The organism is Streptomyces sp. NPDC039462, from assembly GCF_055639375.1.
The window spans coordinates 169592-283847 of the sequence record NZ_JBVKAO010000004.1; the positions used below are offsets into that span (position 1 = coordinate 169592).

The 114256-nt window shown below is 69.0% G+C and carries 107 protein-coding genes and 2 tRNA genes (2 of these 109 cut by a window edge); 51 read left to right on the forward strand and 58 right to left on the reverse strand.

The genetic code is table 11. The features are described 5' to 3' along the window. On the forward strand, positions 1-142 hold the final stretch of the coding sequence (locus ACZ7LU_RS23135; protein WP_398301728.1) for an HAD family hydrolase. It extends 683 nt beyond the left edge of the window; the window shows 142 of its 825 coding nt (coding positions 684-825); the start codon falls outside the window, past its left edge; it ends in the stop codon at positions 140-142. A gap of 71 nt (positions 143-213) precedes the next feature. On the opposite strand, the gene ACZ7LU_RS23140 is transcribed toward ACZ7LU_RS23135, so the two are convergent. Genes ACZ7LU_RS23140 through ACZ7LU_RS23155 form a run of 4 tightly spaced genes read right to left on the reverse strand, consistent with a single transcriptional unit; the run spans position 214 to position 3753 of the window. Next, entirely contained in the window at positions 214-933 is a 720-nt protein-coding gene (locus ACZ7LU_RS23140; protein ID WP_468561938.1) for an ABC transporter permease, read from the reverse strand. A 12-nt stretch (positions 934-945) separates the two neighbouring features. Further along, the gene (locus tag ACZ7LU_RS23145; RefSeq protein ID WP_398301731.1) at positions 946-1857 is read right to left on the reverse strand and encodes an ABC transporter ATP-binding protein; all 912 of its coding nucleotides are present in this window, start codon (positions 1855-1857) and stop codon (positions 946-948) included. Next, positions 1854-2771: an ABC transporter permease gene (locus ACZ7LU_RS23150; RefSeq protein WP_471917875.1), complete on the reverse strand. Its 918-nt coding sequence runs from the start codon at positions 2769-2771 to the stop codon at positions 1854-1856. Before ACZ7LU_RS23150 ends, ACZ7LU_RS23145 begins: the two co-directional genes overlap by 4 nt. Beyond that, a complete protein-coding gene (locus tag ACZ7LU_RS23155) occupies positions 2761-3753 on the reverse strand; it encodes an ABC transporter ATP-binding protein (RefSeq protein ID WP_468302152.1) in 993 nt (330 codons plus the stop codon). The genes ACZ7LU_RS23150 and ACZ7LU_RS23155 overlap by 11 nt, the downstream gene beginning before the upstream one ends. A 260-nt stretch (positions 3754-4013) precedes the next feature. On the opposite strand from ACZ7LU_RS23155, the gene ACZ7LU_RS23160 reads away from it, so the two are divergent. From ACZ7LU_RS23160 to ACZ7LU_RS23175, 4 genes are read left to right on the forward strand one after another with little or no spacing between them, the layout of a single operon-like run. Further along, on the forward strand, positions 4014-4865 hold the full coding sequence (locus tag ACZ7LU_RS23160) for a M24 family metallopeptidase (RefSeq protein ID WP_471917876.1): 852 nt from the start codon (positions 4014-4016) through the stop codon (positions 4863-4865). Next, positions 4862-6643 carry an SDR family oxidoreductase gene (locus ACZ7LU_RS23165; protein WP_471917877.1) on the forward strand — a complete coding sequence of 594 codons (1782 nt, stop codon included), beginning with the start codon at positions 4862-4864 and terminating at the stop codon, positions 6641-6643. Before ACZ7LU_RS23160 ends, ACZ7LU_RS23165 begins: the two co-directional genes overlap by 4 nt. Next, positions 6640-7548, forward strand: coding sequence for a metal-dependent hydrolase (locus tag ACZ7LU_RS23170; RefSeq protein WP_471917878.1), 909 nt, complete (start codon positions 6640-6642; stop codon positions 7546-7548). Before ACZ7LU_RS23165 ends, ACZ7LU_RS23170 begins: the two co-directional genes overlap by 4 nt. Positions 7549-7594: 46 nt before the next feature. Beyond that, positions 7595-8527 carry a MerR family transcriptional regulator gene (locus ACZ7LU_RS23175; protein ID WP_471917879.1) on the forward strand — a complete coding sequence of 311 codons (933 nt, stop codon included), beginning with the start codon at positions 7595-7597 and terminating at the stop codon, positions 8525-8527. Between the two features lie 174 nt (positions 8528-8701). On the opposite strand, the gene ACZ7LU_RS23180 is transcribed toward ACZ7LU_RS23175, so the two are convergent. Beyond that, positions 8702-9613 (reverse strand): LLM class flavin-dependent oxidoreductase, encoded by a 912-nt coding sequence (locus ACZ7LU_RS23180; protein ID WP_398301743.1) that lies wholly within the window; start codon positions 9611-9613, stop codon positions 8702-8704. Positions 9614-9741: 128 nt separating this feature from the next. On the opposite strand from ACZ7LU_RS23180, the gene ACZ7LU_RS23185 reads away from it, so the two are divergent. After that, positions 9742-10650, forward strand: a complete 909-nt coding sequence (locus ACZ7LU_RS23185) for a Cof-type HAD-IIB family hydrolase (RefSeq protein WP_471917880.1) — start codon at positions 9742-9744, stop codon at positions 10648-10650. Here the strand turns inward: ACZ7LU_RS23185 and ACZ7LU_RS23190 are convergent. From ACZ7LU_RS23190 to ACZ7LU_RS23210, 5 genes are all read right to left on the reverse strand, one after another. Beyond that, positions 10647-11720 (reverse strand): murein hydrolase activator EnvC family protein, encoded by a 1074-nt coding sequence (locus ACZ7LU_RS23190; protein WP_471917881.1) that lies wholly within the window; start codon positions 11718-11720, stop codon positions 10647-10649. The genes ACZ7LU_RS23185 and ACZ7LU_RS23190 overlap by 4 nt on opposite strands. A 139-nt stretch (positions 11721-11859) precedes the next feature. Continuing rightward, positions 11860-13596 (reverse strand): sensor histidine kinase, encoded by a 1737-nt coding sequence (locus tag ACZ7LU_RS23195; protein WP_471917882.1) that lies wholly within the window; start codon positions 13594-13596, stop codon positions 11860-11862. 149 nt (positions 13597-13745) lie between these two features. Then, positions 13746-17276: a thiol reductant ABC exporter subunit CydD gene (gene cydD, locus ACZ7LU_RS23200; RefSeq protein ID WP_471917883.1), complete on the reverse strand. Its 3531-nt coding sequence runs from the start codon at positions 17274-17276 to the stop codon at positions 13746-13748. Positions 17277-17355: 79 nt separating this feature from the next. Beyond that, positions 17356-18360, reverse strand: coding sequence for a cytochrome d ubiquinol oxidase subunit II (gene cydB / locus ACZ7LU_RS23205; protein WP_398301753.1), 1005 nt, complete (start codon positions 18358-18360; stop codon positions 17356-17358). 19 nt (positions 18361-18379) lie between these two features. After that, on the reverse strand, positions 18380-19933 hold the full coding sequence (locus ACZ7LU_RS23210) for a cytochrome ubiquinol oxidase subunit I (protein WP_471917884.1): 1554 nt from the start codon (positions 19931-19933) through the stop codon (positions 18380-18382). Positions 19934-20177: 244 nt separating this feature from the next. Here ACZ7LU_RS23210 and ACZ7LU_RS23215 point away from each other — a divergent pair, with 244 nt between their 5' ends. Further along, positions 20178-20552, forward strand: coding sequence for a cyclophilin-like fold protein (locus ACZ7LU_RS23215; RefSeq protein WP_468715102.1), 375 nt, complete (start codon positions 20178-20180; stop codon positions 20550-20552). Positions 20553-20607: 55 nt separating this feature from the next. Here ACZ7LU_RS23215 and hisC read toward each other — a convergent pair whose 3' ends face one another. Beyond that, a complete protein-coding gene (gene hisC / locus ACZ7LU_RS23220) occupies positions 20608-21690 on the reverse strand; it encodes a histidinol-phosphate transaminase (RefSeq protein WP_471917885.1) in 1083 nt (360 codons plus the stop codon). Positions 21691-22134: 444 nt separating this feature from the next. Between hisC and ACZ7LU_RS23225 the strand changes: the two genes are divergently transcribed. The 3 genes from ACZ7LU_RS23225 (at position 22135) to ACZ7LU_RS23235 (ending at position 25628) form a co-directional block, all read left to right on the forward strand. Next, positions 22135-23256, forward strand: coding sequence for a LacI family DNA-binding transcriptional regulator (locus ACZ7LU_RS23225; RefSeq protein WP_362992161.1), 1122 nt, complete (start codon positions 22135-22137; stop codon positions 23254-23256). Positions 23257-23498: 242 nt separating this feature from the next. Beyond that, positions 23499-24554 (forward strand): metallophosphoesterase, encoded by a 1056-nt coding sequence (locus ACZ7LU_RS23230; protein ID WP_471917886.1) that lies wholly within the window; start codon positions 23499-23501, stop codon positions 24552-24554. A gap of 180 nt (positions 24555-24734) precedes the next feature. After that, complete coding sequence (locus ACZ7LU_RS23235; RefSeq protein WP_468091655.1) at positions 24735-25628, forward strand: hypothetical protein; 894 nt, start codon at positions 24735-24737, stop codon at positions 25626-25628. A gap of 275 nt (positions 25629-25903) precedes the next feature. Here ACZ7LU_RS23235 and thiC read toward each other — a convergent pair whose 3' ends face one another. Then, entirely contained in the window at positions 25904-27727 is a 1824-nt protein-coding gene (gene thiC / locus ACZ7LU_RS23240; RefSeq protein WP_471917887.1) for a phosphomethylpyrimidine synthase ThiC, read from the reverse strand. Positions 27728-27946: 219 nt separating this feature from the next. Here thiC and ACZ7LU_RS23245 point away from each other — a divergent pair, with 219 nt between their 5' ends. Then, positions 27947-29479, forward strand: a complete 1533-nt coding sequence (locus tag ACZ7LU_RS23245) for a YibE/F family protein (RefSeq protein ID WP_471917888.1) — start codon at positions 27947-27949, stop codon at positions 29477-29479. A gap of 129 nt (positions 29480-29608) precedes the next feature. Here ACZ7LU_RS23245 and ACZ7LU_RS23250 read toward each other — a convergent pair whose 3' ends face one another. From ACZ7LU_RS23250 to ACZ7LU_RS23265, 4 genes are all read right to left on the reverse strand, one after another. After that, complete coding sequence (locus ACZ7LU_RS23250; protein ID WP_471917889.1) at positions 29609-30046, reverse strand: SsgA family sporulation/cell division regulator; 438 nt, start codon at positions 30044-30046, stop codon at positions 29609-29611. A 103-nt stretch (positions 30047-30149) separates the two neighbouring features. Next, entirely contained in the window at positions 30150-30875 is a 726-nt protein-coding gene (locus tag ACZ7LU_RS23255; protein WP_471918132.1) for an IclR family transcriptional regulator, read from the reverse strand. Positions 30876-31204: 329 nt separating this feature from the next. Then, positions 31205-31426, reverse strand: coding sequence for a DUF5326 family protein (locus ACZ7LU_RS23260; RefSeq protein WP_361719010.1), 222 nt, complete (start codon positions 31424-31426; stop codon positions 31205-31207). Positions 31427-31616: 190 nt separating this feature from the next. Continuing rightward, complete coding sequence (locus ACZ7LU_RS23265; RefSeq protein ID WP_362338708.1) at positions 31617-31934, reverse strand: cupin domain-containing protein; 318 nt, start codon at positions 31932-31934, stop codon at positions 31617-31619. Between the two features lie 65 nt (positions 31935-31999). Between ACZ7LU_RS23265 and ACZ7LU_RS23270 the strand changes: the two genes are divergently transcribed. The 4 genes from ACZ7LU_RS23270 (at position 32000) to ACZ7LU_RS23285 (ending at position 35402) form a co-directional block, all read left to right on the forward strand. After that, positions 32000-32380 (forward strand): phage holin family protein, encoded by a 381-nt coding sequence (locus ACZ7LU_RS23270; RefSeq protein ID WP_362992178.1) that lies wholly within the window; start codon positions 32000-32002, stop codon positions 32378-32380. A 139-nt stretch (positions 32381-32519) separates the two neighbouring features. Continuing rightward, entirely contained in the window at positions 32520-33716 is a 1197-nt protein-coding gene (locus tag ACZ7LU_RS23275) for a cystathionine gamma-lyase (protein ID WP_471917890.1), read from the forward strand. Between the two features lie 241 nt (positions 33717-33957). Continuing rightward, a complete protein-coding gene (locus ACZ7LU_RS23280) occupies positions 33958-34863 on the forward strand; it encodes a LysR family transcriptional regulator (RefSeq protein ID WP_471917891.1) in 906 nt (301 codons plus the stop codon). A gap of 59 nt (positions 34864-34922) precedes the next feature. Continuing rightward, positions 34923-35402 (forward strand): NUDIX domain-containing protein, encoded by a 480-nt coding sequence (locus tag ACZ7LU_RS23285; protein ID WP_468561970.1) that lies wholly within the window; start codon positions 34923-34925, stop codon positions 35400-35402. A 29-nt stretch (positions 35403-35431) separates the two neighbouring features. Here the strand turns inward: ACZ7LU_RS23285 and ACZ7LU_RS23290 are convergent, their stop codons facing one another. Beyond that, positions 35432-36937 carry a globin domain-containing protein gene (locus tag ACZ7LU_RS23290; protein ID WP_471917892.1) on the reverse strand — a complete coding sequence of 502 codons (1506 nt, stop codon included), beginning with the start codon at positions 36935-36937 and terminating at the stop codon, positions 35432-35434. Between the two features lie 379 nt (positions 36938-37316). Next, positions 37317-37949 carry an HAD family hydrolase gene (locus ACZ7LU_RS23295; RefSeq protein ID WP_471917893.1) on the reverse strand — a complete coding sequence of 211 codons (633 nt, stop codon included), beginning with the start codon at positions 37947-37949 and terminating at the stop codon, positions 37317-37319. 211 nt (positions 37950-38160) lie between these two features. Between ACZ7LU_RS23295 and ACZ7LU_RS23300 the strand changes: the two genes are divergently transcribed. Further along, entirely contained in the window at positions 38161-39030 is an 870-nt protein-coding gene (locus ACZ7LU_RS23300; protein ID WP_471917894.1) for a GNAT family N-acetyltransferase, read from the forward strand. A gap of 103 nt (positions 39031-39133) precedes the next feature. On the opposite strand, the gene ACZ7LU_RS23305 is transcribed toward ACZ7LU_RS23300, so the two are convergent. Both ACZ7LU_RS23305 and ACZ7LU_RS23310 read right to left on the reverse strand, forming a co-directional pair. After that, positions 39134-39565 carry a GlcG/HbpS family heme-binding protein gene (locus tag ACZ7LU_RS23305; RefSeq protein ID WP_468301724.1) on the reverse strand — a complete coding sequence of 144 codons (432 nt, stop codon included), beginning with the start codon at positions 39563-39565 and terminating at the stop codon, positions 39134-39136. Between the two features lie 91 nt (positions 39566-39656). After that, positions 39657-40865: an MFS transporter gene (locus ACZ7LU_RS23310; protein ID WP_468301721.1), complete on the reverse strand. Its 1209-nt coding sequence runs from the start codon at positions 40863-40865 to the stop codon at positions 39657-39659. Positions 40866-41004: 139 nt separating this feature from the next. Between ACZ7LU_RS23310 and ACZ7LU_RS23315 the strand changes: the two genes are divergently transcribed. Next, positions 41005-41463 carry a MarR family winged helix-turn-helix transcriptional regulator gene (locus tag ACZ7LU_RS23315; protein WP_468091678.1) on the forward strand — a complete coding sequence of 153 codons (459 nt, stop codon included), beginning with the start codon at positions 41005-41007 and terminating at the stop codon, positions 41461-41463. A 102-nt stretch (positions 41464-41565) separates the two neighbouring features. Then, positions 41566-42018: a GNAT family N-acetyltransferase gene (locus ACZ7LU_RS23320; protein WP_398301789.1), complete on the forward strand. Its 453-nt coding sequence runs from the start codon at positions 41566-41568 to the stop codon at positions 42016-42018. 97 nt (positions 42019-42115) lie between these two features. Here ACZ7LU_RS23320 and ACZ7LU_RS23325 read toward each other — a convergent pair whose 3' ends face one another. From ACZ7LU_RS23325 to ACZ7LU_RS23335, 3 genes are all read right to left on the reverse strand, one after another. Further along, entirely contained in the window at positions 42116-43492 is a 1377-nt protein-coding gene (locus ACZ7LU_RS23325) for a serine hydrolase domain-containing protein (RefSeq protein ID WP_471917895.1), read from the reverse strand. A gap of 103 nt (positions 43493-43595) precedes the next feature. Continuing rightward, a complete protein-coding gene (locus ACZ7LU_RS23330; protein ID WP_471917896.1) occupies positions 43596-44060 on the reverse strand; it encodes a carboxymuconolactone decarboxylase family protein in 465 nt (154 codons plus the stop codon). 63 nt (positions 44061-44123) lie between these two features. After that, a complete protein-coding gene (locus ACZ7LU_RS23335) occupies positions 44124-44666 on the reverse strand; it encodes a MerR family transcriptional regulator (protein ID WP_471917897.1) in 543 nt (180 codons plus the stop codon). A 71-nt stretch (positions 44667-44737) separates the two neighbouring features. Between ACZ7LU_RS23335 and ACZ7LU_RS23340 the strand changes: the two genes are divergently transcribed. After that, positions 44738-45691: an SDR family NAD(P)-dependent oxidoreductase gene (locus ACZ7LU_RS23340; protein WP_471917898.1), complete on the forward strand. Its 954-nt coding sequence runs from the start codon at positions 44738-44740 to the stop codon at positions 45689-45691. Positions 45692-45814: 123 nt separating this feature from the next. Further along, complete coding sequence (locus ACZ7LU_RS23345) at positions 45815-46567, forward strand: dienelactone hydrolase family protein (protein WP_398301799.1); 753 nt, start codon at positions 45815-45817, stop codon at positions 46565-46567. A 30-nt stretch (positions 46568-46597) separates the two neighbouring features. Here the strand turns inward: ACZ7LU_RS23345 and ACZ7LU_RS23350 are convergent, their stop codons facing one another. The 3 genes from ACZ7LU_RS23350 to dnaB form a co-directional block, all read right to left on the reverse strand. Continuing rightward, complete coding sequence (locus tag ACZ7LU_RS23350) at positions 46598-47578, reverse strand: alpha/beta fold hydrolase (protein WP_471917899.1); 981 nt, start codon at positions 47576-47578, stop codon at positions 46598-46600. Continuing rightward, complete coding sequence (locus ACZ7LU_RS23355; protein ID WP_468301704.1) at positions 47578-48183, reverse strand: TetR/AcrR family transcriptional regulator; 606 nt, start codon at positions 48181-48183, stop codon at positions 47578-47580. The genes ACZ7LU_RS23350 and ACZ7LU_RS23355 overlap by 1 nt, the downstream gene beginning before the upstream one ends. A 136-nt stretch (positions 48184-48319) precedes the next feature. Beyond that, complete coding sequence (gene dnaB / locus ACZ7LU_RS23360) at positions 48320-49795, reverse strand: replicative DNA helicase (protein WP_030780096.1); 1476 nt, start codon at positions 49793-49795, stop codon at positions 48320-48322. 460 nt (positions 49796-50255) lie between these two features. Here dnaB and ACZ7LU_RS23365 point away from each other — a divergent pair, with 460 nt between their 5' ends. Then, positions 50256-51593, forward strand: coding sequence for an MATE family efflux transporter (locus ACZ7LU_RS23365; RefSeq protein ID WP_468091694.1), 1338 nt, complete (start codon positions 50256-50258; stop codon positions 51591-51593). A gap of 133 nt (positions 51594-51726) precedes the next feature. Here the strand turns inward: ACZ7LU_RS23365 and rplI are convergent, their stop codons facing one another. The 4 genes from rplI to rpsF form a co-directional block, all read right to left on the reverse strand. Next, positions 51727-52173 (reverse strand): 50S ribosomal protein L9, encoded by a 447-nt coding sequence (gene rplI, locus ACZ7LU_RS23370; protein WP_398301807.1) that lies wholly within the window; start codon positions 52171-52173, stop codon positions 51727-51729. An 18-nt stretch (positions 52174-52191) separates the two neighbouring features. After that, positions 52192-52428 carry a 30S ribosomal protein S18 gene (rpsR, locus tag ACZ7LU_RS23375; protein WP_003949403.1) on the reverse strand — a complete coding sequence of 79 codons (237 nt, stop codon included), beginning with the start codon at positions 52426-52428 and terminating at the stop codon, positions 52192-52194. Between the two features lie 87 nt (positions 52429-52515). Next, positions 52516-53112 carry a single-stranded DNA-binding protein gene (locus ACZ7LU_RS23380; RefSeq protein ID WP_150169892.1) on the reverse strand — a complete coding sequence of 199 codons (597 nt, stop codon included), beginning with the start codon at positions 53110-53112 and terminating at the stop codon, positions 52516-52518. 78 nt (positions 53113-53190) lie between these two features. Next, positions 53191-53481, reverse strand: coding sequence for a 30S ribosomal protein S6 (gene rpsF / locus ACZ7LU_RS23385; protein ID WP_016644628.1), 291 nt, complete (start codon positions 53479-53481; stop codon positions 53191-53193). A 265-nt stretch (positions 53482-53746) separates the two neighbouring features. On the opposite strand from rpsF, the gene ACZ7LU_RS23390 reads away from it, so the two are divergent. The 3 genes from ACZ7LU_RS23390 (at position 53747) to ACZ7LU_RS23400 (ending at position 56428) form a co-directional block, all read left to right on the forward strand. After that, positions 53747-54061, forward strand: a complete 315-nt coding sequence (locus ACZ7LU_RS23390) for a hypothetical protein (protein WP_471917900.1) — start codon at positions 53747-53749, stop codon at positions 54059-54061. A 147-nt stretch (positions 54062-54208) separates the two neighbouring features. Further along, positions 54209-55330, forward strand: a complete 1122-nt coding sequence (locus ACZ7LU_RS23395) for a lipid II:glycine glycyltransferase FemX (RefSeq protein ID WP_362988283.1) — start codon at positions 54209-54211, stop codon at positions 55328-55330. A gap of 66 nt (positions 55331-55396) precedes the next feature. Beyond that, complete coding sequence (locus ACZ7LU_RS23400; RefSeq protein ID WP_398301812.1) at positions 55397-56428, forward strand: alanine racemase; 1032 nt, start codon at positions 55397-55399, stop codon at positions 56426-56428. Positions 56429-56590: 162 nt separating this feature from the next. On the opposite strand, the gene ACZ7LU_RS23405 is transcribed toward ACZ7LU_RS23400, so the two are convergent. Both ACZ7LU_RS23405 and ACZ7LU_RS23410 read right to left on the reverse strand, forming a co-directional pair. After that, positions 56591-58114, reverse strand: a complete 1524-nt coding sequence (locus ACZ7LU_RS23405; protein WP_471917901.1) for a glycosyltransferase family 87 protein — start codon at positions 58112-58114, stop codon at positions 56591-56593. Between the two features lie 154 nt (positions 58115-58268). Further along, positions 58269-61055, reverse strand: a complete 2787-nt coding sequence (locus tag ACZ7LU_RS23410; protein ID WP_471917902.1) for a transglycosylase domain-containing protein — start codon at positions 61053-61055, stop codon at positions 58269-58271. A 373-nt stretch (positions 61056-61428) separates the two neighbouring features. Here ACZ7LU_RS23410 and ACZ7LU_RS23415 point away from each other — a divergent pair, with 373 nt between their 5' ends. The 4 genes from ACZ7LU_RS23415 to ACZ7LU_RS23430 all read left to right on the forward strand — a co-directional run bounded on the left by ACZ7LU_RS23415 (position 61429) and on the right by ACZ7LU_RS23430 (position 65206). Further along, entirely contained in the window at positions 61429-62115 is a 687-nt protein-coding gene (locus ACZ7LU_RS23415) for a PadR family transcriptional regulator (protein WP_471917903.1), read from the forward strand. 59 nt (positions 62116-62174) lie between these two features. Next, positions 62175-63257: an inositol-3-phosphate synthase gene (locus ACZ7LU_RS23420; protein WP_398301820.1), complete on the forward strand. Its 1083-nt coding sequence runs from the start codon at positions 62175-62177 to the stop codon at positions 63255-63257. Positions 63258-63336: 79 nt separating this feature from the next. Then, positions 63337-64593: an MFS transporter gene (locus tag ACZ7LU_RS23425; RefSeq protein ID WP_471917904.1), complete on the forward strand. Its 1257-nt coding sequence runs from the start codon at positions 63337-63339 to the stop codon at positions 64591-64593. A 115-nt stretch (positions 64594-64708) separates the two neighbouring features. Continuing rightward, a complete protein-coding gene (locus ACZ7LU_RS23430; RefSeq protein ID WP_398301824.1) occupies positions 64709-65206 on the forward strand; it encodes an LppU/SCO3897 family protein in 498 nt (165 codons plus the stop codon). Between the two features lie 130 nt (positions 65207-65336). Here the strand turns inward: ACZ7LU_RS23430 and ACZ7LU_RS23435 are convergent, their stop codons facing one another. Beyond that, a complete protein-coding gene (locus ACZ7LU_RS23435; protein ID WP_398301826.1) occupies positions 65337-66803 on the reverse strand; it encodes a CCA tRNA nucleotidyltransferase in 1467 nt (488 codons plus the stop codon). Positions 66804-67043: 240 nt separating this feature from the next. Between ACZ7LU_RS23435 and ACZ7LU_RS23440 the strand changes: the two genes are divergently transcribed. The 7 genes from ACZ7LU_RS23440 to trxA all read left to right on the forward strand — a co-directional run bounded on the left by ACZ7LU_RS23440 (position 67044) and on the right by trxA (position 77016). Further along, positions 67044-69452, forward strand: coding sequence for a DUF6049 family protein (locus ACZ7LU_RS23440; protein ID WP_468091706.1), 2409 nt, complete (start codon positions 67044-67046; stop codon positions 69450-69452). 46 nt (positions 69453-69498) lie between these two features. Next, complete coding sequence (gene murJ / locus ACZ7LU_RS23445) at positions 69499-71937, forward strand: murein biosynthesis integral membrane protein MurJ (protein WP_471917905.1); 2439 nt, start codon at positions 69499-69501, stop codon at positions 71935-71937. A 118-nt stretch (positions 71938-72055) separates the two neighbouring features. After that, a complete protein-coding gene (locus ACZ7LU_RS23450) occupies positions 72056-73768 on the forward strand; it encodes a protein kinase family protein (protein ID WP_398301832.1) in 1713 nt (570 codons plus the stop codon). A gap of 42 nt (positions 73769-73810) precedes the next feature. Further along, positions 73811-74545: an RNA polymerase sigma factor SigM gene (sigM, locus tag ACZ7LU_RS23455; protein WP_468091712.1), complete on the forward strand. Its 735-nt coding sequence runs from the start codon at positions 73811-73813 to the stop codon at positions 74543-74545. Beyond that, positions 74542-75489: an anti-sigma factor family protein gene (locus tag ACZ7LU_RS23460; RefSeq protein ID WP_471917906.1), complete on the forward strand. Its 948-nt coding sequence runs from the start codon at positions 74542-74544 to the stop codon at positions 75487-75489. Before sigM ends, ACZ7LU_RS23460 begins: the two co-directional genes overlap by 4 nt. A gap of 172 nt (positions 75490-75661) precedes the next feature. Continuing rightward, a complete protein-coding gene (gene trxB, locus ACZ7LU_RS23465; protein WP_471149074.1) occupies positions 75662-76639 on the forward strand; it encodes a thioredoxin-disulfide reductase in 978 nt (325 codons plus the stop codon). A 44-nt stretch (positions 76640-76683) separates the two neighbouring features. After that, a complete protein-coding gene (trxA, locus tag ACZ7LU_RS23470) occupies positions 76684-77016 on the forward strand; it encodes a thioredoxin (RefSeq protein ID WP_398301840.1) in 333 nt (110 codons plus the stop codon). A 94-nt stretch (positions 77017-77110) separates the two neighbouring features. On the opposite strand, the gene ACZ7LU_RS23475 is transcribed toward trxA, so the two are convergent. Next, positions 77111-77506, reverse strand: a complete 396-nt coding sequence (locus tag ACZ7LU_RS23475) for a RidA family protein (RefSeq protein ID WP_471918133.1) — start codon at positions 77504-77506, stop codon at positions 77111-77113. Positions 77507-77641: 135 nt separating this feature from the next. Between ACZ7LU_RS23475 and ACZ7LU_RS23480 the strand changes: the two genes are divergently transcribed. Beyond that, a complete protein-coding gene (locus ACZ7LU_RS23480; protein WP_471917907.1) occupies positions 77642-78616 on the forward strand; it encodes a helix-turn-helix transcriptional regulator in 975 nt (324 codons plus the stop codon). A gap of 10 nt (positions 78617-78626) precedes the next feature. On the opposite strand, the gene ACZ7LU_RS23485 is transcribed toward ACZ7LU_RS23480, so the two are convergent. The 9 genes from ACZ7LU_RS23485 to rpmH all read right to left on the reverse strand — a co-directional run bounded on the left by ACZ7LU_RS23485 (position 78627) and on the right by rpmH (position 85603). Next, positions 78627-79244, reverse strand: coding sequence for a GNAT family N-acetyltransferase (locus ACZ7LU_RS23485; protein WP_398301844.1), 618 nt, complete (start codon positions 79242-79244; stop codon positions 78627-78629). A 309-nt stretch (positions 79245-79553) separates the two neighbouring features. After that, complete coding sequence (locus tag ACZ7LU_RS23490; RefSeq protein ID WP_468562010.1) at positions 79554-80669, reverse strand: ParB/RepB/Spo0J family partition protein; 1116 nt, start codon at positions 80667-80669, stop codon at positions 79554-79556. After that, on the reverse strand, positions 80666-81742 hold the full coding sequence (locus ACZ7LU_RS23495; RefSeq protein ID WP_398301848.1) for a ParA family protein: 1077 nt from the start codon (positions 81740-81742) through the stop codon (positions 80666-80668). Before ACZ7LU_RS23495 ends, ACZ7LU_RS23490 begins: the two co-directional genes overlap by 4 nt. 286 nt (positions 81743-82028) lie before the next feature. Further along, positions 82029-82745, reverse strand: coding sequence for a 16S rRNA (guanine(527)-N(7))-methyltransferase RsmG (rsmG, locus tag ACZ7LU_RS23500; RefSeq protein WP_362988243.1), 717 nt, complete (start codon positions 82743-82745; stop codon positions 82029-82031). A gap of 115 nt (positions 82746-82860) precedes the next feature. After that, positions 82861-83376 carry a protein jag gene (locus ACZ7LU_RS23505; RefSeq protein WP_398301850.1) on the reverse strand — a complete coding sequence of 172 codons (516 nt, stop codon included), beginning with the start codon at positions 83374-83376 and terminating at the stop codon, positions 82861-82863. 14 nt (positions 83377-83390) lie between these two features. Next, positions 83391-84716: a membrane protein insertase YidC gene (gene yidC, locus ACZ7LU_RS23510; protein ID WP_398301852.1), complete on the reverse strand. Its 1326-nt coding sequence runs from the start codon at positions 84714-84716 to the stop codon at positions 83391-83393. A 3-nt stretch (positions 84717-84719) separates the two neighbouring features. Then, positions 84720-85076, reverse strand: coding sequence for a membrane protein insertion efficiency factor YidD (gene yidD / locus ACZ7LU_RS23515; RefSeq protein ID WP_398301854.1), 357 nt, complete (start codon positions 85074-85076; stop codon positions 84720-84722). Further along, entirely contained in the window at positions 85073-85444 is a 372-nt protein-coding gene (rnpA, locus tag ACZ7LU_RS23520) for a ribonuclease P protein component (RefSeq protein WP_471917908.1), read from the reverse strand. Before rnpA ends, yidD begins: the two co-directional genes overlap by 4 nt. 21 nt (positions 85445-85465) lie before the next feature. Then, positions 85466-85603: a 50S ribosomal protein L34 gene (rpmH, locus tag ACZ7LU_RS23525; protein ID WP_003949374.1), complete on the reverse strand. Its 138-nt coding sequence runs from the start codon at positions 85601-85603 to the stop codon at positions 85466-85468. A 367-nt stretch (positions 85604-85970) separates the two neighbouring features. On the opposite strand from rpmH, the gene dnaA reads away from it, so the two are divergent. The 9 genes from dnaA to ACZ7LU_RS23570 all read left to right on the forward strand — a co-directional run bounded on the left by dnaA (position 85971) and on the right by ACZ7LU_RS23570 (position 98566). Then, entirely contained in the window at positions 85971-87839 is a 1869-nt protein-coding gene (dnaA, locus tag ACZ7LU_RS23530) for a chromosomal replication initiator protein DnaA (protein WP_471917909.1), read from the forward strand. Between the two features lie 942 nt (positions 87840-88781). Further along, positions 88782-89912 carry a DNA polymerase III subunit beta gene (gene dnaN / locus ACZ7LU_RS23535; protein ID WP_150169944.1) on the forward strand — a complete coding sequence of 377 codons (1131 nt, stop codon included), beginning with the start codon at positions 88782-88784 and terminating at the stop codon, positions 89910-89912. An 89-nt stretch (positions 89913-90001) separates the two neighbouring features. After that, positions 90002-90886, forward strand: coding sequence for a phosphogluconate dehydrogenase (NAD(+)-dependent, decarboxylating) (gnd, locus tag ACZ7LU_RS23540; protein WP_398301859.1), 885 nt, complete (start codon positions 90002-90004; stop codon positions 90884-90886). Between the two features lie 81 nt (positions 90887-90967). Next, complete coding sequence (gene recF / locus ACZ7LU_RS23545; protein ID WP_471917910.1) at positions 90968-92089, forward strand: DNA replication/repair protein RecF; 1122 nt, start codon at positions 90968-90970, stop codon at positions 92087-92089. Beyond that, on the forward strand, positions 92086-92649 hold the full coding sequence (locus ACZ7LU_RS23550; RefSeq protein ID WP_471917911.1) for a DciA family protein: 564 nt from the start codon (positions 92086-92088) through the stop codon (positions 92647-92649). Before recF ends, ACZ7LU_RS23550 begins: the two co-directional genes overlap by 4 nt. A gap of 265 nt (positions 92650-92914) precedes the next feature. After that, positions 92915-94984, forward strand: coding sequence for a DNA topoisomerase (ATP-hydrolyzing) subunit B (gene gyrB, locus ACZ7LU_RS23555; RefSeq protein WP_398301865.1), 2070 nt, complete (start codon positions 92915-92917; stop codon positions 94982-94984). 43 nt (positions 94985-95027) lie between these two features. Then, positions 95028-97631: a DNA gyrase subunit A gene (gene gyrA, locus ACZ7LU_RS23560; protein ID WP_398301867.1), complete on the forward strand. Its 2604-nt coding sequence runs from the start codon at positions 95028-95030 to the stop codon at positions 97629-97631. Between the two features lie 18 nt (positions 97632-97649). Beyond that, positions 97650-98369 carry a DUF3566 domain-containing protein gene (locus ACZ7LU_RS23565; RefSeq protein WP_471917912.1) on the forward strand — a complete coding sequence of 240 codons (720 nt, stop codon included), beginning with the start codon at positions 97650-97652 and terminating at the stop codon, positions 98367-98369. A 120-nt stretch (positions 98370-98489) separates the two neighbouring features. Continuing rightward, positions 98490-98566: transfer RNA gene (locus ACZ7LU_RS23570), tRNA-Ile, on the forward strand. Positions 98567-98621: 55 nt separating this feature from the next. Here the strand turns inward: ACZ7LU_RS23570 and ACZ7LU_RS23575 are convergent. From ACZ7LU_RS23575 to ACZ7LU_RS23620, 10 genes are all read right to left on the reverse strand, one after another. Beyond that, a complete protein-coding gene (locus ACZ7LU_RS23575) occupies positions 98622-99776 on the reverse strand; it encodes a tyrosine-type recombinase/integrase (protein WP_471917913.1) in 1155 nt (384 codons plus the stop codon). Then, complete coding sequence (locus ACZ7LU_RS23580) at positions 99776-99964, reverse strand: helix-turn-helix domain-containing protein (RefSeq protein WP_471917914.1); 189 nt, start codon at positions 99962-99964, stop codon at positions 99776-99778. The genes ACZ7LU_RS23575 and ACZ7LU_RS23580 overlap by 1 nt, the downstream gene beginning before the upstream one ends. After that, complete coding sequence (repSA, locus tag ACZ7LU_RS23585; RefSeq protein ID WP_471917915.1) at positions 99961-101355, reverse strand: replication initiator protein RepSA; 1395 nt, start codon at positions 101353-101355, stop codon at positions 99961-99963. Before repSA ends, ACZ7LU_RS23580 begins: the two co-directional genes overlap by 4 nt. A gap of 7 nt (positions 101356-101362) precedes the next feature. Beyond that, positions 101363-101545: a hypothetical protein gene (locus ACZ7LU_RS23590; RefSeq protein WP_471917916.1), complete on the reverse strand. Its 183-nt coding sequence runs from the start codon at positions 101543-101545 to the stop codon at positions 101363-101365. A gap of 93 nt (positions 101546-101638) precedes the next feature. After that, positions 101639-101953 carry a SpdD-like protein gene (locus ACZ7LU_RS23595; protein ID WP_471917917.1) on the reverse strand — a complete coding sequence of 105 codons (315 nt, stop codon included), beginning with the start codon at positions 101951-101953 and terminating at the stop codon, positions 101639-101641. 22 nt (positions 101954-101975) lie between these two features. Further along, positions 101976-102131, reverse strand: coding sequence for a hypothetical protein (locus ACZ7LU_RS23600; protein ID WP_471917918.1), 156 nt, complete (start codon positions 102129-102131; stop codon positions 101976-101978). Positions 102132-102139: 8 nt separating this feature from the next. Beyond that, entirely contained in the window at positions 102140-102328 is a 189-nt protein-coding gene (locus ACZ7LU_RS23605) for a mobile element transfer protein (protein ID WP_471917919.1), read from the reverse strand. Positions 102329-102348: 20 nt separating this feature from the next. Continuing rightward, positions 102349-103035, reverse strand: coding sequence for a DUF2637 domain-containing protein (locus tag ACZ7LU_RS23610; protein WP_471917920.1), 687 nt, complete (start codon positions 103033-103035; stop codon positions 102349-102351). 85 nt (positions 103036-103120) lie between these two features. Then, positions 103121-104455, reverse strand: a complete 1335-nt coding sequence (locus tag ACZ7LU_RS23615; RefSeq protein ID WP_471917921.1) for an FtsK/SpoIIIE domain-containing protein — start codon at positions 104453-104455, stop codon at positions 103121-103123. 3 nt (positions 104456-104458) lie between these two features. Further along, positions 104459-104788 carry an SCO3933 family regulatory protein gene (locus ACZ7LU_RS23620; RefSeq protein ID WP_471917922.1) on the reverse strand — a complete coding sequence of 110 codons (330 nt, stop codon included), beginning with the start codon at positions 104786-104788 and terminating at the stop codon, positions 104459-104461. 156 nt (positions 104789-104944) lie between these two features. Here ACZ7LU_RS23620 and ACZ7LU_RS23625 point away from each other — a divergent pair, with 156 nt between their 5' ends. From ACZ7LU_RS23625 to ACZ7LU_RS23635, 3 genes are all read left to right on the forward strand, one after another. Further along, the gene (locus ACZ7LU_RS23625; protein WP_471917923.1) at positions 104945-105718 is read left to right on the forward strand and encodes a GntR family transcriptional regulator; all 774 of its coding nucleotides are present in this window, start codon (positions 104945-104947) and stop codon (positions 105716-105718) included. After that, the gene (locus ACZ7LU_RS23630; protein ID WP_471917924.1) at positions 105715-106278 is read left to right on the forward strand and encodes a GNAT family N-acetyltransferase; all 564 of its coding nucleotides are present in this window, start codon (positions 105715-105717) and stop codon (positions 106276-106278) included. The genes ACZ7LU_RS23625 and ACZ7LU_RS23630 overlap by 4 nt, the downstream gene beginning before the upstream one ends. A 1719-nt stretch (positions 106279-107997) precedes the next feature. Next, positions 107998-108234 (forward strand): GntR family transcriptional regulator, encoded by a 237-nt coding sequence (locus ACZ7LU_RS23635; RefSeq protein WP_471917925.1) that lies wholly within the window; start codon positions 107998-108000, stop codon positions 108232-108234. Between the two features lie 480 nt (positions 108235-108714). Here the strand turns inward: ACZ7LU_RS23635 and ACZ7LU_RS23640 are convergent, their stop codons facing one another. Next, the gene (locus tag ACZ7LU_RS23640) at positions 108715-109050 is read right to left on the reverse strand and encodes a DUF6344 domain-containing protein (protein ID WP_471917926.1); all 336 of its coding nucleotides are present in this window, start codon (positions 109048-109050) and stop codon (positions 108715-108717) included. A 323-nt stretch (positions 109051-109373) separates the two neighbouring features. On the opposite strand from ACZ7LU_RS23640, the gene ACZ7LU_RS23645 reads away from it, so the two are divergent. Both ACZ7LU_RS23645 and ACZ7LU_RS23650 read left to right on the forward strand, forming a co-directional pair. Next, positions 109374-109502: a DLW-39 family protein gene (locus ACZ7LU_RS23645; protein WP_003999697.1), complete on the forward strand. Its 129-nt coding sequence runs from the start codon at positions 109374-109376 to the stop codon at positions 109500-109502. 484 nt (positions 109503-109986) lie between these two features. Continuing rightward, positions 109987-111195 carry a hypothetical protein gene (locus tag ACZ7LU_RS23650; RefSeq protein WP_471917927.1) on the forward strand — a complete coding sequence of 403 codons (1209 nt, stop codon included), beginning with the start codon at positions 109987-109989 and terminating at the stop codon, positions 111193-111195. 29 nt (positions 111196-111224) lie between these two features. Here the strand turns inward: ACZ7LU_RS23650 and ACZ7LU_RS23655 are convergent, their stop codons facing one another. Together ACZ7LU_RS23655 and ACZ7LU_RS23660 are read right to left on the reverse strand one after the other, a co-directional pair. Then, on the reverse strand, positions 111225-112628 hold the full coding sequence (locus ACZ7LU_RS23655; RefSeq protein ID WP_468301650.1) for a serine/threonine-protein kinase: 1404 nt from the start codon (positions 112626-112628) through the stop codon (positions 111225-111227). A 51-nt stretch (positions 112629-112679) separates the two neighbouring features. Further along, complete coding sequence (locus ACZ7LU_RS23660) at positions 112680-113228, reverse strand: helix-turn-helix domain-containing protein (RefSeq protein WP_055527494.1); 549 nt, start codon at positions 113226-113228, stop codon at positions 112680-112682. 183 nt (positions 113229-113411) lie between these two features. Between ACZ7LU_RS23660 and ACZ7LU_RS23665 the strand changes: the two genes are divergently transcribed. Continuing rightward, positions 113412-113484 (forward strand) — tRNA-Ala (locus ACZ7LU_RS23665). Between the two features lie 83 nt (positions 113485-113567). On the opposite strand, the gene ACZ7LU_RS23670 is transcribed toward ACZ7LU_RS23665, so the two are convergent. Both ACZ7LU_RS23670 and ACZ7LU_RS23675 read right to left on the reverse strand, forming a co-directional pair. Beyond that, entirely contained in the window at positions 113568-114071 is a 504-nt protein-coding gene (locus ACZ7LU_RS23670; protein WP_468301648.1) for a flavin reductase family protein, read from the reverse strand. Between the two features lie 2 nt (positions 114072-114073). After that, positions 114074-114256 carry the 3' portion of an aminotransferase class I/II-fold pyridoxal phosphate-dependent enzyme gene (locus tag ACZ7LU_RS23675; protein ID WP_468301645.1) on the reverse strand. The gene runs 1296 nt beyond the window's last position, so 183 of the gene's 1479 nt are visible here — the last part of the coding sequence; its start codon lies beyond the right edge, outside the window — the gene reads right to left on this strand; it ends in the stop codon at positions 114074-114076.

Sequence of the window (114256 nt, forward strand, 5' to 3'; positions counted from 1 at the left end):
CGACATCCCGATGTTCGCCTGGTCCGCGCACGGCGTCGCCATGGCCAACGCCCATGACGAGCTCAAGGCCGTGGCGGACGAGGTGACGACGTCGAACGAGGCGGACGGCATCGCTGTGGTGCTGGAGCGCCTCCTCGGCTGACCCGAGGCGCGCGGCCGCGCCCCGGATCCGCTCCGGGGCGCGTGCCACTCCTCCGTGCCACTCCGCTGGGCCTACTCCTCCCCGGCCAGCTTCAGCGTCCTGAGCTTCTGCCCCGCGTACCAGGTGGCGAGCGCGGTGACCGCGACCAGCAGAACCGTCGCGGCCGGCAGACCGACGTCCGAGGTGATCAGGTCGCCCTCGCCGACCTTCTGGGCCACGGCGAGGGACCACTGCTGCACGCTGAGCGTGCGGGCCCCGGAGACCAGCGACCCGAAGAGGGCCTCCCACACCAGGGCGTAGACGAGCCCGAAGACCACGGCGTGCCGGGTGACCGTGCCGAGCAGCAGGAAGATCGCGGCGTACGTGATCGAGGCGACCAGCGCCGCGATGGTGTAGGCGATGGCGATCTGCTGGCCGTTGCCGTTCAGGATCATCCCCGAGATGAAGGTGGGGATGGCGGAGAAGGCCATGGTCACGGCAATGGCGACGATCAGCTTGGTGAAGATGATCGTGGGGCGCTTGACCGGCTTGGACAGCAGATAGACGACCGATCCGTCGTCGATCTCCGGGCCGATGGCGCCCGTGCCCGCGATGACGCCGATGATCGGCACCATGGTGGCGAGCGCGAAGCCGCCAAGGACGTCGACGGCCACTTGGTCGTCGGCGCCGCTGAAGCCGCGTACGGCGGCGGAGATGGCGATCAGCAGGACGGGCAGGGCGAAGAGGATCAGAGCCCGGCGGCGGCCGAGCAGGGCCCGGTAGGTGAGCCGGGCGACTGTGGGGTTGTACACGATGGCTCCCTTTCAGGCCGCGACGAGGTAGGAGAAGACCGACTCGAGGGACTCGTCCGAGGGCGAGACCGTCAGGAGCCGGATGCCGTGCTCGCGGGCGACCCGGGGCAGCAGCGTCGTGAACCGGCCGAAGTCGACCGCCTGGATGCGCAACGCGCCCTCCTTGAGGTCGACTTCGATGCCGGCCGTCGAGGGGTCGGCGATCAGCGCGGCGGCCAGCGCACGGTCGTCGCTGGAGCGGACCAGATAGCGGTGGGGCCGGTCGGTCATCAGGCGGCGGATCCTGCGGAAGTCGCCGCTCGCCGCGTGCCGTCCGGCGACGATCACCTCGATGTGCGAGGCCAGTTGCTCGACCTCTTCGAGGATGTGCGAGGAGAACAGGACCGTGCGGCCCTGGTCCCCCATGGTCCGCAGGAGCTCCATCAGCTGCATGCGCTGGCGCGGGTCCATGCCGTTGAAGGGCTCGTCGAGCAGCAGTACGGCCGGGTCGTGGACCAGGGCGGAGGCCATCTTCACGCGCTGCCGCATGCCCTTGGAGTACGTGGAGATCTTCCGGTCCTGCGCGTACTCCATCTCGACCGTGGCCAGCGCCTTCTTGGCGGCCCGCTCGTCGAGGCCGTGCAGTTCGGCGTTGGCGACGACGAACTCGCGGCCCGTGAGGAAGTCGTACATGGCCTCGCGCTCGGGGACGATGCCGATGTTCTTGTAGATCTGCTCGTTCCGCCAGATCGGCTGGTCGTCGAGTGTGACGCTGCCCGTGGAGGGGGCAAGGAAACCGCCCATCATGTTGATGAGGGTCGACTTGCCCGCGCCGTTCGGGCCCAGGAGCCCGGTGACGCCGGGGCCGATGTTCATGGTGATGTCGTTGACCGCCACCACGTTCCCGAACCAGCGGGAGGTGTGGTCGATGTTGATCGTGCTCACAGCCCGACCTTTCGGTAGCGGCGCGACAGTGCGCCGTAGCAGCCCGCGATGAGGCCGAGGACGACCAGGACGTAGACGACGCCGACACCGGACGAAGGGCCTTCCCCTCCGGGGAAGGCGGAGGTCGCGCCGAGGAAGGCGGTCTGCACGCCGTCGATGAGCGTGATCGGCGAGAAGAGTCCGAGCCAGGCGATGGCGTCGGTGCTGCCCTGTTCGTAGGCGATCGCCTGGACGGTGGACACCGCTCCGTAGGTGATGGTCAGGACGGCGATGACGGCGGCGATGCCGAAGCCGCGGCGGGGAGTGATCGCCGAGATGACGAGTGCGATGCCGGAGAAGAGCAGGGAGAGCAGCGCCACGGAGACGAGCCCCTGGGAGAACCCCTTCGTCTGGTCGGCGAAGTCGAGCTTGGCGAGCAGCGCCCCTACGTAGAGCACGAGGAGGGGGGCGGCCGTGAGGACGAAGAGGGCCGAGGTCATCGCGGCGAACTTCGCCACTACGTAGTCACCGCGCTCGATGGGCCGGGAGAAGTAGAGCGGCACTGTCTTGAAGCGCAGGTCGCGGGAGACGGTCTGCGGGGCCTGCGCGGCGAGGAAGAGGCTGATGACGGCCTGCAGCACGATCGCGTAGCGCGTGTAGTCGAGGGGCAGGTCCTTGGCCTTGGTGGCCACGGCGACCGCCACCATGATCGCGGCGGGCAGGCACATCACCGCGAAGAGGATCATCGGCAGGACCTTGGACTTGGCGGAGCGTCCGAGGCCGTACGCGCCGCGCAGGCTCTGGGAGAAGAGCGAGCGGCGGGCGTAGGCACGGCCGAGACGCGGTCCGTCGTAGTTCCGGTAGCCGATGTTGTGGATCCGGGTGGACTCGGGGGTCCGGGTGGGATCGGGGACGCGGGTGGACTCAGTGCTCATCGCGCCGGCCTCCTGTCTGCTGTGCGGCCGCGGCGACGGGCTCCGGCCTGGACGCGTCCTGGTCCTTGAAGACCTCCGCGATGTGGTGCCTGCGCTGTTCCATCCGGATCAGGCCGAGGCCGAGGTCGGCGACGAGGTCGCGCACGACGTCGTACGTCTCCTCGCCCTCCGCGGTGAGCAGGATCGTGTGTCCCGCGCCGGGCAGTTCGCCGCCGGTCTCCGTGGCGATGTCGCGCGCTCGCAGCGCTTCGCGCAACGCCCGGGTGCCGTCGGGATGTTGGTCGCTGTCCGTGACCTCGACGGCGAGCGTCGTGGTGGTCTGGGTGAAGTCGGTGGTGGAGCTGGACCGCAGGAGCTTGCCGCCGTCGATGACGACGACGTGGTCGCAGGTGCGCTCCAGCTCGCCGAGCAGGTGCGAGGTCACCAGGACAGAGATGCCGAAGTCGGTGTGGACGCGGCGGATCAGGCCGAGCATCTCGTCGCGGCCGACCGGGTCGAGGCCGTTCGTCGGCTCGTCCAGGAAGACCAGTCGGGGGTCGTGGACGAGGGCCTGGGCGAGCTTCACCCGCTGCTTCATGCCGGTCGAGTAGCCGCCCATGGGGCGGTACCGCTCTTCGTAGAGACCGACGTGGCGCAGAGTGTCCGCGGTGCGCTCGCGGGCCGCGGACGGCGGGAGGCCCGACATGCGCGCCATGTGGACGACGAACTCGGTGGCCGAGACGTCGGGCGGCAGGCAGTCGTGCTCCGGCATGTACCCGACGCGCTCGCGGATCTCGCCGCCGCGGGTGGCGACGTCGAGGCCGAGCACGGCGGCCCGGCCCTCCGTGGCGGGGGACAGACCCAGCAGGATCTTGATCAATGTGGACTTGCCGGCTCCATTGGCTCCGACGAGTCCGGTCACACCGGGCCCGATATCCATGGAGAGCCGGTCAAGCGCGGTCACCCTCGGGAACCGCTTGCTCAGGCTTTCGGTCGCGATCACAGTCACGTTTCGACGGTAGTGGCGCAGACCACACCGGCGCGTCAGACCAAGGGCCTGCCCTGCCCTCACTCTGGAGTATTACGGGCCCGTAGGGGTCGTCCGGAAGTCGCCCCCTGGGGGATCTCCCGGACCTGTCCCGCAGGGTCGGACGGAACTATTGACGTAGCCGCCGGGCATTGTCACATTCATCAGTGTCAAGTTACGACCGCGTACGGCGATGGACCGGACACGGGTGGACCGGACTCGGGACGGACGGTGGCATGACCTCAGCAGTGGCAGGTGAACTCTCCGCGGAACTGCGGGGGTTCAGAGAAGTGCAGACCCTCGCGTATGCCTGCGCGGAGGCGGTCGCGGCACAGCTCAAGCCGGGTGTGACGGAGCGCGAGGCCGCGCGGATGCAGCGCGAGTGGCTGCGCGAGCGAGGTGTGCGGGACTGGTTCCACCTGCCGTTCGCCTGGTTCGGGGACCGCACGGCGTTCGTGAACTTCCGGGTGCCGCTGCAGTTCTTCCCGACCAACCGCAAGCTTGAGCCGGGGATGCCCTTCATCCTCGACATGGCCCCGGTGTACAAGGGATTCACGGCCGACATCGGCTATTCCGGCTGCCTCGGTCTCAACCCCGTGCACGACAAGCTCCTCGCCGATCTGGAGGCGCACCGCGAGCTGATCCTGCGCGAGGTGCGCGAGCGCCGCCCGCTCCGGGAGATCTATGAGGCCGTGGACCGGCTCATGGTCCGCCAGGGCTATGCCAACCGCCATCGCGCCTATCCCTTCGGCGTCATCGCGCACAAGGTCGACCGGGTCAAGGAGCGCCGGCTGACCCCGCACCTCTTCGGGTTCGGCACCCAGTCGCTGAAGGGACTGGCGAGCGACGCCCTGCGCGGCCACCGGGACGGCTGGTCCCCGCTGTGGTCGCCCTACAAATTCTCCGACCACCCGCCCCGGGAGGGGCTCTGGGCGGTCGAACCCCATCTCGGTTTCCGGGGTACGGGCGCGAAATTCGAGGAGATCCTGGTCGTCACCGACTCCAAGGACCCCGAACAGAGCGCGTTCTGGCTGGACGACGACCTGCCGCATGTGCGGCGCTGGGCTGAGGAGAGGGCCGCCGCATGACGACCGGAGCAGTCCCCGCGAAGATGAAGGACGCGCGCGAGCGCTGGGTGCGCACGGGCGGAGTGGAGCTGTGCGTCGCCGAGCTCGGCGACCCCGACCGGCCCACGGTCCTGCTGGTGCACGGATATCCGGACTCCAAGGAGGTGTGGTCCGAGGTCGCCGAGCGCCTCGCGGACCGCTTCCACGTCGTTCTGTACGACGTCCGCGGACACGGCAGGTCGACCGCGCCTCGGCCGCTGCGCGGCGGCTTCACCCTGGAGAAGCTGACCGACGACTTCGTGGCGGTCATCGACGCGGTCAGCCCGGACAAGCCGGTGCACGTGGTCGGGCACGACTGGGGCTCGGTGCAGTCCTGGGAGTTCGTCACGGTCAAGCGGACGGAGGGCCGCATCGCGTCCTTCACGTCGATGTCGGGCCCGTCGCTCGACCACTTCGGCCACTGGATCAAGAACCGCATCTCCAGGCCCACGCCCCGCAAGGTCGGCCAGCTGCTCGGCCAGGGCGCCAAGTCCTGGTACGTGTACATGCTGCACACCCCCGCGCTCCCCGAGCTCGCCTGGCGCGGCCCGCTCGGCAAGCAGTGGCCGAAGATCCTCCAGCGCGTCGAGAAGGTCCCGGCGGGCGACTATCCGACGCCGTCGCTGCCCCAGGACGCCGCGCACGGCGCCTGGCTCTACCGCGACAACATCCGCGCGAGGCTCCGCAGGCCCCGCTCCGACGCGTACGCGCACGCGCCCGTGCAGCTCATCACGCCCTCCGAAGACGCCTTCCTCTCCGAGCGGCTCTACGACGATCTCGAGCTGTGGGCCCCCCAGCTGGTCCGCCGCACCCTGACGGCCAAGCACTGGGTGCCGCGCACTCGCCCCGACCAACTGTCGGCCTGGATCAGCGACTTCGTCACGGCGAACGAAGACGGCCTGCCCGCGCAGAGCAGCGCGGCCACCGGGAAGTACGCCGACCGGTTCGCCGGCCGGCTCGTCCTGGTCACCGGAGCGGGCAGCGGCATCGGGCGGGCCACCGCCTTCGCGTTCGCCGAGGCGGGCGCGCGCGTGGTGGCCGTCGACCGGGACGCGGAGAGCGCCGCCCGCACGGCGGAGATGTCCCGCCTGATCGGCGCCCCGGACGCCTGGGGAGAGACGGTCGACGTCTCCGACGAGCAGTCCATGGAGAAGCTCGCCGAGCGCGTCGCCACGGAGTACGGCGTGGTGGACGTCCTGGTGAACAACGCCGGCATAGGCCTCGCCGGCTCCTTCCTCGACACCACCGGCGAGGACTGGAAGAAGGTCCTCGACGTCAACCTGTGGGGCGTGATCCACGGCTGCCGGCTCTTCGGCAAGCAGATGGCCGAGCGCGGCCAGGGCGGCCACATCGTCAACACGGCGTCGGCGGCCGCCTATCAGCCCTCGAAGACCCTCCCCGCCTACAGCACCTCCAAGGCGGCCGTCCTGATGCTCAGCGAGTGCCTGCGCGCGGAGCTCGCGGACCAGGGCATCGGCGTCTCCGCGATCTGCCCGGGCTTCGTGAACACGAACATCACGACGACGTCCCGTTTCGTCGGTGTCGGGGCCGACGAGGAGAAGCGCCGCCAGAAGAAGTCCGCCCGGCTGTACGGCCTGCGCAACTACCCGCCGGAGAAGGTCGCCGACGCGATCCTGCACGCCGTGGTCAAGAACCAGGCGGTGGTTCCGGTCACTCCCGAGGCCCGCGGCGCTCGCTTCATGTCCCGCCTCAGCCCCAAGGCCCTGCGCGCGATAGCCCGATTGGAGCCGCCGTTGTGAGCACGGAGGAGCATTACGCGATCGTTCCGCGTCGGGTCTCGTTCGACTGGGACAGGACACCGCTGCACTGGATACCGGACGAGCCGACGGCCACCCACGTCATCAACGTCCTGCATCTGCTTCTCCCCGCGGGGGAGCGGTGGTTCGTGAAGGTCTTCAAGGAAGGCCTGCCACTGATCACCGATCCGGTGCTGCGGGGCGACGTCAAGGGGTTCATGGGCCAAGAGGCCACGCACAGCGTGCAGCACGCGCATGTGCTCGACCACTTGGCGGCGCAGCACCTCGACACCGCCGACTTCACCCGGTACGTGGACTTCCTCTTCGAGAAACTCCTCGGTGAGAAGCCGCCGTTGGGGCTGCCGGTGTCGACGCGGGAGTGGCTGCGTTTCCGGTTGTCGATCATCGCCGCGATCGAGCAGTTCACGGCGGTCCTGGGAAACTGGGTCCTGCACGCGGAGGGCCTCGACCGCGCCGGGTCCGACGAGGTGATGCTCGACCTGCTGCGCTGGCACGGCGCGGAGGAGGTCGAGCACCGCGCGGTCGCCTTCGACATGTTCCAGCACTGCGGTGGACAGGGCCTGCCCCGGTACGCCCGCCGGGTCGCGGGCATGACGGTCACGGCGCCCGTGATGCTGTACCTGTGGATCTGGGGCACGGCCTATCTGATCCGCCACGACCCCCGACTCGCGGGCCGCCTGCGGTACTCACTGGCCGAGCACAACAGGGCGGTCCGCAAGGGGCTGCTGCCCACCTGGCGCGAGCTCGGCACGGCCATACCCCGCTATCTGCGGCGGTCGTACCATCCCTCGCAGGAGGGCTCGTTGCGCAGGGCCGTCGAGTATCTGGCGCAGTCGCCCGCGGCACGGGCGGCGGCGGGCGCGATCGGCCGGGCAGCCACTGCCTAGGGACCCCGGCGCGGGCCCCGGCAAGTCATCACGGAGGACGGGCAGCGTGGAGTACCGCATCGAGGACCTGGCGCACCACAGCGGCGCCACGGTCCGCACGATCCGCGCCTATCAGGACCGGGGGCTGCTTCCCCGCCCGGAGCGGCGCGGCCGGTCCAATGTGTACGGGGACGCGCACCTGGCACGGCTGCGGCAGATCGCGGACCTGCTCGACCGCGGGTACACCCTGGCCTCCATCAAGGAGCTACTGGAGGCCTGGGACGCGGGCAGGGGCCTCGGCGGGGTGCTCGGCCTCGCCGCGGAGGTCGACGGTCCGTGGACGGACGAGAAGGCCGACCGGATCACCCGTGCGGAGCTCGACGCGGCCTTCGGCGGTACGTCGGACGAGGCGGCGGTGGCCGACGCGGTCGCCCTCGGCGTGCTCGAACCGATGCCGGGGCGCGAGGACGAGTTCCTGGTGCCGAGCCCCCAAGAGCTTGCGGTGGCAGTCGAGTTGCATGCCGCGGGCGTTCCGCTGTCGGCGATATCCGGCCATTTGCGGGAGTTGAGGGGGCAGGTCGAGCACATAGCGTCCCGTTTCCTGGAGTTCACGACGGAGCACGTCTTCGCCCGCTATCTCGGCCATCGCCCGCCGACCGAGGCGGACGCGGCCGAGGCCGCGGAGCTCGTGCGCAGGCTCAGGCCGCTTGCCCAGCAGTCGGTCGACGCCGAACTCGCGCGTGCCATGCGGCTGTTCGCCACCCGGCACCTTCGGCAGCACCTTGACACCGGTGAACCGCCGCCGCGGGCAGATGAGCCCCAGGCGGTGGCGGTGCCCGGCTCCACAATGCGGGCCGTGCAGGCCCTGGTTGGCGTGGAGAACGCGGCGGCGTTCATCGCGGCGGCCGCCGAAAGGGAGGTGCAGAAGCGGACGTTGGACGCCTTGGCCTCAACTAGTGGCGATACTGGGCATATTGGTCAAATGCCGCCTATCGCTTAGAAGTTGTCCACAGAATCGCCAACTACCCTGTGGATAACTTGACTTGGCTGTGGATCAAACCTTCGGACCGAAATCCGTCGATGAAAAGCTGATGGCCGGAGCTGGAGTGCGCGGGAAACTGATCGCCAAGTGCGCGGAAAGCTGACCGCCGAGATTGCGTGCCCCCGACGGCTGTCAGCCGAGCTGGCGGACAGCCTCCGTGGCGATCTGCTCGAACACGGCCTGGTCCGCGGCGAAGTCGGAGCCGGGGATCGGCCAGTGGATCGCGAGCTCGGTGAAGCCGAGCTCCTGGTGGCGGCCGGCGAAGTCCACGAAGGCGTCGAGGGACTCCAGCGGACGGTTCCGGTCAGGGGTGAAGCCGGTCAGCAGGATCTTGTCCAGCTCGGCCACGTCCCGGCCGATGTCCGCGCAGGCCTTGCCGAGCTTGTCGACCTGGTTCCGGATCGCCTCCCGGGACTGCTCGGGAGTGCCGGCCTCGAAGAGCTTCGGGTCCCCCGTGGTCACCCACGCTTGCCCGTGCCGGGCCGCGAGCTTCAGACCGCGCGGACCGGTGGCCGCGACGGCGAAGGGCAGCCTCGGCCGCTGTACGCAGCCCGGAATGTTGCGGGCCTCCAGTGCCGAGTAGAAGGTCCCCTCGTACGTCACCGAGTCCTCGGTCAGCAGCCGGTCGAGCAGCGGCACGAACTCGCCGAACCTGTCGGCGCGCTCCCGCGGCGTCCAGGGCTCCTCGCCGCTCTTCAGCAGCGTCGTGGCGTCGAAACCGTTGCCACCGGCGCCGATGCCGAGGGTGATCCGGCCGCCGGAGATGTCGTCGAGCGATATGAGTTCCTTGGCGAGCGTCACCGGGTGCCGGAAGTTGGGCGACGTGACGAGCGTCCCCAGGCGCAGCCGCTCGGTGGCCGACGCGGCGGCGGTCAGCGTGGGCACCGCGCCGAACCACGGGCCGTCGCGGAAGGTGCGCCAGGCCAGGTGGTCGTACGTGTACGCGGTGTGGAAGCCGAGCTCCTCGGCCCGCAGCCACTGGTCGCGGCCGCCCTCCTGCCAGCGTCGTACGGGAAGAATCACGGTGCTCAGGCGCAAACTCATGTATCAGAGCTTACGGTGGGGCTGACGGGGCGGGACGTGGGATGAGCTGCGCTCGGACGTGAGTGGGCCGCACTCAAATGTGCGCCCCACCGCACGGCCGTGCACGCATATGCGGGACAATCGACGGCGTGACCTCAGCTACCCCGGGCCCCCGTACCCCGGCCTCCACCGCACCGGCAGCCAGCGGCCCGGCCGCGCCGCGACCACGGCCCCGGCTGATCGCGACGGACCTGGACGGCACCCTGCTGCGCGACGACAAGACGGTCTCGGACCGTACGGTCGCCGCGCTCGCGGCCGCCGAGGAGGCGGGCATCGAGGTCTTCTTCGTGACCGGCCGCCCGGCCCGCTGGATGGACGTCGTCAGCGCCCACGTCCACGGTCACGGCCTCGCCATCTGCGGCAACGGCGCCGCGGTGGTCGACCTGCACGGCGGCCCAGGCACCCACAGCTTCGTCAAGATCCGCGAGCTGGCACGGGAGTGCGCCCTCGACGTCGTCCGCAGGCTGCGCGCCGCGGCCCCGGGCACGTCCTTCGCGATCGAGCGGACCGGGGGCCTCCACCACGAGGAGACGTATCCACCGCTGCACATGGAGCCGGGTGAAAGCGTCGCGCCGGCCGAGAAGCTGCTGGCGGAGACCCTGGCGGACTCCGCTGTCGCCGTGCAGCCCGTCCTGAAGGTCCTCGCCTTCCACCCGGGGCTCGCCCCCGACGAGTTCCTGGTGCTCGCCCGCGCGGCCATCGGCGACCGGGCCACCGTCACCCGTTCCAGCCCCAGCGCTCTCCTGGAGATCAGTGGCCCCGGCGTCTCCAAGGCCAGCACCCTGGAGCTGTGCTGTGCCGAGCGCGGCATCACCCCAGCGGAAGTCGTCGCCTTCGGAGACATGCCCAACGACATCGAGATGCTCGCCTGGGCGGGTACGTCGTACGCGATGGGCAACGCCCACCCGGACGTCATCGCCGCGGCCTCCGGACGCACGGTCGCCAACAACGACGACGGCGTCGCGGTCGTGATCGAGCAGATCCTGGCGGAGCGCTAGAGCTTGACGCCCCTCCTGGCCAGCCACTTCCGCGGGTCCACCCCAGAGCCCAGGTGCGGCGTGAGCCGCGTCTCGAAGTGCAGGTGCGGCCCCGTCGAGTTGCCGGTCGTGCCGGCCTGACCGACCCACTGACCGGTGCGCACGCGGTCCCCCTGGTCGACGGTGACGGCCGCGAGGTGCGCGTACTGCGTGAAGTACCCGCCCTTGTGCCGCACCACGACCTCGATGCCGAAGCCCCCACCGCACGACACGCTCTCCACCCGGCCCGCCCCCACCGACCGCACGGGCGCCCCGATATCGACCGCGAAGTCCTGCCCGGTGTGCCGGCCGGACCAGCGGCCACCGACGCTGTCGAAGCCCGCGGAGAGTTCGTACGTCTCCACGGGTGTGACCCACGCGCGCGTGACGGGCTTTCTCCGCTGGTGCAGGCGTACGGCACCGCGGCACTTCCCCGCCGCGACCGACCGGTCGGCCTCGCCCTGGAGACTCCACCGCGCCGTCTCCAGCTTCCGCTCGATGCCGCGCTTCAGCTTCGCCAGGCGTGCGGTGCGACGAACCAGCGAGCGCCTGGCACGGTCCGCCCTGTCCTTGGCGGCGGCGAGACCGGCCACCGCACGGCGGGTCTTGGTGACGGCACTGTTGACGGCCAGGTCGGCGTGCCACAAGGCGCGTCTGCCGCGCATCACGGCGTCGGGGCTGTCGGCGAGGAGCAGCTGCGCCGTGTAGGGGAGACCTCCGCCGGTGCGGTACTGGGCGCTGGCCATCCTGCCGAGGTCGTCATGGAGCACCGCCACGTGGCGCCGCTCCTTGGCGAGGAGTCGGTCCAGTTTCCGGACCTTCTTCTTCTGGATGCCGGCTGCCCGGCGGCCCTCTTCGTAGCGGGCGGTCGCGGCGGAGGCCTCTTCGTAGAGCCGTGCCACGTCGGCGCTCGCGCTCGGCCCCTCGGAGCCCACGGCGGGCGGCACGGGTCCGAGCAGCGCGCACAGCAGCACCGGCACCAGCGCCCGCAGAAGCGGATGTGGCAGGCGGCGACGGCGCACGCGACGGCGATGGCGACGGCTCGAACACATGTCACGGATCGTTGCCCGCCGCGACGGCACGGATCCTGCGCGACTCGGGCACTCGGGGTGCGCGATGCCCCGTAAGGACCAGCCGTATACCGCCGAACAGACCCCTCCCACCACCGTCGAACAGACCCCTCCCGCGCGGTCAGTACGGTGCCTCCCACACCACCGTCGTACCGCCCCCGTCCTCACCGATCCCGGGCCCGTACCAACTGTCGCCGCCGAGCGACTCCGCGCGCCGCTTGAGGTTCTTCAGGCCGCTGCGCCGACCGCCCTCCGCGATGCCCACGCCGTCGTCGGCGACAGTCAGGCGTACGCCCTGCTGCCCGTCCGGGAGGACCACCGTCGAGTCGACCACGACGTCGATGCGGGCCGCGTGCGCGTGCCGGAACGCGTTGGACAGGGCCTCCCGCAGCGCGGCGATGAGGTTCTTTCCGGTCAGTTCGCCGACCACCGTGTCGACCGGCCCCACGAAGTGGTGCGAGGGCTTGAAGCCGAGGGGGACGGCGGCCATGTTGATCTCGCGCAGGACGCGGGTGCGCAGCCCCGACGGGGCTTCGGCGGGGCCCTGCTGGAGCGCGAAGATCGCCGTGCGGATCTCCTGGATCGTCACGTCCAGTTCGTCGACCGCCCTGCCGACACCGACCTGCACCTCCGGGACGACCGACCTGCGCTGGGCGCTCTCCAGCATCATCCCGGTGGCGAACAGGCGCTGGATGACGAGATCGTGCAGGTCCCTGGCGATCCGGTCGCGGTCCTCGTACACCGCGAGCCGCTCCCGGTCCCGCTGGGCCTCGGCCATCATCAGCGCGAGCGCGGCCTGCGAGGCGAACTGGGTGGCGAGGGTCCGCTCGGCCTCGCTGAAAGGGCGTGCCCCGCGCGCGCGGGGCGTCACGAGCGTGCCGAGGACCCGGCCGTCGCTCTGCAGCGGCAGCATCATGACGGGGCCGTAGGCGCGGGCGAGCTCGGTCATGACGCGCGGGTCGCTCGCCGCGTCGTCGATGAACACGGACTGTCCTTCGAGGAGTTCGGCGACGATGCGGCTCTCCGGAGGGACGATCATGCCGAGCGCCCCGGTCGGTTCGTCCGAGGAGACCGCGACGATCTCCATGCCGCCCTCCTCGTCGGGCAGCAGCACGATGCCCGCGGCGGAGTCCGCGAGGTGCCTGGCCTGCTCCGCGACGACCGTGAGCGCCTCCTCCGCGTCGCTGCCAGCCAGCAGGGCGGTGGTGACCGCCACGGAGCCGTCGATCCAGCGTTCGCGCTGCTTGGCGGCTTCGTAGAGGCGTGCGTTCCCGATGGCGATGCCGGCCTCCGTCGCGAGGACGCGGACCATGTGCACGTCGTAGTCGTTGAACTCGGCCCCGTCCCGCTTCTCCGTCAGATAGAGGTTGCCGAAGATCTCGCCCTGGACGCGGATGGGGACGCCGAGGAAGGTCCGCATCGGCGGGTGGTGGCGCGGGAAGCCGCAGGAGCGCGGGTCCACGGAGAGGTCGGGCAGGCGCAGCGTCCTCGGCTGGTGGATGAGCGCGCCCAGGAGCCCTTTGTGGCCGTCGGGCAGGTGCCCGATCCTCTCGGCGGTCTCCTCGTCGATGCCGTGGTAGACGAAGTCGGAGAGTCCCTTGCCGTCCTCGGCGACGACACCGATCGCGGCGTAGCGGGCGTCCGCGAGCTCGGCGGCGGTCTCGCAGATGCGGTCCAGAGTGGTGTGCAGTTCGAGTCCGGTGCCGACCGACCGCATGGCCTCGAGCAGTTGCGGCACCCGGGACGTCAGCTCGGGCGAGAGCCCTTGGAGGGTGCGGCTCGCCCGCGCCGCCGCCCGCACCGAGTCCGGTGTGCCGTCGGGGGGCGGGGAGTCGGCGGAGGCCGAGGGTGCTGACATGCCTTTGAGCCTAGTAAGTCCGATTTACAGGGGAAAGTCGAGGCCACCCGGCCACCGCCGAGGTCGTCTGCGCCCGGGGCACCACGGAATGCGCCGCCACCAGCGGGCTCGCGCCCTCAACCCCGCCGCCACCAGCGGGCCCGCCGCTCTCACCCCGCCACCAACAGATCCGCCGCCCGCTCCACCTCCAGCATCCGCCGCAGCAGCCCCTCCTCCGCCGCGAGCTCCGCGTACGTGCCGCGCTGCGCCACCCTCCCGCCGTCCAGCACGAGCACCTCGTCCACGGCGTCGAGCCCGGCAAGCCGGTGCGTGATGAGCAGCGTCGTCCGCCCCTCGGTCGCGGTCAGCAGGTCGGCGGTCAGGGCGTCGGCGGTCGGAAGGTCCAGGTGTTCGGCGGGCTCGTCCAGGACGAGGACGGGGAAGTTGGCGAGCAGTGCGCGGGCCAGCGCCAGGCGCTGTCGCTGTCCTCCGGAGAGGCGGGCCCCGTGCTCGCCGACGAGCGTGTCGAGCCCGTCGGGCAGGGAGGCGACCCAGCCGTCGAGCCGCGCGCGCTCCAGGGCGTCACGCAACTCCGCGTCGGTGGCGTCCTTCTTGGCGAGCAGCAGGTTCTCGCGCACCGAGCTGTCGAAGATGTGGGCGTCCTGGGCGCACAGCCCGACCATGCCGCGCACCGTGTCGCCGTCCAGCGCGGTCGCGTCTGTGCCGCCGAGCGTGTACGTCCCTTCGGACGCCCCGAGGAACCGCAGCAGTACCTGCGCGAGCGTCGTCTTGCCGGACCCGGACGGGCCGACCACGGCGATCCGCCGCCCCCGGTCCAGCGTCAGGTCGACGCCGGCGAGCGCGGGCGCGTCGGCGGACTGCCCTTCGTAGCGGGCGCCCAGCCCTTCGACGCGCAGCGGGAAAGGCGTACGGGGGGCCTCTGCGGGCACGGCGGGCTCGGGGACCGGCACGGGTGCGTCGAGGACCTCGTAGACCCGCTCGGCGCTCTTCCTGACCCGCTGGCGGTACTGCACGGCGAGCGGCAGTCCCATCACGGCCTCGAAGGCGGCGAGCGGGGTGAGGACGACCGCGGCGAGGGCCACGCCGCTCAGCCGCCCGTCGTGGACCGCCTGCACGCCGACGAGCGCCGCGGCCGCCACGGTGAGCCCGGTGACGAGGGCCCCGAGGCCGTCGCCGAGCGCGGTGGCGGTGGCGCCCCGGGAGGCGATCCGGGTCAGCTCGGCGTCGGCCTCCGCGGCCTTGGCCGTACGACGCTTCAGCGCGCCGGCGACGGTCAACTCGGCGGTCCCCGTGAGGAGATCGGCCACGCGGGTGGCGAGCACCCCGCGCGCGGGAGCCAGCTTCCGCTCCGCGCGCCGGGCCACGGCGCCGCTCACGAGCGGCACGCCGACCCCCGCCGCGAGCAGCCCCACGGCGAGCACGGCGCCCGCCTCGGGCAGCAGCCACGCGGTGAAGCCGACGGCTCCGGCGCCGACGACGGCCGCGGCGGACGCGGGGAGCAGCCAGCGCAGCCAGTAGTCCTGCAAGGCGTCGACGTCGGCGACGAGACGGGAGAGGAGGTCGCCGCGCCGGGCCCCGCGCAGACCGGCCGGGGAGAGCCGTTCCAGGCGCCGGTAGACGGCGACCCGGGTGCCGGCGAGCATCCGCAGCACGGCGTCGTGCGAGACGAGCCGCTCGGCGTACCGGAAGACGGCGCGGCCGATGCCGAAGGCGCGGGTCGCCGTCACGGCGATCATCAGGTACATCACCGGGGGCTGCTCCGAGGCCCGCGATATCAGCCACCCGGAGGTCGCCATCAACCCCACGGCGCTCGCGAGCGCGAGGCTGCCCAGGAGCAGCGCCAACGCCAACTGCCCTCGCCGGGCCTGCGCCGCGTCCCGGACCCGGCCCAGCACTCCGCCCGCACGCCGGAGCCCCGGGCGGACACTCTCTTCCCGGGACCTCGGCACCACCGCACCACCGGCCACACCGCTGTCACTTACGGCAGGGGCAGCCGTGCCCCCCTCCCTGTGAGCAACGGCCGGATACGCGCCCCGGGACCGGGAAGCCTCGGCGGCGTCCAGCCGTACGACGCGGTCGGCGACGGACAGCAACGCCGGCCGATGCACCACCAGCAGCACGGTCCGGCCGACGGCGAGCCGGCGAACCGCCTCGACGACCTCCGCCTCGGTGCCGCCGTCCAGCGCCGCCGTCGGCTCGTCGAGCAGGACCACGGGCCGGTCGGCGAGGAACGCCCGCGCAAGCGCGAGGCGTTGCCGCTGCCCGGCGGAGAGCCCGGCGCCGTCCTCCCCCAGCACGGTCCGCACCCCGGCGGGCAGCGCGTCCACGAACTCCAGGGCACCCGCCTCGCGCAGGGCCTCCCGCAGCTGCGCGTCGTCCGCATCCGGCCGCGCGAGCCGTACGTTCTCCGCGATGGTCCCGGCGAAGAGGTGCGGCCGCTGCGGCACCCACGCGATCCGCTCGCGCCAGCGTTCCGGCGAGACGTCCGCCAGGTCGACGCCCCCTACCCGCACCCGCCCCTCGGTGGGCGGGACGAACCCGAGCACCACGTTGAGCAGCGTCGACTTGCCGGCCCCGCTCGGCCCGACGAGCGCAACGGTCTCCCCGGGCGCCACCTCGAAGGACGCCCCGGAGACGGCGTCCGACGCGCGCCCCGGGTACCGGACCGTCACACCTTCCACGCTCAGGACGCCCGAAGGCGCCGCCCCCGTCCCGGCGGCCGGCACCGGGGTCTCCAGGACCTCGAAGATCTCCTCGGCGGCCGAGAGCCCCTCCGCCGCCGCGTGGTACTGCGCGCCGACCTGACGCAGCGGAAGGTAGGCCTCGGGTGCGAGGACGAGGACGACGAGACCGTCGTACAACTCCATCTCGCCGTGGACGAGCCGCATGCCGATGGTCACCGCGACCAGCGCGACCGAGATCGTCGCGAGCAGCTCCAGAGCGAACGACGACAGGAAGGCGATGCGCAGCGTCCGCATCGTGGCCTGCCGGTACTCGCCGGTGATCTTGCGTATCGACTCGGCCTGCGCCTTGGCACGGCCGAACACCTTCAGCGTCGGGAGGCCCGCCACCACGTCGAGGAAGTGGCCCGAGAGGCGCGAGAGGAGGCGCCATTGGCGGTCCATGCGGTTCTGTGTGGCCCAGCCGATCAGGATCATGAAGATCGGTATCAGGGGGAGCGTCACGACGATGATCGCCGCCGACACCCAGTCCTCGGTGACGATGCGGGCCAGCACCGCCACCGGCACCACCACCGCGAGCCCCAGCTGCGGCAGATAGCGCGAGAAGTAGTCGTCGAGCGCGTCCACGCCGCGGGTGGCGAGAGAGATCAGCGACCCGGTGCGCTGGCCTCCGAGCCACCCGGGCCCGAGCGCGCCCGCTTGCTCCAGCAGCCGCCCCCGCAGCTCGGACTTGACCGCCGCGCTCGCCCGGTGCGCGGCGAGCTCGGTCAGCCAGGAGACCAGCCCACGCCCCGCCGCGACCACGGCGAGCAACACCAGGGGAGTGCCCAGATCGCCTACGGAGAGGCCTTCCTGGAAGGCACCCACCACGATCTCGGCGATGAGCATCGCCTGGCCGACGACCAGGCCCGCCCCGGCCAGCCCCAGCACCACGACCGCGACGAGGAAGAAGCGCGTGGCGCGGGCGTACCGAAGCAGGCGCGGGTCTATCGGTTTCACGTGAAACACACCCTCCGACGGACTCTGGAGAACGGGCACTGGAGCACGAGCACTCGAGAACGGCAGCTGAAGAACGGACTCAGTGCGCGGCATCCGCGATGTGCTGCGTCCCGATCCGCTTGCGGAACACCCAGTACGTCCAGGACTGGTAGAGCAGCACGACAGGCGTCGCGATGCCCGCGCACCACGTCATGATCTTCAGGGTGTACGGACTCGACGAGGCGTTGGTGACCGTGAGGCTCCACTCCTCGTTCAGCGACGACGGCATGACGTTCGGGAAGAGCGTCAGGAAGAGCATCGCGACGGCCGCCGCGATCGTGATCCCGGACAGCGCGAACGACCATCCCTCACGCCCGATCTTGATGGCCACGATGGCGCCGACCAGGGCGACCACGGCCACGACCATCGCGACCAGGCTCTTGCCGTCACCCTTGTCGGCCTGCGTCCAGAGCAGGAACCCGAGCGCGAGCACGGCCGTGACGAGCCCCAGACCCAGCGCCGTCTTCCGCGCCCGCACCCGGATGTCACCCACCGTCTTGAGCGAGGCGAACACCGCGCCGTGGAAGGTGAACAGCGTCAGGGTGACCAGACCGCCGAGAAGCGCGTACGGATTGAGCAGATCCACGAAGCCGCCCACGTACTCCTTGTGGGCGTCGATCTTCACGCCGCGCACGATGTTGCCGAAGGCGACGCCCCACAGCAGCGCCGGGATCAGCGAGGTCCAGAAGATCGCGTGCTCCCAGTTGGTCTGCCAGCGCTCCTCGGGCCGCTTGGCGCGGTACTCGAAGGCGACACCGCGGACGATCAGGCAGATCAGGATGATCAGGAGCGGCAGGTAGAAGCCGGAGAAGAGCGTCGCGTACCACTCGGGGAAGGCGGCGAAGGTCGCACCGCCCGCCGTGAGCAGCCACACTTCGTTGCCGTCCCAGACGGGGCCGATGGTGTTGATGAGGACCCGCTTCTCGACCCGGTCCCGGGCAAGCAGCTTGGTCAGGATGCCTATCCCGAAGTCGAAGCCCTCCAGGAAGAAGTAGCCGATCCACAGGACCGCGATCAGTACGAACCAGACGTCGTGAAGTTCCATGTCCGCTGTACTCCTTCCTTCAGTACGAGAAGGCCATGGGCCGGTCGGAATCGTCGGAGTCGGAGTCGGAGTCGGAATCGGTGCCCTTGCCCGATCCGGGTCCGCTGATCTTGGTGGGCGGGTTGAGGTCCGCCTCGGTCAGCTCGGGCGGGCCCGACCTGACGTACTTGAGCAGCAGCTTCACCTCGATCACGGCGAGGATCGCGTAGATGAGCGTGAATCCGATCAGTGAGGTGAGCACCTCGCCCTGGGAGACCCCGGGCGAGACCGCGTCCTTCGTGCGGAGGACTCCGTAGACCACCCAGGGCTGTCGCCCGGTCTCGGTGAAGATCCAGCCCCAGGCGGTGCCGATGAGGGGGAAGATCAGCGTCCACTGCGAGAGCCGCCACCACCACGTGCCGAGCTTCGGCGCGAGCTCCTTGTTCTTGGTGAGCATCAGCTTGGGGATCTCGTCCGCGCCGGTGCGGTGCTCCGGGGCGAGCCAGAACTTCTTCCGCGTCAGCCAGAGGCCCGCGGTGCAGAGCGCCATCGAGACCCCGCCGAAGCCGATCATCCAGCGGTACGACCAGTAGGCGGTGGGGATGTTGGGCCGGTAGTCGCCGGGCCCGTACTTCGCCTGCGCTTCCTTGTTGAGGTCATTGATGCCGGGGATCTCGGCGCTGAAGTTGTTCTTCGCGAGGAAGGACAGCACGCCGGGGACCTCGATGGCGACCTTGTTGTGGCCCTCGGCGACATCGCCGTACGCGAAGAGCGAGAACGGTGCCGGCTTCTCGGTCTCCCACAGCGCCTCGGCCGCCGACATCTTCATCGGCTGCTGCTCGTACATGACCTTGCCGAGTGTGTCGGCGCTGACGACGGTGAGCAGCGTGCCGACGAACGCGGTGACCAGGCCGAGCCGCATCGACATCCGCATGGTGCGGATGTGCTGCTTCTTGCGCAGGTGGAAGATGGCGATGCCGGTCATGAAGGCGCCGCCGACCAGGATGGCCGCCGAGATGACGTGGAAGAAGTTGACGAGCGTCGTCTCCTGGAAGAGCACCTTCGAGAAGTCGGTGAGCTCCGCGCGCTTGGTGCCGTCCCGCTCCACGATCTTGTAGCCGACCGGGTGCTGCATAAAGGCGTTGGCGGCGATGATGAAGTACGCCGACAGGACGGTGCCGATGGAGACGATCCAGATCGTGGCGCAGTGCAGCTTCTTCGGCAGCTTGTCCCAGCCGAAGATCCACAGGCCGATGAAGGTCGACTCGAAGAAGAAGGCGATCAGCGCCTCGAAGGCGAGCGGCGCCCCGAAGACGTCACCGACGAAGCGGGAGTAGTCAGACCAGTTCATGCCGAACTGGAACTCCTGCACGATGCCGGTGACGACACCCATCGCAATGTTGATCAGGAACAGCTTTCCCCAGAACTTGGTCGCCCTGAGGTAGTGCTCCTTGCCCGTCCGCACCCATGCCGTCTCAAGGATCGCCGTGAGGGCGGCGAGGGAGATCGTCAGGGGGACGAACAGGAAGTGGTAGACGGTCGTGATGCCGAACTGCCATCGCGCCAGGGTTTCCGGCGCCAGAGCCAGGTCCACTGCGTCTCTCCTCACTCACCGTGCCCACAGCGATCCGGTCACCCCTTTTGTCCCACCCATCCCGGGACGAACGGGGCACGCTTGTGAACGCGTTCACATTCACAAGCAATTATGTCGTACTGGTGGCCGGAACCCCAAAGGGGGGTCCCACTTACCGAGGGAAACGCCGCAGGCACGAGAAAAGGCCTCGGGCGCAGCGCCCGAGGCCTTCCCAAGAACTTCAACATATTGTTGAATCCGCGCCATGCAGATACGGATCTCATGGCCCACGGGCCACCTCACCGCGACCCTCGCCGAGACCCCGACCAGCCAGGCTCTCGGCAAGGTCCTGCCGCTCTCCGCCACCGCCCGCACCTGGGGCGAAGAGGTCTACTTCGACACAGGCGTCAGCGTGCCGCGCGAGGCCGACGCCCAGCAGGTCGTCGAACCCGGCACGGTCGCCTTCTGGACCGACGGCGACGCCCTCGCGCTCCCCTACGGGCCGACGCCGATCTCACAAGGCGACGAGTGCCGCCTCGCGAGCCCGTGCAACCTCCTCGGCCGGCTCGACGGCGACCCGCGCCTGCTGGCCACCGTCCGCTCCGGAGACCCCATCCGCGTCGAACTCGCGACCGACTGACGGCAGCCGCGCCCACCCACGGACGCCCATGGGCACCCCCGCGCGTCTGCGGGGGCTAGAGCTCCTTGCGGAAAGCCTCCGCCGCCTGCAAGAAGATGTCGTTGGCCTCGGTCTCGCCGATCGTGGCCCGCATCCCCTCACCCGCGAACGGCCGCACGACCACGCCGGCCTTCTCGCACGCCTCCGCGAAGTCCGTCGTACGGTCGCCGAGCCGCAGCCACACGAAGTTCGCCTGCGTCTCGGGCACCGTCCAGCCCTGGCCCCGCAGCGCCTCGACCACACGCGTGCGCTCGGCGACCAGCGAGCCGACCCGGCCCATCAGCTCGTCCTCGGCACGCAGCGACGCCACCGCCGCGTCCTGAGCGAGCTGGCTCACACCGAACGGCACCGCCGTCTTGCGCAGCGCGGCGGCAACCGGCTCGTGGGCGACCGCGAAACCGACGCGCAGGCCCGCGAGGCCATACGCCTTGGAGAACGTACGGAGCACACAGACGTTCGGACGGTCGCGGTAGATCTCGATGCCGTCCGGCACCTCGGGGTCACGGATGAACTCGCGGTACGCCTCGTCGAGCACGACCAGGACATCGCCCGGCACCCGGTCGAGGAACCGCTCCAGCTCGGCCCTGCGGACGACGGTGCCCGTGGGGTTGTTGGGGTTGCAGACAAAGATGAGGCGAGTGCGGTCGGTGATGGCGTCGGCCATCGCGTCAAGGTCGTGCACCTCGCCGTCCGTCAACGGCACCCGCACCGACGTGGCGCCACTGACCTGCGTGATGATCGGGTACGCCTCGAAGGACCGCCACGCGTAGATGACCTCGTCGCCCGGGCCCGACGTGGACTGCAGCAGCTGCTGGGCGACGCCGACGGAACCGGTGCCGGTGGCGATGTGCGAGGCGGGCACCCCGAAGCGGTCGGCCAGCTCGCTCATCAGGGCCGTGCACGTCATGTCGGGGTAGCGGTTGAAGGACCCGGCGGCGGCGAGCGCGCTCTCCATGACGCCGGGGAGGGGCGGGTAGGGGTTCTCGTTCGAGGACAGCTTGTAGGCCGCGGGACCGTCGGCCGCCGCCGCGGGCTTGCCCGGCTTGTAGGTGGGGATCCCCTCCAGCTCGGCGCGCAGCCTCGGGTTCGTCTCGCTCACCGCAGTCCTCCTCTTGGCCAGTCAAGCTCTTGGTCGGTCACGCTCTTGGTTCGGTCACGCTCTTGGTCGGTCACACCAGTTCGAATACTGCTTACCTTATGAGGATTCGGCGCCGCTGCGAATGGCCTTCCGGCATCGGTATACGGAGGGTCCCGCACCGCACCGCGCAGGCGCGCGAAGCAGGGGGAGCGCCCCCTGCTTCGCCTCGCGCCGGTGGCTCGCTCCGTGGCGCGCATCCCCCGTGAAGGTGAGTTGAGACCTCTTCGAGACCTGACTCATTCGGCAGGCCCGCACGCGACGATCAGGTGCAGCTACCTGTGGATCTCTCCAACTACCTTTGGTTCCAAGGTCATTGGGAGTACAACGCCATGCAGAAACGTGCCTGTCAACGCGTGCATATGCGCCCCTGCTACCCACCCCCATGAGCCCTACTATCGGCTCGCCATGACAGCAGCAGGGAAGCACCAGGTGAGCCGAGCGGAGACCGCGCGCCGGGGCAACCGGCAGAGTCGAGCGGGGATCAGAGACGTCGCCGCCGCCGCCGGTGTCTCCATCACGACTGTCTCCGACGCCCTCAACGGCAAGGGTCGGCTCCCCGACGCCACCCGACGCCACGTCCGCGAGGTCGCAGAGCGGTTGGGCTATCGCCCCTCCGCGGCGGCCCGCACCCTCCGTACCGGCAAGTCGGGCCTCATTGGCCTGACCGTGACGACATACGGGGATGAACCTTTCACCTTCACCGAATTCGCCTACTTCGCCGAGATGGCCAGAGCCGCCACATCGGCCGCACTCGCCCGGGGCTACGCCCTGGTGATCCTGCCCGCCACCTCGCGCCGCAGCCCCGTCGACGTGTGGTCGAACGTCGCGCTCGACGGCACCGTCGTCGTCGACCCCTCCGACCACGACCCGGTGGTCAGCGAGCTGGTCCGGCAGGGCCTGCCGGTCGTCTCCGACGGGCGCCCGGCAGGATCGCTCCCGGTCACCGCCTGGGTCGACAACGACCACGAGGCCGCGGTCCTGGAGATCCTCGACCACCTCGCGGCCGCCGGCGCCCGCCGGATCGGCCTCCTCACCGGCACCACCACGGACACGTACACCCATCTGTCCACGACCGCCTACCTGCGCTGGTGCGAACGCGTCGGGCAGGACCCCGTCTACGAGTCCTATCCCGCCCACGACCCGTGTGCGGGCGCCGTCGCCGCCGACCGGCTGCTCGCCCGGCCCGACCGGCCCGACGCCGTGTACGGCCTCTTCGACCCCAACGGCACCGACCTCCTCGCCGCCGCCCGGCGGTACGGCCTGCGCGTCCCCGACGACCTGCTCCTCGTCTGCTGCAGCGAGTCCACGGTGTACGCCACCACGGAACCGCCCATCACCACGCTCTCCCTCAAACCGCGCCGCATCGGCACGGCCGTCGTGCAGCTCCTCATCGACGCCATCGAGGGCCTCGACACGGGCCGGCCCGTCGAGCAGGTGATACCGACCGAACTGATCGTGCGCACCTCGTCCGAGCGACGTCCGCCACGCACGACGGTCAGTCCGCCACGCTCGTCCGGCTCCGGCTGATCGCTCCCGTTCTCGTACGCGGGCCTGGGCAGAGGTCGGCTTCCTCCCCGCCACCAGCGGGGAAACCTCTGCCCAATTCGGGAGAAATCCGCAATGAACGACGGTCCGGCACCGATTCACCACCCCTGGTGCACCACACAGCGGGAGCCGCATTCCTATGATGGGCGGACGACACCGCGGGCCGCAGCGACCAAGCAGTCCGATCTCGGTGCAGATGCGGCGCAATGGTGGTGGAGGGGTCGATGACTCAGGGGGCCGGTCAGGGACCCGATGTGCGGACGGCGACGCTGCGCGACTTCCGCGTACCCGCGTACATCCATGAGACGACTGGCCCCGCCGCGGGAGGTCCAGGATCGCCGGGCGAGACGCCGGACGAGGGGTACACCCCCACCCAGCGCGACCTGCCGGTCATCAACCGCGGCGACACCGTCCAGGTACAGGTCATGCCGGAGCCCCCGCAGCCGCGGCCGAGCGACGAGCACGGCCCGCTGTACGTCGTCGGCGATGTGCACGGCTATCTGGACGAGCTCGTCGCGGCCCTCCAGGAGCAGGGCCTCGTCGACGCCGAGGGCAACTGGTCCGCGGGGAACGCGCGGCTGTGGTTCCTCGGTGACTTCACCGACCGGGGGCCCGACGGCATCGGCGTCATCGACCTCGTGATGCGGCTGTCCGCCGAGGCCGCCGCCGCCGGCGGCTACTGCAAGGCGCTCATGGGCAACCACGAGCTGCTCCTGCTCGGCGCCAAGCGCTTCGGCGACACCCCCGTGAACTCCGGCGCGGGCACCGCCACCTTCCAGGCCGCCTGGCTGCTGAACGGCGGGCAGAAGACCGACATGGAGCGCCTGGAGGACCACCACCTCCAGTGGATGGCCCGTCTCGACGCGATGGAGGAGGCCGACGGCCACCTGCTCGTGCACTCCGACACAACCGCCTATCTGGATTACGGCGACTCGATCGAGGCGGTGAACGACACGATCCGGGAGACCCTCACGCGCAACGACGCGGACGAATGCTGGGACCTCTTCCGCAAATTCACCAAGCGCTTCGCCTTCCGCGACGAGTCGGGCCCCTCGGCCGTACGGGAACTCCTCGACATGTACGGCGGCACACGCATCGTCCATGGCCACAGCCCCATCCCCTACCTCCTGGGTGACGTCGGCTCCGAGGACGAGTCGGACGGCGGCGGTCCGGTCATCGAGGGCCCGCACGTCTACGCCGACGGCCTCGCCATCGCCATGGACGGCGGAGTGACCATGGCCGGAAAGCTACTGGTCCAGCAACTCCCCCTGGGTATCTGAGCGTTCTCCGGGCAGGCGCCCCTCTACAGGATCACGCTGGCCAGGGGGGCAATTTCCGGAAACCCCCTGTCACCGCGTGCCGTCACGGCTCTACCATCGGCTTATCCGTAGCAGGCTCCCCTCCGTTTCTGCCCAACGGCTCGTAGCCATGCGAGCCTCAGCCCTACGGAGCATCGGGGGATGCACATGAACAGCGCTCCACACCTGCTCAATGAGGACCGCCCCGAGTACGAGCGGATCCTCGACGAGGCGCTGCGCACCGCACCTGACCGTCCCGAACTCGCCGCAGTGGGCCAGCGGCTCAACACCGAACAACTGCGCACCATGGCCCTGAACGCGACAGCACTGATCACGGCCGCGGCCGCGGCCGAGTACGCGCACTACGTGAAGGTTCGCGAGGAGTTGCGCGAACCTCGACCGTCGTCCACGTCGATCCGCGAAGGGAATGGACAGAGCGCCGCGGAGTCGGGCTCCGGCGGCGTCAGCCTCGCCACCACGATGGGCGAGGTCGCCGAACCAGCGGCAGCGGGAGCCGGGGCGATCGCCGTCGTCGCGGTCCTCGCACCCGTCCTCGCGGGGGCGGCCGCCGCGATATTCCTGCTCGTCGGCTACATCCTGAAGATGCTCACCCCCGAGCCCGCCTTCGCGGACACCCTGCTCACCGCGGGATGGCTGTTCGGCGCGCTCACCGCGGGGGGCATCCTGGTCGCCGCGGTCGGTCTCCTGCTGACCGCCCTGCGCAACGGCTCCACCTCGCTCCAGGCCGGACTGCACGGCGAGCGGAACGAGGAGTTGACCCGCGCCAGGGAGGACTGGAGCCGGGCGCTCCTCGAGCGGGGCGTCGTGCCGTTCCTGCGGGAGGCCCTGACGGAACCGGGCGGGGCCTCCGCGGCCCGCACGCCGTCGACGAACTCAGGGGTCTCCGGGGCGAGCGGCCGCATGCCTCAACTCGGCTATCACCGGCCGGGGTTCAGCAGCCCGGACGGCGGCCCGACCGCGGGGCCGCGTCCGAGCTTCTCGAGCCCCGACTTCTCCAGCCCCGACTTTGGCGGGCCCGACCACAAGCCGGAGTAACGGGGCCGGGGCTGGGCCGGGCCGGGCCATGAGGCTCGACACCGCCCTCGGCGCGCCGCTGTCGGCGAGCGGCGGCGCACGCCGGAGGCGTACTGACAGGTGGGTGGGACCGGCACGTCCGCGACCACCCCGCCCGCGCGGGAGCAGGGCAGTTGACCGGCTGGATGCCGGTCCGCTGCCTTGCTCCCGCGCGACGGCGCCGAGGCGCCCGGAGCGCGACGGTGTGAGAGGGCTCGGAGCGCGACGGTGTGAGAGGGCTCGGGCGAAACCGGCTCTCAGTCGGCGATCGGCAGATAGACCCGGTTGCCCGCTGCCGCGAATTCCTTGGACTTCTGCTCCATGCCCGCCGCGATGTCGTCCGAGTCCAGATCACCGCCGTGCTGGCGACGGATGTCCTGGGAGATCTTCATCGAGCAGAACTTCGGCCCGCACATCGAGCAGAAGTGTGCCGTCTTCGCGGGCTCGGCCGGCAGCGTCTCGTCGTGGAACTCCCGTGCCGTGACCGGGTCGAGGGCGAGATTGAACTGGTCCTCCCAGCGGAACTCGAAGCGCGCGTCCGAGAGCGCGTCGTCCCAGTCCTGGGCGCCCGGGTGCCCCTTGGCCAGGTCCGCCGCGTGCGCCGCGATCTTGTACGTGATGACGCCGGTCTTCACGTCGTCGCGGTTGGGCAGGCCCAGGTGCTCCTTGGGCGTGACGTAGCAGAGCATGGCCGTGCCCCACCAGCCGATCATCGCGGCGCCGATGCCGGAGGTGATGTGGTCGTAGGCGGGTGCGATGTCGGTGGTCAGCGGGCCGAGCGTGTAGAACGGCGCCTCCTCGCAGATCTCCTGCTGGAGGTCGATGTTCTCCTTGATCTTGTGCATCGGGACGTGACCGGGGCCCTCGATCATCGTCTGTACGTTATGACGCTTGGCGATCGTGTTGAGTTCCCCGAGGGTCCGCAGCTCGGCGAACTGCGCCTCGTCGTTGGCGTCCGCGATCGAACCGGGCCGCAGGCCGTCGCCGAGCGAGTACGTCACGTCGTACGCCGCGAGGATCTCGCAGAGCTCCTCGAAGTGCTCGTAGAGGAAGCTCTCCTTGTGGTGCGCGAGGCACCAGGCGGCCATGATCGAGCCGCCGCGCGAGACGATGCCGGTCTTGCGGCGCGCGGTGAGCGGGACGTACGGCAGTCGTACGCCCGCGTGCACCGTCATGTAGTCCACACCCTGCTCGGCCTGTTCGATGACCGTGTCCTTGTAGATCTCCCAGGACAGCTCCTCGGCCTTGCCGTCGACCTTCTCCAGGGCCTGGTAGAGCGGCACGGTGCCGATCGGCACGGGGGAGTTGCGCAGGACCCACTCGCGGGTCGTGTGGATGTTGCGGCCGGTGGACAGGTCCATGACCGTGTCGGCGCCCCACTGGGTGGCCCAGGTCATCTTGTCCACCTCCTCCTCGATGGAGGAAGTGACCGCGGAGTTGCCGATGTTGGCGTTCACCTTCACCAGGAACTTCTTGCCGATGATCATCGGCTCGATCTCCGGGTGGTTGACGTTGGCGGGGATCACCGCGCGCCCCGCGGCGACCTCCTCCCGGACGATCTCGGGGTCCATGTTCTCGCGGATCCCGATGAACTCCATCTCGGGCGTGATCTCCCCGCGGCGGGCGTACGCCAGCTGCGTCACCGCCTGGCCCTGGCGGCCGCGGCGCGGCTGGCGGGGGCGGCCGGGGAAGACCGCGTCGAGGTTCTTGAGCCCGCCGCGGGGCGAGGTGTGCTTGATGCCGTCGTCCTCGGGACGGGGCGGCCGGCCCACGTACTCCTCGGTGTCGCCGCGGGCGATGATCCAGTTCTCCCGCAGCGGCGGCAGGCCGCGGCGGACGTCGGTCTCGGCCGACGGGTCGGTGTACGGGCCCGAAGTGTCGTACAGGGTCACGGCCTTGCCGTTGGTGAGGTGCACCTGGCGGACCGGCACCCGCAGGTCGGGGCGCGAACCCTCGACATACGCCTTGTGCCAGCCGATGGACTTCCCGGCCCCGTCAGCCGCGACGTTCTCAGCGTTCTCAGCGTTCCCGGCGTTCTCGTCGCTGCTGGAGGCAGGCGTGCGTGTGTCCGATGTGGTCATGAGACCTACTCCCTACGCCGGCATTACCCGGTAACAGGTTCGGCGGTCGACGCAGCGAATCCCGTACGTTTCGTGCACTCTTCGTGCCGTTTCGTACGGAGGTCAGCGCCCTCTCAGCCCGGTGCTCCGAGCTCCCGCGATTGCAAAGGTGGCTCCACGCTAGCGTCATGTCGGCCGCGCTGAACAGAGGGCCCCCTCCGTTCTTGCGATGATCGGTCAGTGACCACCACAGAGCCGCCTCCTCCGCCGCCCCCGCAGCCGCCCGCATCCGGGATGCCTCCGGAGGGGCCTGGGCATGGGTCCGGGCATGGAAATGGGTCCGGGCATGGAAATGGGTCCGGGCACGGGCACGGCAATGGGCCCGGGCACGGGTCCGGACACGGGCATTCCCACAGCCACGGCCCGGCCGCACCCGTCTCCAAGCATCTGCGCAAGGTCATCGCCGCGGTCCTGATCCCCTTCGCCACCGCGGTCGTCGTGGGGCTCATGGTGCTCTGGCCCGGCGGCACGCCCTCGCACGAGCGGACCGGCGTCGGTTTCGACCGGCAGACGCAGTCGGCGAAGGTGACGAAGGTGCAGGAGCTGCCCTGCAAGGAGCTCAGCCCCTCGCAGCCCCCACCGACCGGCGACACCTCTACCCCGGAGGGCCAGTCGGCGCAGTCCCGGGCCACGGGCACCTGCAAGAAGGCGACGATCGAGGTGAGCAGCGGCAAGGACAAGGGCCGCACCTTCACCGAGATCATCCAGCCGGACTCGCCCCGGCAACTGCGCCAAGGCCAGGAGGTGGTGGTCGCCTACGAGCCCAAGGCACCCGAAGGGCTGCAGTACTCGGTCACCGACGTGAACCGCAAGATCCCGATGGCGCTGCTCGCCGGCATCTTCGCGCTCGCCGTCGTCGTGGTGGGACGGCTGCGCGGCGTGATGGCCCTGGTCGCGCTCGCCATCAGCTTCATGGTGCTCACGTTCTTCATCCTGCCGGCGATCCTGCAGGGCTCGAATCCCCTGGTGGTGGCGGTGATCGGGGCGAGCGCCATCATGCTGATCGCGCTCTATCTCTGCCACGGCCTGACGGCCCGCACATCGGTCGCGGTACTCGGCACGCTCATCTCCCTCCTGCTGATCGGGCTGCTCGGCTCACTCTTCATCGGCTGGGCCGCCCTCACCGGCAACACGGACGACAACACCGGCCTCATTCACGGCCTGTACCCGTCCATCGACATGAGCGGCCTCCTGCTCGCGGGCGTCATCATCGGCTCGCTCGGTGTACTCGACGACGTCACGGTCACCCAGACCTCCGCGGTCTGGGAGCTGCATCAGGCCAACCCGACGATGGGCTGGCGCGGTCTGTACCGCGCGGGCATCCGCATCGGCCGCGACCACATCGCCTCGGTCGTCAACACCCTCGTCCTCGCCTACGCGGGCGCCGCGCTGCCCCTGCTGCTGCTCTTCTCGATCGCGCAGTCCAGCGTGGGCACGGTGGCCAACAGCGAGTTGGTCGCCGAGGAGATCGTGCGCACCCTGATCGGCTCGATCGGCCTGGTCGCCTCGGTGCCGGTGACGACCGCGCTGGCCGCCCTGGTCGTCTCGGCGGACCGCACGTCCGGGGGCGGGCCGGGTGCTGCTGGTGCCGGTGCCGGTATGGGTTCCGGCGGCGGTGCTGGTGCTGGTATCGGTGCTGGTGCCAGTGCCGAGGGCCGTGGGAGTGGGGCTCGGCCGTCCCGCGGCGGGAAGGGGCGCCGCCGCAAGCGGTGACCTGACCGCGGTGCCGACGGGGCCGAAGCCCCGACGGTCCCGACGGCGCCGGCTGCCGTCGATACGGCGGGCTCCCCTGAAATGCACCAAAATGCCTGCGGCCTGCCTCCGTCCTTTCCCGACGCCGAGTCAGCCCGCGTTCTGCTCCTCCGCGAGGATCCGGTCGAGCGCCTCGTCGAGATGCGTCTCGAAGTCGGCGAGCGCCCGCTCCTGCCCGAGCGGCACCAGCCTGTCCGTGCGGTCGAGGAAGGCGAGCAGCGGTGGAATCCGCACCCGGAACAGCGCCCGGTCCGCGCCGACCTGAAGCCTGATCAGGGCTTCGTCGAGCATGTCCGCGTCGGTGGGCTCGACACGGACGTCTCCGTCCCCGCACGGCCTCCCCACCCCGTCGATCAACAGCTCCCGCCCGAAGGTCCAGGTCACCGGTACGTCCCCCGGCAGGTGGAACGTCAGCCGCACGGCATAGGGATCGTCGATCTCGTAGCGCAGCTCCACCGGGATACGGAACGACAGCTCCTCGGAAACGAGGAAGCTCATCATGACCTCTGCCTGCACCGTCTCGCCCATCGCGCGCTACCCCGTCGCTTCTCCATCAACTGGCCAGAGACCAACTCCCTGACACCACTGGCATCTTGCTCAACGTGCGCATCAGATCACAAGGAGTGAGTTTTCAGATGCTGATAGAGAAGGCGAGTGTCCCTAGTAGCTTTCCGATCTCCCGTTGCAATTTCTGGGCTGCGGGCAGCAACCGGTCGGCCTGGTTGGACGGGACAGAAATGGCCATGGTCGCCGCGGTGTCACCCGCCGTGATCGGAATCGCCGCGCAGACCGTCCCGAGGGCGTACTCCTGACGCTCCACGACGGGCCGCATCCGCTCCCTCGATTCGAGCCGCCGCATGAACGTGCGGTCGTCCCGCACCGAGTAAGGCGTGATCGACCGGACCGGGTAGCGGTCGAGGTGGTCCTGGCGCGCCTCGTCGTCGAGCTGACCGAGGAGGCACTGCCCGATCGCGTGGGCATGCCCTGTCTCCCGGAAGTCCGCCCACTCCTCCACAGCGGGATTGCCCGGTGTGTCCGCGACGGCCACGACTTCGATCTCTCCCTCCCGGTAGACGGCGAAGTACACGGGGACGCCGATGGTGTCGCGCCAGTGCGCCAGGGAATCGTCGATCCTTCCGCGCCGGTTCTGCTGGGCTCCGCTGCCGCTCAGCCGCTCGGCGGCCTCGCCCAGGACGAACAACCCCTTCTCCCGGCGCAGATAGCCCTCGTGGGTCAGGGTGCGCAGCAGGTGATACGCGGTGGGAAGTGCGAGGCCGGCCTCGCGCGCCAACTGCTTTGCGGGGGCGCCGTTCTGATGCGAGGCAGCGGCTTCGAGCAACCGCATCGCCCGCTGCACGGAGCCGATGAGGGTCGGCCCGGCGGCTCCGGGGGCCGCCTCTGTCGCGTCTGCTGTTTCTCTTTCGTCCATGGAGGCCGGCGATGCTTCGGGGTCGGTGCAGGCTGATGGTTCTGCGGGGTCGGTGCAGGCTGACTGTTCTGCGGGGTCGGTGGAGTCGTCAACCAGCGGAGTGGTGGGGTCGACCGCGGCCAAGGTTCGCTCCCTAAGCGTGCGCCCGTTCCGCGGAGATCGACCCCCGCGTCGGATTCCGGACTCTAATCCGCGGCCATCGCCCTATGCCGTCCCACCGGGAAACTTCCTCCGGCCGGGGGAACCGTTGCGAAATGTCACCAGTCGGTGCGCGATGACGAGGAGCCGGATATGAACTTCCGTACGACGTAGATGAGTCCACCGACCAGTGCTACGAATAGCAGCGCCTTGAAGAGCAGTCCGACCACGAATCCGACAACGGTCGCTATCACGCTGCCGAACACGACGAGTGCGATGACCGGCACGGCCACCCACTTCACCCACCACGGCATTCCCGCAAAGATCTCCTTCGCTGCCATCGTCCTTACCTCTCTCCGCTGTGTCCGCACTTCCACGCTCTTCGCATCGGTGCGGTTCCTGAAAACTCTGCAGGTTCCTGGCTTCTCGCATTCGATGCTAGGGCGCCGAAGCGCTCCACGGGGGCCTCGGAGCCCTTGTCCTCCCCTGATCCGACCCTGAGGGAACCCCGAGGTCGCAGCCCTGAGGAAGTCAGGCCTCCGGAGGAGAGAAGACGACGAGCACGCGCAGGTCCTCGCTGATGTGGTGGAACTTGTGGGCGACACCGGCCGGCACATAGACGACGCTGCCCCGCGCCACCTGCGTGGTTTCCATGCCGACGGTGATCGAGGCCCGGCCGCTGACGACCATGTAGACCTCGTCCTGCCCGTGCGGCTGCTGCGGGTCGGCCTCCCCGGCATTGAGCGCGTACAGCCCGACCGACATGTTCCGCTCACGCAGGAACTGCAGGTAGGCGCCGTCGTTGGCGGCACGCTCCGCCTCCAGCTCGTCCAGTCGGAATGCCTTCATGACCCTCGTACACCCCTCGCTTGTGAGCCGACGTTTTCCGGCCCCTGTCTGCCACGATCAGACACATGAAGAATTTCGTAGTCAAGACGATCGCCAACGCCGCGGCCTTGGCCGTCGCCGTGTGGGTGCTCGACAAGATCACCCTGACCGGCGACAGCACGGGCAAGAAGGTGGGCACGCTCATCGTCGTCGCCCTGCTCTTCGGGCTGGTGAACTTCCTGGTCAAGCCGGTGGTGAAGGTCCTCACCTTCCCGCTGTTCATCCTGACGCTCGGCCTGATCACCCTCGTGGTCAACGCCCTGATGCTGCTGCTCACCTCGTGGCTGGCCGACAAGTTCGACGTCAGCTTCCACGTCGAGGGCTTCTGGACCGCGGTCCTGGGTGGCCTGATCATCTCGATCGTGTCCTGGGCCTTGAACGTCGTGCTCCCCGACGACAAGGACTGACCGGGGGACCGCGGCCTATGCCCCTCCGGGCCTTCGGCCCAGGGCCGGCCGAGGGTTTCCGGGCGTGGCCGAGAATGGTGGAGGCGGCGGGCGAAGGCCTGCTCGGCGCTGTACGCGCAGCAGTGGAAAGGCGGGCGGCATGACGGAATCAGGACCTATAGACAGGCCTGCAGCAGGACCTGCGGACGGAACGGCGGACCGCCCTCTGGGCGACGGCACCCGCGCGGTCCGGGTCGGATTGCCCGAGCCGGTGAAGCACGAGCCGACGCTGCCCGGCCCGGTGTTCGCCGCGCACTTCCACCTGCCGGGCGACCCCACGGGCGGCTACGCCTACGGCCGCGACGAGAACCCCACCTGGACGCATCTGGAGCGCGCGATCGGCGGGCTCGAGGCGCCGGACTCCGACTCGGACGTCGAAACGCTGGTCTTCGCCTCCGGCATGGCCGCGATCTCGGCGGTGTTGTTCTCGCAGCTGCGTGCCGGCGACGCGGTCGTCCTGCCGGATGACGGCTACCAGGTCCTCCCCCTCGTCCGCGAACAGCTCACGGCGTACGGCATCGAGGTGCGCACCGCTCCGACCGGCGAAGACGCCCAGCTCGACGTCCTGGACGGGGCGAAGCTGCTGTGGATCGAGACGCCGTCCAACCCCGGGCTCGACGTGTGCGACGTTCGGCGGCTCGCCGACGCGGCCCACGCGCGTGGCGTGCTGGTGGCGGTCGACAACACCCTGGCGACACCGCTCGGCCAGCGACCCCTCGAACTCGGCGCCGACTTCGCGGTGGCCAGCGGCACCAAGATGCTCACGGGCCACGGCGACATCCTCCTCGGGTACGTGGCCTGCCGCGACGCGGAGTTGATCGCTTCCGTACGGCGTTGGCGCAAGATCGTCGGGGCGATCCCGGGGCCGATGGAGGCATGGCTCGCGCACCGCTCGCTGGCCACGCTGCAGCTGCGCGCCGACCGGCAGAACGCGAACGCCCTGGCTCTCGCCGAAGCGCTGCGGGGCCGTGCCGAAGTGTCGGGGCTGCGCTATCCCGGGCTGGCCGACGACCCGTCGTACAAGATCGCCTCGCGGCAGATGCGGCGCTTCGGGTGCGTGGTCTCCTTCACGCTGCCCACGCGCGCGCGTGCCGAGCGTTTCCTCGAAGCGCTGCGCCTTGTCGACGACGCGACGAGCTTCGGCGGTGTGCGGTCCACCGCGGAGCGCCGCGGACGGTGGGGCGGGGACGTCGTTCCGGAGGGTTTCATTCGCTTCTCCGCGGGCGCCGAGGACACCGACGACCTTGTGGCGGATGTGCTGCGCGCGCTGGACGAGTCGGCCGGTTCGACGGGCTGACCGCGCCCGACACGGACGCCGCGACGCGCCTCGCGTACGGCAGGCCGCACCCCGGCTACGTACAACGAACGGTCCGAGCCTCCCCCCTCGTGGCTCGGACCGTTCCGGTTCCGCGCGCGTGGAACCGCGTCAACAAGGCTAGTTGACTCTGTGTCAGTGTCCAATCACAGTAGCGACAGAGTCCTATCGACATATTTATAGTTGGGCGGGCCCTGGGGGTACGAAGGGGAGGAACGTCACCATGGACCTGGCCCTGCTGCGCACCTTCGTGACGGTGCACCGGGCCGGGTCCTTCACGCGGGCGGCGGCGTTGCTCGGGCTCTCCCAGCCCGCCGTCACCTCCCAGATCCGCACCCTGGAACGACAGTTGGGGCGGCCGCTCTTCCTGCGCCAGGCCCGCGGGGTGACCCCCACGACCATCGGCGACGAGCTCGCCCACAAGGCCGCACCCCATCTGGACGCCCTCATGGAGATCACCGAGGCCGGCCTGGACGAAGAGTCGCTCGTCCGCACCCTGCACCTAGCCGGACCACCGGAGTTCACCGCGGAACGCGCTCTGCCCGCACTCACCGCCCTGAGCGACCAGGAGGGCCGGAGCCATGCACTGCGCGTCTCGTTCGGCACCGCCGACGAGGTGCTGGAGGGGCTCTCCGCCGGGCACCACGACCTGGCCATCACCACGGCCCGGCCACGCGGCCCGCTGCTCATCGCGACGCCACTCTGCGACGAGGAGCACGTCCTGGTCGCGGGGGAGCGCTGGGCGGCCCGTCTCGGCCCCGGCAGGCCGCGGCGCCGGGCGGCGCTGCCGCTGGAAGATCTTCCGGTGGTCGAGGTCCACGAGTCGCTGCCGTTCGTCTCCCGCTACTGGGCCGCTGTCTTCGACGGCCGCCCTGTGGCGTCGGGGGCCGTGATCGTGCCGGACCTGCGCGCTGTCCTCTCCTGCGTGGTCTCGGGCGCGGGCCTCGCGGTGCTGCCCCGCTACCTGTGCGCCTCGGCCCTGGAACGCGGCGACATCGTGGCGCTCCTGGACCCCGCAGTGCCCCCTTTACGCACGTACTTCTTGGCGGTGCGCAGCGGAACACTCGCCATGCCGCACATCGCGCGGGCGCACGAGTGGCTGTTGCGCGCTGCCGCTGACTGGGCTTGATGGGGGGCGCGGCTGGTTCACGATGTTTCACGTGGAACAGTCCGGGCCACATTTCCCCCATGACCGTCCGACCCGTGGTCAAGCGCACCGCACGCGCCGTCCTGCTGGACGGCGACGACCTGATCCTGATCAAGCGCACCAAACCCGGTGTCGACCCGTACTGGCTCACCCCGGGCGGCGGTGTGGAGGCGGAGGACGCCTCCGTCGTCGACGCGCTCCACCGTGAGGTCCATGAGGAGCTCGGCGCCAAGATCACCGATGTCGTGCCCTGTTTCGTCGACACCGTGGAGCACATCGCCGAGGACGGCGCGGCCGGTGTGAAGGTGCAGCACTTCTTCGTCTGCCGCCTGGAGTCCATGGACCCGGGGCTGCGGCACGGGCCCGAGATCGAGGAGCCGTGCGGCGAGTACGAGATCGTGCACGTGCCCTTCACCAGGGTCGGCATCGCCTCGGTCCACCTCGTACCGCTGTCGCTGCGGCACTACCTGGACGGCAACATCGAGGGCGTGCGCGCGATGCACGCCCCTGATCTGGGCTAGCGCCCCCTATTCCGGCGCCACCAGCTCCTCTATTCCGACGCCACCAACTCCTCCACGGAGTCGTGGCGGATCCGACCCTCCGGGATGCCGATGTCCCGCAGGGCGTCCACTCCGTTGCGGATCATGCCGGGCGGGCCCGAGAGATACGCGTCGTACTCGTTCCACGGACCGTATTCGCGAACGGCGTCCGGCAGTTGCGCCCGCTGGTCGACGACCGGGCGGACGGCCAGCCAGGGGTGGGACTGCTGGAGCCGCAGCATCGTGTCGATGTCGTACAGATCGTGATCGGTGCGTGCGCCGTAGAAGACCTCGACGGGGCGCCGTCTGCCGTGCTCGGCGACGTCCTCGACGAGTGCCTTGATCGGCGCGATGCCCGTGCCCCCGCCCAGACAGAGCAGACCGCTGTCGGTGGTGTGGTCGACGGTCATCGAGCCGGTGGGCGGGCCGAGCCGCAGGATGTCGCCGGGGCGGGCGTGGTGCACGAGGGCGTTGGACACCCAGCCGGCCGGGACGGCCTTGACGTGGAAGGAGAGCAGCCCGTCGGAGCGGGGGGCCGACGCGAAGGAGTAGTGCCGCCAGACCCGTGGCCACCAGGGAGTCTCCAGGCTGGCGTACTGCCCGGCGAGGAAGGGGTACGGCTTGTCGGGCCGGACGGTGACGACCGCGATGTCCGTGGTTCTGAGGTCGTGCGAAACGACCTCGCCGAACCACCAGGCCGGAGCACGCAGTTCGTCCTCCGCGGCCGCGTCGATCATGACCTGGGAGATCGTCGTGTACGTACGGACCCAGGCGGCCTCGGTCTCGTCGTCCCAGATGGCGCTCGCGTACCGGCTCAGCGCACCGATCAGGCACTCGCCGACGGCCGGATAGTGCTCGGGCCGGGTGCCGTACTTGCGGTGTCCGCGCCCGAGATTCTTCAGATACGAGACGAGGACGTCGGTGTGGTCGATGTGCTCGGCCGCGGTCAGCAGTGCCTTGAGGATCCGGTCCCGCTGGGCGTCCATCGCCGCGGGGAAGAGAGCGCGGAGGTCGGGGTGGCGGGTGAAGAGGAGCGCGTAGAAGTACGAGGTGACCTTGTCGGCGACAGGGCCTATCTCGGCCATCGTGCGCTGCACCAGGACGGCGTCGGGAGACGCGGCCTGCGGCGACTTCGACTTCGCGGCGGAGATCGGGGGTGAGGTGTTCTGGGCCTGGGGGGCCGAGGTCCCCGGAGGTGGGGCCTGGGCGGCCAAGGCCTCCGGAGTTGGAGCCTCCGGGGTCGGAGCCTGGGGAGCCGGGGCCTGTTGCGCCGGAGTCTGTTGCGTCGGCAGGGCGGCGGAGACCGCAGAGGCGCCTGATACGGCCTGAGCTGCGGATATTCGCTCGTCCGCAGGTTCTGTGACGGGCGACGCGGAGGTGCCGGACGGCTGCCTGTCCCCCTCCTCCGGCCGCTTCGACGGCCTGCGCGGGGTGAACCAGTCCCCCTCGCCGCCGGAAGTACCGTCATCCGCCGACGCGGTGGTCGGAGCGTCCATGCTGTGCCTCGCCTCGAACATCTCTCGGTCGGTCTGCGCACTTCCTGCCGGAAGCTGCCTGTTTCCCCGCTCTGCCTCGATGGCCGATACGGCCACATTGAACCCCGTACACCCGGACCCTACGGACAAGTAGGTCGAGAATGTGACATTGCCCGCAGCCGCCTCACCGCAGCACCCGGCAGCATCCCATTCCCCGTCACCGCGCCGGCCGCATAACAAGAAGTACGGGCTCTCGATCTCTCTGCCCCGTTAGGCTTCATTTACCTGCGCGCGTACCCCCCTGAGTGCGCAGAGACGCACCGGCACGAACCTTGATCGACCATACCGGCAGCGGCCGAAGGCACAAGTCCCTCTCCCCTTGGCCTCGGAATTCAACGGCTCTGCCTGCCAATTGCCTCAATTACCGGCCGTGCCGGACCAATTCGTACGCCTTACGCAGATCCCGCCCGACATAGGAGTGGGTGGCGAGGCTCACCAGCCGTTGATCCGCATTGATCGCCACAGAAACAGGCACCACGCCGAACAACTCCAGGTCGGAAAGCGAGTCGCCGTACGCGACGCAATCGCTCCGGCCCACCCCGAACTCTTCACAGAGCCGGTCCGCGATCTTCACCTTGGCCGCCGCGTTGAGAATGCCCGTCGGATCGACGGGCTGGGTGAACGGAACGGCGGGAAAACGCGAACCGTGCGCGGCATGCGCGCCCCACCCGATGAGCCGCTCCACGAAGAACGACGGCGAGAGGGAGACCACCGCGCAGTAGTCACCGCTCTGCCTGATCTCGGCCCAGGTCTCCTGGATGCCGGAGAGCCAGGGTGCCGCGTCGAAGGCCGCCGACACCTGCGCCTCCGTGAGCTCCGCCCACAACGCGTGCACGCGCACCGCGTACTCCGGCGAGCCGATGTGCCCCGCCACGAACTCCCGCTCCAGCTCGGCGATCTCGGCGTCCAGGCCGAGCTGCCGCGATATCTCCACAGGGGCCGCCGTGCCGTGCAGCAGCGTCCCGTCCAGGTCGAAGAGGTGTAGGCGTGCCATGTGGGCCGAGGCTAGTACCCATGGCTGGTTCTGCCCTCGGGCGCCCCTCGACGCTCTGCGCAGCACCATGTTTCACGTGAAACCTCGCCGCCTTCCTGCCGTTTCCTTCGGGACCTACCCACCGTGGTCTACGACGAGGTGTCCAAATGCAACGTGCTTCTGCCCACAAACGGGTGGACGCCGAGGTTGTACGTCAGACAGCCTGACCCGCGTGTCGACACCTTCCCTCTCCGCACTGCCCATCCGCCGACTGACCCCCCGCGACCTCAAGGCCTGCGCCGATCTGTCCGAGGACCGGGGCTGGCCCCGTGAAGAACACAAGTGGGGTCTGCTGCTGTCGGCCGGAACGGGTTACGGCATCGACGACCCCGACGGCGACAGCCTCATCGGTGCCTATGTAGTGACCCAGTACGGCCCTCTCCACCGCCCCTCCCTCGCGGCGATCGGCATGGTTCTCGTCGCCGAGCGGTACGCCCGCCGGGGCATCGGCCGTCGACTGATGCAGTACGCCATCGAGGAAGCGGCCACCACCCCGCTCACCCTCCACGCGACACCGACCGGACGCCCGCTCTACGAGCAGCTCGGCTTCAAGGTCATCGGCCGGGCCGAGATGGTCATGGGACGCTTCACCGCGGTGGGCTCCGAGCCCGGCATCGCCACCAGGCCGGCCACCGCGGAGGACCTCAGCGCCATCCTCCGGCTCGACACCGAGGTGTTCGGCCATGACCGCATGCATGTGATCACCCGCCTCCCCGCCTTCACGGACCAGCTGCGGGTCGCGGAGGCCGGCGGCGAGATCATCGGCTACGCGGGGGCCTGGCCCAACATGGACACCCATGTCGTGGGCCCGCTCGTCGCGCGGGATACCGAGACCGCGAAGGCCCTCATCACCTCGCTCGGCGCCGGTACCGATCGCCCTCTGCGCACCGACATCGACGTGCGGCACACCGAACTGCTGGCATGGGTGAAGGAGAACGGCCTCGAGCCCATCGCCTTCAACGCCGTGATGGCGTACGGCACGCCGGAACTGCCCGGCGACTGGACGCGCCGCTTCGCACCGCTGACGGTCGCGGCGGGCTGATTCGCAAGCAACGCGGAAAGGCCCGCCCCGGCGTTGCCCAGGCGGGCCTTTCGGCACACACATGCACGTAAGCGCGTCGCGCGCCTTACGCGCCTGACCCGCTTTACGCGAGGGCCTCGACGGCCGCCGTAGCGAAGCCGTGGTCCTGCTGCGGGGCTCCGCCGCCCACGCCGATCGCACCGATCAGGCGACCGTCACGGTGGACCGGCACCCCGCCCGCGATGAAGAGCAGCGGGCGGTCGAGGGCGGTGGGCAGGGTGTGGAAGAGGCCGCCCGGCTGCACCGCGTCGACGAGGTCGGCGGTGGGGGCGTCCAGCTGAAGCGCGGTGTACGCCTTGCGGGTGCTGGTCTCGCCGGAGATCAGCACAGCCCGGTCGTCACGCCGGAAGGCGAGGAGGTGGCCTCCCGCGTCCAGGACGGTGACGCTGACCGTGACACCGGCCTCCTCGGCCGCGCGGCGAGCCGTAGAGACGAGCGCCTCGGCGTCCTCGATGGTGAGCGGAGCGACAGCGGCGGTGGTCTTGGTGGTGCTCATGAGGGGTCTTTGTCCTTGCAGATGGTGCGGGTGGTGGGGGGGAGGGAGGAGTGGCTGAGGGTGACGAGTGGCACCCGGGAGCCGGGGCCGGTCAGTGGTGGACGGGCGTGCGCTGCTCTGTCGGCGCCGCACCCGTCACGACCAGGCTCGGGCCGCCGGAGCGGCGCTCCAAGGCGGCCGAGACGAGGGCCAGGACGAGGGCGGAAGCGGCGAGCACCGCGCCGACCCAGTTCGGAGCGGTGTAGCCGAAGCCTGCGGAGATGACGAGACCACCGAGCCAGGCCGACAGTGCGTTGCCCAGGTTGAAGGCGCCGATGTTGACCGCGGAGGCGAGCGTCGGGGCGCCCGACGCGTAGTCCAGGACCCGCTTCTGCAGGGGCGGCACGGTCGCGAAGCCCAGCGCGCCGATCAGCAGGACGGTCACGGCGGCCGCGATCTTGTTGTGGGCGGTGAGCGTGAACAGGCCGAGCACGACGGCGAGGGCGCCCAGTGCCACGTACAGCATCGGCATCAGCGCACGGTCCGCGAACCGCCCCCCGACGAGGTTGCCGCCGACCATGCCGAGTCCGAAGAGGACGAGCAGCCAGGTGACGGAGGAGTCCGCGTAACCGGCGACGTCCGTCATCATCGGCGTGATGTAGGTGATGGCCGCGAAGACACCGCCGAAGCCCAGGACCGTCATCGCCATGGCGAGCAGCACCTGTACGTTGCGGAAGGCACCCAATTCGTCGCGCAGCCGCACGCCTTCGGGCTTGGGCAGGTCCGGTACGAGCTTGGCGATGCCGAAGAGGCCGAGGACGCCGAGGGCGGCGACGATCACGAAGGTGACGCGCCAGCCGATGGCCTGGCCGACGAGCGTGCCGAGCGGAACACCGACCACGTTGGCCACGGTGAGGCCCGAGAACATCATGGCGATCGCGCCGGCCTTCTTCTCGGGGGCGACCAGTTCGGCCGCGACGACCGAGCCGATGCCGAAGAAGGCACCGTGGGCGAGTGAGGCGACGACGCGGCCGGCCAGCATCACGCCGAAGACGGGGGCCACGGCGGAGAGCAGGTTGCCGACGACGAAGAGGCCCATGAGCAACATCAGCATCCGCTTGCGCGGGATGCGGGTACCGAGGGCGGTCATCAGGGGAGCGCCGAGCACGACGCCGAGGGCGTAGCCGGTCACGAGGAAGCCGGCGGTGGGAATGGAGACACCGAAGTCACCCGCGACCTCGGGAAGCAGCCCCATGATCACGAACTCGGTGGTCCCGATTCCGAAGGCCCCGATCGCGAGGGCCAGAAGCGCGAGAGGCATGGATCTACCTTCCAAACGATTGCAGATGCGCTTAACGTGCGTCCACAATAGTTGCACACGCGGGCTACTCGCAACCGCTGGATATTGCATCGGTGGACTACCCTGGGTGCAGCCGCTCCGGGACGGAGGAACAAGAGCCATGACAGCGACCGACCCCGCACTCACCGCGCTCGCTCAGAGCTGGTGCGCCCTCTCCTTGCTCCACGGGAAGATCGAGGCTCACGTCGAGCGCGCCCTCCAGACCAAGCACGGCCTCAGCGTGCGGGAGTACAGCCTTCTCGACGTCCTCAACCGTCAGCACGACGGCGAAGGCGGCCATCTGCAGATGAAGCAGGTCGCCGACGCCGTGGTGCTCAGCCAGAGCGCGACCACCCGCCTGGTGACCCGGCTCGAGGAGCGCGGCCTGCTGGCCCGCTACCTGTGCCCCACCGACCGCCGCGGCATCTACACGGACGTCAGCGAAGCCGGCGCCGCGCTGCTCGCCGAAGCGCGTCCCACCAACGACGCCGCCCTGCGAGAGGCGCTCGACGAGGCCGCCCGGAATCCCGAGCTCGCTCCGCTGGTCAAGGCCGTCGAGACACTGCGCGTACCGGCGTGAGGCCGCGGACCGTGGCCTCCGCACAGCCTCCGCAGGGGCTGCGCCCGTAGGAATTGGCTGCGGCCATGGGAATTGCCGCGGCCGCGGGAATAGGCTGCGCCCATGGGAGATCTTGAAATACGCCCTGCTGTCGCCGCGGATCTGCCCGCCATCGTAGGCATGCTCGCCGATGACCCGCTGGGCGCCTCGCGCGAATCGCCGGACGACCTCGCTCCATACGTGACGGCGTTCGAGCGGCTGGCGAGCGACCCGAACCAGCACCTGGTCGTCGCCGAGCGCCAAGGGCGCGTCGTCGGCACACTCCAGCTCACGATCGTTCCGGGGCTCTCCCGGAAGGGCGCCACCCGCTCGATCATCGAGGGAGTGCGGGTCCACGCCGACGAGCGCGGCAGCGGCCTCGGCACGCAGTTCATCGAGTGGGCCGTCGACGAATCCCGGCGTCAGGGCTGCCAGTTGGTGCAGCTGACCTCAGACGCCACGCGCACCGACGCCCACCGTTTCTACGAGCGGCTCGGCTTCACGGCGTCGCACGTGGGCTTCAAGCTGCAGCTCTGAGGCCGTTCCTGCTGGGCTGTCGTGAGCGGTCGCACTGTTTCACGTGAAACGTTCGCAGGTCTGTTTCACGTGAAACAGACCTGCGCACCGCCCAGAATTAGAAGCCGCGCCACCCCTGCGGGTCCACACCGCCCGGCACCGGCGCCTCCTCGTCGTACGGCTTACGTGTGAAGACGAACGAACCCAGGTCGAGGTGGCTCACCGAGCCGTCCGGTCGCCGTACCGCCCGCAGCACCTCTCCGGCGTAATACCCGTTGAGCCCCGTCCACGTGCCGTCGCCGTTGGGCCGGAACCGGGCCTGGCGCCCCCACCCGGACAGCGGTCCGATCTCCACCCCGCCGTCGGCCGTCAGGCGAAGCGCGAGCACCTGAGTCCCCCAGTACCAGGGGCCCGCCAACTCCAGTACCTTCTCGTCTACTTCGGGGAGCGGCCGCCACGGCTCCGGGATGCGCGGCTCCGCATCGGCCACGATCTTCACCAGGTCCACGGCCAGCGCCGCCACCGGCGGCCCCGATGTGCAGTTGGCGAGCGCGACCGCGGCGATGCCGTCTGCCTCGCTCACCCACAGGGCGGCGAGGAAGCCGGGCAGCGACCCTCCGTGCCCGGCCAGAGTGCCCTTCTCCCCCCGCAGCAGGTCCACGCCCAGGCCATACGCCCGGTCCCATTCCCCCGTCGGCAGCGGGGCCGACGGCGTCCGCATTTCCCGTACGGAATCCGCGCTGAGGACCCGGTCGTCGCCCTTCACCAGGAAGGATCCGAAGCGCACCAGATCCGCCGTCGTGGACCACAGCTGACCGGCCGGAGCCATCAGCCCCAGGTCCTCGACGGGCTCCGGCATCATCACGTCCGCCCAGGGATGCACGGCCCAGCCGCCGGCGTGCGGGTCCTGCGGCTGAGCACTCGTGCGGCTCAGCCCGAGCGGCTCCAGTACTTCGCGGCGGAGCACTTCCTCCCATGGGGCGCCCCGCAAGGCCTCCACGAGAGAACCGAGCAACGTATAGCCGGGGTTGGAGTAGTGGAAACGTCGGCCGACAGGGTGCTTGAAGGGCTCGTCCCCCAGGACGTCCGTGAGCTCCGGACGGGTCGATCCCGGGGTGCGCTCCCACCACTCGCCGGGAGTCTCGGCGGCCAGCCCTCCGGTGTGCGCGAGGAGTTCGGCGATCGTGGCCTCCCCCGCGCCGGTGCCCGGCAGGTGCTTCTCCAGCGGGTCGCCCAAGTCCAGCACACCCTCGTCGCGCAGCCGCATGACCAGGACGGCGGTGAAGGTCTTGGTGATCGAACCGATGCGGTACTGGACGTTCTCATCCGGCTCGTGCCCGTCCACCATGCTGCGGCCGCCGCTCCACACCAACGCGCCGTCCCGGGCCACCGCGGCGACCAGTGACGGGGTCCGGCCCTCCGCCTGCGCGGTGGCGACGCGGTGCAGCAGGGCTCGACGGGTGGAGGGGAGCAGCTCTTCATGGGGTGTTGTCATGGGACCAGTTCACCTGGGAGACGCGCGTGCGTCGAGCGAATTCGAAGGTGCCGGCGCCACGGCTCCGAAGTTCCGGCCCCAAGGCCCTGAAGGCGCCGGCCCGTCAGATCTCCCATGGCTGTGATCCGGCGACCCGGCGCGTCGCGATGTTGATCCGGTTGAACATGTTGGCCGCTCCGATGGCGAGGACGAGCGCCGCCAACTCCTGCTCGTCGAAGTGCTTCGCGGCCTCGTCCCAGATCGCTGCCGGCACCGGGTCTGGCCGGTCGGCGAGGCGGGTGGCGGCCTCCGCGAGGGCGAGGGCGGAGCGTTCCGCATCGGTGAAACAGGGAGTGTTCCGCCAGGCGGCCACTGCTGAGCGCTGCTCGACGGTGGCACCCGCCGCGGCGGCACTGCGTGCGTTCCCGGCCACGCAGACGCTGCTTCCGTTGATCTGGCTCACGCGCAGTTGCACCAGCTCGATGATCGCCTGGGGCAGACCTTGCTTCCTGATGACCTTCGACAGGATCAGCAAGGCCTTCATGGCCTCAGGGACGAGCGTGGCGGGGTTCTGCATACGAGCCTGCATGAGATTTCTCCTCAAGCGTCTGCCCGACGCCGCTGCCGGCCGCAGCGGCGTCGTGGTGGTCCGTCACTGCATCGACGAATCGCGACGCGGGAGTGTGAGCGGCGTGGGCGCCCAGAGCCCGGCGGCCGTCCCGTCACGCAGGTGCTGCTCGTAGGTGACGACCTTGCCGTGGATGACCTCCAGACAGGCGTCCAGGTCGTCGATCTTCGCGCGTACGGCGCGCTCGTGCTCCTGGAGCAGCGCGAGGCGGTCCGGCTCGTTGCCCGGTCCCGAACGCACGAGCGCCGCGAACCTCCTGATCGTGGCGATCGGCATGCCCGAGTCCCGCAGCCGCCCACACAGCTGGAGCCAGTCCACGTCCGCCTGTTCATAGACGCGTCGGCCGCTGCCGGAACGCGGGATCTCGCGCAGGAAGAGCCCTTCACGCTCGAAGAACCGCAGCGCGTGCACGCTCAGGCCGGTCGCCTCTGCGACTTTCCCGATGGACAGCCCGTTCGTCTCCCGGTCCGGCAGGCGGGCCGCCGGCTCGTCGAGCTCCGCACGGTCAACTGCGTCGGTTCTCTCATCAGGCCATTCACCGGGCGAATTACCCGCATCCCCACTCATGCCCCGACCGTACTCGGCCCCTGCCCCATGGCCTTGACCTAGCTCGCGCTCTAGGTTTTAGCGTCGCCGACATGATCACCGAACAGCAGAAGATCGGCTCCGCATTCAGTGCCCGCAGCACGGCCGACGATGTCCTCGCGGGCAGGGACCTGGCAGGAGCCACGGCTCTGGTGACCGGCGGGTACTCCGGTCTCGGTCTCGCGACGACTCACGCGCTGGTCCGCGCGGGTGCGCACGTCGTCGTCCCCGCCCGACGCCCCGAGACCGCCGAGGACGCTCTGCGCGGTACTCCCCGGACAGAGGTGCACGCCCTCGACCTCGCGGATCTGGAGAGCGTCCGCGTCTTCGCCGAACGCTTCCTGGAGACCGGCCGCTCCCTCGACCTCCTCGTCAACGGCGCGGGCGTGATGGCCTGCCCCGAGACACGCGTCGGCCCCGGCTGGGAAGCGCACTTCGCCGTCAACCACCTCGGGCACTTCGCGCTGGCCCACCACCTGCGCCCGGCCTTCGCGCCTGCCGGGGCCCGTGTCGTGGCCGTCGCCTCCTCCGGTCACTTCCTGTCCGACATCCGCTGGGCGGACCCGCACTTCCGCACGGGCTACGACCGATGGCTGGCCTACGCCCAGTCCAAGACCGCCAACGCCCTCTTCGCCCTGCACCTCGACCGCCTCGGCTCCGATCTCGGCCTGCATGCCTTCGCCGTGCACCCCGGCAGCATCCTCACCCCGCTGCAACGCCACATCCCCCGCGAGGAGTGGCTCGCGCAGGGCTGGGTGACTCCGGACGGCACACCGGCCGCCGGCTTCAAGACACCCGAGCAGGGCGCCGCGACAAGCCTGTGGGCGGCGACCTCGCCTCTGCTGGAGGGCCATGGCGGGGCGTACTGCCAGGACTGCGACATCGCCGAGCCGGCCACCAGCGACGACATGCTGATCGGGGGCGTCAAGCCCTGGGCCGTCGACCCGGACGCGGCCGCCCGGCTCTGGGACCTGTCCTGCGAACTCACCGGACTCAACGCCTTCTGACCGGTGGGGGCCTCGCATCAGAGCCCTCCATAGTGCCCGCCCCAGGGTCGATACCCCCACGCTGTTCTGCCGACAGGAGATATCGGCCCGACCGGACGTCGACGATCACTACAGTCCCGACTCATGACGACGACCCCAACGCCCATAACGGCCACAAAGGTCACCACACGCACGGTCGAGTACCCGGCCGACGGTCTGACGATGGTCGGGCACCTCGCCCTCCCCGCCGGAGACGACCGCCGGCCGGCAGTCCTGATCGGCCCCGAAGGGACGGGTCTGAACGACTTCCAGCGCCGCCGGGCCGACGCCCTCGCCGAGCTGGGGTATGTCGCGCTGGCCTTCGACATCAACGGCGGGCGCTGGTTCGCCGACCCACAGGAGATGCTGGCGCACGCGATGCCCCTGCTCGCCGACCCGGACCGGATGCGGGAGATCGGCCACGCGGCACTCGATGTGCTGCGTGCCGAACCCCGGACGGACCCCGACCGGATCGCCGCCATCGGCTACGGCACCGGGGGCGCGATCGCCCTGGAACTCGGCCGCGACGGCGTCGATCTGCGGGCGATCGGGACGATCAACGCCCTGACCACGGGACGTCCGGGCGAGGCGGCACACATCCGTTGCCCCGTGTGGGCCGGGGTCGGGTCGGAGGACCCGATCATGCCCGCCGAGCAACGGGACGCCTTCACCGCCGAGATGCAGGCCGCGGGCGTCGACTGGCGTGTCGTGGTCTACGGCGGGGCTCTGCACGCCTTCCACCACCCACCGGTCGATCACGCCGTGCGCCCCGGCGTCGGCCACCACCCGCTGCACGCGCAACGGGCTTGGCGCGACATCGTCGGCCTGCTCGCCGAGTGCCTTCCCCTGACGGAGTGAGCCAGGAGCAGGATCCGGGTCAGGGAGAGGTCAGGGGCAGGCGGAGGTGTGGAGGGCCTTCCGCAGGCATTCGGCGAACTCGGCGGGGCGCGTGGTCAGACCGGTGTGCCCACCCGGGAAGTGCTGAAGTTCGGTGCCGAAACGCTCGGCCAGCAGTGCGGCTGGGCGGTACGGCAACTCGCCGCGTGAGTCCTGACCGCAGGCGAGCACAAGGCGGCCCGAAAGCGCCTCAAGCCGGTGGAGGTCCGGAGCGTAGGACATGAAGCTCGGCACGATGCGGCCGACGAAGTACGGCAGGTTGGCCATCGTCTGCTCGGCCCGCGCCGCTGCTTGCGGCGGAAGTTCCACCTCGGCCTGCATCCCGGCCTTCGCCTCGGCCTCCATCCCAGCCTTCGCCTCGGCCTCCATCCCGGCCTTCGCCTCGGCCTCCGTCCCAGCCAGCGGCCCGGCCTCCGGTTCGGCCCCCTGCTCACCCTTCGCGTCGGCCTTCGGCTCGCTGGTGTCGTCGTCCTTCTTCAGCCCCGCAGCGAACACGGCCATCGCCGGCATGGGCCCTTGCGTACGGAACGTCTCCCGCACACGTGCGAGAAGCATGCGTTGTTCGAGAGCGTCCGGCAGGACCTCCACCACCGGTGGCTCGTGTGCCACGACCTGTTCGACGCGTTCGGGATGAGCCGTGAGCAGGTGCAGGGCGACGATCGCGCCCGAGCTGATGCCGAGCACCCGAGCGGGCTCGGTGGGCGACAGCAGCTCCAGCACCCGGAGCGCGTCATCGGCGTGGTCCGCCACGTGCTGCTCGGCCTCGGGGTCATCCAGCGCGCTGCGGGACATGCCGCGCGGGTCATAGGTCGCGACGGTGTACTCCGTGGCCAGGTCGTCGACGATGCCGTCGAAGGAAGCCGCGCCGCCCGCCCCGCCGGGGATCAGGAGCAGGAGTGGGCCCTGACCGCGCACTTCGTAGTGGAGGGTCGCGCCCTTCACGCGCAGGCTGCCGATGGTCGGCGTGGTCATCAGGAGTCTCCTTCTCCGGACGCAGGTTCTTGGGACGGAGGCCAGTGCTCCAGGAGGGTGTGCAGGGCGTCGAGCGCTCGGACCCACGACCGCTGCGGCGCACGCTCGTGCCCGAACCCGCCCGCCGCCTCCAAGGCGACGAACCCGTGGAACGTGCTGCGCAGCAACCGGACCGCATCGGTCAGATCGGGCTCGGCGAGGCCGTAACCGCGCAGCATGCCGTAGGTCAGCTCGACCGCGCGCCGCGGCCCGGGCGCCTTCGCGGCCAGTTGGGGATCGATTTGGATCGAGGTCTGCGTCGCCGCGTAGCGGCCCGGGTGCTCACGGGCGTACTCCCGCCAGGCGTCGGCGAACGCGACCAGCGCGTCCCGCCCCGCAAGACCGGCGGTCGCCTCAGCGATGCGAATGGTCTTCTCATCCGCCGCCAGCAGCGCGATCCGGCCGCGCAGATCCTCCAGACCGCGGACGTGCGTGTAGAGGCTCGCGTCCTTCACGCCCAGCCGCCGCGCCACCTGCGCCATGGTCACCTGATCGAGCCCGACGTCGTCCGCCAACTCGGCGCCCGCGATCGTCACCCGCTCCGCCGTCAGCCCGGCCCGCACCATGCACACCCTCCCCAAATCCTTGAGCCCCTAGTTCTACCCTAGGGCTCCTAGGAAAGCCAGACATGCCAGAAGAGGGACAGGCAGGAGAGGAGAGGACCAGAAGGGAGTGGCCCGAGAGGGCAACTCAGTGCGGGGATCAGGTCTGTGCCATGTCCACAAAACGCGAGTAGTGACCCTGGAAGGCGACGGTGATCGTCGCCGTGGGGCCGTTACGGTGCTTGCCGACGATGATGTCCGCCTCGCCCGCGCGAGGCGATTCCTTCTCGTACGCGTCTTCGCGGTGGAGCAGGATCACCATGTCCGCGTCCTGCTCGATCGAGCCGGATTCACGCAGGTCGGAGACCATGGGCTTCTTGTCGGTGCGCTGCTCGGGGCCACGGTTCAGCTGCGAGAGCGCGATCACCGGCAGCTCCAGCTCCTTGGCCAGGAGCTTCAGGTTTCGCGACATGTCCGAGACTTCCTGCTGGCGGCTCTCGGCCCGCTTGGAACCGCCGGACTGCATCAGCTGCAGATAGTCGATGACGACGAGCTTCAGGTCATTGCGCTGCTTGAGGCGTCGGCACTTGGCGCGGATCTCCATCATCGACAGGTTCGGGGAGTCGTCGATGTAGAGGGGGGCGGCCGAGACGTCGGGCATGCGCCGGGCGAGGCGCGTCCAGTCCTCGTCCGTCATGGTGCCGGAGCGCATGTGGTGCAGGGCCACGCGGGCCTCGGCGGACAGCAGGCGCATCGCGATCTCGTTGCGCCCCATTTCGAGCGAGAAGATCACGCTCGGCATGTTGTGCTTGATCGAACAGGCGCGTGCGAAGTCCAGGGCCAGCGTCGACTTACCCATGGCGGGACGGGCCGCGATGATGATCATCTGGCCGGGGTGCAGGCCGTTGGTGAGCTGGTCGAGGTCGGTGAAGCCGGTGGGCACACCGGTCATCTCCCCCGAACGCGAGCCGATGGCCTCGATCTCGTCGAGAGCGCCCTCCATGATGTCGCCGAGCGGCAGATAGTCCTCGGTGGTGCGCTGCTCGGTGACCGCGTAGATCTCGGCCTGGGCGCTGTTGACGATCTCGTCGACGTCACCGTCGGCCGCGTACCCCATCTGGGTGATGCGCGTGCCGGCCTCGACGAGTCGGCGCAGCACTGCGCGCTCGTGGACGATCTCCGCGTAGTACTCGGCGTTGGCCGCCGTCGGGACCGTCTGGACCAGGGTGTGCAGATACGATGCGCCGCCGACCTTGGTGATCTCACCGCGCTTGGTGAGCTCGGCCGCCACGGTGATCGGGTCGGCCGGCTCGCCCTTCGCGTAGAGGTCGAGGATCGAGGCGTAGATCGTCTCGTGCGCGGGGCGGTAGAAGTCGTGGCCCTTGAGCACCTCGACGACATCGGCGATGGCGTCCTTGGAGAGCAGCATGCCGCCGAGCACCGACTGCTCCGCGTCGAGATCCTGCGGGGGGACGCGCTCGAACGACGAACCTCCGCCGTCCCAGCCGCCCTCACGACCGCGCTCGTGCTGCTCGTCGCGGCCCCGGCCTCCGTCGCGGCGCTGGCGGGAGACGGGCAGACGATCACTGGGACCGCTGTCGGCCCAGGGGTCGTCCAAAGGCTCGGAGATACTCACCGGGCCACCTCCTCCCGTCCGCCGCGCGGACCTCGCCGTGCCCCTCTTTCCTAAGGCACGACACTGACAAATAAGGGGGCCCAACTCCGGTTCTGACGCGTCGGTTTTCCGGGGTTTCCGAGGTCGTACGACGAGGCGGGCGCCGGACCACGGTAGGCCTGTGGGCACCGTCAGCCAATCTGGTTATCCACAGGCGGTGTGGATGACGGGCCCTACGCTGTGGAGAACTCCGCGAAACCTGTGCACGGCCCGGTGGACAGCCCTGTGAACAAGCACTCAGCCAGTTTGCGAAACCGCTTCTGACCTGCGACTTTCCCATCCACCGGCTGTGCAGAAGAAAAACTTTCCCACTCGGACCAAGATCGTTGCAAAACCCGCCCGACGGGGCGTCGAGTCACGGCTCAGGTAAGGGTCTAAAGAACATTGCATCTCTTACCTGTGGAAGATTACATTGGTGTCCATGACACAGGCTCCCGCGGCGCCCAAGGCCGCTCGGCGACGGCATGACCGAGAGATCATCGCGCTCGCCGTACCCGCCTTCGGCGCGCTCGTCGCCGAGCCCCTCTTCGTCCTGGCCGACAGCGCCATCGTCGGACACCTCGGCACCGCCCAGCTCGCCGGTCTCGGCGTCGCCTCGGCGCTCCTCACCACCGCGGTGAGCATCTTCGTCTTCCTCGCGTACGCCACTACGGGCGCCGTCGCCCGCCGGGTCGGTGCGGGCGACCTCCAGGCCGCCATCCGGCAGGGCATGGACGGCATCTGGCTCGCCCTACTCCTCGGAGCCGCGGTCATCGCCGTGGTCCTGCCCACCGCCCCCGCCCTGGTGGACCTGTTCGGCGCGTCCGACACCGCGGCTCCCTACGCCATCACGTATCTGCGGATCTCCTCGCTCGGCATCCCGGCCATGCTCGTCGTGCTCGCCGCCACCGGTGTGCTGCGCGGCCTGCAGGACACCAAGACCCCGCTGTACGTCGCGATCGGCGGCTTCGTCGCCAACGCCGTCCTCAACGTCGGTCTGGTCTACGGCGCCGATCTCGGCATCGCCGGCTCCGCCTGGGGCACCGTCATCGCCCAGTGCGGCATGGCCGCCGTCTACCTCTTCGTCGTCGTCCGCGGCGCCAAGCGGCACGGCGCCTCGCTGCGGCCGGACGCCGCCGGGATAAGGGCCTGTGCCCAAGCCGGTGTGCCGCTCCTGGTCCGCACGCTCTCGCTGCGGGCCATCCTGATGATCGCGACCGCGGTGGCAGCCCGCCTCGGCGACTCCGACATCGCCGCCCACCAGATCGTTCTGTCCCTGTGGAGTTTGCTGGCCTTCGCACTGGACGCCATCGCCATCGCCGGCCAGGCCATCATCGGACGCTATCTGGGAGCTGACGATCCGGACGGCGCACGCGCCGTCTGCCGTCGGATGGTGCAGTGGGGCATCGCCTCAGGTGTCGTGCTCGGCCTGCTCGTCGTCCTCGCCCGGCCGTTGTTCATCCCGCTGTTCACCAGCGATGCCACCGTCCAAGACGCGGCGCTGCCCGCCCTCGTCGTGGTCGCCCTCGCTCAACCGGTCTGCGGCATCGTCTTCGTCCTCGACGGCGTCCTGATGGGTGCGGGCGACGGACCGTACCTCGCCTGGGCGATGATCGTCACGCTGGCGGTCTTCACCCCGGTCGCCCTGCTCGTCCCCACCTTCGGCGGCGGTCTGACCGCGCTGTGGGGAGCGATGACCCTGATGATGGCGGTCCGCATGGTGACCTTGTGGCTGCGCTCCCGCTCGGGCCGCTGGATCGTCACGGGCGCCACGCGCTGAGTCCTGTTTCACGTGAAGTCCTGTTTCACGTGAAGTCCTGTTTCACGTGAAACAGCACCCTTCGAGAAACACGTTGGGCCGCACCCCGAGGGGTACGGCCCAACGATTGCTTCAACTCTGCCAAGCGCAGTGCTTAGGCGGAGACGACCTCGACGTTGACCTTCGCGGCAACCTCGGGGTGCAGACGCACGGACGTCGCGTGGGCGCCCAGGGTCTTGATCGGCGCGCCCAGCTCGACACGGCGCTTGTCGACCTTCGGACCACCGGCAGCCTCGATCGCCGAAGCGATGTCGGCCGGGGTGACGGAACCGAAGAGACGACCGGCGTCGCCGGAGCGAACGGCCAGGCGGACCTTGACGCCCTCGAGCTGGGCCTTGACCTCGTTGGCCTGCTCGATGGTCGCGATCTCGTGGATCTTGCGAGCACGACGGATCTGCTCGACGTCCTTCTCGCCACCCTTGGTCCAGCGGATCGCGAAGTTCCGCGGGATCAGGTAGTTGCGGGCGTAGCCGTCCTTGACGTCTACGACCTCGCCGGCGGCGCCGAGGCCGGAGACCTCGTGGGTGAGGATGATCTTCATTAGTCGGTCACCCTTCCCTTATCGCGCGGTGGACGTGTAGGGCAGCAGCGCCATCTCACGGCTGTTCTTCACGGCCGTGGCGACGTCACGCTGGTGCTGCGTGCAGTTGCCGGTCACGCGGCGGGCACGGATCTTGCCGCGGTCGGAAATGAACTTCCGCAGCATGTTCGTGTCCTTGTAGTCCACGTACGTGACCTTGTCCTTGCAGAAAGCGCAGACCTTCTTCTTAGGCTTGCGCACAGGCGGCTTCGCCATGGTGTATCTCCTGTGTGATCAAGAAGTGGGGTTACGGCCCACCCTCGGCCCGGAGGCCTGAAAGCCCTGGGGCTCAGGCCCTGAGGCCTAGAAGGGGGGCTCGTCCGAGTAGCCGCCACCGGAGCCGCCGGAGCTTCCGCCCCAGCCGCCACCGCCGCCGCCCTGCTGCTGGCCGCCGCCGGCCGGCGCACCGGTCGCCCAGGGGTCGTCGGCGGGAGCACCGCCGCCACCCTGCTGCTGACCGCCGCCGGAGCCACCGCCCCAGCCGCCGCCCTGCTGGCCGCCGCCACCGCCGCCGTAACCGCCCTGGCCGCCTCGACCGGTGGTCTTGGTGACCTTGGCCGTGGCGTTCTTCAGGCTGGCGCCGACTTCCTCGACGTCCAGCTCGTAGACCGTGCGCTTGATGCCCTCACGGTCCTCGTAGGACCGCTGCTTCAGCCGGCCCTGCACGATGACGCGCATGCCTCGCTGGAGCGACTCCGCGACGTTCTCCGCCGCCTGACGCCAGACCGAGCAGGTGAGGAAGAGGCTCTCGCCGTCCTTCCACTCGTTCGTCTGGCGGTCGAAGGTGCGGGGGGTGGACGCGACACGGAACTTCGCGACCGCCGCACCGGAGGGGGTGAAGCGCAGCTCGGGGTCGTCGACAAGATTGCCGACGACCGTGATGACGGTCTCGCCTGCCATGGGGGAACCTCTCGGCGGGTTTGCTGCTGGCTGCTTGTTGCTGCTACTCGATTCCCGGGTGCTGCTGAGCTAGAAAGCTCAGTGCATCTCGGGACGGAGGACCTTGGTCCGGAGGACCGACTCGTTCAGGTTCATCTGTCGGTCGAGCTCCTTGACGACCGCAGGCTCGGCCTGCAGGTCGATGACCGAGTAGATGCCCTCGGGCTTCTTCTTGATCTCGTAGGACAGACGACGACGGCCCCAGGTGTCGACCTTCTCGACCTTTCCGTTGCCCTCACGGACGACGGAGAGGAAGTTCTCGATCAGCGGGGAGACAGCGCGCTCCTCGAGATCGGGGTCGAGGATGACCATCACTTCGTAGTGACGCATGTGGAACCCACCTCCTTTGGACTCAGCGGCCACGGTCGTTCCGTGGCAGGAGGGTCGTGATGCGTACGCAACGGTATCGGCCGCCACTGACAATCGGCTCCCGCGAGCGGGGGCTCTTGCTGTGGCCAGGGCAGACACCGGTGCAGACGGTACAGAGTACCCGCACCGAGGCTTCCGGTTGAAATCCGGCGGGGGACGGGCAGAATCTGTACACATCGGGTGTGTATGGCGCTACGATGCGCCGCTTCCGCAGGAGGTGCCTCACATGGCACAAGTAATGCGACCGAACACCGCCACTTCCCTCTTCGCCACGGACGGCAAGTCCCATCCGCTCCAGGACGCGCTGCTCGGCGTGACCCTGGTGCTCGGGGCGATCGCCTTCGTGACGGCGATGTTCCACAACCTCCATCTGATCAGCTCGTGGGCCGGCCTGATCGGGATCACCACGGGTGCGTACGGCCAGCTCATCTCGGCGACGACCCGCGAACGCTTCGGTCTGATCCTGGGCCTCGGCGCTTCGGCGATCGGCTTCTTCCTGGGCATGGCACACGGCGGACTCTTCGGCGGAATCATCGGCTGACGGCCTCGCGGCACCCCGGCCGCACGCGCGGCCGGGGGCCCGAGTTCCGTACGCCCAGACGGGGCGCTCGCGGGGCGCAGTAGGCTTCGGCGCGAGAGCCGGAGCCCCTGTACCCATGGGGACACACCAGCCCGAGGAGCGCCCCGAATGAGTCTGACCCTGAGGACCATCAGTCGCGAGCAGCATCTGGCGTATATCCAGACACTGCCGTCGGCGAGTCATTGCCAGGTCCCCGCATGGGCTGACGTGAAGAGCGAATGGCGCTCGGAGAACCTGGGCTGGTTCGACGACAGGACCGGCCAGCTGGTCGGTGCCGGCCTGGTGCTCTACCGGCAGTTGCCCAAGCTGAAGCGCTATCTCGCGTACCTGCCCGAGGGGCCGGTGATCAACTGGTACGCCCCGAACCTCGACGAGTGGCTGCAGCCGATGCTGGCGCATCTGAAGCAGCAGGGCGCCTTCTCCGTGAAGATGGGTCCGCCGGTCGTGATCCGCCGCTGGGACGCTCCGGCGATCAAGGCCGGAATCCAGAACCCGGACGTGAAGCGGCTGCGGGACGTCGAGGCGACGTACATCGAGCCGCGGGCCTTCGAGGTCTCCGACCGGCTGCGCCGGATGGGGTGGCAGCAGGGTGAGGACGGCGGCGCCGGCTTCGGTGACGTGCAGCCCCGCTTCGTCTTCCAGGTGCCGCTGGCCAACCGCTCCCTGGACGAGGTCCAGAAGGGCTTCAACCAGCTGTGGCGGCGCAACATCAAGAAGGCCGAGAAGGCCGGTGTCGAGGTCGTCCAGGGCGGTTACTACGACCTTCCCGAGTGGCAGCGGCTCTATGAGATCACCGCGGTGCGCGACAAGTTCCGCCCGCGGCCGCTCGGCTACTTCCAGCAGATGTGGCAGGCCCTCAACTCCGAGGACCCCAACCGCATGCGGCTGTATTTCGCGCGGCACAACGGCGTGAACCTGTCGGCCGCGACGATGCTGGTCGTCGGCGGGCACGTCTGGTACTCCTACGGCGCGTCGGACAACATCGGGCGTGAGGTCAGGCCCTCGAACGCGATGCAGTGGCGGATGCTCCGCGATGCGTACGCCATGGGTGCCACCGTCTATGACCTGCGCGGCATCTCCGACTCGCTGGACGAGACCGACCACCTCTTCGGTCTGATCCAGTTCAAGGTCGGCACCGGCGGTGAGGCCGCCGAGTACATCGGCGAGTGGGACTTCCCGCTCAACAAGCTGCTACACAAGGCGCTCGACATCTACATGTCGCGCCGCTGATCCCGCACAATTTCCTTCCATAACTCTGATACACCGCAGATACGAGAAAGGTTCCGGGATCCAGCCATGGCGCTCACGCTCTATGTCGACACCGCGCGCTGGCGGGCACACCAGAAGCACCTGCTGGAGCAGTTCCCGGGCATCGTCCCGGTCTGCAAGGGCAACGGCTACGGCTTCGGTCACGAGCGCCTCGCCGAGGAAGCAACGCGTTTCGGCTCCGACATCCTCGCCGTGGGCACCACCTACGAGGCCGCCCGGATCAAGGACTGGTTCAGCGGTGACCTGCTGGTCCTGACGCCGTTCCGGCGGGGCGAGGAGCCGGTGCCGCTGCCCGACCGCGTCATCCGGTCGGTGTCGTCCCTCGACGGCGTACACGGCCTCGTGGGCGCCCGCGTCGTCATCGAGGTCATGTCCTCGATGAAGCGCCATGGCGTGAGCGAGCAGGAGCTCCCACAGCTGCACGCCGCCATCGAGGACGTACGCCTCGAGGGTTTCGCGATCCACCTGCCGCTGGACCGCACCGACGGCTCGGACGCCGTCGAGGAGGTCATCGGCTGGATGGACCGCCTGCGTGCGGCCCGGCTGCCGCTGCACACGATGTTCGTCAGCCACCTCAAGGCTCATGAACTCGCCCGTTTGCAGCAGCAGTTCCCGCAGACCCGCTTCCGTGCCCGCATCGGCACGAACCTCTGGCTGGGCGACCACGAGGCCACCGAGTACCGCGGTGCCGTCCTCGACGTCACCGCCGTCGCGAAGGGCGACCGCTTCGGATACCGCCAGCAGAAGGCCGCGTCCGACGGCTGGCTGGTCGTGGTCGCCGGCGGCACCTCGCACGGTGTCGGCCTGGAGGCCCCGAAGGCGCTGCACGGCATGATGCCGCGCGCCAAGGGTGTGGCCCGCGCGGGTCTCGCGACGGTCAACCGCAACCTGTCGCCGTTCGTCTGGGCGGGCAAGCAGCGCTGGTTCGCGGAGCCGCCGCACATGCAGGTCTCGATCCTCTTCGTTCCCTCCGACGCCCCGGAGCCGAAGGTCGGCGAGGAACTGGTGGCCCACCTGCGGCACACCACCACGCAGTTCGACCGGATGGTCGACCGCTGAGACGGAACGTAGGCCGCTGAGACGGACTGTGGGCGGCTGAGACAAACCGCTCCAGCACGCGGAAGGGCCGGCACGACGACGAGTCGTACCGGCCCTTCCGCATGCCGAGCCCGCACGTGTTCGCTCAGGGCGAACGCGCGGGCAGAGTGCCCTTTCAGAGCCTCAGCGTGAGAGATCGGCCGAGGAACCCCACCGCACGGCGGGAGCCTCGGCGGAGCGCATCTCGGTCCGCGCCGCACGGCCCTCGATCCCCAGGACGAAGACGTCCCGAGCCCCGTCCAGAGCACCCCCCGAGGGGTCGTCGTCACCGGCCCGCCGCACCACGTCCCGCTCCGGCAACAGGATGTCGCGTACGACCACGGCACACAGGTACAGCGTCCCCAACAAGTGGATGCCGATGGCCAGTTGGTAGCCCTCGGTCGGCAGGCCCTTGTGGGCGTCTCCGCTCGTCGTGTACGCCAAGTACATCCAGATCCCGAGGAAGTACGCGACCTCGCACGCCTGCCAGACCAGGAAGTCGCGCCAGCGCGGCCGGGCGAGCGCGGCGAGGGGGATCAGCCACAGGACGTACTGCGGTGAGTAGACCTTGTTGGTGAGGATGAAGGCCGCGACCACCAGGAAGGCGAGCTGCGCGAAGCGCGGGCGCCGCGGTGCCATGAGGCCGAGCGCGCCGATGCCCAGGCAGGCGAGGAGCATCATCACCGCCGCCAGGGTGTTCACCGTGTCGGTGGTCAGCGGAGAGTCCATGCGCTGGGAGAGGATCAGCCAGAAGGACCCGAAGTCGACGCCACGCTCCTGGCTGAACGTGTAGAACTTCGACCAGCCGTCGCTCGCGAGCAGCATCACCGGCAGGTTGACGAGCAGCCAGGCGCCCGCCGTGCCGAGCAGCGCGGTCCCGAACTGCCGCCATCTGCCCGCGCGCCAGCACAGGATCAGCAGCGGTCCGAGGATGAGCACGGGATAGAGCTTGGCGGCCGTCGCGAGCCCGAGGAGCACACCGAAAGCCAGCGCACGCGCGCGTGCCCACATCAGCATCGCGGCGGCCGTGAGAGCCACCGCGAGGAGGTCCCAGTTGATGGTGGCCGTCAGCGCGAAGGCCGGGGCGAGAGCGACGAGCAGCGCGTCCCAGGGGCGGCGCCGGTGGGTGCGCGCGACGCACACGGCGATGACCGCGGTGCAGGCCATCAGTATCCCGGCGTTGACCATCCAGTAGATCTTTTCCTGGTGCTGGATGGAGCCGCTGCCAGGAGTGACCCAGGAGGCCACTTCCATGAACACCCCGGTGAGGACCGGATACTCGAGGTACTCCATGTCGCCGGGGAGCTTGTCGAAGTACGGCACGAGACCGTCGGCGAAGCCACGTCCCTGGTAGAGGTGCGGGATGTCGGAGTAACACGCGTGCGTGTACTGCGAGCTCGCTCCGAAGAACCAGGCGCCGTTGTAGCACGGCATTTTCTGGATCATTCCGAGTGCGAACATCCCGAGCGCAACGAGCGTGATGACGCGCACGGGAGTCCACCACGTCGCCGCGAACAGCACTCTCCGGCCGACCGGGCCTCCGATCAGCTCGCTGCCGGCCCGGGCGACCTCGTCCTCCTTGGTGGGCCGTACCGGCTCCGGCTCCTGGCTCACGGGCTCGTACGTGCTCGTGCGCGGCGTCTCTGCGCTGGGATCTGCACTGGGCATGCCCGCCATCCTGCCGTACGCGCCTGAGAACACGGAGAGGGCCGCCGCACCCATCGGTGCGACGGCCCTCGTTTCACGTGAAACATCCGCGGCGGACGTGGGGGGACGCGGGGGAGACCTCAGCGGCCCGCCGGATCACCCCGGCGGGACCGGCTCAGCCCCTCGGGCCGGCGATGAAGCCGCCACCGCCCCCGTTCTCGTTGCCGTGGTTTGCTCCGCCACCGGCTGGGTCATCCGTCGGCGGTGGCGACTCGCCGCCGGGACCGCCGCCGACGCCGCCGTCGGCGGCACCACCACCGTTCTCCTGACCGCCGTCGTCGTTGCAGTCCCAGTCCAGCGGATCACAGGACTCCTCGGGGTCCGGCGACTTCGTCGGAGGCTTCGAGGACTCGGTCTCCGTGGGCGTCGGTGACGTGGTCTTCTCCGGCTCCTCCTCGGTCTCCGTCGGGGACGGCGGCGGGGGCGGAGTCTCGCCGACCACCTTGCCGATCGGCCCGGGCACCGGGAAGTTCTTCACGGGCTGGCCCTTGAGCGCCTGCTCCATGTAGTCCTGCCAGATCTGCGCGGGGAACGAGGCTCCGTGGATCTTCTTCTCGCCTCCCGTGCCGAACATCTCCAGGAACTTGCGCTTCTTGTTGGTCTCGTCGTCGTCGAGCCGGTACATGCTCACCGCCGTCGACAGCTGCGGGGTGTAGCCGACGAACCAGGCCGACTTGTTGCCGTCGGTCGTACCGGTCTTGCCGGCGACCTGACGGCCGGAGAGCTGGGCCGAGGTACCCGTGCCCTTGTCCACGACGGTGCGCAGCACGTCGGTGACGTTGTCGGCGACCTCCGCGTCGAAGGCCTGCTTGGTCTCCTTCTCGTGCCGGTAGACCGTGTCGCCCTCGTGCTCGACCTCCGTGACCGAGTAGGGCTCGTTCTGCTTGCCGCTCGCCGCGAAGGTGGAGTACGCCCCGGCCATCCGGATGGCGCTCGGCGACGAGGTGCCGAGCGAGAAGGACGGGTAGGTGGCACCGGCCATGGAGCTGTCGTCCTTGAGGCCGGCATCCATGGCCGCCTCCTTGACCTTCTCCAGGCCGACGTCCATGCCGAGCTGCACATACGCCGAGTTGACCGACTCCCTCATCGCCTCACGGAGATCGATCTGGTAGCTGGGCGGGTTGTACGACTGGTTTCCGTCGTTCTTCTGGTTCCACTGCTTGCCGTCGCGGTCCGTCCAGACCTGCCCGTTGTACTTCTGGATCTTGAGCTCGTTCTTGCCGCTGTACAGGCTCTTCGGGTTGACGATGGTGCGCTCGACCGCGGTCTGCTGTTCCGGGCCGTCCGGGTCACGCACGCCGTACTTGAACGCGGCGGCCAGCACGAAGGGCTTGTACGTCGAACCGACCTGGGCACCGGTCTGGTCCGCGTTGTTGGTGAAGTGCTTGGTCGCGTCCTCACCGCCGTAGATGGCCTTGATCGCGCCGTCCTTCGGGTCCACGGAGGCGCCGCCGAACTGGACGTGCGTGTCCTTCTCCGGACGCAGCTTCGGCTTGATCTTCTCCTTGCGGACCTTGTTCACCGCCTTCTCGAGCTCCTTGACCTTCTTCCTGTCGAAGGTCGTGTGGATCTCGTAGCCACCCTGCTGGAGCTGCTCGGCGGTGATGTTGGTGTTCCTGATGACGTACGCCTTGGCCAGGTCCACGAGGTAACCGGTCTGGCCCGCCAGGTCCACGTTCGAGCGCGGGTTCTGCAGCTTGGGGAAGTCGGTGTACTTGGCCCGCCGCTCCTCGGTCAGGTGGCCGTCCTTGACCTCCTCGTCGAGGATCCACTTCCAGCGCTTCTTGGCGCGAGTGGTGTTGTCCTCCTTGTTGGCGGCGGGGTCGATCTCGGGATAGCCGGCGGGGTCGTAGTACGTGGCGCCCTTGAGCACCGTCGCGAGGAGAGCGCACTGGCTGGGATCCAGCTCGCTGGCTTCCTTGCCGAAGTACGCCCGCGCGGCGGCCTGGATGCCATAGGCCCCACGCCCGTAATAGGCGGTGTTGAGGTACCCCGCCATGATGTCTTCCTTGGAGACCTGGCGGCCGACCTTTATGGAGATGAAGAGCTCTTTGAACTTCCTGGAGAACGTCTGCGACTGATCACCGAGGCGCGCGTTCTTCACGTACTGCTGGGTGATGGTCGAGCCACCCTGGGTCTGCCCGCCCTTGGCCATGTTGACCAGGGCACGCGCGATGCCCATCGGGTCGACGCCCTTGTCCTTCTCGAACGTCTTGTTCTCCGCCGACATGACGGCGAAGCGCATCTCTGCCGGGATGTCGTCGTAGTCGATGATCTGGCGGTTGCGCTCACCACCGGTCGCGACCATCTGCTTGCCGTCGGCCCAGTAGTAGACGTTGTTCTGGGCCTTGGCCGCCTTGTCGACCTCCGGCACCTCCACCAGGGCGTACGCGATGCCTGCGACGGCCATCAAGCTGCCGAGGAAGCCGATGAACATGCCGGTGACCAGGCGCCACGACGGGACCCAGCGGCGGGCACCGCTCTTGCCTGCGCGCGGATAGTCGATGAACCGCTTCTTGCGCGGAGGCTCGGCGCCACGGCCCCTGCCGCGGCCTGCCCCGCCCGGGCCACCGGCCCCGCCACCGCCACGACGGCCACCACCGGCACCGCGCCCACCCCCGTCGGGCGCCCTGCGACGGCTGCCGCCCGTACCGACAGATCCGCTGCGCTGCGCGGCGCGCCGGGCCTCGGCACGGCCGCCGTACGGTCGGCCCCCCTCGTCAGGAGCCCCGGGACCGGACGCCCCATAAGAAGGACCGGACGCCCCATAAGAAGAAGAGGGCGATCCTGTATCGCCCCGCGGGGCCGCGCGGCGGCCCGACGGCGCTCCTGGGGCGCCTCGCCTGGCCGCGGCGCGTCCGCCGCCCTGCGGCTGCGGCGGTTTGCGACGGTGCTCGCTCATCGAACGATTACTCCTCGGGCAGGCGCAGCTGTCCACGCCTGGAAACGGCGGCTGGTTTCCGGTCCCCCCGAAATGCGGATGCGTCCGTTCCGGAACCCACCCGCACTACACCGGGGACGACGACGCTCTCATGCGTCACTTGGTTCCCGGCGGCATGCATGGCGCACAGACTACGCACCGTCAAAACCCTCGTAGAGCCGAAGTTCACCCCAAAACAGGCAAGTTACTTCCTACGAATCGGTGATGTGACGCCGTTCACCGTGCCCCCTCTTGTCTCAACCGGATCGCCGTTCTATCGTCTCGATGTATCGAGTCGATACATCAGCTCGGCATAAAGGCCGTACTGAGGGACCGTGGCAGACGGGAGGCGACGATGAGCAGGCGCTCCGGCATCCTGGAATTCGCCGTGCTCGGGCTGCTCAGAGAGTCCCCGATGCACGGCTATGAGCTGCGTAAACGCCTCAATACATCGCTGGGAGTGTTCCGCGCCTTCAGCTACGGGACGCTCTACCCCTGCCTCAAGACGCTGGTCGCCAACGGCTGGTTGATCGAGGAGTCGGGTGGCAGCTCCGAAGACACCCTGGCGGCTCCGCTCGCGGGGCGTCGCGCCAAGATCGTCTATCGGTTGACGGCGGAAGGTAAGGAGCACTTCGAGGACCTGCTCTCGCAGACCGGCCCCGACGCGTACGAGGACGAGCACTTCGCCGCCCGCTTCGCCTTCTTCGGGCAGACCTCGCGAGATGTGCGGATGCGGGTGCTCGAGGGCCGCCGCAGCCGCCTCGAAGAGCGCTTGGAGAAGATGCGCGCCTCCCTGGCCCGTACCCGGGAGCGCCTGGACGACTACACGCTCGAACTTCAGCGGCACGGCATGGAGTCCGTGGAGCGCGAAGTGCGCTGGCTGAACGAGCTCATCGAGAGCGAGCGGGCGGGGCGGGACCAGCAACGGTCCGCCCCCGGAAGCTCCGCTCAGCAGAACAGCACATCTGGGGAGTCGACGGGCCTGCCCCGGCGGCGGGAGACCAACCCGCCGCCGGATCCGTCCGATGACCCCAATAAGTGAGACCCAGCGTTCCGCGGGGTTTCATCCCGAATACCGAGATCACACAGGGAGCAACCGGAATGGGTTCGGTTCGCGTAGCCATCGTCGGCGTGGGCAACTGCGCCGCCTCGCTGGTCCAGGGCGTCGAGTACTACAAGGACGCCGACCCGGACACGAAGGTCCCGGGCCTGATGCACGTCCAGTTCGGCGAGTATCACGTCGGTGACGTCGAGTTCGTCGCCGCCTTCGACGTCGACGCGAAGAAGGTCGGCCTCGACCTCTCGGACGCCATCGGTGCCAGCGAGAACAACACCATCAAGATCTGCGACGTGCCGAACAAGGGCGTCACGGTTCAGCGCGGCCACACCCTCGACGGCCTGGGCAAGTACTACCGCCAGACCATCGAGGAGTCCGACGAGGCCCCGGTCGACGTCGTCCAGATCCTCAAGGACCGCAAGGTCGACGTCCTCGTCTGCTACCTGCCCGTCGGTTCCGAGGACGCCGCGAAGTTCTACGCGCAGTGCGCCATCGACGCCAAGGTCGCGTTCGTCAACGCGCTGCCGGTCTTCATCGCCGGCACCAAGGAGTGGGCGGACAAGTTCACCGAGGCCGGTGTCCCGATCGTCGGCGACGACATCAAGTCCCAGGTCGGCGCCACCATCACGCACCGTGTGATGGCGAAGCTGTTCGAGGACCGCGGTGTCCGTCTCGAGCGCACCATGCAGCTGAACGTCGGCGGCAACATGGACTTCAAGAACATGTTGGAGCGCGACCGCCTCGAGTCGAAGAAGATCTCGAAGACGCAGGCCGTCACCTCGCAGATCCCCGACCGCGAGATGGGCGAGAAGAACGTCCACATCGGCCCGTCGGACTACGTCGCGTGGCTCGACGACCGCAAGTGGGCGTACGTCCGCCTCGAGGGCCGCGCCTTCGGTGACGTCCCGCTGAACCTGGAGTACAAGCTCGAGGTCTGGGACTCCCCGAACTCCGCGGGTGTCATCATCGACGCTCTCCGCGCCGCGAAGATCGCCAAGGACCGCGGTGTCGGCGGCCCGATTCTCTCCGCGTCGTCGTACTTCATGAAGTCCCCGCCGGTCCAGTACTTCGACGACGAGGCCTACGACAACGTCGAGAAGTTCATCAAGGGCGAGGTCGAGCGCTAAACAGCTCTCTCCTTGTCGCTCGTCGAGGGTCCCCGGGCATTCCGCCCGGGGACCCTCCTCGTATGTGAGGCTTGGCCCCATGGCTGTCGTCGGTGACCTGCGGATACTGCTGCGGCTGCGGGACTTCCGACGGCTCCTCGCCGTACGGCTGATCTCCCAGGGGGCGGACGGCGTCTATCAGGTCGCGCTCGCCACCTACGTCGTCTTCTCCCCGGAGAAGCAGGCCTCGCCCGGAGCGATCGCCTCCGCCATGGCGGTGCTGCTCCTTCCGTACTCGCTGATCGGCCCGTTCGCAGGCGTCCTCCTCGACCGCTGGCAGCGCCGCCAGGTCTTCCTGTACGGCAATCTCCTGCGGGCCGCCCTGGCGTCCGTGACCGCCGTGCTGATGCTGAGCGACGTCGCCGACTGGCTCTTCTACGTCTCCGCCCTCTGCGTCACCGCCGTCAACCGCTTCGTCCTGGCCGGGCTCTCGGCCGCGCTGCCCCGGGTGGTCGACGCCGACCGCCTGGTCATCGCGAACTCCCTCTCCCCGACCGCGGGGACGCTCGCCGCGACCCTGGGCGGCGGGCTCGCCTTCGTCGTACGCCTGGTGGGGCCGGACTCGGACGCGGCGGTGGTGCTCCTCGGAGCCGTCCTGTACCTCTGCGCGGCCCTCGCCTCGCTGCGCATGGCCCGTGCGCTGCTCGGCCCGGACCCCGACCTGGTGCAGCCCCGGCTCGCGGCGGCTCTCGCGGGCACGGCGCGCGGGTTGCAGGCAGGAGTACGGCACTTGCTGCAGCGTCCCGCGGCCGCCCGCGCGCTGGCCGCGATGACGGTGATGCGGTTCTGCTACGGCGCGCTGACGGTCATGGTCCTGATGCTCTGCCGGTACGCCTGGTCGTCGACGGAGTCCGACGGGCTGGCGCTGCTCGGCCTGGCCGTGGGGTTCTCCGGCGCGGGGTTCTTCGTGGCGGCCCTGGTGACGCCCGCGGCGGTGGGGCGGCTGGGGGCGGGCGGCTGGATCGTGGCCTGTGCGGGAGCGGCGGCGGTGCTCGAACCGGCGCTCGGCCTCTCCTTCGCGCCCGTCCCGCTCCTCGTCGCCGCCTTCGTCCTCGGCCTGACGACCCAGGGTGCGAAGATCGCCACGGACACGGTGGTGCAGTCCGCGGTGGCCGACGGCTTCCGAGGCCGAATCTTCTCCCTCTACGACGTCCTCTTCAACGTCGCCTTTGTCGGCGCGGCGGGAGTGGCCGCGCTGGTGCTGCCGCCTGACGGACGGTCGGTCCCACTGGTCATCGGTGTGGCCCTGCTCTACGCAGCAATTGCTGGGGCTATGGCCCGTTTTGGCGCGCAATAAGTGTCACATCAATGCCACAGAGTCCCTCTGGGCTTCAGAGTTGCCACCTCACCCGGATAACTTACGGGCGTCGTATTCGCGCCATCGCGCTCTCGTTCGAGGGGGACCCCCAAAAGTGACCACTCCGCCGCCCCAGGGCCAGATTCCGTACCCGCCGCAGGGCCAGAACCCCTATGGCCAGCAGGCCCCGGCGGCGCCCTACCCGCCGCAGCAGGGTCAGCCCGGCGCGACGCAGCCGTACCCGCCGTACAACCAGGGTGGGCCCGTCCCCCCGGCGCCGGCTGCTCCCCGGGGTCGCGGCAAGAAGCTGCTCCTGCGCATCGGTGGCTTCATCCTGGTCGCGATCCTCATAGCCGTCGGCAAGTGGTACCTCGGCAAGAGTGACGCCGAGTCCACCTCGGTCGGCAGCTGCATGCACAACGAGGGCACGCAGATCTCGCCGGACCTCAAGGAAGTCGACTGCTCTTCGAGCGACGCCGAGTTCGAGGTCGTCGAGAAGTTCGACGGCACGAGCGACAGCAACAAGTGCAAGGCCGTCAAGACCTCCGAGATCGCCTACTACCAGCAGGGCAAGGGGCACAACGTCGTGCTCTGCCTGAAGGAGACCAAGTAGGAGAACGCCGAGGGGCGTTGTTTCACGGTTTCACGTGAAACAACGCCCCTCGGCGTATGCGGGGACGTGGGGGCGCGGATGTTTCACGTGAAACCGTGAGGCACCCGCGTGAGGCACCCGCCACCCCGTCTCAGTCCTGCGCGGCCCACCACTCCTTGAGCGCCGCAGCCGCTGCTTCCCGCTCCATCGGCCCGTTCTCCAGGCGCAGCTCCAGCAGGAACTTGTAGGCCTTGCCGATCACCGGGCCCGGGCCCACGTCCAAGATCTCCATGATGGCGTTGCCGTCGAGGTCGGGGCGGATCGAGTCCAGCTCCTCCTGCTCCTGGAGGCGGGCGATGCGCTCCTCCAGGCCGTCGTACGCGCGCGACAGGGCGTTCGCCTTGCGCTTGTTACGTGTCGTGCAGTCCGAGCGGGTCAGCTTGTGCAGGCGGTCCAGGAGCGGCCCCGCGTCGCGTACGTAGCGGCGTACGGCCGAATCCGTCCACTCTCCTGTGCCGTAGCCGTGGAAGCGCAGGTGGAGCTCGACCAGGCGCGAGACGTCCTTCACGAGCTCGTTGGAGTACTTGAGCGCCGTCATCCGCTTCTTGACCATCTTGGCGCCGACCACCTCGTGGTGGTGGAAGGAGACGCGGCCGTCGCTCTCGAAGCGCCGTGTCCGCGGCTTGCCGATGTCGTGCAGCAGCGCCGCGAGCCGCAGCGTCAGGTCGGGACCGTCCGTCTCCAGGGCCATCGCCTGCTCCAGGACGATCAGCGAGTGGTCGTACACGTCCTTGTGGCGGTGGTGCTCGTCCCGCTCCAGGCGCAGGGCCGGCAGCTCGGGCAGGATCCGCTCGGCAAGGCCCGTCTCCACGAGGAGGGCGAGACCCTTGCGCGGGTGTGCGGAGAGGAGCAGTTTGTTCAATTCGTCCCGGACCCGCTCCGCCGAGACGATGTCGATGCGCTCGGCCATCGCCTTCATCGCGGCGACCACGTCCGGGGCCACCTCGAAGTCCAGCTGAGCGGCGAAGCGCGCGGCCCGCAGCATGCGCAGCGGGTCGTCGGAGAAGGACTCCTCGGGGGTGCCGGGGGTGCGCAGGACACGCTCCGCCAGGTCCTCGAGACCACCGTGCGGGTCGACGAACTCCTTCTCGGGGAGCGCCACGGCCATCGCGTTCACCGTGAAGTCACGGCGCACGAGGTCTTCCTCGATGGAGTCGCCGTAGGACACCTCGGGCTTGCGCGAGGTCCTGTCGTACGCCTCCGAGCGGTACGTCGTGACCTCGACCTGGAAGCTCAGGTCGGCGTCTCCGACGCGGGCGTCCTTCTGGCTGCCGACCGTGCCGAAGGCGATCCCGACCTCCCACACCGCGTCGGCCCACGGCCGGACGATCTTCAGTACGTCCTCGGGGCGGGCGTCGGTCGTGAAGTCCAGGTCGTTGCCGAGCCGGCCCAGAAGGGCGTCCCTGACCGAGCCGCCGACCAGGGCGAGGGAGAACCCGGCCTCCTGGAAACGGCGGGCGAGGTCATCCGCGACAGGGGACACACGGAGCAGTTCACTGACCGCGCGGCGCTGCACCTGGCTCAGGGCGCTGGGGTTGTCTTCATTGGCGTTCGGCACAACAGAAAAGGGTACGTGCCCCGGGCGCCCGTGGCCGACCCGATTACCGCCCGGCCCCGCGGGGCTCGCGCCGCCGCTTCCGCCCGCCTTCTGATCACGTGGAGCGATCCGCTTCCGATCCCGTGGAGCGAGCCGCTTGTGATCACGTGGAGCAGTCCGCGGCACTTCGCCACAGCGCGCATCGTTACCATGCGTGGACGCACAACCGACGACCACTGACGACGAGGGACGGGCGAACGCGTGGCCGAGGCGGCAGACTTCCCGGGGACGAGCCCCTCACCTGCCCGCCGGTGGCTGCGGCGCACCGCAGCACTGCTGGTGGGTACCCCCTTGCTGGCCGGCCTCCTGCAGGCCCCGGCAGGGCCCGTGGCGCAGGCCGCTGCGCCGAGCACTCAGGCCGGCACGGCCGTGGCGAGCGCGAAGGCCGACGCCACCGGCTCTCGCACCGTCGACGTGTCCCTGGACTCGCTCACCCCCACCGCTCCCGGCGAGGGTGACACCCTCACCGTTTCGGGCACGGTCACCAACAACGGCAAGCAGACGGTGACCGGGGCCCAGGTCGGACTGCGCGTCGGCACGCCTCTCAACAGCCGCAGCGCCATCGACAGCGCGGCGAAGCGCACGGGCTTCCAGCCGGGGGCCGAGGGCCGGGAGATCGGCGGGAAGTACGTCGAGAAGATCTCCAGGCTCGCACCGGGAGTGCGGCAGGACTTCAGCATCTCCGTACCGGTGAAGGCACTGTCCCTCGGCACCCACGGCGTCTACCAGCTGGGTGTCGCTCTCACCGGGCAGAGCGCCGCCCAGCCCTACCCCCAGGTGCTCGGCATCGAGCGCACTTTCCTGCCGTGGCAGCCCGACGCCGCCGGCACGAAGACGAAGACCACGTATCTGTGGCCGCTCACCACCTCCACCCACCTCACGGCGAAGACGGGGTCCGACGACCAGCAGACGCCCGTCTTCAAGAACGACGACCTGGCCGACGAGCTCGCACCGGGCGGTCGCCTGGAGCAACTCCTGTCCCTCGGCAGCCGCCATGACGTCACGTGGGTCATCGATCCGGACCTGCTCGCCTCGGTCGAGGCGATGACGAAGAGCTACCGGATCGAGAATCCCGACGGAAAGACGAGCAGGGCGGGCAAGCACCAGTCCGTCGCCAATCAGTGGCTCAACGACCTCCAGGCCGCCGTCAAGGGCAAGAAGGTCGTCGCGCTGCCCTTCGCCGACCCCGACCTCGCGTCCCTCGCCCACACCGGCAAGGCGGTCGGTGGCTCTCTCGGGCATCTCAAGGAAGCCACCGAGGTCGGCGCCAGCACGGTGAAGACGATCCTTCAGGTGAAGCCCACCACGGACTTCGCGTGGCCCGCCGACGGGGCGGTCGATCCGTCGATCGTCGACGTCGCCACCTCCGCGGGCGCCCATACGGTGATCGCCCGCAGCGACAGCCTCCGTGAGACCGGCGGCCTGTCGTACTCGCCGACCGCGGCCCGGCCCATCGGCGGCGGTACGACCGCAGTGGTGGCCGACTCCCGCCTCTCCACGGCTTTCCAGGGCGACATGTCGGAGGCGGGGAACTCCACGCTCGCCGTCCAGGAGTTCCTCGCCCAGAGCCTCATGATCAACCTGCAGGACCCGGACAACCAGCGGAGCATCGTCGTCGCGCCGCAGCGCATGCCCTCCGTCAGCCAGGCGCAGGCCATGGAGAAGGCACTGAGCGCCCTCTCCGACGGGAAGTGGTCGCAGCCCGAGAGCCTGACCGCCGCCGCCAAGGCCAAGCCGGACCCGCAGGCGACCACCCAGGTGCCGTCGGCCGGGTCGTACCCCGCCTCGCTGCGCAAGCAGGAGCTGCCGCGGAAGTCCTTCGTGACCATCCAGGCCACCCAGGACCAGCTCGAGAGCTTCCAGGTGATCCTCACCGAGAAGGACCGCGTGGTCACCCCCTTCGGGCGAGCCATAGACCGGGGGATGTCGACGTCCTGGCGCGGTCGCGCGGCGGAGGCGACGGCCTACCAGGACAGCGTCAAGAACTACCTGCGGAATCTCACCAAGCAGGTGGCCCTGATCCAGAGGTCCGACGCGAAGCTGTCCGGCCGCAGCGCCACCATCCCCGTGTCGGTGCAGAACAACCTCGTGCAGGGCGTCGACCATCTCGTCCTGCGGCTGTACTCGCAGAACCCCACGCGTCTGAAGATCGGCGACGGGCAGTTCGAAGAGAAGCAGATCAAGATCGCGGGCGGCCACTCCCAGTCCGTGAAGTTCACGACCACCGCCAACGCCAACGGCCCCGTTCCGGTGTACGCGCGGCTCTACACGGAGGACGGCAAGCCCTACGGAGACGTCGTGCGCTTCGACGTCAACGTCACCGAGGTCACCCTCACCGTGATGCTCGTCATCGCGGGCGGCCTCCTGCTGCTCGTGCTCGCCGGATTCCGGATGTACACCCAGCGCAAGCGGGCGGCCCGCAAGCAGGCCCAGGAAGGCCCGGGCCAGGATCCCGGGCAGGACTCGGACGAGGGCCCGGCGGCGGGCCCCGACGGCGAGTCCGGCAGCGGGCCCGGGACGGACGACCCCGAGCAGCCGAGTGACCCGACACCGGACACCGCTCCCGAAAGCACCGACCCGTCGGACACGGGTGAGAGAGTGGACCGTTGAGCGATGTCGTGGCCGGTGGGCCCGGGGACGATGAGGTGGGGTAACCATGAACGCGCCGTACGACGGTGACCGTGGCCAGGGCGCGGGCGGCTCCGCCTCGCCCGGGGGCCCGCCGCCCGGCTCCCCCGAGCACGGGCAGGTGCCGCCGCAGCCGGCGCCGGACGTGTATCTCCAGGACGCCTACGACCAGGACCCCTACCGGGCGCAGGACCTCTCGGCCCAGGACCCGGTGACCGAGGCGCTCTACGACCGCGCGGCCCATCCCCCGCCACCGCCCGGCACCTATCAGCAGCAGCCTCTCTACGCCCAGCCGCCCGCCCCGGAGCACGCCCCCGACCCGCGCGTGTGGGCCCAGCCCCCGGCCCCCGAGCCGGAGGGTCCGACCCGGCATCTCCCCTACGGAGACGATGCCCGCACGACGCAGTTCGTGGGCGTCGACGACCTGGTCACCCAGGCCGGCGAGGAGTACCACGAGCCGGACGCCTTCGCTCACCTCTTCCGCGACCAGCAGGCCGGTGGCTACCACGGCCAGCAGGGCGCCTACCAGCAGGACGAGTACCAGCAGGGCGGCTACCAACAAGGCCAGTACCCGCAGGGCCAGCACCCGCAGGGCGAGTACCAGCAGGGCAGCTACCCCCAGGGCACCGGCTACCCCCAGGGAAACGCCTACCAGCAGGGCCATGGCTATCAGCAGGGGGACGACTACCAGCAGGGCAACGGCTACCAGCAGCCCGCCGACGGCGGCTACCCGCCCGCCGCCGAGCAGCCGCTCGTACCGGGCCCGGCGGCCGCCCCGGCCCCCTCGCCCGCCCAGGCGGCCGCACCTGCGCCCGCACCCGCCGCCAAGTCCGGCGGCCGCGCGGCGAGCCTGCTGAAGTCGAGCGCGGTCATGGCGGCCGGCACGCTGGTCTCACGGCTCACCGGCTTCATCCGATCCGCCCTGATCGTCTCGGCGCTCGGCGTCGGTCTGCTCGGCGACACGTTCCAGGTCGTCTACCAGATCCCCACGATGATCTACATCCTCACCGTGGGCGGCGGTCTGAACTCGGTGTTCGTGCCGCAGCTGGTGCGCTCCATGAAGGAGGACGAGGACGGCGGCGAGGCGTACGCCAACCGTCTGCTGACCCTCGTCACGGTGGCGCTCGCCGCGCTCACCGTCCTCGGCATCGTGCTGGCCCCGCAACTCGTGCGGGTGATGTCGGTGCCCGTCGCCAACGATGCGGCGGCGACCGATGTCGGCACCACCCTGCTGCGTTACTTCCTGCCCTCGATCTTCTTCATGGGCATCCACGTGGTCATGGGCCAGATCCTCAACGTCCGCGGCAAATTCGGCGCGATGATGTGGACGCCGGTCCTCAACAACATCGTCATCATCGCCACGCTCGGCATGTTCATCTGGGTCTACGGGACGGCGGAGACGTCCGGCATGACCGTGAAGAGCATCCCGCCGGAGGCGGAGCGCCTCCTCGGCGTCGGTGTCCTGCTCGGTCTCGTCGTGCAGGCCCTGGCGATGATCCCGTACCTGCGCGAGACCGGTTTCAAGCTGCGTCCGCGCTTCGACTGGAAGGGCCACGGCCTGGGCAAGGCCGCCAAGCTCGCCAAGTGGACGATCCTGTTCGTGCTGGCGAACCAGGCGGGCGCCCTCGTCGTCACCCAGCTGGCCACCGCCGCCACGGTCGACCTGCCCTCGACGAGCGGCATCGGTTTCTCCGCCTACGCCAACGCCCAGCTCATCTGGGGGCTCCCCCAGGCCATCATCACGGTCTCCCTGATGGCAGCCCTGCTGCCGAGGCTGTCCCGCTCCGCGAACGACGGCGACACCGGCTCCGTCCGTGACGACATCTCCCAGGGACTGCGCACGACGGCCGTCGCGATCGTGCCGATCGCCTTCGGCTTCGTCGCGCTCGGCGTCCCGATGTGCACCCTGATCTTCGGTTCCTCGGGCAGCCCGCAGGCCACGAACATGGGCTTCATGCTGATGGCCTTCGGCCTCGGCCTGATCCCCTACTCCGTGCAGTACGTCGTGCTCCGTGCCTTCTACGCCTACGAGGACACGCGGACGCCGTTCTACAACACGGTCATCGTCGCCGCCGTGAACGCCGCCGCCTCCGCGGCCTGCTACTTCGTTCTGCCGACCCGCTGGGCCGTCACCGGCATGGCGGCCGTCTACGGCCTCGCGTACGCCATCGGCGTGGGCGTCGCCTGGCGGCGGCTGCGGAAGCGGCTCGGCGGCGACCTGGACGGCTCTCACGTCCTGCGTACGTACGCCAGGCTCGGTATCGCCTCGCTGCCCGCGGCACTTCTCGGCGGCGGCGCCGCGTACGCGGTCACGCAAGGGCTCGGACAGGGCGTGGTCGGTTCGCTGGCCGCTCTGATCGCGGGCGGTGCCGTACTGCTCGGTGTCTACTTCATCGCCGCGAAGCGCATGCGTATCGAGGAGCTCAACTCCATGGTCGGCATGGTCCGCGGCCGTCTCGGTCGGTGAGATCAGCAGGCTCGCACAACCATCGTCGGCCACCGTGTGTCGTGCATAGCGCCGGACTGTGGGCACAATTGGCTTTGGCGTCTGACGAAGCGCAATGGATGGGGAGGCAGGAACGACGGTGGCAGAACGGAGCACGGCTGCCGTCGACGTGGCAGACAACAGCGGTGACGAGCCGCTGACCGCCAAGGCGGAGCAGCCCACGGCCGACGGGGAGGCCCAGACCCGGGAGCGGGATACGGCAGCAGACGAAGAGGCGGCGAAGACAGACAGGTCCACGAGCCCCAGGGCGTCCTCACCCCCAGAACTGCACAGCGGCCACAAGCTCGCCAGACGCTATCGGCTCGAAGAGTGCGTCACCCGTCTGGACGGTTTCAGCAGTTGGCGTGCGGTCGACGAGAAGCTGCGCCGGGCCGTCGGCGTGCACCTCCTGCCCGCCGACCATCCGCGCGCCCGCTCGGTCCTCGCGGCGGCCCGCTCGTCGGCGCTGCTCGGCGACCCGCGCTTCGTACAGGTACTGGACGCCGTCGAGGAGAACGAACTCGTCTACGTCGTCCACGAGTGGCTCCCGGACGCCACGGAGCTCACCACGGTCCTCGCCGCGAGCCCGCTCGAGGCACACGACGCCTACCAGCTCGTCAGCCAGGTCTCCCAGGCCATGGCCGCCGCGCACCGCGAGGGCCTCGCGCACCTGCGGCTCACCCCGAGCGCCGTGCTGCGCACCTCCACGGGCCAGTACCGCATCCGCGGCCTCGCCGTGAACGCCGCGCTGCGCGGCATCAGCTCCGAGACCCCGCAGCGCACGGACACGGAGGCGATCGGCGCTCTCCTGTACGCCGCCCTGACCCAGCGCTGGCCGTACGAGAACGACGCGTACGGCCTCTCCGGGCTGCCCAAGGGCGTCGGGCTCATCGCACCCGACCAGGTGCGCGCCGGCGTCCACCGGGGCCTGTCGGAGCTCGCCATGCGGGCGCTCGTCAACGACGGCGCCACCGCTTCCCGCCAGGACCCTCCGTGCACGACGCCGGAGGAGCTGGTGAAGGCCATCGGGGAGATGCCCCGCATCCGCCCGCCGGAGCCCGCGTTCACCGCGCCGCCCGAGTACCAGCGCACCACGTATCAGCAGGGCACCTACGGCCGCCCCGCGGCCCACCCCGGGGTCACTCAGCCCGTGCCCACCCCGCCGCCCCCGTTGCAGAGCCGTACCGGCAGGGTCCTCAAGTGGGGCGTCTCCGCGCTGCTCATCGCCGCGCTCGGCCTCGGCAGCTGGCAGTTGGCGGACGCCTTGGTGGAACGCGAGAACGCCAGTGACCCGGGCAAGACGAACACCAGGACGGGTGGCGACAAGGGGCAGCCCAAGCCCAAGAAGCCGATCACCATCAAGAACGGCCAAGAGCTCGTCCTTGAGGGCTATGCCCAAGACCCGGAGAACGTCCCCCACACCTTCGACAAGGACCGTGCCTCTCTCTGGCGCACGAAGACCTTCAAGGAGGGGCCGCCGCTCGCCCCGTACAAGCCAGGTGTCGGTATCGTCTACGACCTCGGCTCGGAGCAAGAGGTCTCCGAGGCGTCCGTATCCCTCCTGTACGGCGGCGACCGCACCACGGTCTCGCTGTACGCCACGGATTCGCTGTCGCCCTCCACGGACATCGCGTCCATGAAGAAGATCGGCAACGCCACCACGTCGAGCACCACCGCGAAGATCAAGGCCAAGAAGGCCGTGAAGTCGCAGTACGTGCTCCTCTGGGTGACCGAGGTCCCGAACTCCGGCGTCGACGGGTACATCGGGGCGGGGTACAAGCAAGCCATCAAGGACGTGCAGCTCAAGGGCTGAGGGATCGGCCCGCCACGGCTCACTGGGGGAGGGGGTTCGACGGTGGACAGCACCGCGCACGGTGACCTCAACGATCAGGACCTCCTCGCCGCTCATGTCGCCGGCGACAAGGACGCCTTCGGCGAGCTGGTGCGGCGCCACCGCGACCGCCTGTGGGCTGTCGCGCTGCGCACGCTCGGAGACCGCGAGGAGGCCGCTGACGCGGTGCAGGACGCCTTGGTCTCCGCCTACCGCGCGGCGCACACGTTCCGGGGTCAGTCCGCCGTGACGACGTGGCTGCACCGCATCACCGTGAACGCCTGCCTCGACAGAGCGCGCAAGTCAGCCTCCCGCAAGACCTCACCGATCGACGACACCGAACGCCTCGAGCAGCTCCTGGAGCCGGAGGAGTCGGCCGCGGCTCCCGTCGAGCGGGGCGACCTCCACCGGGAGCTCCTGGAGGCCCTCGGCACCCTTCCTCACGACCAGCGCGCCGCTCTCGTGCTGGTCGACATGCAGGGCTACCCCGTGGCCGAGGCCGCCCGCGTCCTCGACATCCCCACGGGCACGGTCAAGAGCCGCTGCGCGCGCGGCAGAGCCAGACTGTTGCCGCTGCTCACTCATCTGCGTACGGGGCCGCCTCCGCGCGACGAGGACCGTGGTGCCGCAGACGGAAGCAAGAAGCCCGGCTCGGCGAGGAACCGGACGCAGGGGACATCCGTCCCACCGGCAGCAGGGCCACGGGACACAGGACCAAGCGATTCAGCTGCCGTGAAGGGCGGAGGTGGGCGAGCGTGACAACCGCGACCGACTCGGCGGGCGGGCACCCGGACGTCGCCGAGATCTCCGACCTGACCGAAGGCCTGCTTCCCCCCTCACGCACGAGCGACGTGCGACGGCACCTGGACAGCTGCGAGCTCTGTGCCGACGTCTACGCCTCTTTGGAGGAGATCCGGAGCATGCTCGGCACGCTGCCGGGCCCTCCCCGCATGCCGGACGACATCGCTGGACGCATCGACGCGGCACTGGCCGCCGAAGCGCTGCTGGACTCCACCAGCCCCGAAGGCCTTCCTTCTGAGAACACGGCGTCCGAGCCGGTGGCTGTCGCTGCGCCTTCTGCTTCCGAGCCGGCGCCCGCCGCCGCGCGTGTTTCACGTGAAACAACGCCCGCCTCCACCCCGTCCGGCGCCGGAGACCGTCCCGCAGGACATTCCCGTGCGTCCACCGGTCCGGGACGTGGGAGCCGCCTGCGTCCCACACGCCGACGCACCGCGGTGCTCGGCGCCGTCTTCACCGCGGCCGCCATCGGCCTCGGCACGCTGCTGATCCAGACCATGGGCGGCGACTCCGGAGGGACGGCCGGAACGCCTCCGGACCGGCGGGACACGGCGAACTCCTTCTCCGAAGAAAAGCTCGAGGGCCGCGTCGCGGATCTCCTCAAGAAGAACTCCGTCAAGGAGCCCGGGAAGATCGACACCCGCTCCAGCCCGCAGTCCCCCAAGAAGACCTCCCCGCTGCGAACGGTCCAGGTGCCGGACTGCATCCAGCGCGGTATCGGGACCAAAACGCCACTCGCTGCCGAAGAGGGCTCGTACGAGGGCAAGCGCGCCTACCTCGTCGTGGTGCCCCATGACTCGGACAGCACCAAGGTGTCCGCGTACATCGTCGACGCCGCCTGTGTGGGCAAGTCCTCGCCCACCGCGGGCAAGGTCCTCGCGACGCACGCCTACCCGCAGAGCTGACGGCCACGACCGTCCGTCTCGTGGCCCATGACACCCTCGTCCTGACACACTTCCGTGCGCTCGGACACGTCCGGGAATGCAAGCCCCGTAGGATCCGTTGGGTGGGGTGAGAGTCCTGAGACAGGCACCCGCCAGCAGTACGCAGCAGTCCCCAGAGACGAGGAATCAAGCCGTGACCGACGTCCGTAACGTGATCATCATCGGCTCCGGGCCCGCCGGCTACACGGCGGCGCTCTACACCGCGCGCGCGTCGCTGAAGCCGCTGGTGTTCGAGGGCGCCGTCACCGCCGGCGGTGCGCTGATGAACACCACCGAGGTGGAGAACTTCCCCGGCTTCCAGGACGGCGTCATGGGCCCCGAGCTCATGGACAACATGCGGGCCCAGGCCGAGCGCTTCGGTGCCGAGCTCGTGCCCGACGACATCGTCGCCGTCGACCTCACCGGTGAGATCAAGACCGTGACGGACACCGCCGGCACCGTGCACCGCGCCAAGACCGTCATCGTCACCACCGGCTCCCAGCACCGCAAGCTCGGCCTGCCGAACGAGGACGCCCTCTCCGGACGCGGCGTCTCCTGGTGCGCCACCTGCGACGGGTTCTTCTTCAAGGACCAGGACATCGCCGTGATCGGCGGCGGTGACACCGCGATGGAGGAAGCCACCTTCCTCTCGCGCTTCGCCAAGTCCGTGACGATCGTGCACCGCCGCGACACCCTGCGCGCCTCCAAGGCGATGCAGGAGCGGGCCTTCGCCGACCCGAAGATCAAGTTCATCTGGGACAGCGAGATCGCCGAGATCAAGGGCGAGCAGAAGCTCTCCGGCCTGACGCTGCGCAACCTGAAGACGGGCGAGACGTCCGAGCTCCCGGTGACGGGCCTGTTCATCGCGATCGGCCACGACCCGCGCACTGAGCTCTTCAAGGGGCAGCTGGAGCTGGACGACGAGGGTTACCTGAAGGTCGACGCGCCCTCGACCCGGACGAACCTGACCGGTGTCTTCGGCGCCGGCGACGTCGTCGACCACACCTACCGTCAGGCGATCACGGCGGCCGGTACCGGCTGCTCCGCCGCTCTCGACGCGGAGCGTTTCCTCGCGGCGCTGTCCGACGCCGAGGCCCCCGAGCCCGAGAAGACGCCGACCGCCAGCGTCTGATCCTTACTCCACCCCGCACCACCCCGAGAAAAGAGGAGCCCGCAGTGGCCGGCAACCTGAAGAACGTGACGGACGCCTCCTTCGAGGAAGACGTCCTCAAGAGCGACAAGCCCGTGCTGGTGGACTTCTGGGCCGCCTGGTGCGGCCCGTGCCGTCAGATCGCCCCCTCGCTGGAAGCGATCGCGGCTGAGCACGGCGACAAGATCGAGGTCGTCAAGCTCAACATCGACGAGAACCCCGGCACGGCCGCCAAGTACGGCGTCATGTCGATCCCGACCCTGAACGTCTACCAGGGCGGCGAGGTCGCCAAGACCATCGTCGGCGCCAAGCCGAAGGCGGCCATCGAGAAGGACCTGGCGGACTTCATCGCCGAGTAGTCGGTGGCGATGTTTCACGTGAAACACGAATGGACCAGTCCCTGCGGGGCTGGTCCATTCGCCTTTCAGCAGCTGGATCCTCGGCGATGTCACATCACGCGACGGCTGTCCCCTCAAGCTCGACCAGCTGGCCCGGGATCGCCAGCCGCGTCACCCCGAGCATCGTGGTGGTCGGTGCCACCGCGGCGGCTCCCAGTCGCGCCGCGAGCACGCCGTAGTGCTGGAAGAGCAGATCGACGTCGGTCGTGTAGACGTTGAGCCGGACGACGTTCGCGAGAGACATGCCGGCCTCCTCGAGCACCGCCTCCAGGTTGTCGACGCTCAGCGCCAACTGCGCCGCCATGTCGCCCTCATGCTGGGGCTTGCCTTCGCCGCTCATCGCGGTCTGCCCCGAGATGAACAGCGTCCGGGTGTGCCCGGAGACGACCTCCCCCTGGTTGAACCCCATCTCGACCGACCACGACACCGGGTTGATCGCCGTTCGTTCCATTGCCACGTCAGCTCCATCCGCATCACGGGAGTACGTACGGCCGTCGGCTCGTCAGCCATCGGCTTCGACGTCGTGCCACAGAGCCTCGCAACAATTCACGACATCCTTGGTCACGTATTTCGATAACGTTCCCGCATGCGCGCCGACCGGTTGGTCTCGCTGGTGTTGCTGCTGCGTCAGCGAGGACGGCTGACCGCGGACACGCTCGCCCGCGAGCTGGAGGTATCCACCCGCACCGTGCTGCGCGACATCGAGGCACTGTCCACAGCCGGCGTCCCGGTCTACGCCGAGCGCGGTCGGCACGGCGGTTTCACGTTGGCGCCCGGCTTCCGGACCGAGCTCACCGGTCTCAACCACGACGAGGCCCTTGCCTTGCTGACGGCCGGTTCAGGGCGCGGCGAGCAGGTATTCGGCCTCGGCTCGGCGCTCGCCTCGGCCATGCGGAAGGTGGTCGACGCACTGCCCGAAAACCACCGGACCGCTGCGAGTGACGCGGCCCAGCGCTTCCTCGTGGACCCCGAGGTCGATCTGCTCTCCCGTCGGCTGGTCTCCGAGGAGGTGGCCGACAGCACGATGATCGAGGTTCGGCGGGCCGTGCTCGCCGGGTGCAAGTTGCGTATCCAGTACACGGCCACCGGCCAGACGCCACAGTGGCGCACCGTGGACCCGATCGGCCTGGTCACCGTTCGCGACCGGGCCTACCTGCTGGCCACGAGATCCGGCGCGGACCGCACCTACCGGCTGTCGCGGATCTCGGCCGCCGAGGAGCTCCCCGAGCCCGCGCAGCGACCGGCGCGGGTCGACCTGGACCGGATCTGGCGGGACCGTTCCGCGCAGTTCCTCTCCGACAGCGACCACGTCACCGTGCTGCTACGGGTGAATCCTGCGCGGCACGACGAGCTGGTGGACACCGCACTGGCCGTCCGCGCGGAAGAACCCGAAGCGGACGGCTGGCTGCGGCTGAAGGTGACCTATCAGGACGCACGTCATGCCGAATGGGCGCTGTGGCAGGCCGGCACGGACGCGGAAGCCCTGTCCCCCGAGTCGTTGCGTACGACCTTGCGCGACCGGGCCGCCGCGATGGCCAAGCGCTACGGGACGCCTGCCTGACGTCCTCGGTTCACAGCGGCCGGAGCACGGGCTCCTTCTGCACCGCTCCCAGCAGCCGATCGAGCGCCAACTCGACGTCTTCCTTCCAGGAGAGCGTCGTACGCAGTTCGAGCCTCAGCCGGGGATAGGAGGGGTGTGGGCGGACCGTCTTGAAGCCCACGGCCAGGAGGTGCTCCGCGGGCAGCACGCACGCCGGCTTCTCCCACCGCGCGTCCCCGAAGGCCTCGATGGCCTTGAACCCTCTGCGCAGCAGATCCTTGGCGACGGTCTGCACGATCACCCGGCCGAGCCCCTGCCCTTGGTAGCCGGGCATGATCCACGCTGTCATCAGCTGAACGGCATCCGGGGAAACGGGGCTCGTGGGGAACGCCGTGGAGCGCGGGACGTAGGCCGGGGGTGCGTAGAGCACGAAGCCCACCGGTACGTCGTCCACGTAGACGACCCGGCCGCAGGAGCCCCACTCCAGGAGGACGGCGGAGATCCACGCCTCCTTCTCCAGGTCCGGAGTTCCTGCCTTTACCGCCGCTTCGCCACTGACCGGGTCCAGCTCCCAGAAGACGCAGGTCCTGCAACGCTTGGGAAGGTCCGGGAGGTTGTCCAGTGTGAGCGGTACGAGCCGACGCCCCATGAAGGCGGTTCCTCACTTCCATCGGCCGCCGCACTGCGGGCGGCTGTCAGCGCGCTGCGTTCCTTGAGCAGGCTGCCGACGAAGCCGCCGACCGCTCCCAGCCCGAGGCCCGCTGTCATCAGTCCGGTGCGGCTCATCGATCGCATGGCCCCCGCCTCCCCAATGAGGTGCCGTCAGGTGGATGCGCCATACCTGAACGCATCGTATCCACGATGAGATTGCATCGAAACCGCCAGAAAGCAAAGAGCGGGCCGTGTTCCGGTACAGACCGGACACGGCCCGCTTTCGCGGCGCTGCTGCCTCTGTGGGTCAGGCCTTGTCGCCCTCGGCGGCCTCGTCCGAATCGTCTTCGGCCAGCCCGTTCTTCAGGACCGGGCCCTCGCCCGGAGCCAGCGTGCTGAGGATGCGCTCCAGGTCCTCGAGGGAGGCGAAGTCAACGACGATCTTCCCCTTCTTCTGGCCCAGGTCCACCCTCACCCGGGTCTCGAACCGGTCGGAGAGCCGGGTGGCGAGGGTGCTCAGCGCCGGCGACAGCCGGGCACCGGCACGCGGTCCCTTCGCCTTCGGAGCGCGCTGCGGCCGCGACCCCATGAGGGTCACGATCTCCTCGACGGCACGCACCGAGAGTCCCTCGGCCACGATGCGGTGGGCGAGCCTGTCCTGCTCCTCCGAGTCCTCGACGGAGAGCAGCGCTCGGGCGTGCCCCGCGGAGAGAATCCCGGCCGCGACCCTGTTCTGCACTGTCGGCGAGAGCTTCAGCAGACGCAGGGTGTTGGAGACCTGCGGGCGGGACCGGCCGATGCGGTCCGCCAGCTGGTCGTGCGTGCAGTTGAAGTCCTTGAGCAGCTGGTCGTAGGCGGCGGCTTCTTCCAGCGGGTTCAGCTGGGCGCGGTGCAGGTTCTCCAGCAGCGCGTCCAGGAGGAGCTTCTCGTCATCGGTGGCCCGCACGATGGCGGGGATGCGCTCCAGGCCCGCCTCCCGGCAGGCCCGCCAGCGCCGCTCGCCCATGATGAGCTCGTAGCGTGCGGGGCCCAGCTGCCGTACGACGACCGGCTGGAGAAGGCCGACCTCCTTGATGGAGGTCACCAGCTCGGCGAGAGCGTCCTCGTCGAAGACCACTCGCGGCTGCTGCGGGTTGGGGGAGATGGAGTCGAGCGGCAGCTCGGCGAAGTACGCGCCGGCCACTGACTGGCTCTCCGGCGCCTCCGCGGCTTGCTGCGGCGGCTCCACCGTTTCACGTGAAACAGGGCTCTGCGGGAGTGCCGTCACCTTCGCGGCCGCCACACCTCGCTCGGCGGTCAGCACCGGCACCGCCGAGGGAGACGTGGAGGCTCCGCTCGCACTCTGCGGGGCCTGCTTCTCCGTCGGGGCTGCAGGGATCAAGGCACCGAGGCCTCGCCCCAGTCCTCTGCGTCGCTCACTCACTGCATCCCCTCCGTCATGCTGTGCTGGTCGTTCTGAGCGCCCGTGTGGGCGTGCTGGACGTCGTAGCGCACTCCGACTCCGCGCAGCGCGATCTCGCGTGCTGCTTCGAAGTACGAAAGGGCGCCGCTCGATCCTGGATCGTAGGTGAGCACCGTCTGGCCGTAGCTCGGGGCCTCGGAGATACGGACCGACCGCGGGATGCTCGTCCGCAGGACCTCGTCGCCGAAGTGGTTGCGCACCTCGTCCGCCACCTGGGAGGCGAGCCGGGTCCTGCCGTCGTACATGGTGAGCAGGATCGTCGACACATGCAGGTTCGGGTTGAGGTGACCCCGCACCAGGTCGACGTTGCGCAGGAGCTGGCCGAGCCCCTCCAGTGCGTAGTACTCGCACTGAATGGGGATCAGCACCTCCGCGCCCGCCACCATGGCGTTGACCGTCAGCAGGCCCAGCGACGGCGGGCAGTCGATGAGGATGTAGTCCAGCGGCTGCTCGTACGCCTGGATGGCCCGCTGCAGCCGGCTCTCCCGCGCCACCAGTGACACGAGCTCGATCTCCGCACCGGCGAGATCGATGGTGGCCGGGGCGCAGAAGAGACCCTCGACATCAGGCACCGGCTGAACGACCCCGGCGAGCGGCTTGCTCTCGACCAGTACGTCGTAGATGGACGGGACCTCGGCGTGGTGGTCGATACCGAGAGCTGTAGAGGCGTTGCCCTGCGGGTCGAGGTCGATCACCAGGACGCGTGCGCCGTGCAGGGCGAGCGAGGCGGCGAGATTGACGGTGGTCGTCGTCTTGCCCACCCCGCCCTTCTGGTTGGCGACCACCATGACGCGGGTCTGCTCGGGGCGGGGCAGGCCCTCGCCTGCGCGGCCGAGTGCTTCCACCGCCAGTTGGGCAGCACGACCGATGGGTGTGTCGTCCATCGGGGTCGGTGTTTCACGTGAAACATCCTCCCCCGCCGATTCGGTTCGGGGACCGGGGACCGGATCGGTCATCGGTCCCGCGATGTTGGCGTCGGACCGCAACGATTCACTCTCCTCGACATCAGGCTCGCAATGAACAGAGCCTCCCATGCTTTGAGGGTCATGAACCAGCGAGGCCCGGTCTTCTGTGGATGAATCCACCTCTGTGGACAACTCCGTGCCCTTATCGAGGGAACCGAGTGGCCGACGGTCGCGAGGTTCCGCAGCGCGGCCGCGATTGATGATGCCATGCAGCAGTGAGCGACGTTTCACGTGAAACACGATGCACGGAAGCCGGGGTGCCGCTGGTGCGACACCCCGGTATGCGTACGTTTGACAGCTTTTGTGGAGTACGGCTCGTCGTCAGGACGGATCAATGACGGTTGACCGCAGAGGCTCAGCGGCGACGGCGCGTGCGTCCGGTGCGAGCGGCCTTGGCCCGCTTCGCCGCGAAGCGCACACCACCGGGGCTCTCGCCGACCTCGACCCGTACGACGGTGGACAGCGGGTCCACCACTCCCTCACCAACATGCAGCACGGAGGTGTCCACGGCGCCGAGCTTGCTCAGGGCGGCGCCTGCCGCCTTGACCTCTTCCTCGGCGGTATCTCCCTTGAGGAGCAGCATCTCCCCGTACGGACGCAGCAGCGGGACACCCCAGGCCGCCAGGCGGTCCAGCGGAGCCACGGCCCGCGCGGTCACCACATGGACGGGAGGGAGCTTGCCGAGCACTTCCTCGGCCCGGCCCCGCACGACCGTCACATGGTCGAGACCGAGCAGCTCGACGACTTCGGTGAGGAAGTTCGTGCGTCGCAGCAACGGCTCAAGGAGCGTGATCTTCAAGTCCGGCCGGACAAGGGCCAGCGGGATGCCCGGCAGTCCGGCACCGGAGCCGACGTCGCACACCGTGACGCCCTCGGGCACGACCTCGGAGAGCACGGCGCAGTTCAGCAGGTGTCGCTCCCACAGCCGCGGTACTTCGCGAGGGCCGATCAGGCCGCGCTGGACCCCCGCGTCGGCCAGCAGTTCCGCGTAGCGGACCGCGTCCGAGAAGCGATCACCGAATACCGTCCGGGCTTCTTCCGGCGCCGGGGGGAGCTCCGCTGCCTCCGTCACGGGGACCGTCCTTCCGTACCGCACTGGGGTTGCTGTCTGTCGGTGGCTGTCTATCAGGCTGACAAAGACCGGCCCCGCCTGCGAACAGACGGGGCCGGAAAACGCTGGGGCGCGATCAGGCGGGGAGTACGACGACGAAGCGCTGCGGCTCCTCGCCCTCGGACTCGCTGCGCAGGCCGGCGGCCTTGACCGCGTCGTGCACGACCTTGCGCTCGAACGGCGTCATCGGCTCGAGCCTGGCCGGTTCACCGCTGCTCTTCACCTCGGCCGCGGCCTTGGCACCCAGCTCCGAGAGCTCCTCGCGCTTCTTGGCGCGGTAGCCCCCGATGTCCAGCATCAGGCGGCTGCGGTCACCGGTCTCACGGTGCACGGCGAGACGCGTGAGCTCCTGGAGGGCCTCCAGAACCTCACCGTCACGGCCGACCAGCTTCTGCAGGTCACGGCTGTCGCTGTCGCTGATGATCGACACAGCGGCACGGTCGGCCTCGACATCCATGTCGATGTCACCGTCGAGGTCGGCGATGTCCAGCAGACCTTCGAGGTAGTCCGCCGCGATCTCCCCCTCCTGCTCGAGGCGGGTGAGGGTGTCGCCGGCCTCAGCTGCGGCGGAGGTGGTGGTGCCTTCCGTCACGGGATGGGCTCCTTCTACTTCTTGGAGGACGGGTGCTTGGGCCGCTGCTGGCCCTTGCGCTGCTGTCCCGACTTGGCACGGCTGCGCTGACCGGAGCCGGGCTTGTTGCCCTGCTTGTTGTTGCCACCGGCCTGCTTGGTCTGGGGGGAGGCGTCGGAGTCGCCCGCGGGCTCGGCCGTGGTCTTCTCCAGCGACGTCTTCGCGTCGGCGGATTCCTCCGCCTTGGTGGCACCGCCCGCGGCCTGCGTGGGAGCGGCCTGGCGCTTGGACTTGCTCTGGCGCTTGGGCTGCTGGCGCTTCGGGGCACCGCCGACGGGAGTGCCGTCCTCGGTCTCGGTGACGACGGAGTTGTCGCTCTCCACCACGGTGCCGTCGGCCTGGGCCGCGAGACCCGCCTTGGTCAGACCGTTGATGAACTTCCGCTCGAACTCGTTGCGGTCCCGGCCCTTGGCGACGATCGCCTTGATCACGTTCGTGTTGCCGCGCCCGCGCACCTTCTTGTTGTGCGTGACCTGCTTCTGCAGGCGCTCCAGGAAGGCGGCCTGGGCCTTGGAGCCCGGGGTGGGGTTCCGGCGGATCACGAACATCTGCTGGCCCATGGTCCACACGTTGGTGGTCAGCCAGTAGACGAGGACACCGACGGGGAAGTTGATGCCGAAGATGGCGAACATGATCGGGAAGACGTACATCAGCATCTTCTGCTGCTGCATGAACGGCGTCTTGACCGTGGTGTCGACGTTCTTCGTCATCAGCTGGCGCTGGGTGAAGAACTGCGAGGCCGACATCAGGACGATCATGAGGGCGGTGATCACGCGGACGTCGGTCAGCGTGGCACCGAGCGAGGCGACCTTGTCGGCGCTGTCCATGAACTTCGCGGCCAGCGGGGCCCCGAAGATGTGCGCCTTACGCGCGCTCTCCAGGAGATCGCCGTCGATGACGCCGATCTCCTTGCCCGTCGCGATGCCGTTGAGCACGTGGTACAGGGCGAAGAAGAACGGCGACTGCGCCAGGATGGGAAGGCACGAGGAGAGCGGGTTGGTGCCCGACTCCTTGTACAGCTTCATCATCTCTTCGGACTGGCGCTGCTTGTCGCTCTTGTAGCGCTCCTGGATCTTCTTCATCTCGGGCTGCAGCGTCTGCATCGCCCGAGTGGCCTTGATCTGCTTCACGAAGAGCGGGATCAGGCAGATCCGGATCAGGATCACCAGGGACACGATGGACAGGCCCCAGGCCCAGCCCGTGTCGGGGCCGAAGAGCTTCCCGTACACCGAGTGGAACTGGACGATGACCCACGAAACTGGTGTCGTGATAAAGCTGAAGAGACTGGCAATCGTGTCCACTAATCAGGCTCCTTGAGCATGGGACGGGGTCTCGGTCTCGGCGGCCGTCCCCGGGGAGATCTCCCCGGTCGGCGCGCCTGCGGCGGAGGGCCCGCCCTTGCGTTCGCGCCAGGCGGCGCGCAGCATCTCGTGCCACCGCGGACGCTTGCGCGGCGGAACATGGTCGACACCACCGAGCGACCACGGATTGCACCGCAGGATGCGCCAGCCGGTGAGCGCCGTGCCCTTGATCGCACCGTGCCGGTCGATGGCCAGGTAGCCGTAACGGGAACACGATGGGTAGTACTTGCACACCGGGCCCAGAAGCGGACTGATCGTCCACTGGTACAGCTTGATCAGAGCCAGCAGCGGGTACTTCATCGCGCGCCCCCTCCCAGCAGCCGCTGCAAGGCGGCGTCCAGGTCTCGGGCCAGCTGTGCATGGTCGGCGTCACCCGCTCCGGGCAGCGCTCGTACTACTACCAGGCTACCGGGGGGCATCAGGGCCAACCGGTCGCGCATGAGGTGACGGAGTCTGCGCTTCACGGTGTTGCGCACGACCGCTCCACCCACGGCCTTGCTCACGACGAAACCCGCACGTGTCGGGGGAAGGTTCTCCCCTGGCACGTGCGGGTCCGTTGCACCGCTACGTAGATGGACGACGAGAAGCGGGCGTCCGGCCCGGCGTCCTCGGCGTACCGCGGTCGCGAAGTCTTCGCGCCGCCTCAGCCGATGCTCGGTAGGCAGCACGACGTCATGACCTGATCGAGATCAGGCGGACAGGCGGGCGCGACCCTTGCCACGGCGGGACGCGAGAATCGCGCGGCCGGCACGGGTGCGCATGCGCAGCCGGAAGCCGTGGGTCTTGGCGCGACGACGGTTGTTCGGCTGGAAGGTGCGCTTGCTCACTCGGGGGCTCCAGAAATGATTCGTTGGTGGCGGGACATCGCCTGGCTGTCACCGTGCGCCCACGAGAAGCTCGCGAATACGCACCGAGTGCACCGCTTCACAATCACAGATCGTGATCTTTGCCCATCGGAGGCAGGCGGCAGCAGCCATCGACAACTCGACCTGGTCACGGTACGCGGGGCTACGCCATCCGGTCAAACCGGCCGTCGAGGGGAGACACTGTGCACAGCCTGTGGACAACAACTTGAACCGCAGCCGTCGCCCTGACTACCGTGACGGAACTCCGATTCGTTCCCTTCCCCCTCCCCATCCCGATTTCCGTCCCGCGAACCACACGTTCGTGGGACCCCGTGAGAGAGCGTGCCCTGTGGCTGACGTACCTGCCGATCTTGCCGCAGTGTGGCCACGAGTTCTGGAACATCTGCTGGGTGAGGGCCGCGGGCAGGGAGTCGAGGCGAAGGACGAGCGGTGGCTCCGGAGCTGCCAGCCCCTGGCCCTCGTCGCCGACACCGCCCTGCTCGCCGTTCCGAACGAATTCGCCAAAGGCGTACTGGAAGGCCGGCTGGCCCCGGTGGTCAGCGAGACGCTGAGCCGCGAATGCGGGCGTCCGATCCGCATCGCCATCACCGTCGACGACTCCGTCGGTGAACCGTCGGGCCCGCCGGCGCCGCCCATGCAGCACCAGCACACACAGCAGCAACAGCACAATCACCAGCAGCAGCGCTACGAAGAGCAGGAGCTGCCGCCCGCTTCCGGGCAGGGGCGTGAGACGTACGAGAACTACGGACGGCGCCCCGGGGACGAGCACCAGGGCGACTCCCGGTCGGACCAGCTGCCGACCGCGCGCCCGGCCTACCCGGAGTACCAGCGCCCGAGCCCCGGCGCCTGGCCGCAGCAGCAGCCGCAGGACGACTACGGCTGGCAGCAGCCGCGGCTCGGCTTCCCCGACCGTGATCCGTACGCGAACCCGGTCCAGCAGCCGCAGCACGACTACCGCTCGCAGCCCCCGCAGGACCGTTCGCCGTACGAGCAGCGGCGTCCCGAGCCGCAGGACCGGCGCGAGCGTCACGACATGTCCGAGTCGCACGGCGGGCCGCGTGGCGGCGGCGTCCACCGGGGCGGGCCGGTCGGCCCCACCTCGTCGAGCGGCGCCCCCGGGCCGCTGGCCGCGCAGCCGGCGCCCGCTACGGGCCCCGGTGAGCCCACCGCGCGCCTCAACCCGAAGTACCTCTTCGACACCTTCGTCATCGGTGCGTCGAACCGTTTCGCGCACGCGGCCGCGGTGGCTGTCGCCGAGGCACCCGCGAAGGCGTACAACCCCCTCTTCATCTACGGAGAGTCGGGGCTCGGCAAAACGCATCTGCTGCACGCGATCGGGCACTACGCCCGCAGCCTGTACCCCGGCACGCGCGTGCGCTACGTGAGCTCGGAGGAGTTCACCAACGAGTTCATCAACTCCATCCGCGACGGCAAGGGCGACAGCTTCCGCAAGCGCTACCGTGAGATGGACATCCTGCTCGTCGACGACATCCAGTTCCTCGCGGACAAGGAGTCGACGCAGGAGGAGTTCTTCCACACCTTCAACACGCTCCACAACGCGAACAAGCAGATCGTGCTCTCCAGTGACCGGCCGCCCAAGCAGCTGGTCACCCTCGAGGACCGGCTGCGCAACCGCTTCGAGTGGGGACTGATCACCGACGTCCAGCCGCCGGAGCTGGAGACGCGTATCGCGATCCTCCGTAAGAAGGCGGTGCAGGAGCAGCTCAACGCCCCGCCGGAGGTCCTGGAGTTCATCGCGTCGCGCATCTCTCGGAACATCCGTGAGCTGGAGGGCGCGCTGATCCGGGTCACCGCGTTCGCGTCGCTCAACCGGCAGCCCGTGGACCTGGGTCTCACCGAGATCGTCCTCAAGGACCTCATCCCGGGCGGTGAGGACGCGGCTCCGGAGATCACCGCGCCGGCCATCATGGCGGCGACGGCCGACTACTTCGGGCTGACGGTGGACGACCTGTGCGGATCCTCGCGCAGCCGCGTGCTGGTGACGGCGCGCCAGATCGCCATGTACCTGTGCCGGGAGCTGACCGACCTCTCGTTGCCGAAGATCGGCGCGCAGTTCGGCGGCCGCGACCACACGACGGTCATGCACGCGGACCGCAAGATTCGCGCGCTGATGGCTGAGCGGCGCTCCATCTACAACCAGGTCACCGAGCTCACCAACCGCATCAAGAACGGCTGACAGCCTCCGTAGAACGCCACTGAAGGCGCTCCAGGACTCCTCCTGGGGCGCCTTTTTGATGTCGGCACGCGCGTGTGCGGGTCTTCGTACGGGCGTGTTCGGGGCTTCGGAGGCGGGCGGTCGGGTCTTCGCACGCGCACGTTCGGGTCTTCGCTGTTCGATTTCCCCTGCTCAGACGGCTGTTCTCCACAGATCTGCCGACTTTTTCCCTTCCACACCCTGGGGAGGGGGAAGTTGTCCAGACGCTGTCCACAGGGGACGCTGCTGAGAGATCATCAGGCCAGGTCAGGGGTCTGTGGATTCGTGGACGGAGACTCTCCACAGGCTGTGGAGAAAAATCTCGTCCACAGGCTGTGCATGAAGTTGTCCACCGGCGGCCCACAGGCTCGGGCTCGTTGTCCCCAGCTTTCCCCAGCTTCTCCACACGCCTGTCCACTGTTCGGCAACGCGACGCGCCTTCTCACCGGGTCGAGTGAAAGGCGTCACACCAAGGTGGTCGGTTGGCCTGTGGGGAAGCTGGGTAAAGCTGGGGACAGCGCTGGGGAGAAGTGGCCCCTGCCTGTGCACCGGGTGTGCAGAACTTTCGCCCGTCCACAGAAACACCTGGTTGTCCACCGGCACCGCCCACAGGCTCAGTGGATAAAAAACCGGGCCTGACCAGCGCTTTCGCGGTTATCCACGGTTTCCACAGCCCCTACTACTACTCCCGACTAGAGAGACCGGGGAAATGGTTTCGAAGCTGGGGCTGTGCACAACTCTCGCTCCGGAGCTCCGACACCGCTCGGCACGACTTGACCCCGACAGGCACCGACTGTCAGTGCAGTGCGTCAGACTGGTCCCCGGTGTCCTTCCCACGGCATGGCTGAGAGACACCGAGTCAGACGACGAGGGCCACAGGCCCAGCGGGCGAGAGCAGCCAGCAACAGCAGGAGGGCGGCTTAGGTGAAGATCCGGGTTGAACGCGACGTACTCGCGGAGGCGGTGGCCTGGGCGGCGCGCAGCCTCCCGGCCCGGCCGCCTGCGCCCGTCCTCGCAGGCCTGCTGCTGAAGGCCGAGGAAGGCGCACTGAGCCTGTCGAGCTTCGACTACGAGGTCTCGGCACGCGTCTCGGTGGACGCCGAGATCGACGAGGAAGGCACCGTCCTCGTGTCGGGCCGCCTGCTCGCGGACATCTGCCGCGCCCTCCCCAACCGCCCGGTGGAGATCTCCACAGACGGTGTACGGGCGACGGTCGTCTGCGGCTCCTCGCGATTCACACTCCACACGCTTCCTGTGGAGGAGTACCCCGCGCTGCCGCAGATGCCGACCGCCACGGGCACCGTCCCCGGTGAGGTCTTCGCCTCCGCCGCCTCCCAGGTGGCCATCGCCGCGGGCCGTGACGACACGCTGCCGGTGCTGACCGGTGTGCGCATCGAGATCGAGGGCGACACGGTCACCCTGGCCTCCACCGACCGCTACCGCTTCGCGGTCCGTGAGTTCCTGTGGAAGCCGGAGAACCCCGAGGCGTCCGCGGTGGCCCTGGTGCCCGCCAAGACGCTCCTGGACACCGCCAAGGCCCTCACGAGCGGCGACACGGTCACCCTGGCCCTGTCGGGCTCCGGTGCCGGCGAGGGCCTCATCGGCTTCGAGGGCGCCGGTCGGCGTACGACCACGCGTCTCCTCGAGGGCGACCTGCCGAAGTACCGCACGCTGTTCCCCACCGAGTTCAACTCGGTCGCTGTGATCGAAACCGCTCCCTTCGTAGAGGCCGTCAAGCGTGTGGCCCTGGTGGCCGAGCGCAACACTCCGGTGCGGCTCAGCTTCGAGCAGGGCGTGCTGATCCTGGAGGCGGGCTCCAGCGACGACGCACAGGCTGTGGAAAGGGTCGACGCCCAGCTGGACGGCGACGACATCTCCATCGCCTTCAACCCGACGTTCCTGCTCGACGGCCTCAGCGCCATCGACTCGCCGGTCGCCCAGCTCTCCTTCACCACGTCGACGAAGCCCGCGCTGCTGAGCGGCAAGCCGGCCGTGGACGCCGAGGCGGACGAGGCCTACAAGTACCTGATCATGCCTGTACGTCTGAGCGGCTGAGCCCACAGGTGTGTGCGTGCGTCCGGGCGTAGGCTCGGACGCAGGTACGAAAGTGCCGTAACGCCACCTCGCTAGTGAAGGAACCTCTGATGGAGCTCGGTCTCGTCGGCCTCGGCAAGATGGGCGGCAACATGCGCGAGCGCATCCGCCGCGCAGGTCACACCGTCATCGGATACGACCGCAACCCGGACCTCGCGGATGTCCCCAGCCTCGAAGAGCTTGTGGGCAAACTCAAGGGCCCGCGGGTGGTGTGGGTGATGGTCCCGGCAGGGGCCGCGACCCAGTCCACCATCGACGAACTCTCCGAGCTGCTGCAGCCCGGCGACGTCGTCGTGGACGGCGGAAACTCCCGCTGGACCGACGACGAGAAGCACGCCGAGGAGCTGAAGGCCAAGGGCATCGGCTTCGTCGACTGCGGCGTCTCCGGCGGCGTCTGGGGCCTCAAGAACGGCTACGCCTTGATGTACGGCGGCGACGCGGACGACGTCGCCAAGGTGCAGCCCATCTTCGACGCCCTGAAGCCGGAGGGCGACTTCGGCTCCGTGCACGCGGGCAAGGTCGGCGCGGGCCACTTCGCGAAGATGGTCCACAACGGCATCGAGTACGCCATGATGCAGGCCTACGCCGAGGGCTGGGAGCTCCTGGAGAAGGTCGACTCGGTCACGGACGTCCGTGAGGTCTTCCGCTCCTGGCAGGAGGGTACGGTCATCCGTTCCTGGCTGCTCGACCTCGCGGTCAACGCCCTGGACGACGACGAGCACCTGGAGAAGCTGCGCGGCTTCGCGCAGGACTCCGGAGAGGGCCGGTGGACGGTGGAGGCCGCCATCGACAACGCCGTGCCGCTGCCCGCGATCACGGCCTCGCTCTTCGCCCGGTTCGCCTCGCGCCAGGACGACTCCCCGCAGATGAAGATGATCGCCGCGCTGCGCAACCAGTTCGGTGGCCACGCGGTGGAGTCCAAGAGCGAGCACTGATCCACAGCCTGTGCGCAACCGCAGCCGTTGTGCACAGGCCTCTCAGCAAGTGAAGTAGGCCGGGGGAGGTCGGCGCACACCATGCACGTCACGCATCTCTCGCTGGCCGACTTCCGCTCGTACGCCCGGGTCGAGGTCCCTCTCGACCCGGGCGTCACCGCGTTCGTGGGCCCGAACGGACAGGGCAAGACCAACCTCGTCGAGGCCGTCGGCTATCTCGCCACGCTCGGCAGCCACCGGGTCTCCTCGGACGCGCCCCTCGTCCGCATGGGCGCGGAGCGGGCCGTCATCCGGGCCGCCGTCACCCAGGGCGAGCGGTCCCAGATGATCGAGCTCGAACTCAATCCCGGCCGCGCCAACCGCGCCCGTATCAACCGGTCCTCGCAGGTCAGACCGCGCGACGTGCTGGGCATCGTCCGCACGGTGCTGTTCGCGCCCGAGGACCTCGCGTTGATCAAGGGCGACCCCGGTGAGCGCCGGCGCTTTCTCGACGAGCTGATCACCGCGCGCTCCCCACGCATGGCCGGGGTCCGCTCCGACTACGACCGGGTCCTGAAGCAGCGCAACACCCTCCTGAAGTCCGCCGCGCTCGCCCGCCGGCACGGCGGCCGCTCCATGGACCTGTCCACGCTCGACGTCTGGGACCAGCACCTCGCGCGCGCGGGAGCCGAGCTGCTCGCCCAGCGGCTCGACCTGATCTCCGCGCTGCAGCCGCTGGCCGACAAGGTGTACGAACAGCTGGCACCCGGCGGCGGTCCCGTCTCTCTGGAGTACAAGCCCTCGGCACCCGGCGACGGGGACACCCGAGAGGCGCTCTACGAGCAGCTGATCGCCGCCCTGGAAGAGGCCCGCAAGCAGGAGATCGAGCGGGGCGTCACGCTGATCGGCCCGCACCGCGACGACCTGCTGCTCAAGCTGGGCCAGCTCCCCGCGAAGGGGTACGCGAGCCACGGCGAGTCCTGGTCGTACGCCCTGTCGCTGCGCCTGGCCTCGTACGACCTGCTCAGGGCCGAGGGCAACGAGCCGGTGCTCGTCCTCGACGACGTCTTCGCGGAGCTGGACGCGCGCCGCAGGGAGCGGCTCGCGGAGCTGGTGGCCCCCGGCGAGCAGGTGTTGGTCACGGCCGCGGTCGACGACGACGTCCCGGGAGTGCTCACCGGCACGCGGTACACGGTGGCGGACGGCGCGGTGGACCGCGTATGAGCTCCCAAGAGCCTGCCGAGGGCGCCTCCAAGGACACCGCCGCGGGGACCCCGAAGAAACCCGAGCCCTCCGGTGTCGATCTCGCCAGGGTCGCCCTGCGTGCCGCCAAGGAACAGGCACGCGCGCGTGGGGACGCCGCGCAGCAGAAGAAGCAGGCCCGGCGCGGCGGACTGCGGTCCGGCGCGCGTGCGGACGGGCGCGATCCGCTGCCGCTCGGTTCCGCGATCAACCGTCTGATCACCGAGCGCGGCTGGGAGACGCCGGCCGCGGTGGGCGGCGTGATGGGCCGCTGGCCGCAGATCGTCGGCGACGACCTGGCCAACCACTGCGTACCGCAGCGGTACGACGAGGACGAGCGTGTCCTGACCGTGCAGTGCGACTCCACGGCGTGGGCCACCCAGCTGCGTCTCATGGCCCCCCAGCTGGTCGCACGCCTCAACGAGGACCTGGGCCACGGCACCGTGCGCCTCATCAAGGTCCTCGGTCCCGGAGGCCCCCCGCGCCGCTTCGGACCCTTGCGCGCACCCGGTAGCACGGGCCCCGGCGACACCTACGGCTGAGCCCGTCGGTGACGGTTGCTGGCGGTTGACGGCTCGAAGCGCTGAGTGCCGCTGTGAGCGTTCTGGAGCCCTGGGCCGCATATGGGGAGTCGGCCGAGCCCGGTTCAGGGCGGCACGTGAGGACTCAGGTACCGGCAAACCCCCATCACTGTCAGCGCTACCGGTAGACTGGAAGCTAATCCCGCCCCACTTGTGGGACGCACCGAGCAACGCTGACTATCGCTGAACGACGCAGCCGCTCCGGCCACCGCCGGGAGCTTGGCTTGTGCTGTGCCAGAAAGGGCGCTTCGTGGCCGATTCCGGCAACCCCAACGAGAACATCCCGTCCACCGCCGCCGGCGAGAACGTCGAGGCACCGCCCTCGTACGACGCCAGCGCGATCACCGTCCTCGAGGGTCTGGACGCGGTCCGCAAGCGACCCGGCATGTACATCGGTTCGACCGGTGAGCGCGGCCTGCACCACTTGGTGCAGGAAGTCGTGGACAACTCCGTGGACGAGGCCCTCGCCGGCCACGCGGACACGATCGACGTCACGATCCTCGCGGACGGCGGCGTGCGCGTGGTCGACAACGGCCGAGGCATCCCGGTCGACATGCACCCCGTGGAGAAGAAGCCCGCCGTCGAGGTCGTCCTGACCGTGCTGCACGCGGGCGGCAAGTTCGGCGGCGGTGGCTACGCCGTCTCCGGTGGTCTGCACGGCGTCGGCGTCTCCGTGGTGAACGCCCTGTCGACCAAGCTCGCCGTCGACATCAAGCGCGACGGCTACCGCTGGACCCAGGACTACAAGCTGGGTGTGCCGACGGCCCCGCTCGCCAAGCACGAGCGGGTCGAGGAGTCGGGTACCACGGTCACCTTCTGGGCCGACCCGGACGTCTTCGAGACGACCGAGTACTCCTTCGAGACGCTGGCACGGCGTTTCCAGGAGATGGCGTTCCTCAACAAGGGTTTGACGATCAAACTCACTGATGAGCGCGACTCGGCGAAGGCCACGGCGGGTGCCGACTCGGCCGAGGCGACCGACGACGAGGCCGCCGAGGCCCGCACGGTCACGTACCACTACGAAGGCGGCATCGTCGACTTCGTGAAGTACCTCAACTCCCGCAAGGGCGAGGTCGTCCACCCGACCGTCATCGACGTCGAGGCCGAGGACAAGGAGCGCTTGCTCTCGGTCGAGATCGCGATGCAGTGGAACTCGCAGTACACCGAAGGCGTGTACTCCTTCGCGAACACGATCCACACGCACGAGGGCGGTACGCACGAAGAGGGCTTCAGGGCCGCTCTGACGGGCCTGGTGAACCGCTACGCGCGCGAGAAGAAGCTCCTCCGCGAGAAGGACGACAACCTCACCGGTGAGGACATTCGCGAGGGTCTGACCGCGATCATCTCGGTCAAGCTCGGTGAGCCGCAGTTCGAGGGCCAGACGAAGACCAAGCTGGGCAATACGGAGGCGAAGACCTTCGTCCAGAAGGTCGTGCACGAGCACCTCACGGACTGGTTCGACCGGAACCCCAACGAGGCCGCGGACATCATCCGCAAGGGCATCCAGGCCGCCACCGCGCGCGTGGCCGCCCGCAAGGCGCGCGACCTGACCCGCCGCAAGGGCCTGCTGGAGACGGCGTCGCTGCCCGGCAAGCTCAGCGACTGCCAGTCGAACGACCCCACCAAGTGCGAGATCTTCATCGTCGAGGGTGACTCCGCCGGTGGTTCGGCGAAGTCCGGCCGCGACCCGATGTACCAGGCGATCCTGCCCATCCGGGGCAAGATCCTGAACGTCGAGAAGGCGCGCGTCGACAAGATCCTGCACAACCAGGAAGTCCAGGCCCTCATCTCGGCCTTCGGCACCGGTGTGCACGAGGACTTCGACATCGAGAAGCTCCGCTATCACAAGATCATCCTGATGGCGGACGCCGACGTCGACGGCCAGCACATCAACACGCTGCTCCTGACGTTCCTCTTCCGCTTCATGCGGCCGCTGGTCGAGCACGGGCACATCTACCTGTCGCGCCCGCCGCTCTACAAGATCAAGTGGTCGCGGGACGACTTCCAGTACGCGTACTCCGACCGAGAGCGCGACGCCCTGGTGGAGCTCGGCCGCCAGGCCGGCAAGCGCATCAGGGACGACTCGGTCCAGCGCTTCAAGGGTCTCGGCGAGATGAACGCCGAGGAGCTCCGCATCACCACGATGGACCAGGAGCACCGCGTGCTCGGCCAGGTGACCCTGGACGACGCGGCACAGGCCGACGACCTCTTCTCGGTGCTGATGGGAGAGGACGTCGAGGCACGGCGCTCGTTCATCCAGCGCAATGCCAAGGACGTCCGTTTCCTCGACATCTGAGTCGGCCCGTACAAGCCGCACCTCGAAAGGACTTTGACCAGCAATGGCCGACGAGAACACCCCTGTGACGCCCGAAGAGGAACCCGCCGTTCCTGGTGTGGGCATGCGTGTCGAGCCCGTCGGGCTCGAGACGGAGATGCAGCGCTCGTACCTCGATTACGCGATGTCCGTCATCGTGTCCCGCGCGCTGCCCGACGTACGCGACGGTCTGAAGCCCGTCCACCGCCGCGTCCTGTACGCGATGTACGACGGCGGCTACCGCCCCGAGAAGGGCTTCTATAAGTGCGCCCGCGTCGTCGGCGACGTCATGGGCACGTACCACCCGCACGGCGACTCCTCCATCTACGACGCCCTGGTGCGCCTCGCCCAGCCGTGGTCGATGCGGATGCCGCTGGTGGACTCCAACGGCAACTTCGGCTCCCCGGGCAACGACCCGGCGGCCGCCATGCGGTACACCGAGTGCAAGATGGCGCCGCTGGCCATGGAGATGGTCCGTGACATCGACGAGGAGACCGTCGACTTCACGGACAACTACGACGGCCGCAACCAGGAGCCGACGGTCCTGCCCGCGCGCTTCCCGAACCTGCTGATCAACGGTTCGGCGGGCATCGCGGTCGGCATGGCCACCAACATCCCGCCGCACAACCTCCGCGAGGTCGCGGCGGGCGCGCAGTGGGCCCTGGAGCACCCCGACGCCTCGCACGAGGAGCTGCTCGACGCCCTCATCGAGCGCATCAAGGGCCCCGACTTCCCGACCGGTGCCCTGGTAGTGGGCCGCAAGGGCATCGAGGAGGCGTACCGCACGGGCCGTGGCTCCATCACGATGCGCGCGGTCGTCGCGGTCGAGGAGATCCAGAACCGCCAGTGCCTGGTCGTCACCGAGCTGCCGTACCAGACCAACCCCGACAACCTCGCGCAGAAGATCGCCGACCTGGTCAAGGACGGCAAGGTCGGCGGCATCGCCGACGTCCGCGACGAGTCGTCCTCGCGCACCGGCCAGCGCCTCGTCATCGTCCTGAAGCGTGACGCGGTCGCCAAGGTCGTCCTGAACAACCTCTACAAGCACACCGACCTGCAGTCGAACTTCAGCGCCAACATGCTGGCCCTGGTCGACGGTGTGCCGCGCACCCTCTCCCTGGACGCGTTCATCCGCCACTGGGTGACGCACCAGGTCGAGGTCATCGTCCGGCGCACGAAGTTCCGGCTGCGCAAGGCCGAGGAGCGGGCGCACATCCTGCGCGGCCTCCTCAAGGCCCTGGACGCCATCGACGAGGTCATCGCGCTCATCCGCGGCAGCCAGACCGTCGACATCGCGCGCGAGGGCCTCATGGGCCTCCTCTCGATCGACGAGATCCAGGCCAACGCCATCCTCGAGATGCAGCTGCGCCGGCTCGCCGCCCTGGAGCGCCAGAAGATCGTCGCCGAGCACGACGAGCTCCAGGCGAAGATCAACGAGTACAACTCGATCCTGGCCTCTCCCCAGAAGCAGCGCCAGATCATCAGCGACGAGCTCGCGGCGATCGTCGACAAGTTCGGCGAGGACCGTCGCTCCGCCCTGGTGCCCTTCGACGGCGACATGTCCATGGAGGACCTGATCGCCGAAGAGGACATCGTCGTCACCATCACGCGCGGCGGCTACATCAAGCGCACCAAGACGGAGGACTACCGCTCGCAGAAGCGCGGCGGCAAGGGCGTGCGCGGCACGAAGCTGAAGCAGGACGACATCGTCGACCACTTCTTCGTGTCGACGACGCACCACTGGCTGCTGTTCTTCACGAACAAGGGCCGCGTCTACCGCGCTAAGGCGTACGAGCTGCCCGACGCCGGCCGCGAGGCCCGCGGCCAGCACGTCGCCAACCTCCTCGCCTTCCAGCCGGACGAGCAGATCGCCGAGATCCTCGCGATCCGTGACTACGAAGCGGTGCCCTACCTGGTGCTCGCCACCAAGGGCGGCCTGGTCAAGAAGACCTCTCTGAAGGACTACGACTCGCCGCGGTCGGGTGGCGTCATCGCCATCAACCTCCGCGAGACGGAGGACGGTTCGGACGACGAACTGATCGGTGCCGAGCTCGTATCGGCCGAGGACGACCTGCTGCTCATCAGCAAGAAGGCCCAGTCGATCCGGTTCACCGCAACGGACGACGCGCTGCGCCCGATGGGCCGCGCCACTTCGGGCGTCAAGGGAATGAGTTTCCGCGACGGCGACGAGCTGCTCTCGATGAATGTCGTTCGTCCAGGTACGTTCGTGTTCACCGCCACCGACGGTGGGTACGCGAAGCGGACCAACGTCGACGAGTACCGCGTCCAGGGTCGCGGTGGCCTCGGCATCAAGGCCGCCAAGATCGTGGAGGACCGCGGCTCGCTCGTCGGCGCCCTGGTGGTCGAGGAGACCGACGAGATCCTCGCCATCACGCTGTCCGGCGGTGTGATTCGTACGCGAGTCAACGAGATCAGGGAGACGGGCCGTGACACCATGGGCGTCCAACTGATCAACCTGGGCAAGCGCGATGCCGTGGTCGGTATCGCTCGTAACGCCGAGGCCGGGCGCGAGGCCGAAGAAGTCGACGGGGACATCGTCGTCGACGAATCGGACGGTGCCGAGCCGGCCGCCGGTACGGACGAGGGCATGGACTCCTCGGCCGAGTAGCGCGAGGAGTGAGTCATCGTGAGTGGAGCCACGGGCGCCGGGGCGAATCGGACCGGCACTACCGGCACGGAAGGTGCCCGTGGCTCCGCCACTGATGCACACGACTCAGACGAGTCTCATGGATCCCAGGGGGGGACTGTGACGGACACCCGAGGGCCAGAGACCGCTGGTCAGGCCGCAGACCAGTACGACGCCTCGTACACGGCGGGCAAGGGCAAGAACAAGAAGAAGGCGAGTGGGGCGCTGCCGGGGGAGCGACAGCCCCAGCAGCAGTCGTCCCAGCCGTACCATCCGCCCCAGGCGTATCAGCAGGGCGCTCAGGCCGGTGGTGCGCGCCTGCCGCGCACCGGGGCGCGCACCACGCCGCGCACGCGCAAGGCGCGGCTCCGGGTGGCCAAGGCCGACCCCTGGTCGGTGATGAAGGTCAGCTTCCTGCTCTCCATCGCGCTCGGCATCTGCACGATCGTCGCGGCGGCCGTCCTGTGGATGGTCATGGACGCGATGGGCGTCTTCTCCACGGTCGGCGGCACGATCTCCGAGGCGACAGGATCGAACGAGTCCAACGGCTTCGACCTGCAGTCCTTCCTGTCGCTGCCGCGCGTCCTGATGTTCACGACGATCATCGCGGTCATCGACGTCGTCCTGGCGACGGCTCTGGCGACGCTGGGCGCCTTCATCTACAACCTCTCCGCGGGCTTCGTGGGCGGCGTCGAGCTGACCCTGGCCGAGGACGAGTAGCTCTCTCGTAGCTGTGCCTTCGTGGCCGCCCTCCCCGCGCGCGGGTATCGATTTTGGGACTGGCGCCCAGGTGCGCTAATCTTCAGAGGTCAGCGCGCGGGACATACACCGCAGCGCGGCGGGGCTATAGCTCAGTTGGTTAGAGCGCATCCCTGATAAGGATGAGGCCACAGGTTCAAATCCTGTTAGCCCCACCAGCGCAAAGACCCCCAACCGATCATGGTTGGGGGTCTTTGACATCTACGGGTGACATCAGCCGATCAGTGGATCTTCCAGCAGTTCGGCCAGGAGATCGGTGGCCTCACGCTGCTCGTCGCCGACCAGGTGGGTGTACACGTCCATGGTCATGCTGATCTGGCTATGCCGAAGGATCACTTGCGCGACCTTGGGGTGCACCTTCAGGTAGGCGAGCAAGCTGCCGCAGGTGTGCCGGGCGAGCCGGACCGTGATCCGCCGGACCCTGGAGCGCTTCACCAGGGCGCCGAAGGTACGGGAGAAGCCGCGGGGTTCGATCATCCCGCCGTGCCGCTCCGAGAAGATCAGGTCTGCATCCGGCGCCTGTTCCCAGTGGTCACCGGCAATCTGTCGTTCCAGGTCTTGCAGATAGCGGCGTTCCTCCAGGACCCGAGCGCAGAACCCGGGCAGCGGCAGAGCAGCATGGGAGGACTCTGTCTTGAGATCCTTGAGGACCAGCTCCCCACGCACCCGCTGAACCTGCTTGACCGGTGTGAACTGGCGGTACTCGAAATCGACGTCCTGCCAGCGCAGCCCCAGCACCTCACTTCGCCGCAGACCCAAGACCAGCACCAGGACGAACGCGGCGAACAGCCGATGGGCGCGAGAGGACCGCAGGAAGGTGACCGCTTCCTGGGGATTCCACGGCTTGGCCCTCTCCTTGCCGACCTTCGGCATGTCCACCAGCAGCGCCACATTACGGGTCAGGATCTCTTCCTTGATCGCGCGGTTCAGCGCGTTCCGCAACGTGCGCAGCACCTCGAACCGTGTCGCGGCCGGGATCTCGTCGGCTGCGAGCGCCGCCATGAAGACCCGCACCTGTGCGGCCGAAAGGCGGATGAGCGGCCTTTTCCCCAGGTGTGGACAGAGGTAGAGCCGGACCTTGGACTCGTACTTGGAGTAGGTGTTGAACTCCAGGTTCGGTTCGACGATGTGCTTGATCCAGTACGCGAGCCATTCGCCGACCGTCCAAGCACGTGAAGGCACCGGAATGCCGTTCCGCTCCTGATCCTGAAGCTTGCCGAGCTTTTCGTTGGTCTCGTCCCAGGTCCGGCCGTAGACGTACTTGCGGACCCGGTGGCCGTCCGTGTTGGTCACGTAGGCAGCACCCTGGTAGCGCCCGTCCGATCGCTTGGTGATCGTGCCGCCGCCGTTGGGCCGACGCTTCGCCATCAGGCAGCCTCCCCGATCTGGCCGGTGATGAAGTCGCGGATCGCATGGTCCGGGATGCGGCGGCACCCGTCGACCTTGATGGACACCAGGCGGTGCGTGCGGATCAGGTCGTACACCTTGGTTCGGCCTACCTTCAGTCGCGCCATGACCTCCGGCACGGTCAGCAGCTCGGGGACGGCGGTGGTCACGGGGTCTCTCCTTCCAGGTCGAGGAGAGCGGCTTTCTCCTCGCGGGCAAGTTCGCGGTTCTGCTCGATGTCGCGTCGGATGTTGGCTGCCAGCCAGGATTCGCCGGGGGTGTGTCCGTGGCCGGCATAGGTCCAGTGCGCGAGGGTGAGCGAGGTCCCCTTGGGGATGTCGGCCGGGTCGGGCAGGTCGAGGGCGGCGCGGTGCTGGGCGGCGCGGTAGTCGGCGCGGACCTGACGGAGGGCGCCGAGGGTGGTGGAGTAGCGGCGGGACTTCGAGCTGAAGTGGCCACGGAAGCCGAGCATGTGCGCCCAGTCGCGGAGCTTGCGGTCCGGGTAGGCGTGGTGCAGGTCAAGGCATGCCTCGATGAGCCGCCGGGGGTGGTCGGGCACGCCGAGCAGGTCGAGAGCTTCCTTGTTACCGATGCGGCGGTCCACCGTGCCGGTGGTCTCAGCGGCTTTGGTCGCGTACTTCGCGACGTAGGAGGCCACAGCCTGTTCCGTGATCTCCGAGCCGTCCCCGAAAGCTTTGATCGGCTGCACGTCGAGCCGGTCGCCCCAGCACAGGACGCGGGCCGAGTGGTCGCCGACAGCGTCCAGGTCAACGCGGACGCGAGCAGCCGCAGCGCGGACGGCATCGGTCAGCAGCGCGAGGGTCGCCCAGTGCGGGGGCGGGGTGTCGGGTCCTTCCGGGCCGTCAAAGCGGATCACGGCATGGAAGTGGATAGCGCCGCGCTTCTGGTACTCGGCGACCTTGCCGAAGGAGAGCCGGGACTGTTCCTTGGCTGCCTTCTGGGTCAGGCCAGCGCGAGCGGCGATCTCACGGCGCAGGTAGATGGTGAAGAAGCGCCACAGCTCGGTGGCGTGGTTGTTCCACAGCACCGAGCCCGCGTAGTCATACGTCTCGGGGTCAAGCGGCGTGCCCAACTCGGGAGCGTCCTCGGGGTGACGGGCGCCGCAGCGGCAGGGGCGATTGCCGGGCCGGTTGTGGACGGGGCCGAAGCTGGGGGCGGTGAGGGTGGCGAAGACGCGGGGGTGTTCGCGGATGGTGGGCGGGGTGCCCTTGGCCGGGTCACCGATCAGTCCGGCGCGGATCAGGTGGTAGGTGTCGCCCGCATAGGTCCAGGCACAAGAGGGGCAGCGCGAGGCGCGGCGGTTGCCGCAGGCCACTCGGAGCTTGCCGCCGGGTTCGGTGTCGGTGGAGTAGGCATACAGCACTTGGCCTGTGGTCCGGTCACGGATAACGGTGGTGCCGTGCAGGTGGATCGGGTCAGAGCAGCCACCGGTGCGGCGGATCTGGTCCTGAACGCGGTCGAAGCCCGGGGAACCGGCCACCCTCAACACATCGGCGAGGGTGGCCGGGTCCAGGCCCGCCATCGTGGCGGAGTCGGTCATCGCTCGGTCACCGTCCGGTGCGGGTGAGCGTGGCGACCGGAGCGGTGTGGCCGGTGCCGTTGCAGGCGCGGCAGGTGGCGCGGACGGTCACGCGGGAGCCGTCGCGGTGCCGGGCGCCGGTGGTGATAGCCACCGTGGAGAAGCCGTCGCAGTCACGGCAGACCGGACAGTTCGGGGCGTGCTGGGGCATGATGGTTCTTCCCTTTCGGGTCCGTTGGATCTGGAAGAGGTGCAGGCGCCCGGAGCGGCGGAAACTTGGCGGTTGAGGCCGCTCCGGGAGCCGTTAACGGCGCTTGGTCTCGTTCTTCATGAGCGAGCGCACGACCAAGGCGACGATGGCGAGCGAGCCCGCGGTGATGGCGACGGCCAGGAGCATGGAGACGAGCACGGCACCGACGACCAGGACCACGGCCGCTCCGGTGAGCACGGTGGCGGGGGTGACCTGTACAGCCGGGCGCGAGGGCCGGGTGGGGACGGGCGCCGGGTGGTGGCAGTGGCAGGCAGCCGGGGTCTGCGGGTGGCCGTGCACGGCGGTGGTGATGACCGGGATGATCTCGCCGGTCGGCATCTCGTTGGCCGGGATCTTGGGCGTGAACATCGGTGATCTCTTCTCTGCAGAGTCAGTTGATGAGGGAGTCGACGGTGGGGCTCAGGAAGCTGTCGGCGATGAGGTAACCGCCGAGCAGGAGCAGGGCGACGAGCCACCACGGCGGGCGGACGAGCTTGATGCCGAGGACTCCGACGGCGAGCAGGGCGAGCCAGAGCGGGACGTCCACGAGGTCTCCTAGGCGTTGCAGCGGTGGGTGCGGGCGGCGAGTTCGGCGGCGGAGCGGTTGTCGTACTCCGCGGAGAAGTCACAGCGGGGCGCGGTGCAAGCGGCGGTGTGGCGGTCACGCCCACGGCCGTCGTAGAAGGTGGCGACCTGCACCGGGCCGAACTGGCGGGCGTCGCGGAAGCGGCGGTAAGAGGTCACGAGCGGGAAATCCTTTCTGCTCAGGCGAGTTGGAGTTGCGCAGCGATGGAGTCGACGACTGGTGCCGGAAGCCCGAGTTGAGCCCGCAGGTCTGCGACCGGGAGCGAGCTACCGGTGGCTGTGCGGTGGCGTTCGGCGAGTTGACGGGCGTGGTCGAGAAGTGCCGGCGGGACTGTCACCGGGGCCGGAACCGGCGGTGGAGCCGGAGCAGCGGTAGGAGGTTCCACCGCCGGTTCCAGCTGCTCCGCGACGTCGAGTTGAGGCACGGTGTCGGTTCGGTGCAGGTCGACTGCGGGCGATCCCTCACCGGGCTCGTGGAGGTCGGGCGTCGGGGCCGGGGCCGTTTCGGCGGGGGCGTGGACCAGGAGCGTGCCGCCGAGGAAGGCCAGCGCAGGCCATCCGGCGACCAAGATGCGCAGCCAGGCCGGAACGGCATCCAGGTCGAGGAGTCCGGCGGTGGCGATGTTGGCGCCGAGCGAGGCGAACAGGGCGATCACGAACCAGGTCCAGGCCGCGCGGTCCTTGCGGACGGTCCGCAGACGTCGCCAGGACGCGACCAAGAGCAGGTCGACACTGACCGGATAGGCCCAGGCTTGCCAGCCGGTCTGACCGGCAGCCTCAGCCAGGTCATGCAGGTGGGAGAAGGACAGTGCCCCGGCGATCACGGCTTGGATGAGCACGGCGTCCGGACGGAACGAACGCTTCATGATTCGTCACCTCCTTCCGTGTTCAGGCATGGGAGGGGTAAGGACGTGGCGCGAGGCGGTCACGCCGACCGGTGGTGCAGGGGTGTCAAGGAATGGCCGGGGCCGTGGTCGGCATGGGCGGCACTGCCGACGCCGGGACCGGGACCGCCGGGCGGAAGGGCTCCAGGGCCGGAAGGTCCGGGATCAGGTGAGCGGACGCCCGGCAGACCGCCACGGTGTCCTCCACCGAGATCAGCGGGGTGCGGATGCGACCCCAGCCGCCGGAGGAGTCAGCAACGACGGCCTGCCCGGGTCGGTCAGCGGGAATCGTGCACGCGGCCGGGACGGATTCGGGGGCCACATCGTTCAGGCCCATCTCGGCGGTCTGCTTGTCGTTGACCCGATGGACCACGCGGCCGGTGAGCTGGGCGCGGAGCATGGTGGCCCCCTTTCCCAGCTCGGAGCCGAACCGCTGGCCGCAGATCTCCAGGTAGATGCCGACCGCGCGAGAGAGCTGGGCAAGGCGGATCAGCCCGGTGACGATGCGCTCGCGCCGTTCCTCATCCTTCTTGGAGGAGATCAGGAACAGTTCCGCGATTTCGTCGACCAGAACCACCACCGGTGCCGGAAGCGCATCCCCGGGCAATTCCCACACATCCGAGACGCCGTGCTTTGCCAGCAGATCGAAGCGGTCTTCCATCTCCGCTACCAGCACATCGATCAGGGAAGCGGCATCATCGGGGTTTGTCGCGAGAGCGGAGAGGCGCGGGGCGTAGCGGGACTGCTCCACACCGCGCTTGCAGTCGATCCCCACCAGCGCGATGGGCAGTTCCGCCAGGCCCTTGATCAGGTTGCGCTGATACATCGACTTGCCGGACTGGTTCGCCCCCAGCGTGAGCGCGTGCGGGATCTTGCGATAGTCCCGTTCGTACGCGGTCCCGTCGTCCCGAAGCGCAACGGGCACCACCAGCCCGCGCGGTATGGCCTTACGGGGCATCCGCACCCGATTCAGCACGTCGAAGCCGGTCATCCGCAGCTCAACGTAGCCAGGCTTGGTGGCGATCACGTGGACCGCGTGGACGCCCCAGGCATGCCGCAACCGTTCCGAGGCCGCCGCCAGGTCTGCGGGCTCCATACCGGCGGGCAGCCGCAGCGTCACTCGAAGACCGGTCGAGGTGACCCGCACACGGCGGATCCTCGGAGCGACCGGCCGCACCTCACGAGCGATCCGGCGCGACATGAACGCCCGGAAGCCGGACGGCTGGACCGTCAGCCCACAGACATCCATCGTGTTCCGGTACGAGAAGGCGAACCGGCCCCAGGTCATCGGCAGACCCACCGTTGCCCAGTACAGACGCGGTGCGCGGACCCGGGCGTAGGCGGTGCCACCGGCAACCGCTGTCGCGCCGCCCGCTTCTAACCAGGTGATCACGTCAGCCATGACTCAGGCCGCCATGATCGCGGTCGCGCGGAACGAGATGCCGTGGCGCTTCTGGCCGTTGAACTCGTTCTCCCAGTCACGGGCCTTGAGGCCGACCACCTTCACCGGTGTCCCCGGCGTCAGGCCCTCTTCCGGGATGCCCGTCTCCAGGACGGTGACCTGGTAGAGGTTCCCGTCTCCCTCGTCCGAGACCAGCAGGCCCACCGTCGACAGCGGCGCGTTCGTCTCACGGTCAACGGCACGCTCACCGGTCTTCTTGTTAGCCATCTTCGGTTCCGGCGCGGTCGCCACGAACACCACGGCGGTCGAAAGGTCGATCTTGAAGGAAGGCATAACTGTCCCCTTGGATTCAGACTCAGGCCCTTTGGACCCCTTGCTCAACTTGTGGGTACAAGCTGATACGTAGAGAGTGATCCACCGAGGGTGAGACGTCAAGCACTTCACGCAAACATGTACCGACAAGTTGACCGAGTGCGTCATGATGGAGGCATGAGCAAGCAGCCGAAGTACCAGCAGGTGGCCGACGCGCTGCGTCGGGAGATCGACAACGGCACCTACGGGCCTGGTTCTCGGCTGCCCTCCGAGGCCGAGTTGTCGGCAAGGTTCGACGCCTCGCGCAACACCGTGCGGTCGGGTCTGAACTTGCTAGTCGGGCAAGGCCTTATCGCGTCTAGCCAGGGCCTTGGCTACGAGGTACGCAAGCACGAAGTCTTCGAGCTGAACGCATCGCGCTTCGAGAACCTGACGTTCCCGCAGAACGGAGACGCGTTCTCCACCGATGTAACCAACGCGGGGCGACACCCCCACCAGACTTTCCGCGTCGAGCTCACCACGACACCTGAGTACGTCGCGACGCGCTTGAAGATCGAGACCGGTTCGCGTTCGGTGCTGCGGTTCTGCCACCGGTTCGTGGACAACGTCCCTTGGTCGACCCAGGCCACGCACTACCCGGACTGGCTCCTGGCCGAGGCCCCGCGCCTAGGAGAGCCGGGCGATATCGCCGAGGGCACGACGCGCTACCTCAAGAGCTTGGGCATCGAGCAGATCGGCTATCGCGACGAGCTGTCGACCCGCATGCCCACGCCCGACGAGGCACGGCTCTTGGAGATGGGGGCAGGTGTACCCGTGATGCTCTGGACTCGGACGGGCTACTCACACGACCGCCCGATCCGGTGCACGATCACGACGTTGCGCGGGGATCTGAACCGGATGAACTACGAGATCGGCGATCTGTCCGGCTGGGACGGGGACGGATCCGAGTGAAGATCACCAGCGCTACCCCTGAGGATCTGCAACATCTGCTCGCCTTTCGGCAGGAGGCCGCAGCCTGGATAAGCCGTCTCGGCATTGACCAGTGGAGCCGTCCCTATCCTGCCGATCGGCTGCTGAAGACCATCGAGCAGGGCACCGTGTTCATGCTCAGGGACGGTGCAAGGACTGCCGGAACCATCACCCTCACCCCCGAAGCGGAAGAGGGGTTGTGGACGGTGGAGGAGTTGGCCGAGCCGTCGTTGTTCGTCAACAAGCTGACGGTGTCACGGGACTACGCAGGCGAGAACTGGGGCGGTCGGTTGCTGGATTGGGCGAGCAGCCGCGGGTACCGAGCAGGCGCCAAGTGGATTCGCCTCGACGCGTGGACGACGAACGAGCCGCTCCAGCGCTACTACTTGGCCCAGGGCTTTCAGCATGTGCGCACTGTTCTACAAGGCAACGCCGTCAACGGCGGACCACGTGTCTCAGGCTGGCTAGCCCAACGTGCCACCTCGGAGACCGAGCACGGCCTCACCGACGAGACACCTAGCCCCGAGCCCCTGAACGCCTGAGCTGTTACAAGTTTCTCTACCTCATCAAGCCCCGGCTGCGCTCCGCTCCGCCGGGCGGGCTCCTGGCTCCGCTCGGGGCGCCGCTCCTGCCTCCGGCCCGCTCCGCCCCGGCTGCGCCAACGCCCGCCCACACATGGATAGGGCCCAGGGCCATAAGGCGAGCACCGCAGCCACGGCGGTTCCGGTCAAGGACATGCCTCCGGCGGGGGCGCTCTGACTCTGGGATGGCGGGGGCGCCGCTTGCGAGTGCCGGCCTGATGGGGTTGGCGTGGGGAGCTCCCATCCCGTCCGCCATCGACCCAGGCAGAGCCGAGCGGACGCGGCCCAGGGCGTCAAGGTCGTTCGTACAGTGGCGCGCTCCACCTTGACGCCCTGAACCACGCCCGCTCCACGGTGTGTGGGTCGACGGCGGACGGGATGGGAGCTAGGAAGGTGGTGGGTTGAGGCAGGGACTTAGCGACGTGGCCGTTGTATGTCCGGAGGGTGGTAGTCCCCCTCAACTCGCAAGCTATGTCGAGCCGCTTCAGCGAACCAGTCTCTGGCCGTACGGCACTCTTCAACCAGGTCCGCAGCCACGTCGAATGGTGCGAACGCCTCAAGGTGGATGATCACCATGCCGAGGCCGTCATGGACCTCGGATGCGGCGGATGCTTCCTGGGCGGTCCCAATAAGTGTGATCTCAGCCGTGAGTTGTTCGAGTTCATCGTGTTTCTCAGCTGCCGCTTCGAGGTCCTCGATCAAAATGCGACGCGTCAGCGAGTCAAGTACGCCGGGGATGCCCTCTTCGGGCGTGAGAAGAAGACTCGTGTGGCCGGGGAGCCTCTCTGCGCGCGTTTCCCTGTCCAGGTGTGCACAGCTCGACCAGAGTGCCCGCTCCAGCGAGAGAGCTCCAGATAGGAACTTCGCGGCTACTCGTTGCCGTTCGGCTAGCCAACGTGACCGGTCTTCCCGCTGATAGCGCTCTCGTTCTGTTCGTCTGGTGAAGACTTGAGTTAAGAGCGCTGCAGCCAGGGTCCCTCCCACGCCAGTGGCAGTGGTCAGGACTTGCACGAGGTGGGCGTCCTGCATCGGTCCATCATGCCCACCGAATGTGCACCAGTCTGTGTCTTCAAGGATGAGGATGTGTGCTGCAGGCGTCCCCTCCGGTTTGCAACGGGCGCTTCGGGCAGTGCGGGCCGCACTCGTACACCTCGATGGACAAGTCGTGCGCACCGCAGTGCCCTTCGGCGCGGCCAGCCGATCTGGCCCCTTCCCAGATCGGCTCATCACACCAGCAGCAGTGCCAGCCGAGGTACTGCCAGCCGTTGAGCTTGTTGACGTGCGGCGGCTTCGGCCGCCAGGTCTCGGTCATGGCCGGTCGGCGAACGGGACCAGGCCGTGCTCGTCGAGACAGGGGCGGCAAGCGAACTGCACACCCCCGGGGCCAGAGCCCTGTTCCACCACGTTGATGACGCGGACGCCTGCGCTATAGCCGCGGTGCCATGAGCAGTAGCCGTAGCTGCCAGGCTCCATAGCGGCCGCGCTCGGGCTGTTCCGAGCGTTCTTACCCTGCGTACCCTCGTCCACGTCGACTCCTTGTCAGTCGTCCATGCCCCTGGGTCGTTCGCGCGGCCGCAGGGGCGATGCGTTCCCGCAGCGTAGAGCTAGGTAGCTAGGGTAGCTAGGCCAGACAGGCAATCTCGTCTCGCCGATCAGGCTTGTACTGCCTAGCTTCGGATCATGGACTGGAAGCCGGATATCCCGCGCTGGAAGCAGGTGTACGCGATTCTTGAGCAGCGGATTGCCGACGGCGAGTACCCGCCTGGAAGCCAGCTGCCGGGCGTTCTCGCGATCCAGGGTGAGTTCGGTATCGCGCAGATGACCGCCCGGCGCGTCCTCACCGAGCTGCGAGACGCTGGGCTGGCGCAGATGCAGCCGGGCATCGGAACCTTCGTCACCGAGTTGCCCAAGCCCTAGCTGTCAAGCGGACGCTGATGTCTGACATCAACGTCTGACACCAACAACGGCGTACCCGGGCGGACCGAGCCGCACCACGGCGACCAGTGCCAGGCTGCTAAGCAGCCGAGAGCCAAGCCCATCGGTGCCCCATGATCGACCTGATAAGGATGAGGCCACAGGTTCAAATCCTGTTAGCCCCACCAGCACGGAACCCCCAACCGGTCACGGTTGGGGGTTCTGGCGTTTCCGGGGGGGGCTTCTGAGCTCCTCCTGTGCTCCTTCTGTCTGTGCTCTTCCTGTGCCTGCCCTTCCTCTGCTCTTCAGGGGAGCTGGCCGGGCTCCCCTTGTGGCTCTCGTCGGGGACAGGCGAGGCGGCGGCCAATAGCCAGTGATGCGGCAGCCAGTGAAGCGGCAGCTAATGAAGAAGACCCCCGGCCTGTGGCGGCCGGGGGTCTTCTGAGGTTTACGAGGGCGTGTGCCCTGGGCGCGGGGCCGGGGTTACGGCTCCGAGGCGAGGACCGGCTCATGCGCGGGGGACTCGGTCTCGGTGTCCGCGTCCATGTCCGTGGGCGGCAGGTGCCGGCAACTCGGGGACGAGCCGTGGGCCTCGGCGCGGATGCGCTGCTTCATCGTCGGCGGCAAGGACCGTTCGTACGCTGCAGCCCAGAGGGCCGTCATCGGCGCGGTCACGCACGCCGTGGCGTTGCGTGCGTTCGTGGTCTCCTGTACCGCCGTGGCCGCGGTGGCCGTCGTGGTGAGTCCCAGCGCGGCGAAGAGCGCGAGGAAGGCGGTGACGATCGTGGTCCACAGCTTCACGGCCTTGTTGCCGGTCATGGCCCCTCAATTCGGGTTGGGCGATTTGCGTACTTTCCTCATGATGTGTATGTGGGGCTGAGAGTGGTGGACCGACGCTCGTGGCGCGTGGATGTTCAGATGAACACCACCCGGATGGCCGCAAGAGCGCCGAGAAAGCCGAGAAAGGGGCAAAGCGGCGAAAGTCACAGTCGGGGCGGGGTCCGGGCGGAGTGTCGAGGTCCGTTTCGACTGCGCCGCGCAGGGCGGGAGTTGGGGCGGATCCAGGTCACCGATCGATATCGCTCGGTGTGTATAGTCGGGCGCCAGAAGTCCCCTACGTCAAGGAAAGACGAGGTCGCGCGGTGAAGAAGCTTCTCCTGGTCGCACTGGCCGCCATCGGCGGGCTCCTCGTGTACCGCCAGATCCAGGCGGATCGCGCCGAGCAGGATCTGTGGACGGAGGCGACTGACTCCGTGCCCACGGGTTCGTGAGTACCGACAACAGTCACTTACAGGCCCCGGTCGCTTTTGCGGCCGGGGCTTTGTGCTGTTCGCGTTTGTTAATTGAGTGCTTGCGTACGCAAACGCGCGGGTGGCGCAGTTGCGTCGGTGGTGGGCTCGTGGTGGTGTCCGCGCGTCGGTCGGCGGGCAGGACGGTCGGGATGGGTGGGACGGCTGGGTTCGCGGCGAGGGGTGACGCGTGATGGGGCGGCGGAGGTGGAGGCTGAGCGGGGGCTCGGCTGTGGCTGTGGTCGCGGCGTTGTGCGTGGTGGCGGTGGGTTCAGGGCAGGCCGGGGCCATGCGGCAGGCCGGGGCCATGGGCCTGGCTGGTGCCACGGGTCAGGGCGTGACTGCGGGGCCGTCTCCCGGCCCGTACGCCTTTGCCGAGGGCGTCGAGACAGTCGAGGGCGCGACGAGCAATGTCGAAGGGCCTCGGCTCAGCCCCGGTAAGACGTACAAAAGCTCCCTCCCGCGCGTGGGGCAGCGTTTTTACCGCCTGGAGCTCAGGGCGGAGGACAGCGTGTACGTCTCGGTCACGGCTGTCCCGAAGCTCGGTACGAGGGTCTCCTACGCCGACGGGGTCAAGGTGTCCGTACAGGATCCCGACGGCAACAACTGCAGCCCTCTGGAGGCGGAAGAGGCGCGGTTCGGCTCTTCGGAGAGCCCGCGCCCGATCACGGCCACCGCAGTGCGCAGGGTCGGCCCCGACGAGAAGAGCTGCAGAGGCGCGGGTACGTATTACGTGCTTGTCGAGCGGGCCAGAGCCTCCAGTGCCGCTCTGGAGACCTGGGATCTGGAACTGCACGTGGCGTCAGAGCCCAGGCTGCGGAAGGGAAGCGCGACCGCTGCGCCGGAGTCTTGGAACTCCGCGGCTCCTGTGCTCCCGTCGGGAGAGCGGAAGCATCGCGGGGGCGGCACGAGCTTCAACACGGCCCGGGGGCTAGAGAAAGGGGTGTGGGGGGCCGACATCGCGCCCGGGGAGACCCTCTTCTACCGCGTCCCGGTCGACTGGGGTCAGCAACTGTCGGTTGCGGCGGAGCTCGGCAGTTCGGGTGGAGCCGGTCGCGGGGTGGCTCGGGACTCGGGGTACGTCTCATCCGCGTTGGTCGTGTCACTGTCCAACCCGGTGCGTGCGCAGGTCGACGACGCTGACACGGCGTACGACGGCAGGCAGAAGTCCACGGTCCTGGACCCGCTGCCGCCGGTCGCGTACGAGAACCGCTTCGCCCTCACCGACGAAGTCGCCGCCATGCGCTTCGCCGGCTGGTACTACCTGGCGGTCCACCTCAGCCCGGACGTTGCGGAGAAGTTCGGCGCCGCCCCGCTGGAACTGACGCTACGGGTGGACGTCGACGGGTCGCCGCGGCCCGGGCCCTCGTACGCGGGAACGCCCGAGCCCGCCGAGAATTTCGGCGTCACGGAGCGGGACACGGCGGCGGCGGAGCGCGGGGAGACGGCGACCGGGCCCGGTGCGAGTTCTGGTGGGGACGACGACGGGCTGATGGTGGTCATCGCCGCCGGGGGCGTCGGGACCGGGGTGGTCCTGCTCGCGGTCCTCGGCTTGTGGACGCTGATCGCGCGGCGTAGGGCGTCGAGTGCATCCGAAGCGGAATCGGCATCGGCGGCAGCATCGGCGCCCGTGGCCGCGCAGTCCGGGCAGTTCGGGCCGCCACGGGGCTGGTGAGGGCGGGTCGCCGGGCCTCGCCTCGTTCGTCAAAGCTGCGTGAGTGCCCAGACGCCGACCGTGAGGCAGGCCAGCGCTATGAGCAGCATCGGCACCGCTACCTTCGCGGGCGGCCCAGGGCGCCTCGGCAGAGTGGAGGAAGCCGCGGATTGGGGCTGGGGAATTGGGTGGTTCGGGGGTGGAACCTGGGCGGCGTGAGCGGTGTATGGATAAGTAGAGGCGTGAGCGTGAGCGCGCGGCGCCGAGGACGTGACGGTGAGATCGGGTGCAGGTGTCGGTGCCTGTAGGGGCATCGGAGTGGGGGGAGTGGACGGCAAGGGAGGTTGCAGCCGACCTGGCGTTGGCTCGGGGGCCGAGGCGGGAGGCGGGCCCGGAGCCGGAGTGGGGGTCGGAGTCGGAGTGGAGGTCGGAATCGGTGGCGGGGTCCGCGTCGGAGGCGCTGGTGCAGGTGCAGGCGGAGGCGGCGACGGCGGTGTCGAGGCCGTGCCAGGTGCCCGGGTCCCGGGCGTGGGGCGCGCATGGCGAGGTGCGGAGCCCGGGCGCGGTGTGGCAGTGAGAGGACCCTCGGGGCCGAAACCCGTGGGCAGAGGAGGGAGTTGATCGAAGATCTCGATGAGTTCGTCGTCCGGGCCCGGCTCGGGCAGCATCTCCACGGCCGATGCCAGCGCCTTGCGCGCCCCCGTGGCGGTCCGGAAGCGCGCCTGGGGATTCGGTTGGAGAAGGGTGGCGATGACCTGCCAGAGGGGCTCGGGCACGCCCTGCGGGGCCTGCGGCGTGCCGTGTTCGGCGAAGTACTCGATCAGCGTTTTGGCGTCCGGCTTGGCGCCTTCCAGGAGGTACAGGGCGACCAGGCCGACGGCGAAGAGGTCGGCGGTGAAGTCCGGTTCGGCGCCCAGCATCTGCTCGGGGGCGAAGTAGCCGGGCGTCCCCACCACGTAGTCGGTCTCGGTCAGCCGTGGCTCGCCCTTGCGCATCGAGATGCCGAAGTCGGACAGGCGCAGATGCGGGCGTCCGGCGCCGGTGGCTTCCAGCAGGATGTTGGCGGGCTTGATGTCGCGGTGGACGACGCCTTCGGCGTGGACGGCCGCGAGGCCGGAGAGGAGTTGGTCGAGGAGGGCGCAGACGAAGCGGGGCGGCAGTGGGCCGTAGTCCCCGATCACGTGCGCCAGTGAGCCGCCGCCGATCAGGTCCATGGTGAACAGGACCTTGTCGTCGTCGGCGGCCCAGCTGGCGGGCGCGAGCACATGCGGGTGGTCGATCCGCAGGGCCTGCTCCCGTACGAATCTCAACAGGGAGTGTGCGTCGCTCTGTTGCAGGACCTTGGCGGCCACGTACCGGTGTCGCCGGTGGTCCCAGGCGCGCCAGACCGCTCCGACTCCCCCGCGTCCGATCGGGTCGACCAGTTCGTACCGGCCGGCGAAGACCTCACCCATGGTCGCGCTCCGCTCCCCTTCCGGGCCGCGCGCGGCGGCCCGGTCGACGGCTCAGCTCTGGTGCGCCTCGTAGTGGGCGACCGCGTCCGCGGTGCGCCCGGCGCCGTACACCCGGAGGAACTCTGCCAGTTCCGGGTGGGTCGGGGCGAGGGAGTCGGCGGCATCGATGATGTCGCCGGCCGCGGCGACGGAGCGCAGCAGTGACTGGATCTCGCGCACCACGCGCTTCACCGTGGGGGCGCCCGAACTGGTCGCCGTCTGCGCGGTGTTGGTGAGGACGGAGCCGCCCTGGGACTTCTTGATCTCGTCCATGCGGTCGGTGGCCTCGGCGGCGCTGACGCTGCCGTCCGCGACCTGGCCCGCCAGTTCCTGGAGGAGCTGGACGCGCTGGACGACGGCGGGGTTGCCGATCTTGGCGCGCTGGCCGCTCATCAGCTGGGACAGCATGGGCGCGGACAGGCCGAGGACTCCGGCGAGGCGTGCCTGGTTCAGTCCCAGATCGTCGATGAGGCGGCGGAAGAGCGCTCCCAGCGGCTCCCCGTACCAGTTCCGCTGGAGCTCTCGTGCTCTCGCGGTGGTGTCCTGCTGTGCGGCGTCCATGTGCGTCTCCCCATCGCTTCCCCTAAGACCGCGGTTCGCTGCCGCGAACCACGTCGTGCATCTTACGGAGCGTGGTCGTGGACCGGGAGTCCCAATCCTTTTGCGAGATCGGGGGGGTGACCCGGTACTCTGGTCTGCGATGCACGCCGGGACGTGGTTCCTCCGGTTCGATGCATCTCTCGCGGGGCCTTAGCTCAGTTGGTAGAGCGCTGTCTTTGCATGGCAGATGTCAGGGGTTCGACTCCCCTAGGCTCCACAGCCGTAAAGCCCCTCTGACCTGTGGAAACACCGGTCAGAGGGGCTTTTTGCGTACGGGGTGCGGGGCGGGGCGGGTGGGCGTCAGGCCGGGTGGCCGGCGGTGATGTCGCTCGCGTCGTTCAGGACGAACGGGGGCGGCAGCTGTTCGTCGGTGCCGGTCGTGGCGTGGGCGGCGATCGGGTCGAGCACGAAAGCTACGTGGTCGCCGCCGTCGAACCGGTCGTGGACGCGTCCGACGAACCAGGCGAGGGCATCGGAGAGGATCACGGTTCCGTCCGGTCCCTCGTGCCAGTCCACGTCGGAGAACTTGTCCGTCCGGTCGCTGCAGAGGGACCCGAACCGCTCCGCGAGGTCGTGCCGGTGCCGGGGCAGCAGGTGGACCGCGAGGGTGCGTGCCGACCGGGCGAGACGGTAGGTGTGGTTGGCCTTGGAGAGCCACACGGCGAAACGGGCCGGCTGAAGGGAGCACTGGCTCGCGAAGCCGACCAGGCAGCCCGCGCGCTGCCCGTCCGCCACCGCGGTGACCACGTACATGGCAGGGTTCGTGAGCCCGGTGAACGCCGAGATGTCCTGGTCCGTGCCCATGGTCAGGCGGTGACGCGGACGGTGGTCAGCGAGCTGTCGGCGGCGTCCGGGAGGTTCATGCCCGCTCGTACGCCCGAGCGCAGGTAGTTCAGGACGGGTTCCGTCAGGCGCTCGCCGGGCAGGACCACGGGAATCCCGGGCGGGTACGGCGTGATCATCTCTGCGGCGATGCGTCCCGTCGCCTC

Coding starts and splice junctions, on each gene's coding strand:
- ACZ7LU_RS23150 (WP_471917875.1), bottom strand. CDS start 2,771: ATGAGCACTGAGTCCACCCGCGTCCCCGATCCCACCCGGACCCCCGAG.
- ACZ7LU_RS23160 (WP_471917876.1), top strand. CDS start 4,014: ATGACCTCAGCAGTGGCAGGTGAACTCTCCGCGGAACTGCGGGGGTTC.
- ACZ7LU_RS23165 (WP_471917877.1), top strand. CDS start 4,862: ATGACGACCGGAGCAGTCCCCGCGAAGATGAAGGACGCGCGCGAGCGC.
- ACZ7LU_RS23180 (WP_398301743.1), bottom strand. CDS start 9,613: ATGAGTTTGCGCCTGAGCACCGTGATTCTTCCCGTACGACGCTGGCAG.
- ACZ7LU_RS23190 (WP_471917881.1), bottom strand. CDS start 11,720: ATGTGTTCGAGCCGTCGCCATCGCCGTCGCGTGCGCCGTCGCCGCCTG.
- ACZ7LU_RS23195 (WP_471917882.1), bottom strand. CDS start 13,596: ATGTCAGCACCCTCGGCCTCCGCCGACTCCCCGCCCCCCGACGGCACA.
- cydB (WP_398301753.1), bottom strand. CDS start 18,360: ATGGAACTTCACGACGTCTGGTTCGTACTGATCGCGGTCCTGTGGATC.
- ACZ7LU_RS23215 (WP_468715102.1), top strand. CDS start 20,178: ATGCAGATACGGATCTCATGGCCCACGGGCCACCTCACCGCGACCCTC.
- ACZ7LU_RS23225 (WP_362992161.1), top strand. CDS start 22,135: ATGACAGCAGCAGGGAAGCACCAGGTGAGCCGAGCGGAGACCGCGCGC.
- ACZ7LU_RS23230 (WP_471917886.1), top strand. CDS start 23,499: ATGACTCAGGGGGCCGGTCAGGGACCCGATGTGCGGACGGCGACGCTG.
- ACZ7LU_RS23235 (WP_468091655.1), top strand. CDS start 24,735: ATGCACATGAACAGCGCTCCACACCTGCTCAATGAGGACCGCCCCGAG.
- thiC (WP_471917887.1), bottom strand. CDS start 27,727: ATGACCACATCGGACACACGCACGCCTGCCTCCAGCAGCGACGAGAAC.
- ACZ7LU_RS23250 (WP_471917889.1), bottom strand. CDS start 30,046: ATGGGCGAGACGGTGCAGGCAGAGGTCATGATGAGCTTCCTCGTTTCC.
- ACZ7LU_RS23260 (WP_361719010.1), bottom strand. CDS start 31,426: ATGGCAGCGAAGGAGATCTTTGCGGGAATGCCGTGGTGGGTGAAGTGG.
- ACZ7LU_RS23265 (WP_362338708.1), bottom strand. CDS start 31,934: ATGAAGGCATTCCGACTGGACGAGCTGGAGGCGGAGCGTGCCGCCAAC.
- ACZ7LU_RS23270 (WP_362992178.1), top strand. CDS start 32,000: ATGAAGAATTTCGTAGTCAAGACGATCGCCAACGCCGCGGCCTTGGCC.
- ACZ7LU_RS23275 (WP_471917890.1), top strand. CDS start 32,520: ATGACGGAATCAGGACCTATAGACAGGCCTGCAGCAGGACCTGCGGAC.
- ACZ7LU_RS23280 (WP_471917891.1), top strand. CDS start 33,958: ATGGACCTGGCCCTGCTGCGCACCTTCGTGACGGTGCACCGGGCCGGG.
- ACZ7LU_RS23285 (WP_468561970.1), top strand. CDS start 34,923: ATGACCGTCCGACCCGTGGTCAAGCGCACCGCACGCGCCGTCCTGCTG.
- ACZ7LU_RS23290 (WP_471917892.1), bottom strand. CDS start 36,937: ATGTTCGAGGCGAGGCACAGCATGGACGCTCCGACCACCGCGTCGGCG.
- ACZ7LU_RS23295 (WP_471917893.1), bottom strand. CDS start 37,949: ATGGCACGCCTACACCTCTTCGACCTGGACGGGACGCTGCTGCACGGC.
- ACZ7LU_RS23305 (WP_468301724.1), bottom strand. CDS start 39,565: ATGAGCACCACCAAGACCACCGCCGCTGTCGCTCCGCTCACCATCGAG.
- ACZ7LU_RS23310 (WP_468301721.1), bottom strand. CDS start 40,865: ATGCCTCTCGCGCTTCTGGCCCTCGCGATCGGGGCCTTCGGAATCGGG.
- ACZ7LU_RS23315 (WP_468091678.1), top strand. CDS start 41,005: ATGACAGCGACCGACCCCGCACTCACCGCGCTCGCTCAGAGCTGGTGC.
- ACZ7LU_RS23320 (WP_398301789.1), top strand. CDS start 41,566: ATGGGAGATCTTGAAATACGCCCTGCTGTCGCCGCGGATCTGCCCGCC.
- ACZ7LU_RS23325 (WP_471917895.1), bottom strand. CDS start 43,492: ATGACAACACCCCATGAAGAGCTGCTCCCCTCCACCCGTCGAGCCCTG.
- ACZ7LU_RS23330 (WP_471917896.1), bottom strand. CDS start 44,060: ATGCAGGCTCGTATGCAGAACCCCGCCACGCTCGTCCCTGAGGCCATG.
- ACZ7LU_RS23335 (WP_471917897.1), bottom strand. CDS start 44,666: ATGAGTGGGGATGCGGGTAATTCGCCCGGTGAATGGCCTGATGAGAGA.
- ACZ7LU_RS23340 (WP_471917898.1), top strand. CDS start 44,738: ATGATCACCGAACAGCAGAAGATCGGCTCCGCATTCAGTGCCCGCAGC.
- ACZ7LU_RS23345 (WP_398301799.1), top strand. CDS start 45,815: ATGACGACGACCCCAACGCCCATAACGGCCACAAAGGTCACCACACGC.
- ACZ7LU_RS23350 (WP_471917899.1), bottom strand. CDS start 47,578: ATGACCACGCCGACCATCGGCAGCCTGCGCGTGAAGGGCGCGACCCTC.
- ACZ7LU_RS23355 (WP_468301704.1), bottom strand. CDS start 48,183: ATGGTGCGGGCCGGGCTGACGGCGGAGCGGGTGACGATCGCGGGCGCC.
- ACZ7LU_RS23365 (WP_468091694.1), top strand. CDS start 50,256: ATGACACAGGCTCCCGCGGCGCCCAAGGCCGCTCGGCGACGGCATGAC.
- rplI (WP_398301807.1), bottom strand. CDS start 52,173: ATGAAGATCATCCTCACCCACGAGGTCTCCGGCCTCGGCGCCGCCGGC.
- rpsR (WP_003949403.1), bottom strand. CDS start 52,428: ATGGCGAAGCCGCCTGTGCGCAAGCCTAAGAAGAAGGTCTGCGCTTTC.
- ACZ7LU_RS23380 (WP_150169892.1), bottom strand. CDS start 53,112: ATGGCAGGCGAGACCGTCATCACGGTCGTCGGCAATCTTGTCGACGAC.
- rpsF (WP_016644628.1), bottom strand. CDS start 53,481: ATGCGTCACTACGAAGTGATGGTCATCCTCGACCCCGATCTCGAGGAG.
- ACZ7LU_RS23390 (WP_471917900.1), top strand. CDS start 53,747: ATGGCACAAGTAATGCGACCGAACACCGCCACTTCCCTCTTCGCCACG.
- ACZ7LU_RS23395 (WP_362988283.1), top strand. CDS start 54,209: ATGAGTCTGACCCTGAGGACCATCAGTCGCGAGCAGCATCTGGCGTAT.
- ACZ7LU_RS23400 (WP_398301812.1), top strand. CDS start 55,397: ATGGCGCTCACGCTCTATGTCGACACCGCGCGCTGGCGGGCACACCAG.
- ACZ7LU_RS23405 (WP_471917901.1), bottom strand. CDS start 58,114: ATGCCCAGTGCAGATCCCAGCGCAGAGACGCCGCGCACGAGCACGTAC.
- ACZ7LU_RS23410 (WP_471917902.1), bottom strand. CDS start 61,055: ATGAGCGAGCACCGTCGCAAACCGCCGCAGCCGCAGGGCGGCGGACGC.
- ACZ7LU_RS23415 (WP_471917903.1), top strand. CDS start 61,429: ATGAGCAGGCGCTCCGGCATCCTGGAATTCGCCGTGCTCGGGCTGCTC.
- ACZ7LU_RS23420 (WP_398301820.1), top strand. CDS start 62,175: ATGGGTTCGGTTCGCGTAGCCATCGTCGGCGTGGGCAACTGCGCCGCC.
- ACZ7LU_RS23425 (WP_471917904.1), top strand. CDS start 63,337: ATGGCTGTCGTCGGTGACCTGCGGATACTGCTGCGGCTGCGGGACTTC.
- murJ (WP_471917905.1), top strand. CDS start 69,499: ATGAACGCGCCGTACGACGGTGACCGTGGCCAGGGCGCGGGCGGCTCC.
- ACZ7LU_RS23475 (WP_471918133.1), bottom strand. CDS start 77,506: ATGGAACGAACGGCGATCAACCCGGTGTCGTGGTCGGTCGAGATGGGG.
- ACZ7LU_RS23480 (WP_471917907.1), top strand. CDS start 77,642: ATGCGCGCCGACCGGTTGGTCTCGCTGGTGTTGCTGCTGCGTCAGCGA.
- ACZ7LU_RS23485 (WP_398301844.1), bottom strand. CDS start 79,244: ATGGGGCGTCGGCTCGTACCGCTCACACTGGACAACCTCCCGGACCTT.
- ACZ7LU_RS23495 (WP_398301848.1), bottom strand. CDS start 81,742: ATGGGAGGCTCTGTTCATTGCGAGCCTGATGTCGAGGAGAGTGAATCG.
- yidD (WP_398301854.1), bottom strand. CDS start 85,076: ATGAAGTACCCGCTGCTGGCTCTGATCAAGCTGTACCAGTGGACGATC.
- gnd (WP_398301859.1), top strand. CDS start 90,002: ATGGAGCTCGGTCTCGTCGGCCTCGGCAAGATGGGCGGCAACATGCGC.
- recF (WP_471917910.1), top strand. CDS start 90,968: ATGCACGTCACGCATCTCTCGCTGGCCGACTTCCGCTCGTACGCCCGG.
- ACZ7LU_RS23550 (WP_471917911.1), top strand. CDS start 92,086: ATGAGCTCCCAAGAGCCTGCCGAGGGCGCCTCCAAGGACACCGCCGCG.
- gyrA (WP_398301867.1), top strand. CDS start 95,028: ATGGCCGACGAGAACACCCCTGTGACGCCCGAAGAGGAACCCGCCGTT.
- ACZ7LU_RS23575 (WP_471917913.1), bottom strand. CDS start 99,776: ATGGCGAAGCGTCGGCCCAACGGCGGCGGCACGATCACCAAGCGATCG.
- repSA (WP_471917915.1), bottom strand. CDS start 101,355: ATGACCGACTCCGCCACGATGGCGGGCCTGGACCCGGCCACCCTCGCC.
- ACZ7LU_RS23590 (WP_471917916.1), bottom strand. CDS start 101,545: ATGCCCCAGCACGCCCCGAACTGTCCGGTCTGCCGTGACTGCGACGGC.
- ACZ7LU_RS23595 (WP_471917917.1), bottom strand. CDS start 101,953: ATGTTCACGCCCAAGATCCCGGCCAACGAGATGCCGACCGGCGAGATC.
- ACZ7LU_RS23610 (WP_471917920.1), bottom strand. CDS start 103,035: ATGAAGCGTTCGTTCCGTCCGGACGCCGTGCTCATCCAAGCCGTGATC.
- ACZ7LU_RS23615 (WP_471917921.1), bottom strand. CDS start 104,455: ATGGCTGACGTGATCACCTGGTTAGAAGCGGGCGGCGCGACAGCGGTT.
- ACZ7LU_RS23620 (WP_471917922.1), bottom strand. CDS start 104,788: ATGCCTTCCTTCAAGATCGACCTTTCGACCGCCGTGGTGTTCGTGGCG.
- ACZ7LU_RS23625 (WP_471917923.1), top strand. CDS start 104,945: ATGAGCAAGCAGCCGAAGTACCAGCAGGTGGCCGACGCGCTGCGTCGG.
- ACZ7LU_RS23635 (WP_471917925.1), top strand. CDS start 107,998: ATGGACTGGAAGCCGGATATCCCGCGCTGGAAGCAGGTGTACGCGATT.
- ACZ7LU_RS23640 (WP_471917926.1), bottom strand. CDS start 109,050: ATGACCGGCAACAAGGCCGTGAAGCTGTGGACCACGATCGTCACCGCC.
- ACZ7LU_RS23655 (WP_468301650.1), bottom strand. CDS start 112,628: ATGGGTGAGGTCTTCGCCGGCCGGTACGAACTGGTCGACCCGATCGGA.
- ACZ7LU_RS23660 (WP_055527494.1), bottom strand. CDS start 113,228: ATGGACGCCGCACAGCAGGACACCACCGCGAGAGCACGAGAGCTCCAG.
- ACZ7LU_RS23670 (WP_468301648.1), bottom strand. CDS start 114,071: ATGGGCACGGACCAGGACATCTCGGCGTTCACCGGGCTCACGAACCCT.